Genomic DNA, 113,978 nt, shown 5'->3' with positions numbered 1-113,978 from the left:
CTGCACCCAACCAGGTGCGGGCTGCCGCCCAGCGAGCGCGTGAGGCGTTGGCCGCGCTCAAGGCGGGCGCATGAAATCACTGGCTATCATCGCATTCGCTGCGCTGTTGTTAACTACTATCGCTGGCTGTGGGCAAAAAGGGCCGTTATATCTACCGGACGATGCGCCTGCTAGCGAGCAGTCTGGCCAGCCATCTGACCAGCCCTCTGAATAAAGAGTCGCAGGAGAAGGGGAGAGTCATATGGATTATTTTAATTACCGTGATGGCGTGCTGTACGCCGAAGACGTGCCGCTGTCACGGATTGCCGACGAGCACGGCACGCCCTGCTACGTCTACTCAAAAGCGACTTTTGAACGTCACTTTCGCGCCTATACCGAAGCGTTGGGTGGCCATCCGCACCTGATTTGTTACGCGGTGAAGGCCAACTCTAATCTGGCCGTGCTGGGCCTGTTGGCCAAGCTGGGAGCGGGGTTCGATATTGTTTCCATCGGCGAGCTTGAACGGGTGCTCAAGGCGGGTGGCGACCCGGCGAAAGTGGTATTTTCCGGGGTTGCCAAGCAGCCCCACGAAATGGCCCGAGCGCTGGAAGTAGGCATTAAGTGCTTTAACGTTGAGTCGCGCCCCGAGCTTGAGCGCTTGAATCGCGTTGCCGGTGAGTTGGGTAAAACGGCTCCGGTCTCGTTGCGGGTAAATCCGGATGTTGACGCGGGTACCCATCCGTATATCTCCACCGGTTTGAAGGACAACAAGTTCGGTATCCCTGTGGATGAAGCACTGGCGGTTTACGAACTGGCCGCGAGCCTGCCCAATGTGCAGGTGAAAGGGCTCGACTGTCACATCGGTTCGCAGCTTACTGAGACGGCGCCGTTTTTGGATGCCCTTGAACGCTTGTTGGTGCTCATGGAGCGCCTGCGTGAGCGGGGCATCGAAATCGAGCACCTCGATTTAGGTGGCGGTTTAGGCGTGCCTTACCGGGATGAAAAGCCGCCCCAGCCGTTCGATTACGCCAGCCAACTGCTGGCGCGGCTTTCGCGCTGGGAGGGCGGCGAGCAGTTGACGCTGCTGTTCGAACCCGGCCGCTCGATTGCCGCTAATGCGGGCGTTATGCTTACTCGGGTGGAGTTCTTAAAGCCCGGAGAGACCAAGAACTTCGCGATTGTCGATGCGGCCATGAACGACCTGATTCGTCCGGCGCTATACCAGGCGTGGCAGGCGATTGTGCCGGTGGATACCCGACAATCCCGGGAGAGTGCCTTCTACGACGTGGTGGGCCCCGTTTGCGAAACCGGTGACTTCCTGGGCAAAGAGCGCGAGCTGGCAATTGCCGAAGGTGATCTGCTCGCGGTGCGCTCGGCGGGGGCCTACGGGTTTGTGATGGCTTCGAACTACAACAGCCGCCCTCGCGCCGCCGAGCTAATGGTCGATGGCGACAGCTGCCACGTGGTACGCGCACGGGAAACCGTTGCCAGCCTGTGGGCGGGCGAAGCGTTGCTGCCCGAAGGGGGGCGCTAATGCTGTTACACTTCACCAAAATGCATGGCCTGGGCAATGATTTTGTCATGGTGGATCTGGTCACTCAGCGCGCGCGGCTGGAAGAAGCTCAGATCCGCGCACTGGCAGACCGGCGTTTCGGCATTGGCTTTGACCAGCTGTTAGTGGTCGAACCGCCCCGGGATCCGGAGATGGATTTTCGCTACCGCATTTACAATGCCGACGGCAGTGAAGTGGAAAACTGCGGCAACGGCGCGCGCTGTTTTGCCCGCTTCGTGCGCGATCAGCGGCTAACCCATAAGCATGAAATTCATGTGGAAACTGCCGGTGGGCCCTTGGTACTCACCGTTCAGCACGACGGCATGGTGCGGGTGGATATGGGCCGGCCACGATTTAGTCCTCTGGCGCTGCCGTTCGATGCGCCTGGTGATCAACCTCTTCACCAACTTGAGGTGGGCGATGAAACGCTGCAGATCGGCGTGGTCTCCATGGGCAACCCCCATGCGGTGTTGCAGGTCGACAGTGTCGATACTGCTCCGGTGGAGCGGCTGGGGCCATTGGTCGAGGCCCACCCACGTTTTCCCAAGCGTGTTAACGTGGGCTTTATGCAGGTACTCTCGCCCAGTGAAATACGCTTACGCGTTTACGAGCGCGGCAGTGGCGAAACCTTGGCCTGCGGTACCGGCGCTTGCGCCGCGGTGGCCAGCGGTATTCGACAGGGGCTGCTGAAAAGTCCCGTAAAAGTCCATTTACCCGGTGGAGAGCTCAGCATTGAGTGGCCTGACCCTGAAGGGGCGCTAACGATGGTGGGGCCAGCTACACGCGTCTTCGATGGCCGCGTAGCACTTAATTAATTCGAGGAGAACGGCGATGTCACAAGCCCCCGAACCCCGCAAAACGCTCGAGCCTGATCAAGTGGCGTTCTGGTTGGCGCGCCATCCCGATTTTTTTGTCGGCCGTGAAGGGCTGCTTCAGCAGTTGCAGGTGCCCCATCCGCATATCGACGGGGCGGTGTCACTGCTAGAGCGCCTGGTGCTGGATCTGCGTAAACGTGCAGAAACTGCCGAGGGTCGCCTGGAGCACCTGCTGGAGACTGCTCGCCATAACGAGTCCCAGTACCGTCGGCTGCGGGAAACGTTGATAGCGTTGGTGGAAGCGCCGGATCGCGATGCGCTGGCGCAAGCGCTGGCCACCCAACTGAGCGAGCGCTTTGAGACCCCGGCCATGGCGCTGTGGTGCCCGTCCACCTTGAGCGATAGTGAACCGACGCCGCCCCAGCCGCCCCGGCACGTACTGGATCAGCACGCCAGCGCTCGCCTGTCGGCGCTGCTGGATGGCCGCACCAGCCGCTGCGTAAAGCTTAGCGTCAGCGACTGGAAGTGCCTGCTACCCCATGTCAAAGCGCCGCGCAAAGCGGGCTCCTGCGCTATTTCGCGCCTCTCCGCGGGCGACCCTTTAGGTTATTTGCTGCTCGCCAGCCCCAGCCCCGACGCTTACCGGGCCAGCATGGACACGCTGTTTACCGAGTACTTGGGCGATATCGTTGCGCGCTTGCTGGTGCGCCTGGGCGATCATGACTGACCCCTTATTGGCGGAATCAGCCTTAGCCCGGCGTGTTGAGGCATTTTTGAACGCCCTGGCGAACCACGCAAGCCCGGCCACCGTTGAGGCGTACCGGCACGATCTGGCGGCGCTGTGTACCTTTACCGAGCGTCGCGAGGTGACCGACCCTGCGGCGTTAGATACCGCACTATTACGGGCGTTTTTGGGCTCAGAGCGCAGCCGGGGCCTGGCGCCCAGGAGCCTGGCCCGGCGGCGGGCGGCGCTTTCCCAGTTCGCCGACTATCTGGTCAAACAGGGCGTACTGGTGGATAACCCGGTGGGGTTACTACGTACGCCAAAGCAGCCCAGTCACCTGCCGCGCCCGGTGGATGTAGACGCCCTGGCGCGCTTTCTCGATACCCCCCATGATGGCTCACCACTGGGCGTGCGTGATCAGGCCATTCTGGAGCTGTTTTACTCCAGCGGCCTGCGCTTAGCGGAGTTGGCGGCGCTTGATTTGGGCGATTTGCAAAACAGCCGGGTCAGGGTGATCGGTAAAGGCGGCAAACCACGCCAGGTGCCGGTAGGGCGCCGCGCTCAGCAGGCGCTGGCCGAGTGGCTAGGGTGTCGCTCTGTGCTAGCACCTATTAACGAGCAGGCGCTGTTTGTGGGTCAGCGCGGGCAACGGTTAGGCCATCGCGCCATTCAAAAGCGCTTGGCGCAGCTGTCGATTGCGCGGGGCTTGCCCGAACACCTTCACCCCCACCGTTTGCGCCACTCCTTCGCCAGCCACCTGTTGGAATCAAGCCAGGATCTGCGCGCCGTGCAAGAGCTGCTGGGGCACGCCAATCTGTCGACCACGCAAATCTACACCCGGCTTGATTGGCAGCATTTGGCGACCAGCTACGATGCTGCACACCCTCGGGCCAAGCGAGGCCCCAACGACCCCATGAATAGCCCCAGGAGCAAGCCATGACGATGCTGCAGGCGATTACCTTCGATCTTGACGATACGCTCTGGGATAACCATGGCGTGATGGCGCGCACCGAAGAGGGGCACTACCGCTGGCTGTTGGAGGCGTTGGATACATGGCGTGCAGCGCGCCAGGAAACCGCGCTGGGGTTATCCCACGAAGATGGCGGGCTGGATTATCTACAGCGTCGGCAACAGTTGGCTAAGCAGGTGCCCGAACGGCGTGGCGACTTCACCTGGCTACGGCTGCGCGCTTTGGAAGCCCAGTTAGAAGCCGCAGGTCTGCCCCGCAGTGCTGCGTTGATGTGGGCGGCAGCGGCGATGAATGAGTTTCACCGCCTGCGCGTGCAGGTCACGCCCCACCCGGAAGCGGCCGGTTTGCTGGCCGCCTTGGCGGAGCGCTACCAGTTGGCGGCTATCACCAACGGCAATATTCATCTTCAACGTCAGCCGCTGGCAAGCTACTTTCCAGTTGCCATTGCGGCGGGCGAGTTACTGGCGCCCAAGCCAGACCCCACGCCGTTTCTCACCGCGCTTGCGCGACTCAACGTGGCCCCCGAGTGCGCCATGCATGTGGGTGACTCCTGGTTGGAGGACGTACTGCCCGCCCAGCAGCTGGGTATGCACGCGGTATGGATTTCTCAAACAGAGGATCAACCACTTCCGCCGCGGGTGCATCGCATCGCCCATATTAAAGAACTGCCCAGCGTGCTTGAGAAGTTATAAATCAGCGGAGCAAGAGCGATATTATTCAGGTGGCGTATACAGCCACTGATTGAGCTTCTGGGACAGCGTGTCGACGCCGTCGCGCTTAAGCGAAGAGAATAGCTGAACGGAGACGAGGTCTTCCCACTCCTTCAATCGCGAGCGTACTTTCTGCAAGGCAGCACTGGCCGGGCCTCGTTTCAGTTTGTCGGCTTTGGTGAGCAAAATATGCACCGGCATACCGCGCTGGTCGGCATAATCGAGCATCATTTGGTCGAACTCGGTGAGCGGGTGGCGCACGTCCATTAGCAGTACTAAGCCGCGCAGGCTAAAACGGTTGCGTAAGTACTCGGCTAGGTGCTTCTGCCACTCGAGTTTGACCGCCTCCGGTACCTTGGCGTAGCCGTAGCCGGGCAGGTCGACCAAGCGCCGCGCCTCGTCGTTCATCACGCTGAAAAAGTTGATCAGTTGGGTGCGCCCCGGCGTACGCGAGGTACGCGCTAACGCATTTTGTTGCGTTAATGCGTTGATAGCACTTGATTTGCCCGCGTTTGAACGTCCGGCAAAGGCGACTTCTGCGCCGGTATCATCCGGGCACAGGGCCAAAGTGGGGGCGCTAATAAGAAAACTTGCCGTCGGGTAGTTCAGCCGAGGGACTGGGCTATCATGGGGGGTAGTCATGGGGTTAATCCTGAAAAACGAACATAAAAGCGGCCTACTCTGCGCACGATCAACTCATTATCGCCTCACCATCAGGTAAAGTAGAACGCATAATAGCGACTCATGATAAAGAATTGAGAGCGGTACCGCGACGAATTACCCCTAAAGCAGGTAAGCACTTGCATTCCCGCCGCTGGGGTGATTCGTTATAATGCAAGCGGTTTATATCTGCGACCTGGGGCGCTAGTGTACCATCGCGATACGTTATTGGTATTAGCGGAGGTTGGTATTGGCGGAGCTAACCCTGGTAACTTGTGAAGCCTGGGAAGCGCCCAGGATGCGTACCAGTCAAACATAAAACGGCATAGTGGAATAGCAATGAGAAAGTTACTGGCAAGCCTAGCAATTACCATGGGCGCCGTTGGCATCGCCCACGCTCAAACGGACTACCAAGCCGATGCAGACGCATCTGCTGGCCAGGAAAGGGCCCAAACCTGCGCCGCCTGTCATGGGCAGCAGGGCATTAGCCCATCGGGCGCTTTTCCTAACCTGGCGGGTCAGCAGATGTCCTATCTGGCCAAACAGATTATGGATATCCGCGATGGAAACCGCATAGTTCCGCAAATGGCCGGTCTGGTGGATGACTACTCTGACCAGGACGCCTGGGACGTGGCAGCACACTTCGCGCGCCAGGATGCCAATCTGGGGCAAACCAGCGACGAAGACGCTGAATTACTGGCTCGCGGTGAAGAGCTGTACCGCGCTGGTGATATATCGAAAGGTATCCCCGCCTGTTCAGCCTGCCACACCCCGACTGGTGTCGGTATCGGCAGTGCCGTTTACCCAGGCCTTTCCGGGCAGCACGCTCAGTACACGGTCTCAACGCTGCAGGATTTCGCGGCAGGCGAGCGTAACAACAGCCCCAACAACATCATGGGCGACATCGCTTCAAAAATGAGCGACAACGATATGGAAGCCGTGGCTAACTATGTGTTGGGTTTGAACTAAGGTTGTAAATACACTTCCTTATGCCGTTTGCGGGCCCTCACTTAGCAGCGTTCTTGGCAACGTTCGCTAGCTGGGGGAACCCGCGAGTGTATCCACGGTCTCACTTCTCGCTTACCCCACGGAGAAACGTACACGATGTCTAACATGTTTAAAACGCTAATGGTTGCAGTGGCAGGTTTAGGACTTTCTGCGGCGGTAAGTGCCCAGGAAGTAGTGGAAGGCCAGCACTATGAGCTACTTGAGTCGCCGGTAGAAACCCAGGTTAGCGACGGGCAAATTGAAGTCACCGAAATATTCTGGTTTGGCTGCCCCCACTGCTATCGGCTGCAAACGCCGATTAACGAGTGGTACGAGACGCTGGAAGATGACGTTAGTGTAGTCAAAATGCCTGCCACCATGGGCGGTGATTGGAATACCCACGCTACAGCATTTTACGCGGCTGAGTCGCTGGGCATCGAAGATGAACTCCACGCCGACTTCTTTAACGCCATCCATCAGGAAAATCAGTCGCTTACCGAGACAGATGATATCGCTGCTTTCTTCGCCAACTATGGTGTCAGTGAAGAAGAAGCCAAGAAAGCGCTGACCGACTTTGGTGTGCGCAGTGAAGTGAATGCTGCCAATAATCGTATGCGCAAAATGAAGTTAATGGGCGTGCCGGCCATTGTGATTGATGGTCGTTATCTGGTTACGCCAAGTTCGGCCGGCAGCCTGGACAACATGCCGAAAATCGCCGAGGCGTTGGTCGAACAGGTGCGTGAAGAGCGCGCAGAATAACCGTGTTGCGCGAAACCAGAGAGCGTGATGAAACAGCCATAAACGGCCCACGCTCGACGCTGTTTGAAGACGGGCAACTGCGTCTGCTGACCTTTAATTTGCAAGTGGGTATCCAGACATCGGCGTATCATCATTATCTCACGCGCAGCTGGCAGCACCTTCTGCCTCACCCGCGTCGCCAGCAGCGGCTGGATGTAATGGGGGAGGTGCTGAGCAAGTATGACGTGGTCGGTCTCCAAGAGGTCGATGGTGGTAGTTTTCGCTCTAGCCGCGTCAACCAGGTGGAGTACCTCGCTGCCAAAGCGGGGTTTCCCCATCACGTTCAGCAGCTCAATCGTAATCTGGGACGTATTGCTCAGCACAGTAACGGTTTGCTCTCGCGGTTGGTGCCCAGCCAAGTAGAAGAGCACCGTTTACCGGGGGCGATGCCTGGCCGCGGTGCGATTCATGCGCGCTTTGGTGAAGGGCCGGATGCGCTGCACATATTTGTTGCCCACTTAGCGCTCAGCCATCGTGGTCGGGTGCGTCAGCTCAATTATCTAAGTGAGATTATCCAGCCGCTGCGCCACGTTGTGGTGATGGGAGATCTCAACTGTACCCCTGACCAGCTGCATGCCCATGAGCGTTTTAGTGCGTCGCTACCACTGCATCCGGTTAAACCCCTGCTAAGTTACCCCTCCTGGCAGCCGCGCCACGCGCTGGATCATATTTTGTTGTCGCAGTCGTTAGAGGCCGCCGAGGTGCACGTGCTTGATCATCTGTTCTCCGATCACCTGCCGATCGCTGTCGATCTACCCTTGCCAGAGGCCTGTTTAGCGGCAATTCGCCCAAGCGTTTAATAATAAGCACGCTGTGCAGCGCGAGGGCGCTGCATTGTAAGCGTATATGCGCTATTGTCTGGAGCGCTGACTCCTCTTAGCCGTTTTACGCGAGACACTCCCATGTCGGACACAACACAACTACCTGCGTTTATTGGTGCGCTGGACCGCGCTTCAGAGTGGTTCGGGCGTACCCTTGCGTGGCTGATCATCATTATGATGTTGATTCAGTTCGCGATTGTACTGCTGCGTTACGCCTTCAGTGTGAACAGCATCTTTATGCAAGAGCTCGTGATGTATATGCACGCCAGTGTGTTTATGCTTGCGGCCGCTTATACCTTTCGCCACGACGGCCACGTGCGGGTGGATATCTTCTACCGAGGGATGACACCGCGCCGCCAGGCATTAATCAATGTCGTAGGTATTATCACGCTGTTGATTCCAGTGATGATCTTCATTATCGCTTCCAGCCTGGGTTACGTTGCCAACTCCTGGCGTATTCTGGAAACCTCCTCCGATTATGGCGGTATTCCGGCCGTCTACGCACTGAAAACCTTAATACCGCTGTTTGCCGTGCTGATGATCGTGCAAGGCGTGATTGAGATTGTGCGCAATGGCTACGTGATGGCCGGGCGGATAGTGCCGTCCGCTGCCGGTGGCAATCACCTTGAGGAGCGTGTTTGATGCTGGAATTCATGCCGATTATTTTATTTGCCGTTATATGCATCGTGCTGATGTTCGGCTTTCCCGTGGCGCTCTCGCTGGCGGGTACGGCGCTGCTGTTTGCCGGTATGGGGCTGGGCCTGGAAGCGATGGGTATCGACGCCAACTTCGATAGTGGCTATCTCGCCGCCTTGCCCAACCGGCTCTACGGCATTATGACCAACCAAACGCTGTTGGCGGTGCCACTGTTTGTTTTAATGGGCGTGTTGCTGGAAAAATCCAAAGTCGCCGAGACGCTGCTCGATGCCATGGCCCTGCTGTTTGGCGCCATGCGCGGCGGTTTGGGTATTTCGGTGACCCTGGTGGGCATGTTGATGGCGGCCTCTACCGGTATTGTGGGGGCCACCGTGGTCACCATGGGGTTGATGTCGCTGCCGACCATGCTCAAGCGTGGCTACAGCACATCGTTAGCCACAGGCACCATTTGCGCTACCGGCACCCTGGGCCAAATCATTCCCCCCTCCATTGCCCTGGTACTGCTGGGTGATGTGCTGTCATCGGCGTATCAACAAGCGCAGCTGGATATGGGCATTTTTAGCCCTAAGACCGTCTCGGTGGGCGACCTGTTTATGGGCGCGCTAGTGCCTGGCTTGCTGCTGGTCGTGATGTATATGATTTACGTTGCTCTGGTGGCGTGGTTGCGCCCGCATATGGCGCCTGCTGCCGACCGTGAAGAGTTAATGGCCGAGCTTGGCCATACCTCAGGGATTGGCATGCTGCTGCTCAAAGGGTTGGTGCCTCCCGTGGTGCTGATTGTGGCGGTACTGGGCTCGATCTTAAGCGGTTTTGCCACCCCCACCGAGGCCTCGGCAGTGGGCGCCTTCGGTGCTTTAGTGTTGGCATTGGCCTATCGTCAGCTTGATTGGGCGACCCTAAAAGACGTACTGCGCTCGACTACCCACGTCACCACCATGGTGTTTTTGATTCTGATCGGTGCGGCGCTGTTTTCGCTGGTCTTTCGTGCTTACGGCGGCGAGCATATGGTGACCGAATTGTTCGAGGGAATGCCTGGCGGGGTGGTCGGCGCGACGATTATCGTTATGCTGGTGATTTTCCTGCTCGGCTTTATTCTCGACTTTATCGAAATCACCTTTGTGGTGGTGCCCATTGTCGGGCCGATTCTGCTGGCTATGGGGCTTGACCCGATTTGGCTGGGCATCATGATCGCAATAAACCTGCAAACGTCGTTCTTAACGCCACCCTTTGGCTTCGCGCTGTTCTATCTGCGCGGTGTGGCGCCGCCGTCTGTGTCTACATCAGCGATTTACCGTGGTGTTATCCCGTTTATTCTGATGCAACTGGGTATGCTGCTCTTGCTGACGTTCTTCCCACAGCTGGCAACGTGGCTCCCTGATCAGTTTTAATTAACGCGCGATTAGTTGAAAAACAGCGCAGCTATCAACGGATAGATGTGGCAACCTAATTAAAAAGCAGTCAATAGCCATGAATGGCCTGTAGCAAACCGCCTAGTGTTCTACGCTAGGCGGGGTATTCCCTACTCAATAATAGTAATAATAGAAAGCAAGAGGGTTATTGTATGAAAGCCAAAACACTCCCCGTCGCCATTGCCATGACGACCGCACTTTCCGCCAGTTTGCTGGTGGTCTCTAGCGTTGATAATCACGCCCAGGCACAAGAAGACGAGTTCCGGTGGAAAATGGTTACCTCCTGGCCGAAGAACTTCCCCGGCGTTGGTCAAGGCCCAGAGCGCCTATCCCAGCTGGTCGACGAAATGTCGAATGGTCGTTTGACCATCGAAGTCTTCGGTGCTGGTCAATTGGTGCCGGGTTTTGAGGTATTTGACGCCGTTTCCGAAGGTACCGCTGAACTTGGCCACTCCGCCTCCTACTACTGGAAGGGCAAAGCACCTGCCGCACAATTCTTTGCCGCCGTGCCGTTTGGGATGAATGCCCAAGAGATGAACGCCTGGCTAAACTATGGCGGCGGTATGGAGCTGTGGAACGAGCTTTACGATGACTTCGGCGTAGACGTAATGGTCGCGGGCGCCTCGGGCGTGCAGATGGGCGGCTGGTACAACAAAGAGATTAACTCGGTTGACGACCTGAACGGCCTGAAAATGCGTATGCCCGGCCTGGGTGGCGAAGTCATGAGCCGCATGGGGGTAGCCATTGTCAACATGCCGGGCGGCGAGATCTTTACCTCTCTGCAGTCGGGGGCGATTGACGCAACAGAGTGGATTGGCCCATACAACGACCTGGCGTTTGGCCTGCATCAAGCCGCCGACTATTACTACTATCCAGGTTGGCACGAGCCGACGGTGATGTTCGAGGCGATCGTAAACGAAGAGGCTTACGCGGAGCTGCCCGCGGATCTACAGGCGATCCTGCGTAGCGCGATTAGCGACATCAACCAAAGCGTCCTGGATGAGTACACCGCGCGTAACAACGATGCGTTGGAAACCCTGGTCAACGAGCACGATGTTGAGCTACGCCGCATCCCTGACGATGTACTCGCTCAAGCCCGCGAGCATTCGGCTGATGTGGTTGCAGAGTTGGCGGAATCGAGCGAGCTGGCCACGCGGATCTATGACTCTTATCAAGCGTTCCAGGAAAAAGTCGAGGATTACCACGCCATCTCCGAGCAGGCGTACTACAACGCCCGCAACCCGGAAGGCGACACCGCTCAATAGTTTGCCCCGGTCACGCACGCAATGGCCGCCTTCGGGCGGCTTTTGTGTGACTGGCAGGTACGTTTTCAGCAGCATAAGGCGTGCAGCTTGGGTATCCTAGTGGGTATCTTAAAAGCAGGCGCACAGTGGCGTTTGTTGCTAATTTTGCCGTGAAGGAGCCCCATGTCTATCCATTCCCGTCTTCGCAATGTGCTTACCATCGCGGGTTCCGACCCTTCCGGTGGTGCTGGTCTACAGGGCGATTTGAAAACCTTTTCAGCCCTCGGCGTTTACGGCACCAACGTGATTACCGCGGTGATTGCCCAAAACACCTGCGGCGTGGCCTCGGTGTACCCTGTCGCTCCCCAGGCCATTCGCGAGCAGTTGGAACACCTGTTGGACGATGTGACGATAGATGCGGTCAAAATTGGCATGGTGGCCAGCCGCGAGGTCGCCGAGGTGATTGCCGACGTGCTGCGTCAGCGTAGGCCGCGCTGGATTGTGCTCGACCCAGTGATGGTCGCCAAAAGCGGCGATATTCTGGTCGACGATGAAGGCATTCGCGCCGTACGCGATATTCTCGTGCCGCTGGCCGATGTGATTACTCCCAACCTGCCAGAGGCCGCGGTACTGCTCGACACACCATCGCCCACCAGTTTAGACGCCATGGAGGCGATGCTGCCGGGCTTGACGCAGTTGGGCGCGCCCTATGTGGTGTTAAAAGGTGGCCATCTGCGCGGGGCCACCTGTCCGGATCTGCTGGCAACCCCCAATACTCATGAGTGGTTGCCCGCCTCGCGTATCGATACCAACAATTTACACGGCACCGGCTGTGCGCTCTCTTCGGCGATTGCCGCCTGCCTGGCGAAGCTACCCGTGGATGCCGGCACGGATGCCCCGGTAGCCGCCATCAGCGATGCCAAGCAGTGGCTGCATGCGGCGCTAGAGGCGAGCGTGCGCTTAAACGTGGGTAAAGGCCGTGGCCCGGTGCACCATTTTCACGCTTGGTGGTGATGAGTGTGCCGCTTTGAGGCATTTGGGCAACCGCTAACTTGCCAGAGAGCGCATTGCACACCATGCTAAGGAGTGTTTGCTTAACGACTTATAAGGCTGGGCTGCTCAGCCGAGGAGCGTTTCGCCATGCCTCGTACGATCTCAAGTACTATCCCAAGTACGATCTTGTTTGCCACTGATCTCTCTGCTGACAATCGCGCTGCGTTTGCCCGGGCTTTACGTCTGGCCTATGCCCGAGGTGTTCAGCTAGACGTGCTGCACGTGTTGGATCCCTATCTACCCCGGCGTGTGCTGCGCGATGTCGAGAGCGCGGTGGTGGAAGACATCACCACCATGCTGACGGATCTGCGCGAAGACTACGCCCTGGAGGCGCCGAAAACGCTGATCCAGACCGTTGCTGGCTCGCCTCATGTTGAAATTGTTCGTGAAGCCCATGAGCGCAACGCCGAGCTGATTGTGCTGGGCATGCATCGCAAGCGTGGGCAAAAAGATCTGCTGGCGGGCACCACCGTCATGCGCGTACTGCGCAGTGCGCCTTGCCCGGTAGTGGTCGCTTCTCACCAACCTACCCAACCCTGGCAGCACATTCTGGTGCCTATCGATTTTTCGCTGACGGCGCGGCATACCTTGAAAGAGGCGTTGATTCTCTTTCCCGAGGCGACACTTACCCTGCTGCACGCCTGGACACTGCCCGGCGAACGCGAATTGGGTTCACAAGCTTATTACGCCCACTGGCGGGAGCATGAGGTTCTGCGGCTGCGCGAGCAGTTGAACAACGAAATTGATAGCCTGATGGGGGATCTTGACGGCGTGCCCGGTGTTGAGTTGGTGCTAGAGCAAGGCGCGCCCTGCGACGTGCTGCAGGCGTATATGAAACGCCACTCGCCGGATCTGGTGATGATCGGCAGTCGTGGGCAGCCCCATCACACCAGTCAGCTAACCGAGATGCTGCTGTGTGAACCGCACTGCGATCTAATGCTCTGCCGCGCTTGGTAAACGGCGCAATTGAACAGCAGTATTTTGCTGACAATAATAAATATTGTACGGAACCTTTATTTGGCGTATCGGTATGTATAGATACGATGAGATAAGGAGGTTCTATGTACACACGCATATTGAGTGCTAGGCGCGCCGTTCAATTGTCACTGTTGCTTGCGGGGCTCTCGCTAATGCCCTGGGCAATGGCTAGCAGTGTGACCGAAAAAGGCGAAGCCTTTGAGCGCACGGTAGAGGAGCACGGCCAGCGCTATGGCCTGATTGGGAGCGGCGTGTTTCGTTACATGATCTGGACAGCCTATGCCGGCGCCTATTACCAGCTTGAAGGAGAAACCCAGCCGCAGCCGTTGAGCGACGTACCACGGCGTCTGGAGCTTGCTTATTTTCACTCCATCGACGCTCGCGACTTCGCGGAAGCCACCACGGAAACGCTGCAAAAGAGCCTTACCGCCTATGAATTTTCCCAGTTGGAAGCAGAGATTGAGGCATTTAACCAAAGCTACCAGGATGTCGAGCCGCAAGATCGCTATGTGCTGAGTTGGGACGGTGGCACGCTGCGTCTAGCGCTAAACGGCGAAACATTATATGAAGGCGGTAACGCAGAGCTGGCTAGCGCCATGTTCGGTATTTGGCTAGGCGAGCGGCCCTTGGGGAAAGATTTTCGCGATGCGCTGTTAGGCAGAAGCTAACTCAGGAAAAATTAACTCACGGTGGTTACAATGACCGTTTGTTAGTTCAGGAGAGGCTGAGTGAAGGCACTAATTCAGCGCGTAAAGCGCGCCAGCGTAGAGGTGGAAGGCGGGATTGTTGGCAGCATCGATCACGGGCTGCTGGCGCTGGTGGGAGTGGAGAAGCACGATGACGCGGCCGCTGTAGAAAAGCTGCTGCATAAACTGCTCCACTACCGGGTTTTCAGCGATGCCGAAGGCAAAATGAATCAAAACCTACAGCAGGTGAACGGTGGCTTGCTGCTTGTCTCACAATTCACTTTAGCGGCAGATACCCGCAAGGGGCTGCGCCCCAGCTTCTCCAGCGCCGCTCCCCCAGCCAAAGGTGAAGAGCTGTTTAACTTGCTGGTTAGCCAAGCGCAAACGGCCTGGCCGAACGTTGCCACCGGGGAGTTTGGCGCCGATATGCAGGTAGCGCTGGTCAACGATGGCCCAGTCACGTTTTTGCTGGAAAGCTAGTCGGGTTTTCTGGTGCTAGCTTTCTGCACCTTCGCTGGCGAGCAGCTCTGCTTCCATGGCCTCCAACGCCTCTTCGGCGCTAAGCCACTGCCGTTCTGACTCGTCTAAACGCGCTTTAATCTCTGCTTGCTGGCTAAGCGTCTTGGTTAGTTCGGCTTTGCGGGCGCTGTCGGTATAGAGTTCAGGGTCTGCCAGTACTTGCTCTATTTTATCGAGTTCCTGCTGGGCCTTTTCCATGGCTTTTTCCGCCTGATCGCGCTGCTTTTTCAGTGGGCGCAGCTTTTCGCGTAGCTCGGCGGCCGCTTTGCGTGACGCCTTGCGCGCTTCACGGCCGTCGCCGCTGGGCTGCTGGTTCTGGCGCTCGGCTTTTTCACCGCGGGAATCCCGGCGACTCTCTTCCAGGCGTGCTTTGAGCCAAACCCGGTAGTCTTCCAAATCGCCATCGAAGGGCTCGACGCGGTTATCCGCCACTTTCCAAAACTCATCTACCGTGGCGCGCAGCAGGTGGCGGTCGTGGGAGACCAGAATAACCGTGCCCTCGAAGCTGGCCAGCGCCTGTGTCAGCGCCTCGCGCATCTCTAAGTCCAGGTGGTTGGTGGGCTCATCGAGCAGCAGCAGGTTGGGCTTTTGCCAAGCGACGAGCGCCAGCGCCAGGCGGGCTTTCTCACCGCCGGAATAATTGGCGACTGTGCCGAAGGCGTCATCGCCCTTAAAACCAAAGCCGCCCAGGAAGTTGCGAATCTCCTGGTCGCTGGCGGTGGGCGAGAGGCGCTGCACGTGAACGAAGGGCGTCGAAGTGACATCGAGCCCTTCAAGCTGATGCTGAGCGAAGTAACCAATCGCCAAGTGCTCGCCGGGTACACGCTTACCATCAAGCAGCGCCAGTTCCCCGGTGAGCGACTTAATCAGCGTTGATTTACCCGCGCCGTTGGGGCCAAGCAGGCCAATGCGGCTGCCGGGCAGTAAGGTAACGTTGACCTTATCCAGCTGCACATTGTCCTCACCCCCGTTTTCGCCGGGATAACCCAGCTGCGCCTGATCCAGCACCAGCAGTGGGTGCGAAGTTTTGTCGGCGGCGGGCAGGGTAAAGTGGAAGGGGGAATCGACATGGGCAACGGCGATATCTTCCATCCGCTCGAGCATTTTGACCCGGCTTTGCGCTTGCTTCGCCTTGGTCGCCTGGGCGCGGAAGCGGGCGATAAACCGTTCGATCTCCTCCCGGCGCGCCTGCTGCTTGGCGGCTTCTGCCTGCTGCAAGGCGAGCTTTTCGGCCCGGGTGCGCTCAAACTGGGAGTAGTTGCCGCGGTACAGCTCCAGGGTTTGGTGATGCATATGCACAATGTGGTCGCACACAGCATCCAGGAAGTCGCGGTCGTGGGAAATCAGCAGCAGGGTGCCAGGGTAGCGGGTCAGCCACTGCTCCAGCCACAGCAGGGCGTCCAGATCCAGGTGGTTGGTAGGCTCATCCAGCAGTAGTAGGTCGGAAGGCATAAACAGCGTGCGGGCGAGGTTGACCCGCATCCGCCAGCCGCCAGAGAACGCCGAGAGGGGGCGGCTAAGGTCAGACTGGACAAAACCTAGCCCCACCAGTAACTGCGCCGCGCGTGATTCTGCGCGGTAGCCATCCAGGGTTTCAATCAGCCCGTGCAGTTCAGCCTCCCGGTGCGCCTCCCCGGCTTCCTGAGCGGCCAGTAAGTCAGCCTCTGCTTGGCGTAGCGCCAAGTCGCCATCGAGTACATACTCAATAATCGGGCGGTCAAGGGCGTCAACTTCCTGGGCCATATGCGCAATGCGCTGACCGCCGCTCATCTCGACATCGCCCTGGTCGGGTGCGAGCTCGCCGAGCAAGAGTTTGAAAAGGCTCGATTTACCGGCGCCGTTTGCCCCGATAATCCCGGTTTTTACCCCGTTATGAAGGGTAACGTCCGCGTTGTCGAGTAGCGTTTGCGTGCCGCGTTGCAGGGCGACTTGGCGCAGTGCGATCATGCCTTCTCCCGAAGAAAGTGGGTCATTTAATGCGAAATTCTACTGCACTTGATTCTACCCGATTGCAACGCTTACAGCAGGCACCGTTATGGGATTTTGCACTGGCGGTGTATGCCAAGCCCGGAGTTGAGGCCGCCTGCCTGACGCTTCAAGAGGAAGCCGGGCTTGACGTTTGCGAGGTGCTGTTTCATTGCTGGCTCTATTCGTTCGGTTTAGAAGCCCTACCTGCTGCGCTGGAACGAGAGCGTGAGCAGCGTCGCTTGTGGCAACGCGATGTGACAGAGGTTTTGCGTGGATTACGCAGCGACTTAAAAGCCAAGGCTGAGGCGAGTGAGTCGGTGACAGCGTTGCGCGAAACCATAAAGCAGGCAGAGTTGATGGCTGAGCGTGAGAACCTTCAACGTTGGCAAGCGTGGGTTTGGGAGGCGCCAGACGATGAAAGAAGGGTGATAAATATGGCCGAAAAGTCGCCAGATGCGGCTAACTGGTTGCGAAAGCAGCTGCTTTATAGCCAAAGTGACCACCCCTCTAACGGTGGCATAAAGGCGCAAAAGGCATGGCTATATCCGCTACAAACGCTTACTTGCCAGCTTGACCCTCACCAAGGAGCGCGCTAGCCTGAAATTAAGCTGTTTTTGAAATACCTAGCATTATTCGCCCGCCAGCATGCAGTATGGATTGTAGTATGAATTCTATTACTGCCTGTTAGTGAGCACCGGAATACGGGTTAATTAACCCCGGTTGGCGAACAAATAGTGTCGCGTTGAGAAATACGATACTGACCCTACTGCTAAAACATTGAATTTTAACAGTGGGGTTCTCAAAACTAGGTTTTTGCGCATTCGTACAGCGCGCTTACCACTGCAAGGGGAACACCGCATGAAGGCAAGCAAATCCATATCTACTCGTTCAGTAACCTCTAAATTGATGACCACGGCCAGTGTGGGTGCACTGCTGTTTGGTCTCAGTGCCGCTGCTCAAGCAGATAACTGGCGCTATGCTCACGAGGAGTATGAAGGCGACGTTCAAGACGTCTTTGCCTATGCTTTTAAAGAGTATATTGAAGAGAACTCAGACCACACTGTACAAGTTTACCGCTTTGGTGAGCTGGGCGAGTCTGACGACATTATGGAGCAGACCCAGAACGGCATTCTGCAGTTTGTAAACCAATCACCTGGTTTCACCGGCGCCCTGATTCCTGAAGCGCAAATCTTCTTCATCCCTTACCTGCTACCGACCGACGAAGAAACCGTTTTGGAGTTTTTCGACGAAAGTAAGGCGATCAACGAGATGTTTCCTGAGCTTTACGCCGAGCAAGGTTTAGAGCTGCTGAAGATGTATCCAGAAGGCGAAATGGTCATCACCACCAATGAACCGTTCTCCTCGCCGGAGGAGCTGGATAACAAGAAAATCCGTACTATGACCAATCCGCTGCTGACGGAAACCTACGACGCTTTTGGCGCAACGCCGACGCCGTTGCCGTGGGGTGAAGTCTACGGTGGTCTGCAGACCGGCATCATTGACGGCCAAGAGAACCCGATTTTCTGGATCGAGTCCGGTGGTTTGTATGAGGTGTCTCCACACCTGACGTTTACCGGCCACGGCTGGTTCACCACTGCGATGATGGCCAACCAGGACTTCTACGAAGGCTTATCTGAAGAAGACCAAACGCTGGTGAACGAAGCCTCTGAAGCTGCGTATGACCATACGATTGAACATATCAAAGGCTTGGCTGAAGAGTCCCTTGAGAAGATTCAGGCAGCGTCTGACGAAGTGACGGTGACGCGTCTCGACGAAGAGCAAATTCAAGCCTTCCGTGACCGCGCCCCACAGGTCGAAGAGGCCTTCCTGGAAATGACCGGTGAGAAAGGTCAAGAGCTACTTGAGCAGTTTAAAGCTGACCTTGAAGCCGTGACTAACGAGTAATCACCCTCTAAGCCACACTGGCGATCGGATGATTATCAAGGGGCAGCAGAGGCTGCCCCTTTTTATTTTGCGAAGTAAGGCGTAAGTCATTCGGGCTGTTTTAACAACGTTACCGTCGGGTTACGTACATCTAGCGTTGAATCACTGACAACAGCATACCGTTACGCTGTATCTATTGTGCCGACGGCACCTAACTGATGCCGTTAGAGCCGTTCAAAAGGAGTCCGGCCATGACCGACGAAGAGATGGAAAAGAGTTACCGCTCCGGTTTGCCGGGGATACTGGGCGTGATCGACACTGCAATTAGCAAAATAGAAGCCGTGATACTCGCGATGGGTGTTTTGCTAATGGCGCTGAATACGGTCACCAACGTGGTTGCCCGCTTTGTATTTGGCAACAGCATCATGTTTTCCGGTGAGCTAAATCGAATTTTAATCATCATGATTACCTTTGCGGGCATTGGCTATGCCGCGCGTCATGGTCGCCATATCCGTATGTCGGCTATTTACGATGCGCTGCCGGTAGGTGGGCGCAGAGTGCTGATGATCACCATTGCACTGTTTACTTCGCTGGTAATGTTTTTCCTGCTCTACTATTCGATTGTTTATATTGTTGATCTGCATAGCAAAGGCCGCGTACTGCCTTCCCTGGGCTTACCGGTGTGGATCATTTACCTATGGGTGCCAATGGGCTTTCTAATCACCGGTATTCAATACTTGCTGACCGCCGTTAAAAACTTCACGTCCCACGATGTCTATCTTTCGACGGGTGTGGTGGATGGTTACAAAGACACTGAAACAGAAGTCTAACGCGGGGCACTGCACCCTAGGGGAACAGCTATGACGACAATAATGGTCACCACCATGATTGCCCTGCTGCTGCTGGGCTTTCCAATGATGATTCCGCTGATTACCGCTGCGGTAATTGGCTTCTATATGATGTTTAACGGCTTCGGCCAGATGGACACGCTGATTCAGCAGATGATGGCGGGTATACGGCCGGCTTCGCTGATTGCTGTGCCCATGTTTATTCTTGCTGCTGATATCATGACCCGCGGCCAATCCGCTAATCGCTTGATCGATATGGTGATGTCGTTTATCGGTCATATTAAAGGCGGCTTAGCGGTGAGTACGGCGGCTTCGTGTACATTGTTTGGTGCCGTATCGGGCTCGACTCAGGCGACCGTTGTTGCTGTTGGTTCGCCGCTGCGTCCGAAAATGCTTAAAGCGGGCTACTCGGACTCTTTCACGCTGGCGCTGATTATCAATTCCAGCGATATCGCGTTTTTGATCCCCCCCAGTATCGGCATGATTATTTACGGGGTTATCTCGGGTACTTCTATCGGTGAGCTATTTATTGCCGGGATTGGCCCAGGCTTAATGATCCTATGCATGTTTGCAGCTTACAGTATCATTTACGCCATCATTAAAGACGTACCCACAGAGCCGAAATCGAGCTGGAAAGAGCGCGCTAAAGCTATTCAATTGGCACTGTGGCCGCTTGGTTTTCCGGTGATTATTGTCGGTGGTATCTACGGCGGTATTTTTAGCCCGACCGAAGCTGCAGCGGCTTGTGTGCTGTATGCCATTTTGCTCGAGTTTGTGGTCTTCCGCTCGCTTAAGATGAACGATATTTATGCCATCGCCAAGTCAACCGGTTTGATTACCGCGGTAGTGTTTATCTTGGTGGCGGTGGGTAATGGCTTCTCGTGGATTATATCGTTTGCCCAGATCCCACAGATGATCTTGGAGGCGGTGGGGGTAAACGAAGCAGGCCCCACTGGCGTGCTGATTGCCATCTGTATCGCCTTCTTCGTTGCCTGTATGTTTGTCGATCCCATTGTGGTCATTCTGGTATTGACGCCTATCTTTACCCCTGCCATCGAGGCCACTGGGCTCGACCCAGTACTGGTGGGTATTTTGATCACACTGCAGGTGGCAATAGGTTCGGCAACCCCGCCCTTCGGATGCGATATTTTCACCGCGATTGCAATTTTCAAGCGCCCCTATTGGGATGTGATCAAAGGCACTCCGCCGTTTATTTTCATGCTGATTTTAGCCGCCGCTCTGCTGATCATGTTCCCGCAAATTGCGCTGTTCCTGCGCGATGTTGCCTTCCGCTAAACAGCCACAAGGAGTACGCGAATGTTTAATCGCATTTTAGTCCCGGTGGATGGTTCTAAAGGCGCCTTGAGGGCGCTGGAAAAGGCGGTGGGTTTGCAAATGCTAACCGGCGCTGAGCTCTATCTGCTGTGCGTGTTTAAACACCACAGCCTGCTGGAAGCCTCGCTCTCTATGGTGCGGCCTAACCAGTTGGATATTCCTGACGATGCGTTAAAAGAGTACGCCACCGAGATCGCTGTGCATGCGAAATCCCATGCTATTGAACTGGGTGCGGACAGTGCCCGCGTGCGTGCCTTTGTAAAGGGCGGGCGGCCCTCGCGCATTATTGTGCGTTTTGCCCGTAAGCGGGAGTGCGACCTGATTGTGATTGGCGCCCAGGGTACCAATGGCGAAAAGAACCCGCTGTTGGGTAGCGTTTCTCAACGAGTGGCGGGAGCGGCGCACTGCCCTACGCTAGTTGTCTAAAGCGACTAAACCTCTGGTTTATTGTGCGGTCTCATAAAACACCCATTGTCCCGAAGATGCAGCCCGGGGCAGTGGGTGTTAGTCTTTATATGACACTGATTGGCGTTCGGCGCCGCTATAAAAAGGATCTTTCATGAAACAACTGCTCTCTACTACGGCTCTGACAGGTTTGCTTTTGGTCGCCCCTTTTGCCGCGGCAGCGCCAGAAACTGAAGAACAGCGTTTGGCTTACAGCCTGGGTGTCACCCTGGGTGAAAGCATGCAGGCGGACATCGCAGACCTCGACTTGGATGCTTTTCACGAAGGCATGAGCGACGTGTTTGAAGATAACGACTTGGCGCTTAGTGAAGAAGAGATGACCGAAGCGTTGATGGCCTTCCAGGAGCAGTCAATGCAAGCGCGTGAAGCAGAAGCTGAAGAGATTGCGCAGAACAATCTCGAAGAGGGTGAAGCCTTCCTGGCTGAAAACGCTGAGCGCGATGAAGTGTCTGTAACTGACTCAGGCCTTCAGTATGAAGTGCTTGAAACTGGCGACGGAGCCACGCCTGGCCCTGAAGACACCGTCGAAGTGAACTACGAAGGCATGCTGCTAGATGGCACCGTCTTTGATAGTTCGTTTGAGCGTGGGGAATCCGTCAGCTTTCAGACCAATCAAGTGATTGAAGGTTGGCAGGAAGCGCTGCAGATGATGAGCGTTGGCGATAGCTGGATGCTGTATATTCCCGCAGATCTTGCTTACGGCGAGAATGGTCAAGGGCCGATTGGGCCTAACGAAGTGCTGACCTTCCGCGTTGAACTATTAGGCGTTGAATAAGCAATGCGTCCAGCTCCCCTCTTTAAAGTGCACCCCATCGCTTATGCGCTGTTTTGCGTTGGGATATGCGCTCCGCTGATGGCGCAAGCCGATACGACCAACGAACCGGAGGGTTTGCCCGCTTTAAGCGCGGCAAGCGAGCAGGCCAGCGTGGTGGGCGTATCATCGGGTGGTTATATGGCGACCCAGCTAGTGGTCGCCTGGCCCGAGCGGTTTAGTGGCTTGGGCGTGTTGGCGGCGGGGCCTTGGAGCTGCGCGCAGGGTTCGCTGAGCCTGGCGCTTAACCAATGCATGATGACCCGCAGGGGCGAACCTTCATTAGATGAACTGGAGGCGCGTCACCAGCGCTATATCGGGCTTGAACAGGTAGGTAGCCCTGAGGCACTTAGTCAGCTCCGGGTATATTTGTGGCACGGCGAAGAGGATGAGGTCGTGGAGCCACTGCTGGGTGACCTGCTGGCTGAGCAGTGGCAGCAGTGGCTTGCCTCCCCCGACCAGCTGCGCGTTGCGCGCAGTGACAATGCAGGGCATGGCTGGCCGGTACGGTTACCCAGTGAAGCCGCCCCAGGGCCCCACGAGTGGGGCGATTGTCGTCAGGGAGGTGGTAGCTTTCTGTTGTCCTGCGATGAGGATATTGCCGGAGAAATGCTGGATTGGCTCTATCCCGAACGAAAAGCCTCGGGCGCTAGTGAGCAAGAGGGAGGGCAAAGTGGCGAATTGGTCGCGTTTGATCAGTCAGAATTTGCGGTAAAGGGTCTAGCTGATACCGGCTATGTGTTTATACCCGAAGGCTGTGAAGCGGGGGAGTGCCCGGTAACGCTGGCATTGCATGGATGCCAAATGAACGCAGAGGCCATTGGCGATACGTTCATACGCTACACCGGGCTGAATGCCTGGGCGGCAGCGCATCAGCAAATCGTGCTCTATCCTCAGGCCGAAAGCAGTATGGCGAACCCGCAGGGCTGCTGGGACTGGTGGGGGTTTGCTGAAAGTACCTGGCAGTTAAGCCCTCAGCACGATACCCGTAACGGCACCCAAATTGGCGCATTGATGGCCATGTTGGATCGTTTACAAGCCGCACCCGAACAAGTCGATTAAGAGGCTCCGCTTAGCCGCCTAGTTCGCTCTCTAACGCGGAAACCAGGCCATGCGGGGTTGGTGAGTAGAGCACCCGCTGGAGAATCTCGCCCTCGCGGTTGACTAAAAAAAGCGAGGCGCTGTGATCAATGGTGTAGGCCATTGCTGAGTCCGGCGCTTCGACTTTTCGCCATATCACGCCATAGCGTGAGGCGACATCCTCTAGCTGTTCTTGGCTGCCCACCGCGCCGATAAACTCCTCACCGAAAAAGCTCATGTACTCCTGCATGCGCTCAATAGTGTCGCGTTCGGGATCAACGGTGACCATCACTGGCACCACACGCTCGCGCTGCTCCTCAGAGAGCTGGGCCAAGGCTTGGCGTTTAACCGACTGGGTCATGGGGCAGATATCGGGGCAATATGTATAGCCGAACGAAACAATCGCGACTTGATCGTCGTCCAGCTGGGTCAATAAAAAATCCCCCTGGGTAGAGGGTAATTCAATTGGGCCACCTACTGGCTCCCCTTCTCTGGGGGCGAAAGCATACTGATAGAGGCCAATGCCGCTGGCCACCAGCAAAACCGCGATCAACCCCGCGCCTAACCATAACGGTTTCCTTGCCATATGCGTTAACTCCGAATCACGTCAAAATCGAACCAACTGCCCACTTTGCCTTCTGCGGTTTCCAGTATGACACGCGCTCGCCAGGGCATAATGTTCTGAGTGCAAATCCCCACTTGGCCTTGACCGTGAAAATGGCCGGGTGAGTCTGCGCTAAGGGCAAAGCGATGTAGTCCTAAATCCATATCCCGGCCAATAAAATCGACCTCGACCTGGGTGGCATTAACGCCATCCACTGCCACTTCCAGCGGTAATGCTTCCAATGCATCAATACGTCCATCGGACTGCACGTGGAGGGTGATACGGCCCAGCTCACCCAGGGTGGCGGAGCAGGGTTCTGCATGCAAGTCGCAGCTTGAAGTGGGCGGAAACCATGTTACATCACTGTCGGGGTGGAGCCAGTGTGAAAAGGCGTACCATGCGCAGGCCGCCAGCGCCAAGCCAGTGACCAGTATCAGTACCCTTAAGACGGGAAAGCCCGTCGGGTGTGCAGGTTTTGATATCATCTTCATGGCAGAATAATCGCTACGCGAGCCGTGAGGCGGGAAGTTTGATCATGGTAACAGTAAACGCGCCGATATCGCTGTGCTGGGATGTCGCAGGCAAAAGGGACATAAATGGAGAGTATCACTGGCGCTTTAGGCCCACTATTTCTGTTGATCTTACTGGGCGCGGTGCTTGGCTATTGGCGTTGGCCTGGCGACACCTTTTGGCCGCAGATGGAGCGGCTGATCTATTTTGTGCTGTTTCCCGCCATGCTAGTGGGCACCTTGGCGACAGCCGATGTGAGCCAAGTCCCGGTAGGCCGCCTCGCCATGGTGTTACTCGGCGCGATGGCGCTTTTCGGCTTGCTGCTCTGGCGTTTGCGCGGCTGGCTAAGGCTAACACCTGCGGCGTTTACCTCGGTTTTTCAAGGAGCGGTGCGCTTTAACACTTATGTGGGTGTGGCAGGGGCTGCCGCCCTACACGGTAGCCTGGGGGCGACCACTGCGGCGGTGGCGGTAGCGCTGATGGTACCAGTGGTGAACGTGATGTGTGTGGCAAGCTTTGTCAGCGCGGGTACCTTGGGTGGGGCAAGCGTGGGTAAAAGCGCCATGGCGCTGATTAAAAACCCGCTGATTTTGGCCTGCATTGCGGGCATTGGCCTGAACCTTTCGGGCATTGGTTTGCCAGGCTGGAGTCAAGATACGGTGGCGCTGCTGGGGCGCGCGGCATTGCCATTGGGGCTGGTGGCCGTCGGCGTGGCGCTGCGCCCGGCAGCGTTGCTGCGTTTAGACCGCGGCGTGCTGGCCACCAATAGCATTAAACTCCTGCTTATGCCCGCGCTGGTATTGGCGTTAACCTGGATACTACAGCTGGATTCGGTCAGTCGCGATGTAGCGCTGCTGTTTGCCGCACTCCCTACGGCTACCTCTGCGTATATCCTCGCCCGCCAACTGGGCGGCGATGCCGAGCTGATGGCCGCGATCATTACCGGCCAAACCTTACTAGCCATGCTTACCCTGCCGTTTTGGCTGCAGCTAGTTAGCTGACAGGAAGGCTGGTAAAACTAAATAAAAAATATTCGTATTTGTGTTGACGGGGTAAATGAGAACTATTACATTGTGGTTGTCAGCGTTTAATGAGTCGCTGACAACCACGACAGCTGTTGATTTAAGAATCAGCGTCAGTTTTCTGTCATGGTTTCTCCCTCTCATTGCTAGTCACGGTCTTTTTGCCGCTCCATTGGAGCGGCTTTCTTTTTTTATGGGTTCCAATTTCTTGTACTCTCTTGAGGGTGCGGGCGCGGCTGTGAACGTTGCTATCGGTAAGCGGTAATAAAAAATATTCGTATTTGTATTGACGAGGTAAATGAGAACTATTACATTGTGATTGTGGCGTTTGATGAGACGCCACAGACCAAGACAGAAACCGCCAGTTTCCTGTCATGGTTTCTCCCTCTCATTGCTAGTCACGGTCTTTTGCCGCTCCATTGGAGCGGCTTTCTTTTTTTCTAGTGCCTGCTAGGCCCCCTCGCCATCTCTAAGTTTTAAACGCTTAGAAGCTAATTTTTTATAAAACGATGACCGCTGCACGGAAACAGGCTGACATGGTGTCATTGCTGAGGAGCGTTTTGGCGTCTACGTTTTATAAGTAGCCTCTAAAAGCGTTACTTGACATGGATACTAACGGAGGAGTTTGCCATGAACGATACACAAGACCTATTCCCTACTCGCTTGGAACGCAAGTTGGGAATGTTTGAACGCATCGATCCAGTGGTATACGGCGATGAATCTCAGCTTGCCAATGGCCCCTTAAGCAAGTCAGAGATTGATGAGTATGAGAGAAAGGGGTTTCTGTCATTTGAAGGCTTTTACGACGCCGACGTTATGCAGGCTTTTCTTCAAGAGCTGCGTGAATATGAAGATGACGCCGATCTTAAGCTCTCCGAAGGCACAATTCTTGAACCAGGGCGCGAAGAGATACGTACCGTTTTTGGTATCCATGACGTTTCAGAACGCTTCCAGCGCTTAACCCGGGATCCCAAGCTATTGGCGATCGTCAAACAGTTGCTGGGCAGTGATGTGTACATCCATCAGTCACGTATCAACTATAAGCCAGGCTTCAAAGGCAAGGGCTTTGATTGGCACTCTGACTTTGAGACATGGCATAGCGAAGACGGCATGCCGCGTATGCGTGCGTTAAGTTGTTCCATCGTCCTCACTGATAATGGCGAGTTTAACGGGCCACTGATGCTGATTCCCGGTTCACACCGGTACTTTGTTCCTTGCGTGGGACGAACGCCGGAAAATAACTATAAAGAGTCGCTAAAAAGCCAAGAGGTAGGGGTGCCGCCAGCCAGTAGTTTGCGTGAGCTAATGTTGGAGAACGATATTGAAGCTCCCAAGGGGCCCGCCGGATCCCTGGTGATTTTCGAAAGCAATACCATGCACGGCTCGAACGTGAATATGTCTTGTTGGCCGAGAAGTAATCTGTTCTTTGTTTACAACAGTGTTGAAAACACACTGCACGACCCTTACTGCGGTAACCGGCCCAGGCCTGGGTTTCTGGCCAATCGTTCGGATTGGGAGCCGCTAAAGCCGCTTGAGGAGTAATGTCATTGCGCTACGCCGTTGAAGCGACACGTGGCAGTATTGGGGCCGGACTGTTTAACCAAAGGCGTTGAGGGAGAAAGTGCCTTTATGAAGGACTGCCTCAACGCCACCCCCAGGTAACATAGAGACTCACAGCTATTTTTGGCTTAGTGCTTCATCCACGCATTCAATTTATCAAAGAACGCTAGGCACTGACTGAGCTGATCAATCTCAATAAACTCATCGGGCTTGTGGGCTTGGCGAATAGAGCCGGGCCCAACAATCACCGAGGGTATGCCGCCATCGATCTCGAACACGCCGCCTTCAGACCCATAAGAGACCTTACCACCACGCTCGGGAAGAATGGGTTCAAGCTTTTTGAACATATCGCTGTTGGTAGCGTCCCCCATGGCGGGGTAGGCGAATAACTGTTGCCACTCAATGGCGGCATCGGCTGATTGGCGCTGCATTTCGGGGAGCAGAGTGGCCTCAATATCGCTGATCAACGCTTGAATATCCGTGGCGGCTGCCTCCTGGTCGATGCTACGTAGCTCAAAGATAAAGCTACAGGTGTCGGGGGTCACGTTGGTTGCCACACCGCCTTCTATCATAGTGGTCAGCGTTGTGGCGTGGGGAACGGTAAAGTCGTGGTCGAAGGGGCCGTCTTGCTCATATCGTCGTGATCGTTCGGCGATCATGGTGATAATACGCGAGGCATACTCCACCGCGTTGACATGCTGGGGGGAAAACGATGAGTGGCCTCCTTCACCGCGCACCGTTACCCGCATAGCGATCTTGCCTTTCTGACCGTTAATCAGCTTCATTTCGCTGGGTTCGCCGATAATCGCCAGAGCCGGTGGCACCTTGAGCTCTGCCAAGTAGCGGGCGATGGCGGGCACTCCCAGGCAGCCCACCTCTTCATCGTGAGAGAAGCAGAAATAGAACGGGCGCTGCAGATCTCCACTGGCAAAAGCCGGCGCCGCCGCCATAACGCAGGCTGCAAAACCTTTCATATCGCAGGTGCCACGTCCAAACAAGCGGCTGCCGCGCTGCTCCAGTTTGAAAGGAGCGCTTTGCCAGTTCTTCGAATTGGCGGGTACGACGTCAGTATGGCCAGAGAGAACAATGCCAGGCACGTCGGCCGGGCCCAGGCGGGCGACCAAATTGGCTTTTTCACCGCTCTCATGGGGTAACACCTTCACCTCCGCGCCCAGACGGGCGAAGAACTCCTCCATGTGATGAATAAGTTCGAGATTGGAGTAAGCACTGGTTGTGTCGTAAGCGATCAGGTCAGAGAGGTGTGATATCGCGGCTTCCAACTGCGGGTGAGCGTTAGGCGTAGCACTAGCTTGCATAGCGTTAAATCCTTGGCAATAAGGGAAACTTTGGCTCAGGTCTTGGCTTTTTTAAGCTGCTGGCGAATCGTCACGACCACTACAAATATCGCCAGCGAGGCGAATAGCCAGGTGATAGGCGACGAGACCAGAATGCTTGGATCACCACGAGAGAGCGCAAGGGCACGACGCAGGTTCTCTTCCAGCATCGGGCCGAGAATGAAGGCGATTAAAAAGGGCGCGGCGGGAATGGCGAACAGGAACATGAAAAAGCCAAATATGCCCATCGCCAGCAGTACGATGACGTCATACATACTGTTGGAGATCGAAAAAATACCGAAGACGCACAGCGCTAGTACGATCGGCGCCATCAACCCCGGGGGAATCCGCGAGATATGCGAGAAAAAGCGCATGGTTGCTTTCCCGGCTCCAAACAGCAAAACAGACGAGAACAGCATGCCAATAAACAGCATGTAAACTTCATTAAGGTTGTTCTCAAATAGCATGGGGCCTGGGGTCATGCCGTGAATCATAAAGGCGCCCAGCATCACGCCAGTGATCACATCGCCCGGCACGCCCAGCGCTAACAGCGGGATCATGGTGGAGCCACAGCAGCCATTGTTAGCGGACTCGGATGCTGCGATCCCTTCTAGTTCGCCCTTACCAAAGTTCTCGCGGTTCTTTGAGCTACGCTGTGCTTCGCCGTAGGAAGAGAACGCCGCTGCCGAGGGGCCAATACCGGGAATGGCCCCCATCACCACACCAATCATGCTGCCTTTAAGCATTGCCTTTAAGGATCGGCGCAGCTCATCTCGCGTTACCTGGTTATCGCCCAACTGCATGGGTTTATGGCTTTGGTTGTTACGAAAAACAATAATCTTAAGCAGCTCTGGGATCGCAAACAGACCGATGAGCACGGGTGCCACGGCAAGCCCGCTCTGCATATCCACGGTGAGATCAAAGCGGAACGAGCCGTACATATCTTCGCCCACGGTGGCTAACAGTAGCCCTAAGCACGCCGATACTAGTCCAAGCAGCAGTGAACGCCCTGACACCCCAGCCACGGTGGTGAGCGCGAAAATCATCAGCATAAAGTATTCGGGTGGCCCAATACGCAGCGCGAGGAGCGCCAGTGGAGCGGCAATAAAAATCAGCGACAGGTTGGAAATAAAATCCCCGGTACAGGACGAGTAGAGCGCCATGTTAAGGGCTTTGCCTGCCTTGCCCTGCTGGGCCAGTGGGTAGCCGTCAAGGGTGGTACAGGCGGCCGAAGCAGTACCTGGCGTCTTGATCAAAATCGCCGAGACCGAGCCGCCATAGGTTGAGCCTTTGTAGAGCGCAACGAGCAATAAAATACTCGGGATCGGCTGCATATAAAACGTAAAGGGTAGCGCCAGCGTCACCGCCATGGTGCCGGTCATGCCGGGAATCGCGCCGATAATCACGCCACCCCAGATACCGGCAGCCATAATCAAAAAATTCTCAAGGGTGGCAACCGCCTGAAAGGCAACCAGCAGGTCGTTGAGCATAGTGGTCACTCCTATACGCGGTAGGTTAAATACCGATAGCCTTGAACAGGCTGCCGACAGGGAAACGCGTATTGAGTGCGCTGGAGAAAAACAGGTAGAGAACCAGTGGGAGCGCGACGGCCACGATGACCGCCACCACTTTATGGCGCCAATAACCCGTCAGTATCAGCATCGCCATTAACAGCAGAATGCTCGATAGCAAAAAACCGAGCAGCATCACTGAGCCAATAAACAGCGCAAAGGTAAGTACCGTCCAGCCGAAGCGGGTGAGTAGTGTGGCAAGCGGCGTATCGCCACGTATTGAGCGGGCGTCTTCAGGGTCGGCGATGGCTTCGGTTTTACGTGAAAAAGTCAGTCCAACAAGCAGTATGCCCAGCGCCATGCCTAGCATGGAAACTGTGCGTGGCCACATATCAGGCGGTGGCGCAAACCCGGGAATAAAGCGCGGGCGGGGCACATAGGCGGGTATCAGTAAAAACAACACGATACCGAACAGCACTGTAATAACTAAGCCGCGTGTTATACCCATGTCCCCTCCAGTGTTTAGCTGTTGTATGCAGTGATAATGAAGTGTTTAACGCTGGTTTATTCCAGGTAGCCAAACTGTTCAGCTAAGGTGCGGTAAAACTCGTACTGCTCCTTGGCGTAGGTCTCCATATCGACGCTGCCAATAGTGGAAATTGAGCCACGATCATCAGCACGGCTGAGCCACATTTCATCTTCAGCAACCTGTTCCATTACCTCTGCCCAGGTATTCATGACGTCTCCAGGTAGACCTGGCGGGCCATACAGCGCGCTCCAACCAATCACTTGCCCAGCTAGCTCATAACCTAGCTCTTCAGCGGTCGGCACTTCCGGCAGTGTTTCCATGCGCTCTGGAGAGAACACCATTAACGGGCGCATATCACCGCTCTCGATATGCGGCATCAGCGATGCTGCTGCGATAGCGAGAAAATCAACATGCCCACCTAGCAGCGCCGTGGCGAGTTCACCACCCCCACGGTAGGGAATTAGCGTTGCCGCTGTCAGCGGATCCATTTCCACGTCAGCCAGTAGTGACTGCACCGTAAAACCATCAATGGCGGTGGCACCGGAAGCGGCGTAGCTCATCGCGCCAGGGTCGTTTTTGATGCCTTCCAGCAAATCCTCAACGCTTTCATAAGGAGAGTCGTCAGCCACAGCGAGGATCATCGGTGTCGCTTCAAGCGGGCTGATAAAGGTGTACTCATCCCAATCAACACTGCTGTTTTCGTTGACCGCCGGTGACAGCGCCATGCCGACGCGGGCTAAAAGCAAGGTGTAACCATCGGGGTCAGCCTGTGTCACATCGCGAGCGCCGGTCATACCCCCTGCACCGGCTTGATTGACGACCGTGACAGGCTGGCCTAAATATTCGCGAGCCGATTCTGCTAACGCCCTGCCCGCCAGATCAGAGGCGCCGCCGGGGCCGTAAGGGACTACCAGCGTGACGGGTTCGGAGGGGTAGCTCTGAGCATAGGCGGTGGAGGCAGCGAGCAGCGTGGCTGCCGCTAAGCTAAACGTGAGTTTCATACTTGTCTCCGCAATGGTTGTTGCATAGCTGTTATTGAAGGGCTGTGATTGAAGAACTGAGTAACGAGCATTAATTGGTTTCAGCACTTTCAACATAGACAGCTATGAAATTTGTTGCAACAATTCAATTTAGTATGCGTTTTAGTTCTAGTGGTGGGCCAAAGTTGCAAGCTTGTTGTTTATAAAGCGTGTTTTTTATCTGCCGGTTAATTAATCAGATACAGCTAAAGCGAGTTTAAGGTAATGAAAATAAGAGAAATTGAAGCGTTTGATGCCTTTATGAAACACGGCACGACGAAGGCTGCCGCAGAAACGCTAGGTATTAGTCAGTCAATGGTAAGCCGCTTGCTAATCGGCCTGGAGGACGAGCTAGGCTTTGCGTTGTTCAAACGTGCCCGTAATCAGCTTTCGCCAACGCCAGAAGCGTTTTTATACCACGCGTCCGTTTTACGACTGATGGCGAGTATCCGAGATACGCAAAAAGACGCGGATGCTATTGCTAATAACCAGTTGGGCAGCGTTGTAGTCGCTGCCCAACCCATTTTTTGCGATACCTTTTTACTCGATGTCATTAAGCGCTTTAAACAAAATCACCCTAATGTAGGCGTTCGAGTTATCGATGCAGGGTTACAGGAGTTGCTTAAAATGATCGACAACAATACCTGTGATGTGGCGCTGGGAATAACGCTGGAAGCCGACACTTATGGGGCAACGGTTAGTAGTCTTGCGCGCTGTTCTGCGCGCTGCATCATGCACCGCTCGCACCCCCTCGCTAAGCAAGACGTTGTCTCGATCGCAAGCTTACAAAATCAGACATTTGTAGAGCTGATGGCGGATAGCCCTCTGCGTGCAAGGGTGGACTACATCATGCAGACCATTGATATAAAAAGACATATTGCCGCTGAAATGCGCCATATGCGTGGGGTGTGCGCGTTAGTTGATCGCGGATTGGGCGTTGCAGTGATTGACCCCATTGCAGAGCTACTACTTCAGGGAACAGCCGTTGTATCAAAGCCAATGGAGCCGACCATTGAGTGGGAAATTGCCTTACTGAAATCTAAACACAGGCCGTTAAGTAACGTGGCTGAATCTTTCTGCGAAGAGATATACGCTGAAATCGACAGCTTGCATCAAATGGGTATCTTAATGTCGCTTAATAATTAACAGAATATGCTTAAACGTAATAGACGCCCGCTCAGGATTGATTCTGACCGTAGCGTCTAACACTGCAATACCCCCTCGCTGTCAATCGAGTTGGCAGAACGCTTACGCTTCCCGCCGATAGATCAAATCCCACACACCATGACCAAGTTTTTCGCCGCGGGCTTCAAACTTAGTCAATGGGCGAAACGCAGGGCGCGGCACGTAGGGAGCTGTTTCCGCGCTGGCGGTGTTGGCATAGCCGGGGGCCGCTTCCATTACCTCGGCCATCCACTCCGCGTAGGCTTCCCAGTCGGTGGCCATATGGAAAGTGCCGCCGGGCATCAAACGGGTATGGATCAATTCAACAAAGGCGGGCTGCACGATACGCCGCTTGTGGTGCTTCTTCTTCGGCCAAGGGTCGGGGAAGAACAGCTGTAGCGTGGTCAGCGAGCCTTCGGGAAGGCACTGTTCCAGCACTGCCAGGGCATCTTCGCGGTAAACGCGCAGGTTGGTCAGGCCGCGTTTATCGACCTCATCCAACAGCTTGCCAACGCCGGGAGCGTGCACTTCGATGCCGATAAAGTCGGTATCCGGGTGGGTCTCGGCCTGTTCGATCAACGAGTTGCCCATGCCAAAGCCGATTTCCACTACCCGCGGCGCCTGACGGCCAAACAGGGCGTCCAGGTCTTGGCGGCCGTCGGCGATGGTCAGGCCAAAACGCGGCCAAATATCTTCTAAGCCACGGTTCTGGGCCTGGGTCATGCGGCCTGCGCGGATCACATAGCTTTTGATGCCGCGACGGTGCAGCGGTGCATCCGCGCTTTCCGGGGTAGGGGCGGCGGTAGTGCTTTCTGGTGCGTCTTTGGGGTCAGTCATGAGGTCTCGAATCAATTAACCGTTAATACGGCCAGCGAAGGGTGAAGAAGGATCGGCGGACTGGCGGCGTGGCATACGGCCGGCTAAGAACGCATCGCGTCCGGCTTCCACGGCCAGCTTCATGGCGTTGGCCATGCGTAGCGGGTCGCGCGCGTGGGCAATGGCGGAGTTAAGTAGTACACCATCGCAACCTAGTTCCATGGCCATGGCCGCATCGGACGCCGTACCAATGCCCGCGTCCACCAGTACCGGTACGCTGCTCTGCTCGACGATCAAACGCACGTTATGCGGGTTTTGAATACCGTGGCCTGAGCCAATCAGTGAGCCCAGCGGCATGATGGCGCAGCAGCCCATGGCTTCCAGTTCGCGTGCCACAATAGGATCGTCGCTGGTGTACACCATGACGTCGAAGCCATCGGCGAGCAGCGTTTCGGCGGCTTTTAGCGTCTCGACCACGTTGGGGTAGAGCGTGTGGTCGTCGCCGAGGACTTCCAGCTTGACCAGGTTGTGGCCATCGAGCAGCTCCCGGGCCAAACGGCAGGTGCGCACGGCATCTTTGGCGTTGTAGCACCCGGCGGTATTGGGCAGCAGGGTGTAGCGCTCTGGAGAGATAACGTCCAGCAGGTTGGGTGCATCGGCGTCCTGACCTAAGTTAGTACGGCGCACGGCAAAGGTGACGATTTCAGCGCCGCTTTGAGCGATGGCGGCGCCGGTTTCGGTAAAGTCTTTGTACTTGCCTGTGCCAACCAGTAGACGAGAGCGGAAATCGCGACCGGCAATAGTGAACGGGGTATCGGTTAGCGGTTCATGAGTTAACTGGGTCATAGTGTTTCCTTTAGCCGCCGCCAATGGCATGCACAACTTCTACATGGTCGCCATCGACCAGACGGGTGTCGGCGTGTTGGCTGCGGGGGACGATCTCTTCGTTAATTTCGACGGCGATACGACGACCGCTAAGGCTCAGCTGTTCAACTAAGTCGGCAGCGGTGAGGCCGGGCGACAGCGTATGGGGTTCACCGTTTAGACGTATCTGGATAGACATAAATAGGCGCGTCTCATTCGTCGTGGCAGTTCGTTCTGTAAGATATTCTCTATTGTAGCGGTTTCGCGCCGCGCAAGGTAAGCCGTAGCAGCAATCAGCGCGATGGGTGCCGATCATAATTGAAGCAGGAGAGCAGCGTGCAACGGATAGATAAAGTGTGGTGGTGCGTAGCGGCGCTGTCAGGCGCCATACTGGTGATGCTCGGCGCCTACGCGGCCCATGGCCTGGCGGCACGTACTACCGAAATGATGGTGAGTGCCGTTGAAACCGGTGTGCGCTACCAAGCCTGGCATACCCTTGCCGTAATGATCGTACTGGTATGGCGACGAGTGCAGCCGCTGGCCGGTCAGCGCTGGGTGCTGGCGCTATGGGCGCTCGGCGTGGCGTGCTTTTCCGGCTCGCTCTACCTGATGGCGCTGGCGGGTCTGAATCTCGGCATTGTCACACCTATTGGCGGGCTGCTACTGATGGCAGGCTGGCTGGCGCTTGGAGTGGTGGTGGTGAAAACACGCTAGAGAGCACGTTAACACCTCGTTTCAGGAGTTAACGCTTAAGGTTTAATAAGTGCGCTTGTTATCGGCGAGCACTATGTCCTCCGGCGCGTCAATATCGATAAGTATGCCGTCGTCCTGCACGGCATACTCCCGGTACTGCGCCGCGTGGCGATTGATAACCCCTTTGGCCCCGTCATCGCCGCTTAATGCTTGAAGGGCTGGCCATAGCGCGCGTCCGAAAATAACCGGATGGCCTGGTTGGCCCTTGAAGCTGGGCCTCACGATGGTGTCGCGAGTGGCTAGCTGCTGTAATGCCCTCAATGTGCCTTGCTTAATCCAGGGCATATCGCCTAATAAAATGGCCACTGCCTCGGCGCTGTTAAACCGGGCGTCGCGGCTAAGGGCGCTCACCGCTTCGGCGAGGCTTGCCCCTAACCCAAGATGCGCCTGATGAAGCCGGATCAGGGACGTGTTGTCTGCAAGGCCTAGCAACGTTGCATCATCCTCTTCACGTATTGCTACGCGCAGTAAGGGAAAGGCTTGCTCAGTATTCGTGACAGAGGCTGCCAACAGCGTGCGCCCCTCGGTCAAGGGTGCGCAGCGCTTGTCATCCTCACCAAATCGACGCGAGTAGCCTGCGGCCATCACCAAGGCGACGACATTACTAGAGCTCATGGAGTGCTTTTCCGTGCTGCACCCGCACGATATCTGCCATGATCGAGAGGGCAATTTCCGCTGGGGTCTTGCTTCCTAGCGCTAGACCAATCGGCATATGCAGTCGGTCGACTTGCTCTTCGGTCAGCCCCCCTGAGCGAATCAGCCGCTCTTCCCGTTCAGCTGAGGTGCGTCTTGATCCCATCACGCCTATATAAAACGCGGGCGTGCGCACTGCTTCCATCATGGCTAAGTCATCAATTCGCGGGTCATGGCTGAGCGCAACAATGGCGGTGGCGCCGTGGCAGCCGTTGGCAGCCAGATATAGGGAAGGGAGTTGCGTCTTGACCGTAACCCCTGAAACGCCAAACGCTTGGCAGGCGGCCTCGTCAGGGTCGCAGACAATCACCTCAAACCCTAACGTGACGGCAAACGAGGCGCAGGCGCTGGAAACGGGCGAAATACCGGCGATGATTAGCCGCCGCGCGGGCGCAAGCCGCATTTTCACCCGGTGCGGCGCGTCCTCTTCACTGGGCCAGATCACGCGAGGCCCCAGCGTGGCATCGTCGGTAAAGTAGCGGGTGCCCGTATGAATATCGACATGGCGCATAAGCTGGTGCTGACCTTCAAGCGTCGCCTTCAGCGTGCCAAGGTGCTCCTGTATCTCTGGCGTGGCGGGTAGGCGCTCAACCAGCACTTCCAGAATACCGCCGCAGGGCAGCGTGATATGCCTGCCCTGAGCGTCGTCTGCATCACCGTAGCGTATAACGACCGCTGGTTGTTCAAACTGGCCCTCCGCGAGGCGCTTGATGAAATCGTCCTCCACACAGCCGCCAGAAAGGGATCCCAGGTGGCTGCCGTCCCTGATTACCGCCATCCAGGCGCCGGGAGCACGGGGCGATGAGCCAAACGTGGCGAGCACGGTGCACAGCCAGACCGTTTCGCCCTCCCGTGACCAGGTAAGCGCTTGATCGATAACCTGCAAGTCCAAATGCTGCATTTCAAACGATTCCAATAGTGAGCAAGCGGCATCCATTGCCTGTCTTGCGTGGGTAGACGTGTCATAGCGTAGCTCACCTGAGGCATGTAGAGGCTTTGTTTTACAGGGCTTGGATAGAGATTTGGGCTGCCTCGGGTAATCGTGACTATGCTAAAGGTCTTATGGCACTAAATAAGCGATGGCAACGTGCAAGGAAGGCATATAGCAATGAACTCCTCTAATAACGTCGAAAGACACCCCAAGACCGTGAACCCTAATAGCAGCACCTTTTCACTGTCCGTCAATGGCGAACGCCATACGTTAACCCTGGATAACCGCACAACGCTTTTGGATGCTCTGCGTGAGCATCTGCAACTTACAGGCTCCAAGAAAGGTTGTGACCATGGACAATGTGGCGCCTGCACGGTGTTAGTGAACGGCGTACGCATCAACGCCTGCTTGTCCCTTGCGGTCATGCATGAAGGCGATGATATTGCGACTATCGAAGGAGTGGGTGAGGCCGATCATCTTGATCCCATGCAGCAAGCCTTTGTCGATCATGACGCTTTCCAGTGCGGCTACTGCACACCGGGGCAGATCTGCTCAGCCAAGGCAGTGCTTGAGGAGATCCAGGCTGGGCTGCCAAGTCACGTTACCTACGATTTGAATACGCCTATCGAGTTAAACGATGCAGAAATCCGCGAGCGGATGTCGGGCAACCTCTGCCGCTGTGGCGCCTACGCCAACATTCTCAAGGCCATTAACCAGGTTGCGGAGGCGCGCTCGTGAAAGCTTTTTCTTATGAACGCGTAAGCGACCCGGCCCAGGCAGCAGCGCGCGCGGCGGAAGTGCCGGGCGCCAAGTTTATTGCGGGCGGTACTAACCTGCTGGATCTGATGAAGCATGAGATCGAAATTCCCGAGCACCTGATCGACGTATCGGGCACTGGGCTTGACGATATTACCCCGACGAATGAGGGCGGTCTGCGTATTGGCGCGCTGGTCAGCAACGCCGCGCTCTCGGCGGATGCTCGGGTTCGCAAGGACTACGCGGTTTTGAGTCGGGCGCTTGTCTCGGGTGCCTCGGGCCAGCTGCGAAATAAAGCCACGACCGGCGGCAATCTTTTACAGCGCACCCGCTGCCCCTATTTTTATGACACCGGCATGCCCTGCAACAAGCGTTCGCCTGGGGCTGGCTGTGCGGCACTTGGTGATGGCGCAACATCGCGTCAACTGGGTGTTATCGGCACGTCGGACACGTGTATTGCCACACACCCTTCTGACATGGCCGTTGCCCTGCGCGTGCTGGATGCCGAAGTGGAAACCGTGACGTCATCGGGTGAAACGCGCCGCCTGACGCTGGATGAGTTCTATCAATTGCCCGGCGATACGCCGGAGGTGGAGAACGCGCTGCAAGTGGGCGAAATGATCACTGCCGTGCTGCTACCGCCCCCGGTTGAAGGCCACCATGCCTACTACAAGGTGCGCGACAGGGCCTCCTACGCGTTTGCGCTGGTATCCGTTGCGCTGATTCAAGCCTCCGATGGAACGGGGCGCGTAGCGCTGGGTGGCGTGGCGCCCAAGCCCTGGCGACGCGATGAAGCCGATGCGGTGTTATCGCAGGGCGCATCTGCTGTCATGGCCCGCTTACTGGATGGGGCTCGCCCGACGCAAGAGAACGCCTTCAAGCTTACCCTGGCAGAGCGAACGCTCGCCGCGCTGCTGGCTCAGGAGTAACCCATGGATTTTAATCAATCAACGGAAGATAACCTGTTCGACCGTGCCCGCATTATCGGCAAACCGCATACGCGAGTCGACGGTATTCTCAAGGTAACTGGCCGTGCCCCCTACGCTTACGAGCGGCATGACGTGGTTGCCAGCCAACTGGTGGGTTATCCCGTGGGCGCCACGATTGCTCGGGGAAAAATCACCCATATGGACGCCTCGGCGGCTCGTGCCGCACCCGGCGTAGCCGCCGTTATCACTACTCTGGAGCTTGAGCCGCTGGCGCGTGCCGACAGCAACGTGGCCCACCTGTTTGGCGGCGCCAGCGTTGAACACTACCATCAGGCCATTGCTGTGGTGGTTGCCGATACTCTGGAGCAGGCGCGTGGTGCTGCGTCCTTGATTGAGGTGCGCTATGAAGAGACGCCGGGGGAGTTTGATCTTGAAGATGCCTGGGCACGCTTACAGAGCACCGGCGAGCCGATCGCCAACGTAGGCGATGTAGACGCGGCATTTGCCGCCGCGCCGGTGACACTGGATGAAACCTACCGCACCGCTTCGCAAAGCCACGCCATGATGGAGCCTCACGCCTCCATTGTTGACTGGTCGGACGGTGGTCAGATGACGGTATGGACTTCGAACCAGATGGTCGAGTGGACACGTCAGGCGCTCGCTACCACCTTTGCAATCGACGCCGACAGAATCCGTCTTGAGAGCCCCTATGTGGGCGGTGGCTTTGGCGGCAAGCTGTGGCTGCGTGCCGATGCGGTGCTGGCCGCCCTTGGCTCGCGGGAAACCGGTCGGCCGGTCAAGGTGGCCCTGCCGCGCCCGATGATCTTCAACAACGCCACCCACCGCTCCGGCACCATTCAGCGTCTGCGTATCGCAGCCGAGGCAGATGGCAGGATCACCGTCTTCGAGCACGCCGCCGTTTCCCATACGCTGCCCGGTGGCAGCGGTGAAGATGCGGTCAATCAGACGCGTTGCTTCTATGCGGGCGAAAACCGTCGCGTGGCGCACCATCCTATCGATATGAATCTTCCCGAATCGGCGGATATGCGTGCTCCTGGCGAAGCCTCGGGGCTCGCGGTGCTAGAGATCGCCATGGACGAGATGGCGGAGAAGCTCGGCATGGATCCGGTGGAGTTCAGGATTCTCAACGATACCCAGGTCAACCCCGAAGAGCCATCGAAACCCTTCAGCGACCGCCACTTTGTGGAGTGCCTGCGCAAGGGCGCCGAAGCCTTTGGCTGGGCTGAGCGGAACCTTAAACCGGGCTGCAAGCGCGAAGGCCAGTGGCTGATTGGCCACGGCGTGGCCGGTGCCTACCGCGGCGCGCCCACCATGACCTCGGGGGCGCGGGTACGTTTGCAGAATGGGCGTCTGATTGTGGAAACCGACATGACCGATATCGGTACCGGTTCCTACACCATCCTGACCCAGACGGCGGCGGAAACCATGGGAATGGAGATACAGAACGTAGAGGTGCGCCTTGGCAATAGTGCCTACCCGACCTCCTCCGGTTCAGGTGGGCAGTTTGGCGCGGCAAGCTCCACCGCTGGTGTTTACGCTGCCTGCGTGGCGCTTCAAAAGCAGATTGCCAAGCGCCTGCACGTTGACGAGGCGCGCTTTGAAAACGGCCGTGTCGTCGGCGGACAAATAGATATGGCGCTGGCCGACGTGGCCGATGGTGAGGAGATGGTGGCTGAAGACTCGATCAGCTTTGGCGACTTCAAGGACAAGCTGGAGATTGGCACCTTTGCAGCACATTTTGTTGAGGTGGCTGTGCATGCCTATACCGGTGAAACCCGCGTGCGGCGTATGCTGGCCGTGTGTGATGCAGGGCGCATCCTCAACCCCATCACGGCGCGCAGCCAGGTGATTGGCGGTATGACCATGGGTGTGGGGGCTGCCTTGACTGAGGGAATGAGCGTAGATACCGAGCGCGGCTTCTTCGTCAACCACGACCTAGCTGGCTACGAAGTGGCGGTGCATGCGGATATTCCCGAGCAGGAGGTGATATTTTTAGACACCACCGATGCGGCTTCAACGCCTCTGAAAGCAAAAGGGATTGGAGAACTGGGCATCTGTGGCGTAGCCGCCGCGATTGCCAACGCGATTTACAATGCTACCGGTGTTCGGGTGCGCGAATACCCAATGACGCTGGATCGAATAATTGCGCAGTTACCCGCAGCGTAAAACCTCAGGGATGTGGCTGCTAGCCTGCACTCTATGTTGAGAGGCGAAAGCATTTTTAATCTTTTTTGAAACGCTTAGAGGCTTAGGGATCGTTTGAACGGCCCTAAGCCTTTTTTATGCCACTCGTTGCTCTACCGTTTTGCTATTTATGAAAACAACATCCGCAGCGGCATCCACAGCCCCATGGCGATCATTACCAGGTTTTCGGTTAGCGACACAAAACCCAGCGGCACATTGCTGTTACCGCCGACGCAGGCGCACTTAAGCTCACGCTTGTCGATATACACGGCTTTAAAGACGGAGACAGCCCCTACCGTGCCGACAAACAGCGCCAGTGGTGCTGCCAGCCAAATCAATGCCCCGGCCAGCATTAAAATGCCTGCAAGTGTCTCAGCGTAGGGGTAAAAATAGCTGTAGGGCACGTAGCGCTGGGCCAAAAGGTCGTAGTTCAAAAACATACTGCTGAAACTTTCGACATCTTGCAGCTTCTGCAGGCCGAGCAGCACCATCGCCGTGGCAACGGCATACTCCGGCATGCGTGCAGTAAACAGTGTGCCCTGGGTAGCCCAGCTAATCGCCAAACCAATCAGCAACGCAGTAGCAAAAATGGCAATTACCGGCCGGTAAGTGGTCTCTTTCGCGTTTGGCACGCTCATTCCCAGATGCTCACGCAGCTCTTCATAGCCACCGATGCGTTGGTCACCGATATACACCTGCGGCGTCGTGTCGACGTTTTCCTGTTCTTTGAAAGCGTCGATTTCATCGCGGGATGTTAATGTGTGGTCGTCGACCTTAAAGCCTTTGCGTTTGAGTAGATCTACCGTCTTCAGGCCAAACGGACACAGATGCTCGGCGGTTTTCATCCGGTAAACCCGCGCGCTTTGCTGTGATGATGCCATGGCAACCTCCCTATTTATGCCTTTAACAAAGCTATCAGCCTAGTATCTAAAGCCTAGTACCTGGGGTTGCCTATAGGTCAAGTATTGGTAAGCGGCAACGGCTCATGAGTTTTGTTGCCCCACTTACACTGACAATGGGAAGATGATCTGATGCAATCTCCTTGTTTCCTTTGGGTGGCAAAGCTTGACCTTAAGGTAGCCCCTGGGTTGTAAACTTAAAGCGTAAAATTTTACTGTTGATAGGCTATATCGCCTCGATGGCCAAGTATTTGTTCAGTCACACACCTCAAGGAGACCGCTCATGACACGTTTTACCGCTACGCTTTTATCTAGTGCTTTACTCCTAGGAGCCGCCTCGGCTCAGGCCGCACTACCCACTGAAGCCACGCTGTACAAGAATCCCCAGTGCGGCTGCTGTGACGAATACGCGCGCCATCTTGAAGAGCTTGGCGTAGAAGTGACGATTATTGATGACGTAGAGCTGGGCGATATCAAGCAGCAGGCGGGCGTCCCTTATGGTTTGGGTTCGTGCCATACCATCGAAATAGGCGAGTATTGGATTGAAGGCCATGTGCCGATGGAAGCCGTCACCAAACTGTTTGAAGAGCAGCCCGACGTCGATGGCATTGGCCTAGCGGGGATGCCCATTGGTACGCCGGGTATGCCGGGGCCGCAGAGTGAACCCTATAACGTCTACGCGTTTAGCGATCAGCAAGATGAGCCGTTTATGACGCTGGCGCCGTAATTGACGCCCGCCTTAAGTCTTGACCGGCAACGCATAGCTGGCGGTGACATGCACCACGGGTCGGGTTTCATCGCTGGCTGAGAATAGCTGTACTTCGCCCACTGCTAGGCGGCGGCCAAGTTTGATCAGCTTGGCGTGGGCAATAATATCGTGATCGCCGGAGGCTGCGCGGAGGAAGTGGCAGTTTAAATCGCTTGTCACGGCCATCGCCTCTGGGCCAATTTGCGCCAAAATAGCCACGTACATAGCCACATCCGCAAAGCCCATCATGGTAGGCCCGGAAACCCGCGGGCCGGGGCGCAAATGCTCGTTGCCGATTTTCAAGCGCATGGTGGCCGTCATGTTGCCCACACACTCTATCTTGCCCATGCGCTGGGGAAACACTTCATCCAGAAAGTGTTCGATTTGTTGCGCAGTCATTACGGTCATTGTTGTTTTCCTATTAATTAGTCAGGCAACTCATTGGTCTTGTCGGTCACGCCTTAGCCAGCAAGTTATCAGCATTCATCATCTAGCGCCTCAATCCCCCTTTTCCTTGGTCGTTATAGCATTCTGCGCTTGTTTGTAGCAGTGGTTTGCTCATAACGGTGTCGTTGGAATACCTCGCCGCCTTTCTTGGTGGAAATATACTTCGAAGAAAAGTTTAAAAATGGGCGCTTGCCATATCCAGTGGACTTAGCTATTTTTACCTTGATCCAAAATTCATCAGATCAATTTGGCCTCGTAAAAATAATACAATAAGGAGTCGCTCGTGCAATCTCATCTCACTGCAGCATCGCCTGCGAACCAATCTGAGCTCGAAAAAGAGTCGTTTCTTCACCAAGGTATGCGCTTGCCGTTCATTCTCATCGTCCTCTGTTTTGCGGCGTGGGGGTTGGCTGGAAACCTAACGGATCCATTGGTTTCGGTATTTGGATCGGTTTTCTCAATGAGTGCATTCCAATCTTCGCTGGTTCAGTTTGCTTACTACGGAGCGTATTTTGCTTTAGCTATCCCGGCAGCCTGGATCAATTCGCAGTTGGGTTACAAAGGTGGTGTGCTGATTGGGCTTTTGTTAGCAGCCACGGGTGGTTTTTTGTTTTATCCCGCCTCGATCGTCATGACCTACGCCGTGTTTCTGGTTGCTTTGTTTACGCTGGCGGCAGGGCTTTCCATCTTAGAGACATCGGCAAATCCCTATGTAATGGCTATGGGGCCACGCCATAACGCCACGCGTCGACTCAACTTTGCTCAGGCTTTTAATCCCATAGGTTCTAACCTGGGTGTCTTGTTAGCCGCTATCTTCATACTCCCCCACGTCAATCCAGCCACTGCAGTAGATCGTGCTGCTCTGTCTCAACAAGAGCTTGAGCATATGCAGTCAATGGAGCTGCAGGCTGTTATGGGGCCCTATATCACCCTGGCACTACTTTATATTGTTATCGCTATTGCCATCGCCATGGTGCGGGTGCCGAAGCATGAGGGGTTGATGGCGGATCGGAAGAGTGAAGTGGTGAAGCTGCCAGGTAGCCGTTTGGGCAGATTGATGAAGAATCGACGCTACTCTTTCGGTGTAGTCGCGCAGTTCTTCAATGTTGCTGCCCAGACGTGCACGTGGACCTTCACGCTCCACTACATCACTGAAAACCTGGGGGTTAATAGTACTGTCGCAGGGTACTGGCTCCAGGCATCTCTGCTGGTTTTTCTGTTTTCCCGTTTCATCATGGTAGGCCTGATGGGCCGCTTCGACCCTCGTATGCTAATGACGCTCATGTGCGTGTTGGGTGTAGGGCTGTCTGTGTTTGCCGTGATCAGCGGCGGTGTCGCTGGCGCAATCGCCATCGTGCTGTTAAGTGCCTGTATTTCACTTTTATTTCCCACCATTTATGGCATCGCGCTTGAGGGGCTCGGTCAAGACACCAAGTATGGTGCGGCGGGGCTGGTCATGGCGATCGTAGGTGGGGCGCTTCTTCCGCCACTGCAAGGATGGGTTATCGACATGACCTCGGCCCGAATTAGCTATCTGGTAGTGGCTGGCTGCTTCCTGGTTATCGTTGGCTATGGCGTCTATGTATTGCGCAATCCAGCGCCAGTGTCGATTAGCGCTGAAGATATAGCCTAATGCTGAAGGTAGTAAGGCTTTCTATCCACCATCAGTCTTCCAGATTAATGGCAACCTGCGCCAGGTGTGTACGCATGGCGGCGTGCGCTGAGATGGGATCGCCAGCGGCGATAGCATTCAGCACCGCCTGGTGCTCGTGGTGGGTCGTGTCGAGGCGGCCACTGCGATAGATGGACTGCCATATCCTCATTCGCAGTGTTGGGCGGGAGAGAGCTTCTAGAAGGGCAATAAGGATTGGGTTCCTGGAGATTTTCGCCACTGTGAGGTGAAACTCTAAGTCTACTGCCATCGCAGCTTCGTGATCCTTAGCTTGAATGGCGGGTTCTGCGGTTTTGAGTAGATATCTGAGTCGTTCTATGTCTTTAGGCGTTCTACGCGATGCCGCCGTGGCAGCAGATTCGACCTCTAGTGCTTGGCGTACGGTGTGGAGGTCATGCGAGGACTTGTCCCCCTGGATGCTCGCCCAAAATTCCAATGGCTTTAATAACAAGTGCGGGTCAAGCGTTGTGACGGTAGTTCCTGATCCCTGCCTTGTTTCAAGGATTCCCATGGCGACAAGCGCACGTACACCTTCTCGAAGAGAGCTTCGAGAAACGCTGAATCGCTCAGCCAGTAATGGTTCTACAGGCAGTCTATCGCCAGGCCGGATTTCGCCGGAAGTGATCATGTCCTGGATGCCCTGGACGACCACCTCGTTCTGGGACGGGCGGCGGGTGGTCTGTTCTCCCAGGCTATCTTCGCTCATGCATGTTTCCTTCGATATGGATGGTTGGTTCAAGAAGTTTGAAGCGGTTGTAAATATTAGGCTAGAGTTAAATACATCATATGAATTAGAGGATTTAAGATGACGATTATCACCTCGATTGAATTTGTCGATCTTCGCTTTCCCACGTCGGACAGTAATGATGGTTCCGATGCCGTTAACAAAGATGCCGACTACTCCGCCGCCTATCTTAGACTCGTTACTGATAACGACTCGCTCTACGGTTGCGGATTTACTTTTACCATAGGTCGTGGAAACGACATTTGTCTCCAAGCAATCGATGCGTTAGCGACTCGCTTCATTGGACGCGATGTGGATGAGTTGTGCGCCAGCCCCGGACAAGCCTATCGTGAACTCGCAGCAGATTCTCAACTTCGCTGGCTCGGCCCGGATAAAGGCGTAGTCCACTTGGCGCGTGCCGCTGTAATGAACGCGGTATGGGATCTGGCGGCACGTAGAATGGGCCTTCCGCTCTGGCAGTTCATCTGTGAGATGGAGCCAGCAGAGCTTGTCGCTAACCTCGACTTGAGCTATCTCTCGGATGTACTGACCGCTGATGAAGCAGTTGCCATGCTTGAGGAGCAGCGCCAGCATCGTGAAGAGCGGATTTCCGATCTGCAAGCGCATGGTTTTCAGTGTTATACGACCTCCGCCGGGTGGCTGGGCTATTCGGACGAGAAGCTCGAAAGGCTATGCCGCGAAGCAGTTGAGGAGGGCTATCGGCATATCAAGCTTAAGGTCGGTGCCAACCCCGAAGACGATGAGCGGCGGCTCGGCATTGCACGCTCCGTGATCGGCTCGGATATCTCGCTGATGATTGATGCCAACCAAATTTGGGATGTCCCAGAAGCCATCGAGAGAGTGCGAGCGCTGGCCCACCACAACTTGCTGTGGATCGAAGAGCCCACCAGTCCTGATGACGTTCTAGGCCACCGCGCCATTGCTGACAGTGTGCGTCCCGAGGGTATTGGCGTAGCGACCGGCGAACATGGCATGAACCGTGTGTTGTTCAAACAGTTGCTGCAGGCCGACGCTGTGGACTTTGTTCAAATCGATTCCTGTCGGCTCGCCAGCATCAACGAGATTATCCCCGTACTGCTAATGGCCAAGAAATTTGCAAAACCCGTGTGCCCTCACGCTGGAGGCGTGGGGCTTTGCGAGCTCGTCAGCCATCTCGTAATGATCGATTACGTTGCGATATCAGGCCCGATGGAGGGGCGTGTTGCCGAGTACGTTGATCATCTTCACGAACATTTCGTCGACCCCTGCATTGTGAGTAAGGGGGCTTACATGCTGCCTGAAGCACCGGGGTATTCAGCCGAGATTAAAGCAGCGTCACTGACACGTTGGGCTTGGCCGGAGGGTACTGAGTGGGCAAAACGTCGAGAGGGGGCTAACACATGATGAAGGGGAAACTTTTGCATCCGGAGCTGCTCTCTGCACTAGCGGGAGCAGGGCATGGGGCGCAAATCCTCATTGCAGATGCACTCTATCCGCATTCGACGGGTGTTTCATCTACGGCGGCAAGAGTGCACTTAAACCTCCGTGCAGGAATGGTTCCTGCTGCTGATGTTCTGAAGGCGGTCGCTGAGACGATCCATATAGAGGCCGCCACTTACATGCAAACAGCCGAGGGCGGCGCCTCTGAGGCCGTTCAGGAATTCCAGCAGCTGTTGGTTCAGCATGTCCATGGGGGTGGCGAACATGGTGATGGCGAAAAAATCACCTGGTCGAATTTGGGGCGGATGGAGTTCTATACGGCCTGTCGCGAACCGGATGTATGTCTTCTCATCGCTACCGGCGAAACACGCCCTTATGCAAATCTGTTACTAACGGTAGGCGTGCCATGATCCTCGATGCACACCTTCATGTATGGGACACGTCAGTAGTCAGCATCGCTTGGCTGGCTGGCGCTGGGTTGCCGCCAACGGCTTCCATTCCACAGGCATCTGGAGAGCGTCAATACATCCTTGTGGAAGCCGATGCTGACGATCCGGCACAAGAAGCTGATTGGCTCACCACTGTCGTGGCTAAGGATCCACGGGTTCACGGCGTGGTGGCCAGTGTGGCACTTGAGAACCATGATGCTGAGGAGCAGCTGGCAAGGGTCGCAGCCCTACCCAAGGTGGTTGGCGTACGTAGGCTTCTCCAGGATCGTGACCTCTTCGACTCATCCAGGCTTGTTCAGGGAATGAAGCTACTCTCCGCCCATGGCTTGCCATTTGATGCCTGCGTTCGGGCTGGGGAATTGCCGGCTCTTACCCAACTAATCTTACAAGTGCCAGAGTTGACGGTGGTGCTGGATCATATGGGGAAGCCTGAGGTTGGCGATGAACAAGCCATGCTCAAGTGGCGCAGGGATCTAGCGTGCCTGGCCGAATTACCCAACGTACATTGCAAGCTTTCGGGGCTACCGGCGCAATGCCGTGACGCAAAGGAATTGGAAAGTGTGGTGGCTGATGTGGTGGGCACTGCGGTTGAGCTTTTCGGCCCAGGGCGCTGCTTGCTCGGCAGCGACCGCCCTGTCAGTCAAGACCCCAGCGATTGGTGCTCGCGAGTATTGGAACTCTTGCCCGCCGCCTACCGCTCATCCGTCGCTCATGAGAATGCCCTTCGTATCTACTCAAGGAGACCATGCTAATGACGGCATCTTCTGTCATCCAACGTTTGCCTGACAAACTTCATACCGCTTTTAGCAAACTAGGGGTCGGTACGGCACAGTTTGGAAACATGGGCAAAAAAGTAGCAGAACAGGACTGTCTTGATGCAGTGGAAGCTGCATGGGACGGTGGGCTTCGATTCTTTGATACCGCCCCACACTATGGTTTGGGACTATCCGAAGAAAGGCTAGGCAGGGCGCTGCATGGACGGCCCAGCAAGGACTACGTTATTTCCACTAAGGTGGGCCGCTTGCTTAGCGAGAACCCAACGCCGCAGGGCACAGATAGTGACAATGGTTTTCTTGTTCCCGATAAGCTGACACGGATTCGTGACTACACCGCCGATGGTGTACAGCGCAGCCTTGAAGAGTCATTGGATCGGCTGAAACTCGACGCTGTCGACATTCTCTGGATCCATGACCCTGAAGAGCCTACTGACCGTTTCGATGAAGCGATCAGCGGCGCTGTGCCCATGCTGAATCGGCTCCGGGCCGAAGGGGTGATTTCAGCCTGGGGCATTGGTTCTAAAGACGCCGCCATGTTGCGCCGCTTCGTGGATCATTCCGATCCCGACTTAATCATGCTTGCTGGCAGGTATACCTTGCTCGAACAGGAGCAAGTGGGGCTGATGTCAGCCTGTCAGGCGAAAGGTATTGGCGTCATCGCTGTCGGGGTTTTCAACTCCGGCCTACTGGCTCGTGAAGAGCCGCCCGCGGATGCGTGGTACGAGTATGGCGCTGCACCAGCGTGGGCGTTGGAACGGGCTCGATTGATGGCGGCAGTGGCGCGTGAACACGGTGTCAGCCTTCCAGAGGCTGCGCTGAACTTTCCCAAACGGCACCCTGCTGTCGTGAATGTGATGGCCGGCATGCGTTCGGCAGTGCAAGTAGAGAGGAATCTGGCACTGGCTTCATCCGAAATACCCGAAGCATTCTGGAATGATCTGCGGGCGCAAGGCCTGCTAAAGGAGGAAGTATGAAATTGTTACGCCGTGGTGAGCTCGGATATGAAATGCCGCTCGTCGAGATTGATGGAGTCCTTTACGACGCTTCACCAATAGGTGATTTTGATCCCAGCTTCTGGGCTACCGGTGGGATGCAGCAACTCAAGACATTGGCTGAAAAAGGCCGTCTCACTCCCGTCAAGATTAACGACAATGTTCGCTATGGCTCCCCAGTAGCTAGAGCCTCCGCAGTGATCTGTATCGGCCAGAATTACGCTGCACATGCGGCTGAATCCGGTGCTGAGCCGCCGCAGAGCCCCATCGTCTTCCTTAAGACGCCGAACACCATTGCAGGCCCTAATGACGTCGTCACCATTGCCCGTGGCTCACAGAAGACAGACTGGGAGGTGGAGCTAGGTATCATCATCGGCAGCACGGCCTCCTACTGCGACTCATTGGAAGAAGCGGTGCAGCATATCGGTGGCTATGTGCTGGCTAATGATCTCTCTGAGCGAACATTCCAGCTAGAGATTTCCGGGGGGCAGTGGAGCAAGGGGAAATGCAGTCCTGGCTATATGCCGTTAGGCCCCTGGATCGTAACAGCAGATGAGTTCGATCCGGCGGATGCGAGGTTGCGCTCATGGGTTAATGGAGATTCTCGGCAGGATTCGCGTACAACCGACATGATCTTCAGCTGTGCTGAGATTGTGCGGGATCTTTCCCAGTATATGCAGCTTGAGCCAGGTGATGTGATATCGACAGGAACCCCTCAAGGAGTGGCGGTATCCGGGCGTTTTCCGTACCTGAAGTCAGGAGACATGGTCGAAGTCGAGATCGAAGGACTTGGTCGGCAGCGGCAGACCTACCGGGCCTGGGAGGAGTAAACGATGTCAGCACGTTTTGAAGGTTTGGTCGCTCTCGTGACGGGTGGCGCCTCTGGGATTGGCGCCGCGATTGCGGATCTTTTAGCAGAGGAGGGAGCCAGCGTTGCCGTCCTGGATATTGACGATCCAAAGAACCAGCACTATTGGCATAAGTGCGACGTGGCAGACAGTGCATCGGTGAATAGTGCCGTTCAGTCAACGGTCGATGAGTTTGGACGTTTGGATATTGTGGTGAACAACGCGGGCATTGGTGCTCAGGGAAATGTTGCTGATAACTCAGACGAAGAGTGGGCACGATCCTGGGAAATCAATGTTGCTGGCATGGCACGGGTGGCCCGCGCAGCGCTACCTTACTTGAAGAAGTCCAATGCCGCTTCGATCACGAATATGGCGTCGATAGCTTCCACTGCGGGCCTTCAACAGAGAGCACTATATTCGGCAACCAAGGGGGCTGTCTTAGCGTTGACCCGAGCCATGGCCGCAGATCATGTACGTGAGGGCATTCGGGTGAACTGTGTCGCTCCTGGCACGGCTGATACGCCATGGGTGGGTCGGCTTTTACAGCAGGCTGATGATCCTGCCGCAGAGCGTTTAGCGCTTGAGGCGCGTCAACCCCATGGTCGTCTGGTAAGTGCGGAAGAAGTGGCACGAGCAGTGGCCTATCTTGCCGATCCTGCCAACCGTTCATCGGTGGGGGTGTGTCTGCCTGTGGATGGCGGTATGGAGGCGTTGAGGTTGAGGCCACAGCAATAGTCGAAGATTTCTTTAGGCTATCTCTTCAAAAAAATTCCCTAGTAAACAATAACCCCTCAAGGAGCAAGTCCTTGAGGGGTTATTAGCGACTATGCTTTAGTGCGCTTGGCGTCGTACAAGCGTTACTTCGCCTTATGCACCTGACGCCACTCGTGTAGTAGCGGCTCGGTGTAGCCAGAAGGCTGTACGCGCCCTTTGAAGATCAGGTCTGAGGCGGCTTTGAAAGCGGTGGAGCCTTCAAAATCGGCGCTCATGGCGGTGTAGGTGGGGTCGCCTGCGTTCTGCTCGTCGACCACCTTGGCCATGCGCTTAAGGGTCTCTTCTACCCGCGGCGCATCGACAATGCCATGGAGCAGCCAGTTGGCAATATGCTGGCTGGAGATACGCAGCGTGGCGCGGTCTTCCATCAAACCCACGTTGTGGATATCCGGCACTTTCGAACAGCCCACGCCGTGCTCTACCCAACGTACTACGTAGCCAAGAATGCCCTGGCAGTTGTTATCCAGCTCCTGCTGCTTCTCTTCATCGGACCAGTTAGCGTTTTCCGCTACCGGCACGGTGAGCAGGTCGTCCAAATAGTCGGGCTCGCCCAGGCCTTCCAGCTCGCGCTGTACGTCGGTGACGTTGACCTGATGGTAGTGCAGTGCGTGCAGCGCAGCCGCCGTAGGAGAGGGTACCCAAGCGGTGTTGGCACCGGCTTTCGGGTGGCCGATTTTCTGCTCCAGCATGTTGTGCATCAGGTCGGGCATGGCCCACATGCCTTTACCGATCTGGGCGCGACCGCGCAGACCGCAGGCAAGGCCCACCTGCACGTTGCTCTTCTCGTAGGCCTGAATCCACGCGGCGCTTTTCATATCGCCTTTGCGCACCATGGGACCCGCTTCCATGGCGGTGTGCATTTCGTCGCCGGTGCGGTCGAGGAAGCCGGTATTGATAAACGCCACCCGTGACGCGGCCTCGGCGATACACGCCTTGAGGTTAACCGTGGTGCGGCGCTCTTCGTCCATGATGCCCATTTTCAGGGTATCGCGGCTCATGCCCAGAATGTCTTCGACGCGACCAAACAGCTCGTTAGCGAAAGCGACTTCTTTAGGGCCGTGCATCTTCGGCTTAACGATATACACAGAGCCAGTGCGCGAGTTGCGTGGCTGGTCGGCGTCTTTCTTCAGGTCGTGCAGCGCGAGCAGCGAGGTGACGACCGCATCCAGGATACCTTCCGGTAGCTCGTTGCCTTTGTCATCCAAAATCGCCGGTGTGGTCATTAAGTGACCCACGTTACGCACGAACATCAGCGAACGGCCGGGCAGCGTGACGGTGCTACCATCGGTGGTCTGCCAGGTGCGATCAGCATTCAGCTTGCGGGTAAATGTCTTCCCGCCTTTGTCGATCTTCTCTTCAAGATCGCCCTTCATTAGGCCCAGCCAGTTGCTGTAGACACCCACTTTGTCTTCTGAATCCACCGCGGCAACGGAGTCTTCGCAATCCATGATGGCGGTCAATGCAGCTTCCACCACTACATCTTTAACGCCTGCCGGGTCGGTTTTGCCGATAGAGTCGTTGGGATCGATCTGGATTTCCAGGTGCAGGCCGTTGTTGCCCAGCAGAATCGACTCAGGTTTGCCTGCTTCGCCAGTAAAACCAATCAGCTTGCCTGAATCCTTAAGGCCCGTCTCACGACCACCTTCCAGTGTCACCACCAAGTGCTCATCACGAATGGCGTAGTTCACTGCATCACGGTGGGAGCCAGTGGCCAGCGGCGCCGCGCGGTCAAGCACACCGCGGGCATAGGCGATGACTTTGGCGCCGCGTTTCGGGTTAAAGCTGGTGCCTTTCTCTGCACCGTCCTCTTCGGAAATCGCATCGGTGCCATACAGGGCGTCGTACAGGCTGCCCCAGCGGGCGTTCGCCGCGTTCAGTGCATAGCGTGCGTTGCTCACCGGTACGACCAACTGAGGCCCTGCTTGAACGGCTACTTCACGATCAACGTTGGCGGTGGTCGCTTTGACATTAGCCGGGGCCTCGGCCAAGTAGCCGACCTCTTTCAAGAAGCGGCGGTAGGCCGGCATATCGGTAACCGGGCCGGGGTTTTCCCGGTGCCATGCGTCGAGCTTCTCTTGCAGAGCGTCGCGCTCTTCAAGTAATTGACGGTTTTTTGGGGTCAAATCATGAAACAGGGCATCCACACCGGCCCAAAAGGCGTTTTCATCAACGCCTGTTCCCGGCAGCGCCTGCTCATTGATAAAACGATCTAAATCGGCTGCCACCTGTAAACGGTGGCGCGTGATACGCTCGCTCATGGGGTTTCTCCTGTGAGGATGCTCGTGGGCACTCTGTTTTTTAGAACATGGTTGGCCACGGGCAGATTAAAATGTATTTATGGAAAATAATTCCACAGCTGCTCGGGCATGTAAACAGCGTAGACCCTAATGCGCTAAAATGCTCGACCAAATGACTAGGCATTTGGTGTTGGGAACTCGAAGCATCTGCCGTGCCTAGGCCAACGGACAATGGCGTTATGGAGAAACATCGATGAGTGATTTCCAACATCTGGAAGGCTTGTTTCGCCACGCCTCGGGCGATACCGCCCTTACCCGCCTTTTGCCAGGGGAAATATTGGCAGACGCCATGCAAGGCTATTTCCAGCACTATGGCTTAGAAGCGCTGCTGTTAGATACCAGTGAAGTGCATGCAGGTTTTATTGATACGGGGCGCTTTGCACTATGGTGCCAAGTCTGGAGCCCTCCGCAGCCGGTGGGCACTGCCTTTGTGGTTCACGGTTACTATGACCATATGGGGTTATATCGCCATTTGCTTGAACGCCTGCTGGCGAAGGGCTGGCGAGTGGTGCTGTGGGATCTACCCGGCCACGGTCTTTCCAGCGGGGCACGGGCGGCAATAGAAGATTTCGATGATTATCAGCACTGCTTGGCCCACTTGCAGACGACTCTTAAGGAACAAGGCATGGCGCCTGAACCATGGTTAGGCGTGGGCCAGAGCACCGGTGGGGCGATTCTGGCAACCGACGCGCTCACCCGCCGTGAGGCTTCCGGCTGGTCAGGTTTGGTGCTGCTGGCGCCCTTGGTAAGGCCTTGGGGGTGGAGCCAAACAAGCTGGTTGCACTTGATTGCCAGTCCGTTCGTAAAAGAGTTGCCGCGTAAATATCGCTCCAACTCTAACGACGAGCAGTTTACCGAGTTTCTACGTAAGAGTGACCCGCTGCAGCCCGAGCGGCTAAGCGTTGCTTGGGTGAGCGCGATGCGCCGCTGGATGCCGCGACTGCTGGCCCAGGAGCCCAATCCATTGCCGACCTTGATACTTCAGGGCGAGCAGGATTTGACCGTCGATTGGGAGTGGAATTTAGCCATTCTGGCGAAGAAGTTTCCCAATGCCGACATTCATCGCCACCCGGAAGCTCGCCACCATTTAGTCAACGAATCTGATGCCATTCGGGAGGAGTTGTTTGAAGCACTGGATGTGTTTGTAGATAGTTTTTGTAAGTAGTTTTGGTAAGTCGTCATTGTAAAGGGTTGTTGCCAAAGAGAGGGGGGTAAAACTTATTGGCGAGGTGACTCCCTAGCGTCACGAGCACTGAATAAATTCCGCTATGGATTGATTCAGTGCTTTCACCTTCCGATGTTCACGTTTACCCGTATTACTGGGCGTTCAGGAACGCCTCCACATCGAGTAGTATCAGCTCATTATCATCGGCTTGCCCCTTCTGGCGGCCAATCGAGAACGGGTAGTTATTATCGTTGGCGACCACGATGGTGCGCTCATCGACTCGATCAACGTTCTCAATGGTCACAAAGGGAAAGTTAAAGATGCCGTTGCGTGTGCCACGCGGTGCAATGCCATCGGGATCCTGGATATCCATAAGGTCGATATAGGCAATTTTCTCAAGTACACCCTGCTCGTTCGTACGCTCGAGGTCGATGAGATAGATGCGTTTGAACTCGGCGGGGTTGTCTGCCCACTCTTCTCGCGGATCACCCTGACGGCTATCACGCTCGATGATCAGGCCGCGGGTACCGCCGATGAGATTGAAATCGCCAATCGCATGGTCTGCTGACTCCAAGGGGTAGTAGCGGGTTGTGTCGCCCCACTCGCCGGTTTCAGTATCGAGCTCGAACATTCTTAATACCGGGGTGTCATCAATGGTTTCCGGGGCATTGGCGTTGCTGTCCCAGATCGGTTTTTCCAGCAAGGGATAGAGCGTTGTTTGGTCTTCGGAGAGCGCCATGCCTTCATAACCGCCGGAGCGAAACACCACCACCTCATCAGAGAGAGGGGCACCGGGGTTCGGGGTGAGGGCAAAGGCATTGTCGGGGGTGCGCATCGGCGTACCGTCTGGGGCTGTGGCCAGCACTTGTAGCACTTCGCCCTCGCTATCGACCTGGATAATCCACGGGCCGAACTCATCGCCAATCCAGTAGCTATCGCCCACCGGCTGGATCGATTCGATATCGAAATCAGCGCCGGTTAAAAAACGACCAGGAGTAGCTTCATTCATAATCGGGAAGGGCACTTTGCGGTTTGGATCCGAGAGCTGAACGGTCTTTTCGATGGCGACGCGGCCGGTGTCCCAGTCGGGCTTAATGATGTTAAACATCAGTATGACGTCAGAAGAGTTTGCCTTGGAGCCAAAGCCGTTATCGGTCAACACCAGGAAGCGCCCATTGCCCAACGAGCGAATACCGGAGAACCCCTGCAACGGCTGGCTTGGAAAGGGTAGCGCTAAGCCAGTGGCTTGCACATTGGTGTAGAGCTGCTCAACGCGCCCCTCTTTACCGGGAAAACGACCTGAGACGTTGTAGTGCTCAGCGGCACCGGCAGGGGCCGCCACAAAAGTGCCGCTCGGTAACTGGGCATGGCCGGTCAAGGTGGCTGGGAAGACCTGCTGCGCGTGTGCCGTGCCGGCAAACGCGAAGAGAGTTAGAGCAGTGGCTAGTACTGGCTTTATCATTGCTATTTCACCATTTAAGCAGGGGGAGTGATTAGAGTTGATTCAGCTTTCGCTAATTCTCCGCAGCGAAGGTGATAATTGAATGACAATGAGCAGACGTTTTAATGGCAGTCAGTTTTCAGGCCGAGTTTGACCACTAATGAGCAAAAAACCTTGTTCAGCAGGCATAAATGTTAAAAGGTGAAGTTGTTCAAATACGTTATGAGAGGAAAGGGTAATGGCGTCATCGGTAGCAAAAGTGCTTGTGTTGGCAGGCAGCGCCCGTGAAGGCTCGCTTAACAAACAGCTAGCCAAGCTCGCCGCCAAGCGGATTGAAGCGCTTGGTGGGGAAGCAACCTTTATCGATTTAAAAGACTACCCCTGTCCACTGTTCGATGAGGATATCGAAACCCAAGGTATGCCGGATAACGTACTGAAGCTGCGCGATATATTGGCAGATCACCAAGCACTGCTGATTGCCTCGCCGGAGTACAACGGCTTTATTACGCCGTTGCTGAAAAACACCTTGGATTGGCTATCCAGGCCTTACCAAGAGACGCCAGGGCTTGGCCTGTTCGCCGGTAAGTGGGCAGCGCTGGTGGCCGCATCACCTGGTGGGCTGGGTGGTATCCGCGCTCTGCCGCTGGGGCAACAGTTGCTTTCCAATCTTGGCTTGATTGTATTGCCGCAACCGTTATCGCTACCCAAGGCAGGCAGTGCGTTTAACGATTCAGGCGCATTAAATGACACTGCTATCGGCGAGAAGCTTGACGCCCTCTGCCAACGGCTTGTCGAGGTAATGGCCAATAACCACCGTTAAGCCCCTTTCAGCATCCGATCCAGCTGGCGGTAGCCAATTGCTTCAATTAGATGCGGCTGGGTGGGCTTGGGTTCGCCCTGAAGGTCGGCAAGGGTCAGAGCTACACGCAGTACGCGGTGATAGGCGCGGGCGGAGAGCTTGAGCTTTTCCAGTACGCCCGCGAGCCAGGCGCGCTCTTCATCGTTAAGCGCGCAGGCGGCCTCCAGGGCTTTGCCGCTTAGCTGGCTATTTAGCGCGCCGCGGGCCATTTGGCGTTCTCGGGCGACCATTACCCGCTCACGCACGGCTTCCGATGATTCGCCTTGAGTTTGCGCGGTGAGCTGCTCTGGCGGCAGCGCGGGCACTTCTACCTGTAGGTCTATGCGGTCTAGCAGTGGCCCGGAAAGCCGTGCCTGGTAGCGCTGGATTTGGCTGGCGGTGCACTGGCAGCGTTGGCGCGGGTCACCTAAGTGGCCGCAGGGGCAAGGGTTCATTGCAGCGACGAGCTGGAATTGAGCTGGGTAACGGCGTTCATGGCTGGCGCGAGCTAAATGGATCTCTCCCGTCTCTAGCGGTTGGCGCAAAACCTCTAGCACATGGCGGGAAAACTCCGGCAGTTCATCCAAGAACAGTACACCATGGTGAGCGAGGGATATTTCGCCGGGTTTGGGTTTTGAGCCACCGCCCACCAGGGCGGCGGCACTGGCGCTGTGGTGCGGTTGCCTAAATGGCCGCTTACCCCAGTCGGCTTCCAGCGGTAGCCCGCAGACCGAACGTACGGCAGCGACTTCCAGGGCATCCTCTTCGGAAAGCGGTGGCAGAATGCCCGGCAGGCGGCTGGCCAGCATGGTTTTACCCGTGCCTGGCGGGCCTGCAAATAGCAGGTTATGCCCCCCGGCCGCAGCGACTTCCAACGCGCGTCGAGCCTGCTGCTGGCCGCGTACATCGGCAAGATCATCCACCGGGGCAGTGGTTTTCACCGAGGCACTGAGCCTGTGCGGCGGGATCTTCTCCTGGTCGAGGAGGTGGGCGACGACTTGCCAGAGAGTGTCGGCGGGGAGTACCGGCAAATCGCCTGCCAATGCCGCTTCATCGGCGCAGGCGCGGGGAATAATCAGCGCTTTCTTTGCTCGCCGTGTGGCCAGGGCAAAGGGAAGTATGCCCGGTACGGCACGCAGCTTGCCATCCAGGGCCAGCTCGCCCGCACACTCCATGCCTTCCAACGCTTCCACGGGAATTTGTCCTGAGGCGGCGAGAATACCAAGAGCGATGGGAAGGTCGAAGCGGCCGCCCTCTTTGGGCAGATCAGCGGGGGCGAGGTTTAAGGTAATACGCCGAGTATTGGGGAAGTCAAAGCCCGCATTAACCAGTGCACTGCGCACCCGTTCGCGGCTCTCTTTTACCGCCGTTTCCGGCAGGCCCACCAGCGTTAGGCCCGGCAAGCCGTTAGCCAGATGCACCTCAACATGCACCGCCGGTGCATCTAATCCCACGCCCGCTCGCGTGGCGACAATGGCTAGCGTCATGCTCTTCCCTCGCTGCTTTTAGGTAAAAAAACTAACCCCAATGTAAGCGAAATCTACTTTATCTTAAGTGCCTAACCTATCGTAGTTAAGAACGCTTTGGTAGCGTCACGGTTTTCTACCTACCAAGTGATTAACCGCAGTAGCTTCTTCCAACGCCGTGGTTAGTTCTCGGGCAAACCGCTGGGCGGAAGGCAGTGCGCCGAAGCTCCAGGCGGGCGGCAGATGCACCAGCTTATCGTGCCTAACGCTGGGAAGCTGCTGCCATAAGCCGCTTTTTGCCAACTGCTCTTCGACCCCGGTGGGCAGTGGATCGATGATCACCAGCATTGCCTCGGGGTAGCGTGCCAGCGCTTCAATCCCCACCAGCGCAAACCCCCAGGCGTTGGTGGCTTGATCCCAGGCATTGGGCAGCGCCAGTTGTTCAAGCACAGCGTTGTACAAGCTGTTTTCCCCAAACACCCGCACGTGGCGGGCATCCATAAACTGCACCATCAGTAGCGGCGCGATTTCTGTCTGTGAGAGGGGGCGGGATTCGCGCAGGCGGGTCATCAAGGCGTCGGTTTCCGCGATCAGCGCTTCTGCCTGGGGTTGGTGCTCGGTTAACTCGCCTAGCTGACGGGTCAGTTTTTGCATCTCTTGCCAGGTATCGGTGCCGGGAGAGTAGAGCGAGAACAGAGTGACCGGTGCAATTTTCTCTAGGCGCGGGGTTAAACCGGCAAACATGGGCGAAATCAGCGTTTGCTCTGGCGGCTCCTGGGCCAGCAGTTCCATATTGGGCTGGGTGCGCAGGCCCATATCGGTGGCACTATCGGGAATATGTGGCTCGCCTACCCAGGCGTGGTAGTCACTCTGCTGGGCGACGCTGCTAACCGGGGCGTCTATGGCCAGCAGGGTTTCGGCGATCGTCCAGTCCACCGTGGCCCACTGGGCCTGGGCGCTGGAAACGCTCAGTAGGCAAGCGGCGAACAGCCCGCAGCGGGTGAGCAAACAGAACAGGGAGGTGTGGCGCATGGTGGTGAGAGGCCATCCGGAAAATAAGAGCTGTATTTAAACGATAATATTTATTGTTTGCAAACCTGTATTCAACGAAAAATGCCCAGGCGCGGTGGCCTGGGCAGATGTGCGAACGATTGCTTAATGATGCTTAGACAAGGACTTAGACAAAGGCTTCGGCCGAAAGCTTAGAAACGGTAGTGAACGCTGGCGGTGACGCCGCGCTCAGCGCCGAAGTAGCAGTATTCAAGCGAGTTACAGGAAGCGACATACTCCTTATCGAGTAGATTGCTCACGTTTAAGCGCGTTTCGACCCCTTCAACGCCGACATGGCTCAGATCGTAGCCAATAGTGGCATCGACCAGGGTGTAGTCGGGCACGGTTTCTGTATTGGCCCGGTCAGCGGCGATATCCGCGTAGTGGCGGACGCCGACGCCCATATCCACGCCGTTCAGCCAGCCGTCGTTGGCCTGGTAGTGGCCCCATAGCTGCACTTGATGGCGAGGGGAGTAAATGGCGTTATTGCCCTGGTTGCCGTCGTCGCTTTTGGCGTAGGTGATATTGGTGAAACTGTAGCCCGCCTGAAGTGAGAGGGTATCCGTTAGCTGGGTTTGCGCTTCGAGTTCCAGCCCTTGGGATTCGATCTCCCCCACGGCGCGGTAGGGGTCGGTGGGCTGCTCTTTGGTCGCCACGTTCTCCTGGCTGATATGGAACAGGGCCGCGCTATACTGGCTGGCGCTGCCGTGAGGCTGAACCTTCAAGCCCGCTTCCCATTGTTTGCCTTCCATCGGGGAGAGCAGATCGCCGCTCTCATCCACGAAGCTGGTGGGGGTGAAGGCAGTGGAGTAGCTCAGGTAAGGCGCGACGCCGTTATCAAACAGGTAAACCACCCCGGCGCGGCCACTGAACTGGGTATCGCTGAGGGAACTGGTGTCACCGCTATCGCGGTTGGCATTGTCGATATTCACCCAGTCGTAGCGGCCGCCCAAGGTGAAGCGCCAGTTGTCCATGGCGATTTGGTCTTGCAGGTAGACACCGGTCTGGTCGATCTCATGGCGTTCGCGTACAGGGGCGTAAAACTCGATAGGGTCGCTGCCATAAACGGGATCAAAGGCATTGAGCGGCTGAAAATACCCCGTAGGCCACGACACGTCGTTCTCCCGCTGCTGGTAATCCACCCCGAACAGCAAGGTGTGATCCATAAAGCCGCTGCTGATGTTGGCTTCAAGCTGGTTGTCGAGCGTCCAGGCTTCCAGCGATTCATTGCTGCCGGAGTAGTAGCGGGTGAGTTCATCAGATTCCGGTGATACCCAGCCATAGCCGTAGACCTGATTGAGCACCACGTCTGAATTGAGGTAGCGCATCAACTGGCGGCCGGTCACCTGGTCGTTAAAGCGGTGCTCTAGTGTATAACCAAGCATTCGCTGGGTGCGCTCATAGGTGTCGTATTCCTCTTCACCGTCATAAAAGTTATTGCTGATCTTGCGGCCATTGTGGGCAACCACCGCCCCTTCATAGGGTACGCCTGAGTGGTAGCCGCCTTCCGGCTCATCCTGCAGATACGCCTCCACGGTTAGGCTGGTGTCGTCGGTCATGTCCCAGGTGAGGCGTGGCGCAATGGCGTAGCGTTCTTCTTCTGCCGGGCCAAACTGGGTATCCGCGGCGCTGGCAATCCCGGTCAGGCGAAAGGCCACCCGCTGCTCTGCGCCAATCGGCCCGGTGAGGTCAAAAGCGGCGCTGCGCTGGTTGTTGTTGCCCACCCGAAAGCGCAGTTCACCGCTTTGTTCAAATTCTGGCCGCTTACTGTTCAGGGCCACCACACCGCCTGGGGAGGCGCGCCCATAAAGCACCGAGGCGGGCCCACGGACGACTTCGATGCTTTCCAAAAACCACGGATCGATGCGCATACTGCTATGGGAGTTGGCATCGCCCATCACTTTTAGGCCATCTAAGAAGGTATTGCTCAAGCTGCCGTCAGAAAAACCGCGTAGCACCAGATAATCGAAACGATTCGAGGCGCCAATCTGGTTGCTGTAAACACCGGGCGTGTAGTCGGTAGCGCGCTGTACGGTGCTTACACCACGGTTATCCATCTGCTCCCGGGTAATAGTGGAAACGCTCTGGGGGATTTCGACCGTCGGGGTTTCTACCTTGGTGGCGGCCTGCTGGGCGGTGACCGTGACCGTTTTCAGCTCGGTGCTTTCCTGAGCGTACAGTGGTGAAACGCCCAGGGCGGCGATAACGGCAGCGCTGATGGGGGAGCGTAAAAAGTGCGCAGAGCGAAGCAAATGGTGTTGGGGGATGGACATGGGGAGTACCTGCAATAAGAATCAATTAACTAATGTGTTAATGAGAATTATTGCGCTTATTGGCTTGTGAAAGGTACGTGCAATGACAAAAGGCGTATGCGCGCTGCCAAAAAGCCTCCTACAGGGGAACCTACCGCTAACACAACAACGCAGCGACCTTAGTGGCGGTTGAGCACTTCATGGGGCGCGATGCCAAAGGCGCGCTTGAAAGCAGTGGCAAAATTGGTGGCATGGCGGTAGCCACAGGCGTGAGCGGTTTGCTGCACGCTATAACCTTTATGCAAGTACGCCTGGGCTTGGGCCAGGCGGCAACGGCGTAGATAGTCGAAGATCGAGCAACCGTAACAGCGCTGAAACTTGCTACGTAGGCTACTGGGACTCATGGCGGCGTTGCTGGCCAACTGCTCCAGCCGATAATTCTGGTGGGGATACTGTTCAAGCTGCTGGCGCAAACGTTCCAGGCGCTGATGGTCGCTATGGGTAAGGCCCGCTGGGAAACTGACGGCTTTCCCTGTGTCGCTGGGCTCAAGGCAAGAGGCAGGCAGCCCATGCGCTAACAGCTGGAGCGCTAGACCCTGCCATAGCAGGCGCTGCCGTTCTGCTGGCCAGTTCTTGACCAGTGCCGCCTCCAGGCTGTGGTGAAGGAGCTGTGGCACTTGCCAGGTATGCAGCACGGGCGTTGCCGGAGGGGCAACGTCGATGGGCAAGGAAGAGAGAGGCCCGCTGGAAGCGATCAGCGATATGTTGAGGATACGCAAGCGCTGCGGCGCGGGCTGGAAGACCTCAAGCCCGGTCTGCTCGTTGAAATGCGCACTAAAGGCGTCACCGGCCTGCAACTGAAACGACTGGTGACCGAGCCCCACTTGGATACGCCCCTCCAGGACGACACTGAGAAACCACGCAGCGGAACGCCGGGAGGTGGAGGCGTAGGCGTGCAGGACGTCAAGATCCGAGTGCGTCACCCGCAGTGTGGGCGTTATCTCGACATCCATTACCCGCCCGCGGGCCACGCACGGTGCTGGCTGGGCGCGCTCGGGCGCTTCGGGAAAGCGGTAGTCGATCCCGAAGCGCTGACCAAGCGCCAGCAGGTCATGGGTGGTGAGTGGCGTGCCAGATGGCGTTATCGAGTCTAGTGCCGCCATTTCCACTTCCATGACCATTATCTCGCCCTTGATCGGTTATCAGCGTTTAGCGAACCAGCGCTCAGTAAGCCATCGACCAGCTCAGAGTGTAAGTGCGCCCACGGCCCTGGTAGTCATAGAGGTACTCTGGGCCGTAGTAGGGCGAATAGAACATCGCAGCGCGCTGACCCCAAACGGTGGAGTACTGGTCATCCAGCAGGTTCTGCACGCCCAGGCTGACGGTGCCTAAGCCGGTCTCCTGGCTGAGCGATAAGTCGAGGGTGGTATTGCCTTCGATCTCGCGGTCGGCAGCGTCCTTCAGGTCGAAGTTATGGTTGGCTTGCAAGCGTGCAGAGCGTACATAGTCAGTCCAGCCGATAAAGGCGGTGGCGGAAGAGAGCGATGCATAGCGAGCGTCACGTTTCTCCCAGTTGCCCTGGCCGTTCTCCTGCTCGGAGCGCACCAGGTGCAGCGTTCCCCCGAGTTCTACGCCACTGTCGAAGTAGCGAGTCACGGCGGTTTCCAGGCCAAAGTCGCGTTTCTTTTCGTCCACTACGCTGACGCTTAGATCTTCGGCGTTTTCCACTGCTTTGTCCGACCAGGCGTAGTAAAGCGCCGTTTGGGCCGTCCAGTTACCCCCTTGGTAGCGCCAGCCTAGCTCTACCTGATCCGTCTCAATGGCAGACAGGGGGTTATTATCGACACTCACGTCGGGGCTCTTGCCGTAATACTTGGCGGGATCCGGCAGCTCGAAGCCCTGGCTGAACTGCAGCCAGTTTTGATGACCATTGTGGTGATCATAGAGGGCACTGGCATTGAACAGGGTCGCTTCGTAGTCATTTTTGCCGCCAGGGATGCCCTGGAACTCATCCACTTCGACGTCCATATGCTGCTGGCGCATACCGGCAGAAAGCTTGAGCGCCTGAGTGGCCTGCCAGTCACCCTGAACAAAGCCTGACACCCCATCCACTTGATAACCGGGGTAGCGGGGCTCAACCCCAGAGGCTTGCTGAACCAGACCGCCGGAGGCGTCCGATATTTCTTTATCGAACAGCATCTGACTGGCATCGAAGGTTTCTCGATCCATATCGAGGCCGTAGGTCAGCGAAACGTCGTCACCCAGGCGCGACTCGAAGAGCGCCTTGATGCCGCTCAAATCGGTATTTTGTTGTGAGGCGCGAAACTGCAGACCGTTGGCGACAGGGTAGGGGAAGGCCTGGAAGCTGGACTCCTCCTCACGGTGAAACGCCTGCAGGTAGAAATTCTGCCCCCACAGGTTAGCGTGGTGATAGTTGACGTTAACCAGCTTGCGGTCGGTTTCCGGGTCGCGTTCTGAGCGGTAACCGTCGCGAATCTCGGCATCATTCAAGTTGGGCGTCGCCGCGTCGAGGTTGGGAAAGTAAACGCCGCGATCGCCTTCGTAGCCGGAACGATATAGCTGGGCGCCCAGCTCCAGGCTCTGTTCGTCGCTCAAACGGAAGGAGAGGTTACCCAGTACATCAATGCTGCGATTGTCCTGCAGGTCGGTTTGGGCGATATCCGGGAAGATCTCTTGGCTGCGGCCGTCATAGTGCCGGCCGTTATCCCCAATGGCGGTGCCCAGGTAGCCTTGTACCCGCTCGTTGCCGCCGCTAATCGATTGCGACAAGCGCCGGTCCATATCGTCACTGTTGTTGAAGCCGGTGGTGACCCCCGCTTCCGTGCGCCAGTTGAGGCCTTCCTCACCCTTGCGGGTAATGATGTTGATCAAGCCCCCGGTAGCGCCGCCACCATACAGGCTGCTGGCGCCGGAGAGGACTTCCACGCGCTCGATATTAAACGGATCAATGGCATCGAACTGACGGGAAAGCCCGCGGGAACTGTTCAGCGATACGCCGTCGATAAGCACCTGCACGCCACGGCCGCGCATATTTTGCCCATAATTGGTGCGTCCTTGTGGCGCCAGATCCAGCCCCGGCACCAGACGCCCCAATGCCGTCTTGAGGTCTGCACCATTGCGGGTCTGTTGCTGCAGCATCTCATTATCGATTACCCATACCGCACCAGGAATTTGGCTGATTTGGGTGGGCGTACGAGATCCCACGACCACCATGGTGTCGTTGGCGTTTGTGCCGGAGGCCGTGTTTTGGGCGAAAACGCTGTTGGAGAGGCCCAGTAACAGACCGGTGCCGATAAGTGCAGCAGTTGAAGGCGACTTGGGAAAAGGCGATTTTGAAAATAACAGCGTGTGCATGGTGAACAATCCGCGAACAGTGGGGAGTTAGGAGGCGGAGGGTATCACCAGAAAACACAAAGTCAACGATAGTGATTCGTATTTATTTGAGCGCGTTATTATCTGCTTCACAATGCAGCAATAGGTGATGGCCCTATTGCTGCATAAGAGGCTGTAGCGTTAAACGGGCTTATTCTTCTGCGCTGTCTCTTTGTCTTTTCCTGGCTCTGGGTTTGTCTCTGGGTCTGTGTCCGGTTCGGGGGTAGGCACCGGCGGTACTTCTGCTTCCACCGGCGTGGCAGTGGAGGCCGTTGACGCTTCAACGGCGGCTTCAAGGTTGGCGACCTGGCGCTCTAACGCCTCTACCCGAGACCGAGTGCGCTGCAGTACGTCCATTAAAATGTCGAAATCTTCCCGTGAGACAAGCTCCAGGCGGTCAAAGGCGCCACGTACAACTTGCTGCACGCTCTTTTGAATATCTTCCGGTGCCTGGGAAGCGTTTTGTAAACGGTCGCCAATCTGCTGGGCCAGTCGGCTAATGCGGTCTTGAGGCGCCATCGCTGCTCTCTCCTTAATAATTCGCTAAATGAACATCTATAAAAATTGCTTACCGGTAAGGATACGCAACAGTTGGAGAATTCGCATGCGCCGTGTGAATTTCCTGTTGGGCATATAGGGTGCATCGAAATGGAGCAGGCAACTTTTGCTTACGCTCTTTTTTGGTGCAATAGCGGCAGCGTAACTGTGGGTTGGCTCAAATTTAGCGTCGTAGTGCCCTTTAGTTGTTGGCTAATAAGCTGACTTATAAGAAAAAATAGTCAGCTGGCACAGTATGCGCATTATCGGTTCAGGTGCTTATTCTGGCGGCTGTGCCGCTACCAATCTAGCAGGACTTATCCAGCAGGGGAGATCCGGGATGAAACTCATCACCGCTATCATCAAGCCATTTAAGCTCGACGACGTTCGTGAGGCATTAGCCGACAACGGCGTTCAGGGCATTACGGTCACCGAAGTTAAAGGTTTTGGCCGTCAGAAAGGCCATACCGAGTTGTACCGTGGCGCGGAATACGTCGTCGACTTTCTGCCCAAGGTAAAAGTGGAAGTGGCCGTAGACGATGCTCGCTTAGAGAGCGTACTGGATGCGATTTGCAGTGCGGCTAACAGCGGCAAGATCGGTGACGGCAAGGTGTTCGTGACACCGCTTGAAGACGTTATTCGGATTCGGACAGGCGAACGTGGTGCAGACGCCGTTTAACGCTGCTTTGCGGATCATTTCTATAGTTCAACGGGGAACTTACAATGAATGAGTTGACTGATCTGAGCTACGCGCTCGATACGTTCTACTTTCTAATATGTGGCGTGCTCGTCATGTGGATGGCCGCTGGCTTCTCCATGTTAGAAGCGGGCTTAGTGCGCTCCAAGAACACCGCTGAAATCCTCACCAAGAACATTGCGCTGTTTGCGATTGCCTGCACCATGTATTTATTGGTGGGCTACTACATCATGTATTCCAGCAGCGCTGGTGGTTTCTTGCCCAACCTGGGTTTTCTGATTGGCGCTGAGAACAGCGTGGATGCAGTGACCGCCGGTGGTGATGATGCACCTTACTACTCCATGCGTTCCGATTTCTTTTTCCAGGTAGTCTTCGTTGCGACCGCTATGTCGATTGTGTCGGGTGCTGTCGCCGAGCGCATGAAGCTGTGGGCATTCCTGGCCTTTGCTGTGGTCATGACCGCGTTTATCTACCCAGTGTCCGGCTACTGGACTTGGGGCGGCGGCTGGTTGTCTGAAGTGGGTTACTCTGACTACGCGGGTTCAGGCATCGTACATATGGCCGGTGCGGCTGCAGCACTAGCCGGTGTGATCGTGCTAGGCCCACGTAAAGGCAAATACGGTAAAGATGGTTCTATCCACGCTATTCCAGGTGCCAACATGCCACTGGCAACGCTGGGTACCTTCATCCTGTGGATGGGCTGGTTCGGTTTCAACGGCGGCTCTGAACTCAAACTGGCAGCGGTCGACTCTGCCAACAACGTGGCGCAAGTGTTTGTTAATACCAACGCTGCGGCGGCAGGTGGTGTGATTGCCGCACTGATTCTGGCCAAACTGTGGTTCCGCAAAGCTGACCTGACCATGGCGCTGAACGGTGCCTTGGCGGGTTTGGTGGCGATTACCGCTGATCCGCTCTCTCCATCTGCGCTGGGCGCCACCATTATTGGCGCCATCGGCGGCATCATCGTAGTCGCTGCCATCGTGACGCTCGATAAAGTGAAGCTGGATGATCCGGTCGGTGCGATCTCGGTACACGGTGTGGTGGGTATCTGGGGCGTGCTGGCAGTGCCGCTGAACAACGGCGACGCGTCATTCGGTGCTCAAATCATCGGTATCGCAGGTATCTTCGGTTGGGTCTTCCTGGCAAGCCTAGTGGTATGGCTGATCCTGAAAGCCATCATGGGCATCCGGGTGAGCGAAGAAGAAGAGTATGAAGGCGTTGATATCGCAGAGTGCGGTCTTGAAGCCTATCCCGAATTTGGTATTAAGAAATAAACAGCGGCATTAAGAAATAATTTAATGCTGACCAAGTGAGCTGGCGTGCTCCTTACGGCCTCCCCTTAGTGGGAGGCTTTTTTATTCTCTGCCAATAGCGGTGTATGCTGGTAGTTAGCGGTCATCGGTTGCGCAATCGCAGCCGTGCAACCCGACCCCATCACGGCCACCCAGTTAGAGGATATGGTAATGAAATTGATCACAGCTATTATCAAGCCGTTTAAGCTCGACGATGTGCGCGAATCGCTCTCTGATATCGGCGTACAGGGTATTACGGTGACGGAAGTGAAGGGCTTTGGGCGCCAGAAAGGGCATACCGAGCTGTATCGTGGCGCTGAGTATGTGGTGGACTTCCTGCCTAAAGTGAAGCTGGAAGTCGCGGTGGATGACGATATGGCCGAGCAGGTGATCGATGCCATCACCCAGGTGGCGAACACGGGTAAAATCGGCGACGGCAAAATCTTTGTGATGCCGCTAGAGCAGGTTATCCGTATCCGTACCGGTGAAACGGGCAAAGACGCGGTTTAGGTTTGTGAATTGTGAACTGTGAATGGTTAATGGTGAATGGTAAGAAAAAAACAGTAAGTTGTTGAATTGTAGGTAGTCAGCAGCACAAAGCCCCTGCGGATCATCTCCAGCAGGGGCTTTGTATTAGTGATGTAGTTATTAAAGCGGCTAGAATTTATCTACTCACTACTCACTACTCACTACTCACTACTCACTACTCACTACTCACTTCTCAACAAACGCACGCTCAATGACGTAGTCGCCCGGCTCGCCCATACGTGGCGAAATATTTAGACCCAACTCGTCGAGCAGGGCGCTGGTATCGTCCAGCATGGCGGGGCTGCCACAGATCATCGCGCGGTCTTGGCGTGGGTCGATGGGCGGCAGGCCGGTATCTTCAAACAGCTTACCCGTACGAATATGGTCGGTCAGGCGGCCCATGGTGTGGAACTCTTCCCGGGTAACGGTCGGGTAGTAGACCAGCTTTTCAGCAATATCTTCACCTAGGTACTCATGGGCTGGCAGCTCTTTGGTGATGAAGTCGGCGTAGGCCAATTCAGAGACTTCGCGCACCCCGTGAACCAGTACGATTTTCTCGTAGCGTTCATAAACTTCGGGATCCTGAATCAAGCTCATAAAGGGCGCCAAACCGGTACCGGTGGAGAGCATATACAGGTTGCGGCCGGGTAGCAGGTCGTCGGTTACCAGCGTGCCTGTCGGCTTGCGGCTGACCATAATCTGGTCACCCACTTTCAGGTGCTGAAGTCGTGACGTGAGCGGGCCATCGGGCACTTTAATGCTGAAGAACTCCAGGTGGTCTTCGTAGTTGGGACTGGCAATAGAGTAAGCGCGCATCAGCGGTTTGCCATTCACTTCCAAACCAATCATTACAAACTGACCGGTTTTGAAGCGCAGGCTACGCTCTCGGGTGGTGCGGAAGCTGAATAGAGTATCGTTCCAGTGATGAACGCTAAGCACTTCTTCCAGAGCAAACTTACTCATGCCGTTTTCTCCTGTAGCCGACGCTGGCGCTAAACCATATCGGTCATATTCTGAAAAAGAATAAAAATTATTAAATAAGTTGCCTGCAAGTCTAAGCAAAGGGTGCTATATCTGTTAAGCGAATTATATTGATAACGCTTATCTGAAAAATAGATATAGATCAAATATAGGTCAGACGCTATGCACTACACCTTGCGGCAGTTGGAAGTCTTTGTGGCGGTTGCCCAGCATGAGAGCGTATCCCATGCGGCGCGGGCGCTGGCCATGTCGCAGTCGGCGACCAGCACGGCGCTGGCGGAGCTTGAGCGGCAGTTCGACTGCCAACTGCTGGACCGGATCGGCAAACGCCTGAAACTCAACGCGCTGGGCTTTCAGCTGTTGCCCAAAGCGGTAGCGCTGCTTGACCGTGGAGAAGAGATCGAAGAGCTTCTACGGGGGCAGAAGGGGGTTGGGTCGCTGGATGTGGGGGCCACGCTGACCATTGGTAACTACCTGGCCACGCTGCTTATCAGTGACTTTATGCAGCGTCACCCCGGCAGTCGGGTGCGTTTAGCGGTGCGCAATACGCGGCATATTATTGAAGGCGTGCGTCAGCACTCGCTGGATTTAGGGCTGATCGAAGGGCAGTGCGATGACGACATGATTATTAGCCAGCCTTGGGTCGAAGATGAGCTGTGCGTGTTTTGCTCGCCGCGCCATCCGCTGGCGGGCCGTGAACATCTGGAGCTTGAACAGTTGCTGCGCGAGGACTGGATAATGCGCGAAGAGGGATCCGGTACGCGCATGACCCTGGAGCACGCCGCCCGCCACCGGCGCAGCCGCTTTAATACCCTGCTGGAGCTAGAGCATACGGAAGGCATTAAGCGCGCCGTGGAGTCAGGTCTGGGGATTGGCTGCGTCTCGCGCCTGGCGCTACGCGATGCTTTTCGGCGCGGGAGCTTGGTGCCGCTGCCCACGCCGGAGTTGGATTTAAAGCGCCAGTTCACGTTTATCTGGCACCGGCACAAATACCTCACCACCGGTGTGCGCGAATTCCTGCGCCTTTGCCGTGAGATGACAGCCGGCGCCAAGCGCAGCGATGATATTACGTTGCCGCCAATTCCTTAATCCCTTAAAACGATGGCAACGCCTTGGCATTAGGCGAGTTTAACGTCAGCGGCGCCTGTGGGTGCTGGGAGAGCTTGAAACTGCCGATGGTGACCGCTAAATGATCGGCTTGCTCTTTCAACTGCTCGGCAGCGGTCGTGGACTCCTCCACCATGGCCGCGTTCTCCTGGGTCATGCGATCCAGCTCTGCAACAGCGATGTTGACTTGATTGATGCCCTCGCTTTGCTCACTGGTGGCCGCATTGATCTCTTCGAGGACATCGGTCACGCGAGTAATGTGAGCCACAATATCCTGCATGGTGGCGCCAGCATCGCGTACGAGAGTGGTGCCGTTATTCACCTTGCTTTGTGAATCTTCAATCAATTTTTGGATATCGTTGGCCGCTTCACTACTACGCCCGGCCAGCTTACGCACCTCGTCGGCCACCACGGCAAAACCACGGCCATGTTCGCCAGCCCGGGCCGCTTCCACTGAGGCGTTAAGTGCCAGCAGATTGGTCTGGAACGAGATGCTGTTCATAAGCGTGACAATTTCACCGATTTTATCCGACGCGTGGGTAATGTCTTCCATTGTGGTGACTACGTTGGCGACAACCTTCCCGCCTTCGTTGGCTACCTCTGAGGCGGTCTGAGAAAGCTTGTTGGCTTCTTTTGCGGATGCTGCCGTGTGTTGAACGGTACTGGTGATTTCCTCAATCGATGCAGAGGTTTGCTGCAGACTAGCGGCCGCGTTATCGGTGCGACGGGATAGATCCTGTCCGCCCATGGCGATCTCATTGGCGGCATGGTGAACGGATTCACTGCTGGTGCGTACATCGATTAATACCGCCTCCATTTTGCTCACGAAGCGGTTGAAAGCACCGCTCATCTGGGCCACTTCATCGCGGCCTTGCTCCGGCAGTCGGCGGGTCAGGTCACCGTCGCCACTAGCGATGTCATCCAGCGCATCCCGGGCTCGTTCAAGACCGGCGAAGGTTCGCTTGAGCCACAGGCTTAGCAGCAGAGCAGTAACGGCGATAATGATCAGTAGCGTGATCAAAGACGAGTGAAGGATAGCGCGAAGGCCGGCAGTGGCCTCGCGTTCGTCTAGCGCGATCCCGAGCTCCCAGTCGGTACCCGCGATGGGCGTCGCTGATAGCCGCTTATCCTGGCCGTCGACTTGAATAGCTTCCCAGCTATCTTGGGTAGCGCTCAGCCGACCGATAACGGCGGGGGTCAAGGTATCACTGATCTGGCTTAGTGGCTTGAGGGTCAGCGCCGTGTTGGGGTGCGCGATCAGCGTCTCGCCGCCACTGCTCAGAAAGGCGAAGCTCGATGGCGTCGGCTGAATGGCATTGACCTGATTGACCAGACTGTCGATCGCCACATCTCCGCCGACCACCCCATACAGGCGACCCTCACGCTTGACCGGCGTGGCAAAGGTAACCACTAAGCGATTGCTGTTGGCATCCACGTAGGGCAGCGAAACGATGGTGCTATCCTGATCCATGGCTGCTTGATACCAGCTGCGCTGGCGTGGGTCGTAGTCATTGGGTGGTATCCAGCCATCGGAAGAAAGGTGGCTGCCATCGGTTTGACCGTAAAAGGCCGCTATGAATCCGCCTGACTCGGCTAACTGTTTTAGGGGTTCGAGAGGGGCATTATCGATCACGGGCGCGCGAGCTGCTTCTAGCATCGCGGCACGGGCAGACACCCACTCTTCAATTGCCAGGGCATTACCCTGTGCGATGGATGCCTGTTGCCGAGTTACCTGCTGCTCGTTGTGAGCTTGCAAGGTCAGATAACTGACGGAGGCGTTGATGGTCAGTGCCAGCGTGATAACCACCAAAGTGATCATCAGAATGCGCAAGCGTAGGGACGACAGCATTAATAAAGTCTCGCTATTAAGGAAAAATGAGGTCAGAAGTTGACCGCTTGGTAAGTAACATCTGCTGTCATGCTATCGGCACCGATGGATACGACTTTAGATGTATGCATTAGCTCGTGCCGTTATAGGCTTGTAAGGGATAAAACACGCGCCAGAGGAAACCGTGTTAATGCAGGGGGATAATGACGTAAGGGCCTCTAAATGAGGCCCCTGCGGATAAAGAGGTAGGTAGACAGCTTAATCACGTTCCGGAGGCAAACGCAGCGTCATTGCACTACCGCCCATTCCTTAGTCCCTCAAAACGACGCCAGCGCTTTGGGCGAGTTTAACGTTAGCGGCGCAGGTGGGTGTTGGGAGAGTTTGAAGCTGCCAATGGTGACCGCTAAATGATCGGCTTGCTCTTTCAACTGTTCGGCAGCGGTCGTGGACTCTTCCACCATGGCCGCGTTCGCCTGGGTCATCCGATCCAGCTCTGCGACAGCGATGTTGACTTGTTTGATACCTTCGCTTTGCTCGCTGGTGGCGGCGTTGATCTCCTCCAAGACATCGGTTACGCGGGTGATATGCGCCACGATCTGCTGCATGGTAGTGCCAGCATTACGCACCAACGTAGTTCCGTTGTTCACCTTGCTTTGCGAATCCTCAATCAGCTTTTGAATATCGTTGGCGGCATCGCTGCTACGTCCGGCCAGCTTGCGCACCTCGTCGGCCACCACGGCAAAACCACGGCCATGCTCGCCAGCCCGGGCTGCTTCCACTGAGGCGTTAAGCGCCAGCAGATTGGTCTGGAACGAGATGCTGTTCATCAAGTTGACGATTTCACCGATCTTATCTGACGCGCGAGTAATGTCCTCCATGGTGGTGACCACATTCGCCACGACTTGGCCACCTTCTCTGGCTACCTCTGACGCGGTCTGAGAGAGTTTGTTGGCTTCTTTGGCGGACGCCGCCGTGTGTTCAACCGTGCTGGTGATTTCTTCGATCGACGCGGACGTTTGCTGAAGACTTGCGGCCGCGTTATCGGTACGGCGGGACAAGTCTTGGCCACCCATGGCGATCTCATTGGCCGCGTGGTGAACCGACTCACTGCTTGTGCGCACATCAACCAGTACATCGTGGATCTTGACCGCAAATGCATTGAACTGAATCGCCAGCTCTGCCCCTTCGTCACGTCCTCGCACCGGTAGGCGCTGGGTTAAATCGCCTTCCCCTGAGGCGATATCACGCATGCGATTAGCCAATTGTTTCAACGGGCGTGAGATGCTGCTTCCCAGTAGCCAACTGGCGATCAGGCCCAGAAGGGCGATAACCAACCCCATGCCAATCATGCCGAGTGTTGAGGCCTCGCGCTGGCTTTCCATTTGCGCTTGCAAGTCATTAAGCCCTGCAAGCACGGCGCTTTCAGGCAGTCGAATCATCAATACCCAGGGGTTACCACTCTCATCAATAGAGAAGGGCCAGTAAAGTTCGGTCATGCCCTGATCAGTGGCTAGCCTGCGTACCTGCTCCCCTTGCTGAGCTTGGGTGATGCCGGCCTGAAGTTCAGCGCTCAGCACATTTTTAGCGCTCTTGCCTAATAGGTCAGGCGCGCTGGTATAAGCCGCCAAGGCGCCTTGGGATGCGATTAAAGCAATTTCCCCGGCACCGTCATAGAGCGATTGATTGGCCTCTTCCAGCAACCCCTGTATGAATTCGACCGACAGATCGACACCCGCGCTGCCGCGAAATTCTCCGTCTACCAGGATGGGGGCGTTGAACGAAGTGACCAGTAATGTCTCACCGTTATAATCATAGAGGTGTGGGTCGACAACACAGCTACGCTTTGTTTCCTTGGTGCATAGATAGTACTCCCCGCGCCGAATGCCATCGGCATCGCGCTCCTGGTTTTCCATATCGCTGCCCAGCGCCAGGACCTCAATATCGCCGCTTTCGGTACGGTACCACCACGGCATAAATCGCCCATCTGGGCCATAACCTTGATCTTCACGCTCGGTAAAGAGTGCGTCATTACCAAAGGCGTTGGGCTCCCAGCCAATAAAAGCGTCGAGGAGTTCGGGATTATCGATAACGGTTTGGCGCACAAGCAACGAAAGCTCGCGACGGCTCATGGTCATCAAGGGCCGCCCATCTTCGTCTTCCTTGCCCAGCATGGCATTGGTATTGGCCAGGCTAGTGGCAAGCGTCAGCGCGTGTTCGAGCTCTCCTCTGATTTCTTCGGTCTGCGCTGTAGCGGTCGCCGTAAGGCGTGCTTCGATATTGCGTTCGAGCAGCTCTTTCGTCTGCCTCTCAACCAGTGCCTGGGAACGCGCATTGGCAATCACCGAATAGATGACCAACGCGGCAACTACCAGCAGGATACAACCACCGACCAGCGTGGCAATGAGGGTGCGCACGGATTTAAAGTTCATTATTGTCAGGTCTCTTCGAGGTGACCGCAGGCGGCGGCAGGGTAGTGAACGTTACAAGACGGCCATTTTCGGTGGGGTAGTTGTCAAGACCAATAATGATCAAGGCTATAGCTATAGCCGTAAGGGGGGGTAATACAGGTGGGGGTCTTGAAGCTGTCAGCATGGTCGCTCTCTAGGTCGAGGGGCTTATCAATACGCAGGTAGCGTAAAAATAAAAAGAGGACCTATTAGCTATCGGCGAGAGCGACCATTTCTTTAATGTTGAGTGAAAATTAGCTTTCAAATATCGCTAGCGTAGATCGCTAACGGCCTCCTGGATATCCTCAAGTGACGCTTTGCTGAGGTCTTTTGACAGCGTATGGATAACAAGCTTCTGTGTGGGGGGATCCAGCTTGTCACGCAGCAGGCCCAGAAACTTGGGGGGCGCCACCAGGATCAGCTTCTCCATGCTGTTGTTCACCCGGGCGTTATACAGGCACTGGGTGACTTCCTTGGCGAACAGCTCATTTTCATGCTTTAAAGCAGTACCCCCTTCGTTCGAGGAACGCGATGTGGATGACGTCGATTCATGTACGTCCGCGCCGGAGCTATCGGTAATCAGGTCGCCTTCGTGCATGCGCCCCTCGGCGTGTACCAGGCTTTGCTTCTCTTCCAGATGAAGCGCATCACGTGTGAAGATACGTGCCCGAGCGGCATCGGCTACCACAATATAGGTTGTCATCATCAAACGTCCTCCGTGTCCTTAAAGGTACCCTAACCATGGCAAGCGTTAGGCGATAGGTCAAACATCGCGATTCATAGGAGCAATGATGTCTATAGAGCTTTACAAAACCCTCCCACGTTGGCGCAATCGCTATCTATTAATGCGCCATGGTCACAGTCAGGCTAATCAGCAGGGCATCATCGTCAGCTCGCCGGAAAGAGGGATAGAGAACTTCGGCCTTTCAGAGGTGGGTGAGCAACAGCTTGCCCAACTTGTCGCCGAGTGGCAGTGGCCAGCGCCCACCCGCGTGGTGCATTCGGACTTCTTACGGACAACTCAAACCGCCGCTCGCGTGGCTACCAGGTTTAGTTTGCTGCCGAGCGTGGATACGCGACTCCGCGAGCGCTACTTTGGCGAGTTGGAGGGGCAGAGTGATGCTCGTTATCCCAGCATATGGGCGTTAGACGCTGAAGATGCCGAGCATACTGAGCATCAGGTAGAAGCATTAAGCGCGGTGGCCCACCGAATGCAGGCCGTAATAGCTGACCTGGAACAACAGGAAGACGACGAAACTATCCTGCTGGTGAGCCATGGTGATCCGCTGCAAATTCTGCTCACGGCGCTGGCTAATAAACCGCTTACCCAGCACCGCGAACAGACGGCGTTACTGCCAGCCAGTATTACTCAGGTAGGTGCTTAGGGGTCTCTGATTAACGCTGTATGGCCAAGCGTAATAGTTAATCAGAGGTGTCTTAGTCCTTGCTGGGCGGTATCCAGGCAATCATATCGACTTCCACATCGGCACCGCCAGCTAAGCCGGTCACGCCAATGCAGGTGCGCGTGGGCAGCGGCTGGGGGAAGTAGCTGGCGTAGACCTTATTGACTTCATCGAAGTGGCCCATATTGGTAATAAACACCCGTGACTGCACCACGTACTCAAATGCGCTGCCCACTTCTTCAAGCACAATGGCCAGGTTCTGCATGACTCGGTGTGTCTGTTCGGTAAACGTGCCCAATAGCATTTCGTTGGTCTCAGGCACCGTTGGCATTTGCCCTGTGATAAATACCAGATCACCGACTCGGCAGGCATGGGAGAAGGGCGCAATCGGCTGAGGGGCGCGGTCAATGAATAGCTTTTCAATCATGCGTGTATCCTGCTTTTGAATCATGTCGTTGCGAGGAGCCTGCGACGAAGCAATCTTGCTTGTAGTGGCAGGCTAACCCCAAGATCGCCGCGCTAATACACAGTGAGCGTGCAATCGCCACACGCTGCTGCTGGCCGCCTTCAGGCGTGCCTCGATATTGCGCTCCAGCAGCTCCTGCGTTTCATCCTTGACCAGCCAGCGCCTGGGAACGGGCGTTGGCCATGACCGAGAAAACCACGAGGGCGGCGACGACCAGCAGTAGGCAGGCCCCCACCAGGGTAGCGATTAAGGTACGAACTGATTTAAATTTCACGTTTTTCTTCTCGATTAATCAGTGATGAAGCTGAGAAGCGGGCAACGGCGGTGGCGCACTGGCGCTGCGCTCATCCTCCAGAGTAAAGGCGCCCACCAGCGTGGCCAGACGGTCGGCCTGTTGTTTCAGTTGTTCGGCAGCGGTGGTGGACTCCTCGACCAGCGCGGCATTCTGCTGGGTCATCTGGTCAAGGTCGCTCACCGCTATGCTGACTTGGCTGATACCGTCGTTCTGTTCACTGGCGGCGGTGCTTATATCGCCAAGCATGTGGTTGACGCGCATGACGCTTTCAGACAGCTCGTGCATGGCGCGTTCGGCATCGTGAACCAGCTTGGTACCGCTTTCGACTTTTTCCATCGACGCGCCGATACGTTGGCGAATATCCGCCGAGGCTTCGCTGCTGCGCGAGGCGAGCATGCGCACCTCTTCGGCGACCACGGCGAAACCACGGCCGTGTTCACCGGCCCGGGCCGCCTCGACCGAGGCGTTCAGCGCCAGCAGGTTGGTCTGGAAGGCGATGCCGTCGATCACCTTGACGATGGCCTGTATCTCGTCGGAGGTGGTGCGGATTTCATCCATGGTGGCGACGACTTGCTCAAAGGCCGCGTTCGTGCGCGATGACAGCTGCGAGGCGGTCTGCGACAGGTCGCTGGCTTCCTTGGAGGCGCTGGTGGTGTGGCCCACGGTGCTGCTGATCTCCTCCATGGCTGAGGAGGTCTGCTGCAGGCTGGCGGCGGCGTTGTCGGTACGCCGCGACAGGTCATGGCCGCCCAGAGTGATTTCGGTGGCCGCGTGGTGGACCGACTGGCTGCTGGCGCGTACGTCGACCAGCACATCGTGGATTTTCACGGCAAAGGCGTTGAACTGCATGGCAAGCTCGGCGCCCTCATCGCGGCCGCGTACCGGCAAGCGCCGAGTCAGGTCGCCCTCGCCCGAGGCGATATCACGCATGCTGTCGGCCAACTGACGCAGCGGCCGTGAGATGCTGGTACCCAGCAGCCACGTGATCAGCAGGCCTACCAGGGCGATCACCAGGCCCATCAGCACCATGCCCCAGGTAGACGCCTGGCTCTGCTCCCGCAACTGGTCCTGTAGTCGATAAAGCCCTGCCATCACGGCATTTTCCGGCAGGCGAATCATCAAGACCCAGGGCGAACCGTTATCGTCGATAGTGAAGGGCCAGTAGAGTTCGACCATGCTCTCTTCGCCACCTTCCTCGGCGCTGTGGTGGCGCACCACCTGGCCAAGCTGCGCCTGGGAAACACGATTTTGCAGCGCGCTATCAAATATGTCTGCTACTGAGCTGCCGAGCGACGCCTGCATGCCGGTATGGGCGGTCAGCGTTCCGCCGGGAGCGATCAACGCCATTTCACCCGCGCCGTCGTAAAGCGACTGGTTGGCCTCATCGAGCACGTTCTGGATAAAGTTAACCGATAGGTCGACCCCGACAATGCCCCGGAAGTCATCGTCTACCATGACGGGGACACTGAAGGAGGTCACGATGACGGTATTACCGCCATAGTCATACGGCGCCGGGTCGACAATACAGGTCGCCTGGGTGTCACGTGGGCAGAGATAGTATTCGCCTAGACGTACGCCGCTGGGCTGCACTTCTTCGCTTTCCATGCCGTCGTCCATTGGCGTGACCTCCATCTCGCCGTTGTCATTGGCGTACCACACCGGGCGAAAGCGGCCATCCTCTCCATAGCCTAGGCCTTCCACACCGGCGTAAAGCGCATCGAGGCCGAACGCATCGGGTTCCCAGGCGCTGTAGGTGGCGAGCAGTTCAGGGTTGTTGATCGCTGCCTGGCGCAACCGCAGGGAAAGCTCGCGCCGGGTCAGGCTCAATAACGGTTGGCCCTCCTCGTCCAATTGACCCAGCATGTTGTTGGTTTCGGCGAGGGTCGTGGCAATCGTCAAGGCGTGGTTGAGTTCGCCCTGGATTTCTTCGGCCCGCGCGGCGGCCACGGCGCTGAGGCGTTCCTCTATATTGCTGTCCATCAGTACCTGGGTCTCATCCTTGACCAGCGCCTGGGAGCGCTTGTTGGCGATGATGGAAAAAACGACCAATGCCACGACGACTAGCAGAATACACCCTCCCACGAGGGTGGTGATCAACGTACGGACAGACTTGAATTTCATATTGTTGTGTCCTTGAGGGCTAATGGGTGCTCAACGGGAAGGCGGCGGCAGTCGGTTATCGTCAGCGGCGGCGCTATCGGCTAGCGTAAAACCCCCCACGAGTTCGGCTAGCCGGTCGGCTTGCTCTTTAAGTTGCTCCGCAGCGGTGGTGGATTCCTCGACCAGCGCGGCGTTTTGCTGGGTCATCTGGTCACTAGCGGCAATGCTGATATCGCCAAGCATCTGGTTGACGCGCACGACGCTTTCAGACAGCTCGTGCATGGCGTGTTCGGCATCACGTACCAGTTGAGTGCCGCTTTCGACTTTTGCCGTCGACGCGCTGATACGCTGGCGGATGTCCGCCGAGGCTTTGCTGCTGCGCGAGGCGAGCGCTGAGGCGTTCTGCGACAGGCTGCTGGCGCGCACGTCGACCAGCACATCGTGGATTTTCACGGCAAAGGCGTTGAACGAGGTGGCCAGCAGCGACTCGCCGTTGTAGTCGTAGATGGCGGGGTCGATGACGCAAGGCGCCAGGGTCTCCTTGGGGCAGAGGTAGTATTCGCCCTCGCGGACGCCGTTGGCCATCTCGGTCTGGCTATCCATGGTATCGCCTAGCGGCAGGACTTCCAGCTCGCCTGTCTCGGTGCGGTACCACCAGGGCATGAAGCGCCCGCTGCCGTCATGGTCATAGCGCTCTTCACCAACATAACGCGCATCGTCGCCAAAAGCGTTGGGTTCCCAGCCGATAAAGGTGTCCAGCAGGGAGGGGTTGTCGGCCACTGTCTGGCGGATAATGTTGGAGAGCTGGCGGCGACTCAGATAAAGCGCCTGGCGGCCTTCTGCGTCGGTTGCGCCCATCAGCGCATTGGTGCGCGCTAGCTGCTCGGCCAACATCAGGGCGCTGTCCAGTTCACCTTGGATACGCTCGCTCTCGGCGGCGGCGATGGCACTCAAGCGGGCGTCAACCGCCGCTTGGGCCTGCTCACGAGTATGCTGATCGACGGTTTCCGCGGTGCGATTGGTCGCCACAAGGTTATAGATGACCAAGGCAGTGACAATGGCCAGCAGGCAAGGGCTGGCAAGAGCGAGCATGTACGTTCGCAACGAACCAAAGTGCATAGTATGTCCTCTAATGTCGGGCGAGCTAGAGCCGCTAAGTAGCCAATCGGTCACGTAGCAGGAGCGCTACCAATCGAAGAGTGAAGTGGTCAGGCGATTTAGTTTTATAATCTAAACGTAGTGCGTTCCCCTACAGCATAGAAGCAAACAATTGTGTCAGGCCGACTTTCGGCGCGACTAAGCCGCTACGACGTTGGCCGCTCCAGGCCACCATAAGGCGCGATACCTGTGCATCAGCGGCCCGCCGGGGTTCTCAGGTTGGTAGTAGCGTCGATAGGGCGGGCCAAGCAGTGGAGTCTTGGCATGGCGGCGCTACCGTATCGGCCAATCAAAGTGTGCCAGCCGTCAGTATTGACACTGCTTATCAGGTTATCGGCTTTGTGCGGCGCATCTTGAAGATTAAAAAGTTGAAACTGCGTTGATCTTGAAAGTAACCCGGTGTTATTTGTCAAGCGCTTGACAGTGTAACTAAGCCTAGAAGCCTGGATGCGTGCGCGGGGCCTGCAGCGTCCTTTTCAGAAGCGCTGGTGATCTCCTCCATGGTGACCACCACGCTGGACACCACGTCACCGCCCTGATTCGCCACCGCCGATGCCGATTGGGAGAGCTTGTTGGCTTCCTTGGCCGAGAATGCCGTGTGCTGCACGTTACTGGTAATCTCCTCGATGGATGCGGAGGTCTGTTGCAGGCTGGCGGCGGCGTTGTCGGTGCGTCGCGATAGATCCTGGCCGCCCGAGGCAATGTTGTCCATGGCGTTGCGCACGACCCAGACAGCGGGACGGGTAGCCGATGCGCTAGGACTCACCATGACACCGGACGAACGGCTGCGCGAGCGCCAGTTCGGGGCACTGGAGGGGCTCGGCGATGAACACTACCCGAACGTATGGGCCCTGGATGCCATGGGCGACGAGCACAGCGCGTTTCAGGTCGAGTCCCTGCAGTCCGTGGCGGCCAGGATGAAGGCCGTCATCGACGCATTCGAGAGAGAGCACCGTGGCGAGACACTGCTGATCGTCAGCCATGGTGATCCGCTGCAAATTCTGCTCACGGCGCTGGCTAATAAACCGCTTACCCAGCACCGCGAACAGACGGCGTTACTGCCAGCCAGTATTACTCAGGTAGGTGGCTAGGTGGCGTCTTTCGCAGGCGGTATCCAGGCAATCATATCGACTTCCACATCGGCACCGCCTGCTAGGCCGGTCACGCCAATGCAGGTGCGCGTGGGCAGCGGCTGGGGGAAGTAGCTGGCGTAGACCTTATTGACTTCATCGAAGTGGCCCATATTGGTAATAAACACCCGTGACTGCACCACGTACTCAAATGCGCTGCCCACTTCTTCAAGCACAATGGCCAGGTTCTGCATGACTCGGTGTGTCTGTTCGGTAAACGTGCCCAATAGCATTTCGTTGGTCTCAGGCACCGTTGGCATTTGCCCGGTGATAAATACCAGATCACCGACGCGGCAGGCATGGGAGAAGGGCGCAATCGGCTGAGGGGCGCGATCTATAAACAGCTTTTCAATCATGTTGTTATCCTTTTTTGAATCATGTCGTTGCGAGGAGCCTGCGACGAAGCAATCCTGTGTGTAGTGGCAGGCTAACCCCAAGATCGCCGCGCTACGCTCGCGATGACAGGTGAGTGGTTCGCTATTTTTTAAGCCACTTAACCATCATGGGCCTCAAGCGAGGCCCATGATGGTGTATTAATCCACAGCCGCCTTGTCGCTGCCGCTGTGGATTAATGCCCCAGAATCTGGCTCAGGAACAGCTGAGTACGCTCCGACTGCGGGTTATTGAAGAACGGTTCTGGCGCGTTCTCTTCAATGATTTGCCCTTGATCCATAAAGATCACTCTGTCAGCCACCTTTTTGGCGAAGCCCATTTCGTGGGTGACACAGATCATCGTCATGCCCTCTTCCGCCAGCTCGACCATAACGTCCAGCACTTCCTTGATCATCTCGGGATCAAGGGCAGACGTGGGCTCGTCAAACAGCATCACATCGGGGTGCATACACAGTGAGCGGGCAATCGCCACGCGCTGCTGCTGGCCGCCTGAAAGCTGTCCTGGATACTTAGTGGCCTGCTCGGCAATGCGCACCCGCTCAAGGTACTCCATGGCCAGCGCTTCGGCCTCTTTGCGCGGCTTTTTTTGCACCCACATCGGCGCGATGCAGCAGTTTTCCAGCACTGATAAATGCGGGAACAGATTGAAATGCTGGAACACCATGCCGACGCTGCGGCGAATCTGCTCAATACGCTTGACGTCTTGGGTCAGCGGTAGACCGCCCACCACAATCTCACCTTTCTGGTGTTCTTCAAGGTGGTTGATGCAGCGAATCAGCGTTGACTTGCCGGAGCCCGAAGGGCCACAAACGACAATCCGCTCGCCGCGCTTTACTTCAAGGTAGATGTCCCGCAGTACGTGAAAATCGCCATACCATTTGTTGACGTTGCGCATCTCAACCATCAGTTCAGACGCGTTATTGGTGGCTGCTTGTGTCATGTTGAAATCCTACTCAAAATCGAAAGAAAGCGGCATGAAGCGTTGTGAATAAGCCTATTGCTTATGGCCGGTATTGAGCTTGCGTTCCAGGTACTGGCTATAGCGCGACATGCTGAAACAGAAAATCCAGAAGATGAACGCGGCAAATACATACCCCTCGATTGAGAAGCCCAGCCAGCGCGAGTCGGCAAGCGCCGCTTGCACAATGCCCAACAGGTCAAACAGCCCGATGATCATCACCAGGGTGGTGTCTTTAAACAGCGAGATAAACGTATTGACGATACCGGGAATCATCATTTTCAGCGCCTGGGGCATGACGATGAGCCCCATGCGCTTCCAGTAGGTCATTCCTAGCGCCGCAGCGGCCTCGTCCTGGCCTTTGGGTATCGCCTGCAAGCCACCGCGAATCACCTCCGCCATATAGGCGCTTTGGAATAGCGTCAGGCCAATCAACGCGCGTACCAGGCGATCCACGCTGAGTTCTGAAGGCAGGAACAGCGGTAGCATCACCGAGGCCATAAACAGAATGGTGATCAGCGGCACGCCGCGCCAGAACTCGATAAAAATCACGCAGAAGGTCTTGACGATGGGCATGTTCGAACGTCGCCCGAGCGCTAACACAATACCAATCGGTAGTGCCCCTACCATGCCCACCGTGGCCAGTAGCAGGGTCAGCATCAGACCGCCCCAGCGGTGGGTCGACACACGTGGTAGATCAAAGTAGCCGCCATGCAGCAGCACGTAGGCGATCACCGGGAAAACCAGCAGTGCAAACAGTGCCATCCAACGCTTAAACGGCAGGCGTGGGATCACCATCCAGGCAATAATGGCCGCGAACATGGCAAACACGATATTGGCGCGCCAATACTCCTCGCTGGGGTAAAGGCCATACATAAACTGGGAAAACCGCGCGTTGACGAATACCCAGCAGGCACCCACGCGTGAGCAGTCTTCACGGCTATCGCCCACCCAATCGGCGTCAATGAACGCCCATTGAATGGTTGGCACCACGAGTAGATACAGCACATACAGGCCTAATAGCGTAAAGATGCTATTGACGGGGCCGTTGAACAGATTGCCGCGTAGCCAGGCTACAGGGCCAATGGTGCCTTTCGGGGCCGGCTGCTGAGGTATGGTTTCTTTATTGTGAATCATGGGGTCGCCTCCGGCCTAGCGTTCTACCAGTGCAACGCGAGCGTTGAACCAGTTCATGAACATGGACACCAGCAAGCTGATGATTAGATAAACCGCCATGGTCATGGCAATCACTTCGATTGCCTGACCGGTCTGGTTGAGCGTGGTACCGGCGAAAACCGAAACGAGATCGGGGTAGCCGATGGCGGTGGCCAAGGAGGAGTTTTTAATCAGATTAAGATATTGGCTAGTGAGCGGTGGAATGATGACGCGCATTGCTTGGGGAATCACTACCAAACGTAAGACTAACTTGCGCGGCAAACTCAATGCCTGGGCGGCTTCCGTTTGGCCGTGTGGAATGGCCTGGATGCCCGAGCGAACGATTTCGGCAATAAACGAGGCGGTATAGATAGACAGCGCCAGCCACAGGGCCAAAAATTCGGGAATGATGGTAACGCCACCGCCGAAGTTAAAGCCGCGCAGTACCGGCATTTCCCAAGTGACCGGGACACCGGTGGCCACCAATACCAGCAATGGCAGGCCAAAAATAATCACCAGCGACATCCAGAAAACCGGCAGGCGCTTCCCGGTGGCCTCGTGGCGGCGCTTGTTCCAAATGACCAGGGCAATGCTGGCAATGATGGCTACCACAAAGGTAGCGGGAATTAGCCCAAAACCTGATTCGAACAACGGTTGAGGCAGGTAGAGCCCGCGAACGTTCAGGAAAATGGCTTCACCAAACGCCATGCTATCTCTGGCACTGGGAAGTGAGCGTAGTACTGCGAAGTACCAGAAGAAAATTTGCAGCAGCAGCGGGATGTTACGAAAGGTTTCGATATAAGCGTTGGCTAACTTAGCAATCAGCCAATTGGGCGATAGCCGTGCAATACCGACGATAAAACCAATAATCGAGGCAGCTAACACCCCCAAGCCTCCGACCAGCAGCGTATTGAGCAAACCGATCACAAAGGTACGGCCGTAGGTGCTCTGGGAGGAGTACTCGATTAAAGTTTGACCAATACCAAAGCCGGCTGTGTTGCCCAGGAAGCCAAAGCCGGTCGTGATGCCGCGGGCATTCAGGTTGGCTTGGGTATTGCCGATAATATAGATCAGGAAAGCCGCAACAACGGCGACTAAAATGAGCTGAAAAATAAGTGCGCGCTTGGCGCGGTCTCGCCAAAACGGCGGCTTTTGGCCGACGGGGCGAGCGTTAGGTCTTACAGACATGGGTGGCGTCTCCGCGATACGGAAGGTCAATCAGATGGCCCGCCTATTCCCTTTTAACAGAAACCTGTGAAGAGGGCGGCGGGCCGGGGTCAAGCGAGACGCTTAGCGAATCGGGGGAGCGTACTGGAAGCCACCGTCGTTCCACAGGGCGTTGACACCGCGCTCAATTTCCAGCGGAGAGTCCATACCCACGTTCCGTTCGAAGCTTTCAGCGTAGTTACCTACTTGGCTAATAATGTTGTAAGCCCAGTCTGCTTCAAGACCCATGCCCTCGCCGTAGTTGCCGTCTTGGCCTAGCAGGCGAGCAACATCGGGGTTGTCAGAGTTGAGCATCTCTTCAGCGTTTTCGCTGGTCACGCCGTACTCTTCAGCGTTAATCATCGCAAACAGCGACCATTTCACGATGTTGAACCAAGTGTCGTCGCCCTGACGAACCACAGGGCCCAGCGGCTCTTTGGAGATCACCTCAGACAGAATCATTGAGGCTGAGGGATCGTCTAGCTGAATACGTAGTGCGGCCAGCTGAGAGGTATCGGAGGTCAGAACGTCACAGCGGCCAGCCTGATAGCCACCCACGGTTTGCTCAGAGGTATCAAATACGATCGGGTTGAATTCCATGCCGTTAGCACGGAAATAGTCAGCCAGATTCAGCTCGGTAGTGGTACCCGATTGAATACAGATGGATGCACCGTCGAGCTCATCGGCACCGGTAATGCCCAGATCGCGAGAGACCATGAAGCCCTGACCGTCGTAAAAGTTAACGCCGGTGAAGTTTAGGCCCAGAGTGGTGTCACGGGTCGTTGTCCAGGTGGTGTTGCGTGAAAGTACATCAACTTCGCCAGACTGTAGTGCAGTGAAGCGCTCTACCGCATTGAGAGAAATGTAGTTAACCGCGTCTGCATCGCCGAGTACCGCTGCCGCTACTGCGCGGCAAACATCAACGTCCAGGCCCTGCCAGTTACCGTCGTCATCCGGCGCTGAGAAGCCCGGCAGACCATCACTCACACCGCACTGAACGGCGCCACGCTCAATGGTATCTTCCAGGGTATCGGCTTGAGCAGTTGCTATTCCCGCCAGGCTGAGTGAGCCAGCAGATGCCAGCAGCACTAGGTGTTTTTTATTGAGCATTTAGTTTCCCTCGAAGTTATTGAAATCAGCTATTGAAATCAGTTATTGAAATCAATGTTTGAATTAGTTGTGCATGCCGTAGCATGTAACTAAACCTAGCAAGGAAGATGCCAACGAGGGTATATGCGTTAATTCAGCGCTTTTCAACGCTACTCAACGAATTAGAGACGAACGTCTAGATGCAAAAAAAGTTACCTAACGCCTCGCATTGCACCGTTGTAGAGCAGCGCGAGGCAAAAGGTGACAAAAATAAGGCGATGGGTAGAAGTTACTTGGCCGTGAAAGCCCTGCGCATAAACGGCGGTAGCGCGAGTGCGCCGCGATGGGCTTCGACACTGTAGTATTCAAGCGGTAGTGCGTGGCTTGCCGCCGCCTGCTCGCGAAAGGCATTAACGTCGATGGCCTTACCTGCCAACGTCACGCTCCACCAGCCTGACGGGTACACTGGCTGGGGGAACGGCAGCGTGGCGACGCTATCAAAACCGGCTTCCTGCATGTCGTTACGCAGCTCACGGATGATCGAACCGCTGTGATACAGCGGTGACTCGCTCTGCTGCACTATTACGCCGCCGTCTTTTAAAATGCGGTGGCAGCGCTTTAGAAAGTCGGTTTTAAACAATCCTTCAGCAGGCCCAACCGGGTCGGTGGAGTCGATAATCAGCACATCGATGCTCTCATCCGGTGCATCGTCTACCCATTTCACGCCATCGGCGAACAGTAGCTCGGCGCGGGCATCGCTATTCGATTCAACCAGTGATGGAAAGAAGCGCTCAGACGCTTTCGTGACCTCTTCGTCGATATCAATCTGAGTTACTTTTTCAACACCGGGGTGACGCAGCACCTCTTTTAAGGTGCCGCAGTCGCCACCACCGATAATGACCACTCGCTTGGGATCTTGGTGGGTAAACAGCGCCGGGTGAGCGATCATCTCGTGATAAAGAAAGTTGTCGCGATCGGTCAGCATCACGCAGCCATCCAGCACCATCAGGTTGCCGTAGGTCTCGGTGGCGTAAACCTCCAGGTGCTGGTACTCGCTCTGCACATCCAGCAGCTTTTCAGAGATCTTCAGTGAGAAGGCGCTACCGTGGCTATTAAAGACTTCGGTAAACCACTGGTCGTCGCGTAAATCGCTCATCAATTGGCTCCTGAGTGCTGTGCATTTGTGTGCATCGGAATATCGCGGTGATACTGCGGGCTTAACTCGTGCAGCGCCTCCATAAAGGCGGTGACGTTGTCGGGGTTGGTAAACTGACTGATACCGTGGCCCAGGTTAAACACGTGGCCAGGGCCGTGGCCGTAGCTCTCCAGTACTCGGGCCACTTCGGCGCGGATAGCCGAGGGACGGGCAAACAGCACGTTGGGGTCGAGGTTACCCTGCAGTGCGACCTTGTGGCCAACGCGGGCACGGGCATCGGAAAGCTCAGTAGACCAGTCTATACCCAGCGCATCGGCACCGGCACAGGCGATATGTTCAAGCCACTGGCCGCCGTTTTTAGTGAACAGGATCACCGGTACGCGGCGTCCATCGTGCTCGCGGATCAGACCAGAGACAATCTGTTCCATATAGCGCAGCGAGAATTCCAGATACGCGGGCGTAGACAACGCGCCGCCCCAGGTATCAAAAATCTGCACCGCTTGAGCGCCCGCACGAATCTGCGCGTTCAGGTAGTCAGTCACCGCGTGGGCCAGGGTATCCAGCAGTTGATGCATGGTGTCTGGCGTATCATAGAGCATGGTTTTCAGGTGGCGGAAATCCTTGCTGGAACCGCCTTCGACCATATACGTCGCTAGCGTCCAGGGGCTGCCAGAGAAACCAATCAGTGGCATACGGCCATTCAATTCGCGACGAATGGTCGACACCGCACGCATTACGTAATCCAGATCGCGTTCTGCGTCGGGCACACCTAACGCGGCAACCTCTTCCTGGGTGCGCACGGTTTTACGAAACTTGGGGCCTTCGCCGGTTTCAAAATAGAGCCCAAGACCCATGGCATCCGGAATGGTTAAAATATCCGAAAAAAGGATGGCAGCATCGAGTGGGTAGCGCTCCAAGGGCTGTAGGGTGACTTCGCAGGCCAGGTCATGGTTACGGCATAGATCCATAAAGCTGCCTGCATCGGCTCGACGGGCGCGGTATTCCGGCAGGTAGCGGCCCGCTTGGCGCATCATCCATACCGGGGTACGGTCAACGGGCTTACGCGCGAGCGCGCGAAGGAATCGATCATTTTGCAACGGTGTGGAAGTCATAGACACTTGCTCTTAAGAAATTTGCCCGTATCGTACTTGAGATAGGTACTGAGAACTGCATGTTCAGGCGTACTTGGGAACGTATGCGTGCAATTGTACTTGAAGATAAGCGCTAGGGCGGCGTACGAAGTGGCAAAATCGTCGCACCCGATCAATTTTTCTCGTTTAATTAGCCGATTTTAGCGTCTCCGCCAACGTGAGGCGTGCGCCGCTTCCTGTTAGAATACTGGCCCACTTTGCCAACACTGGTGTGGTTAACTGGTTTGGTCAATCAGCGAGGTAACCTGTGACCATTCGCTTCATTGCCGCTTCCCGGCTGCCCACGCCCTGGGCAACATTTACTATGCATGGCTTCGAAGATGAGGCCACTGGCAAGGATCATATCGCCCTAACGCTGGGTGATGTGACCGGCGACGAGCCGGTATTGGGGCGGGTGCACTCCGAGTGTTTAACCGGTGATGCGCTATTTTCCATGCGCTGCGACTGCGGCTACCAGCTTCAGGAAGCGCTTAAACGCATCGCCGAAGAGGGCCGCGGCGTCCTGTTTTATCTGCGCCAAGAGGGGCGCGGTATTGGCTTGCTAAACAAGATTCGCGCCTATCACCTGCAGGATCAGGGTGCTGATACGGTCGAGGCTAACGAGCAGCTTGGTTTTGGCGCCGACATGCGTCGCTACGACCTGTGCGTGCCAATGCTCAACCATCTAGGCATTACGTCACTGCGATTAATGACCAACAACCCGCGTAAGGTGGATGCCCTCACCCGTGATGGTGTGAATGTCGTCGAACGGCTGCCGATCACCACCGGTCTGAATCCTCATAACGAACAGTACCTCTCAACCAAAGCGGGCAAGCTCGGTCATATGATGGCGTTGGATGATTTTACCCACGCCAGCGATGTGGATATTGAGCGTAAGGGGTGAGAACCCTAGGTTAAAGAGGTAACGCTGTCGCAAACTTTGCTTTTTTTTAACCTTTTTACTCCGCCATCTGAGCTATGTTGATACGTAGCGGGATGCTAATGACGGATAAAACGTTTAAGGAGAGGCGACGATGAAAGCGCTATGTTGGCACGGCAAAAACGACGTTCGGTACGATACCGTGCCGGATCCGGAAATTGAGCATCCCCGCGATGCTATTATTAACGTCAGTAGCTGTGCTATCTGCGGCTCCGATCTCCATCTTTACGATCATTTCATACCCGGTATGCAGTCAGGCGATGTCCTTGGACATGAGTTCATGGGCGAAGTGATGGAGGTTGGAAGCGAAGTAAAGAATCTAAAGGTGGGTGATCGGGTAGTGGTTCCCTTCACCATCTTCTGCGGTGAATGCGAGCAGTGCCAGCGCGGTAACTATTCGGTTTGTGAGCGCTCTAACCGTAATAAAGACTTGGCCGATAAGGTGTTTGGCCATGGTGGCGCAGGGTTGTTTGGCTACTCTCATCTCACTGGCGGATACGCGGGTGGTCAGGCAGAGTTCGTTCGCGTACCTTTTGCCGATACCACGCACATTAAAGTGCCCAGCACCCTCACCGATGAACAAGTGCTATTCCTTGGTGACATCTTTCCCACTGGTTGGCAGGCGGCGGTACAGTGCGACATTCAACCTACCGATACGGTGGTGGTCTGGGGCGCTGGCCCCGTAGGTCAGTTTTGTGTTCGCAGCGCTGTACTTTTAGGTGCAAAACAAGTGGTGGTCATCGATAACGTTCCCGAGCGGCTCTCCATGGCAGAGGCGGGCGGGGCTATCACCATCAACTTTGATCAGGAGAGCGTCCTTGGGCGGCTGCAAGACCTGACCAATGGTAAAGGGCCGGAAAAATGTATTGATGCGGTGGGTCTCGAAGCGCATTCCACGCGATCACTGGACTCTATTTACGATCGCGTAAAGCAAGCCATGCTGATGGAGAGCGATCGTGCCCATGTACTGCGCGAGATGATCTACGTATGTCGTCCCGCTGGGGTGCTATCAATTCCCGGCGTCTACGGCGGCCTAGTCGATAAGATCCCCATGGGCGCGTTAATGAACAAAGGGTTGACCGTTCGCACCGGCCAAACACACGTTAATCGTTGGACTGATGATCTGCTGCGTCGTATTGATGAAGGCCAGATCGACCCCTCGTTTGTTATCACGCATTCGGTGGGGCTGGATCAAGGCCCCGAAATGTATAAAACCTTCCGCGATAAACAGGATGGGTGCGTCAAGGTGATCCTCAAACCTTGAACAAACCGACAAGGAGGTAAGTATGCATAATCAATCAGACATGACCCAATCGCTAAGCCCATCAGACAAGCTTGCCCGGGGGCTTGGCTGGCTAAGCCTTGGGGTTGGACTTTATCAATTGTTAGCGCCCGGTAAAATTACCCAACAGCTTGGTATGGAAGGCAGTGAAAACGGCATGCGTGCCTGTGGGGTAAGAGGAATAATGAGTGGTATCGGTGCGCTTTCGGATAACCCCACTCCCGCTATATGGAGCCGCTTGGGAGGCGACGTAATCGATCTTGCCGTGCTCACCTATGCCTTGAATGATGAGCGCAACACAAAGAAAGAGAACGTGTACCTGGCATTAACTGCCGTGGGTATTCTCACCGCAATCGATTGCGCTTGCGCCAAGGCTTTGAGCAAACGGCATGCCTATCAGGGCGGTGTTACTCCCGACTACAGCCATCGCAGCGGTTTTCCCCAGGGGCTGGATAGCGCGCGGGGCGCCGCACTGGATTTTGATGTGCCCGCCGACATGAAGGATGCCTTGCCTTCTCCCACCCTATAACTGGATGCGAGAAAGTGACTCAGGCGAAGATTCAGCCGAACCTGGTAACGAATCTGGGTTCGGTTTTTATATTTCTGTATGAAAAACTACCGTAAAAAACGTCACACGATGAAATGTCATTATTATATTGCTTGAATAGACTATCAGGAAAGGAGACTAGTTGAAGGACGCTTATATGAACGACACCGACCCAGTGCTTGATGAGTTCAGTCTTGAAGAAGAGCGCCTGCACAGTATCACCCACGGTATCGGGGCTGTGCTCAGCCTGGTGGGGATGGTGGTACTGCTGGCGGCAGCGAGCTTTGCGGCCCATGTCGATCCATGGAAAATTGTCAGTCTGAGCCTTTACGGCACCACGCTTGTCCTGCTGTATACCGCTTCGACCCTTTACCACGGCATCCCTCACCCGCGCTGGAAGCAGCGCTTTCAGTTACTCGATCACTGTGCGATTTATCTACTTATCGCAGGGACTTACACACCCTTTTTACTCGTCAATATGCGCGGCACTACGGGCTGGATCTTATTTGTGGCCGTGTGGACGCTGGCGCTGGCGGGCATTGCCTGCAAATTGTTATGGCCTCAACGCTTTTCGGTATTACGCGTAGCGATTTATTTGCTTATGGGCTGGATGATCGTGCTGGCGTCAGGCGAGATGGCGGCGAGTTTATCGAAAACCGGTATCGTCCTGCTTGCCGCAGGAGGGATTACCTACACACTAGGGGTTATCTTCTACGCCGTGCGTGCTATTCCCTACAACCACGCCATCTGGCATCTGTTTGTGATTGGCGGCAGTGTCTGTCACTACTTTGCCGTTTATAGCGCCGTTCTGCCTCACGTTTCGGCTGCTTAGGGTTTGTACCTGACGTCGAGTCACGACCTTTTAGCTTTGCCTACCTATTAGATGGCTTTTTAACGGGTCAAAAATACCTGTAAGTCAGAGAATCCCTCTGTAAACTAAGCCGCAAACTTAAGTTTTTGGATGTTAAGCCGAAAGTAGTATTGGGGTTAGGTGCTGACCTGAATGTATTTAACGCCGAATGGCCTGAAAAACCACAGCGGGTTCGCATAGTGATGTCTATCGCCACACCCAAAACGACATTCAACAAGATTTTCCAACAAGAGGATTGTCATGAGCACTGTTAACAACGCCCACGACACGACCATGCCGTCGGTACTGGGCAAAAAAGACAGTACTGATGAAATGGTGCATCGCATAGGCCACTTGACGCGCCTGCTGCGGGACAGCATGAAAGAGCTGGGCTTAGATCAGCAGATTAGCCAGGCGGCGCAAGCGATACCGGATGCCAATGACCGGCTCAACTATGTTGCTTCAATGACCGAGCAGGCAGCAGAGCGGGCATTAAATGCCGTTGAGCGTGCGCAACCCGTACAAGACAGCCTTGAGGAAGAGGGCGCTGCGCTTAATAAGCGCTGGCAGGTAGCGGCAGCCAAGCTCGCGGCGGTTGAGGGCGATCCTAAACTCGTCGAGGATACCCAGGACTTTTTGAACAGCAAGCTTCCCAGCGCAACCGGGGCGACGCAAAAAGAGCTGCTTGAAATCATGATGGCTCAGGACTTCCAGGATCTCACCGGCCAGGTGATCAAGAAAATGATCGAAGTCATCAAGCTAATCGAAGAGCAGCTTGTTCAGGTGTTAGTCGATAATGTGCCCAACGTTACCGATGGCGTTAAGCTTGAAGATGATCGCGATGAACATGCCAAACTGCGTAATGGGCCACAGGTGGGTAAAGACAAAACAGATGTGGCAACAGGACAGGATCAAGTAGACGATCTACTTGATGAGCTTGGCTTTTAGGGGTATTTAGACCCGCAAACAACCGTTGCTATGCGCTGCCAGCAACGGCTTTGAAAGCGTTTAGATGACCGATTAACCCTTCGCGGCTGCTTGCTCTTTCTCAATTGCCTTAGCCATCGCGGGGCGTCGTATGTGGCGTTCGCGATAGGCCATCAGCGGTTCGGGTAGGCGGTGCTTCATGCTGATTGCCCACGATAAGGTATGGGTTAAAAACAGATCCGCGAGGGTAAAGGTATTACCCACCAGGTTTTCTTGCCCGTTATAGCGGCGCTCTAGTGCGCTTAGCGCACGCTGAAACTCCCAAGCACAGGTCGGTAAAATAGCGGGAACCCGCCTATCTGTGGGCAGGGCAAATTTATGTTTGGCCTGATTCCATAATGGCTGCTCAATTTCCGTGACAATAAAGCTGAGCCACTGGTCGACCTGAGCGCGAGCGGCGGGGTCGCTGGGCAGCAGCGTACCATCGCCATACTGCTCCGCCAGGTAACGGCAAATCGGCGCCGATTCAAATAGGGTTAGTTCACCATCCTCAATCACCGGCACCTTGCCGTCCGGGTGGCGCGCCAAATGTTCTGCCGTTTGGCCCTCGCCTTTATCCAACGCCACGTGCTGGCACTGATACTCCAGCCCTAGCTCCTCAAGCGTCCACGCTGCGCGTAGTGAGCGGGAGTGGGGAAAAGTGTATAGCGTGATCATGGCGTGCTCCTGGCGAAAAAATCGATGCTTTAATTTAGCGGGCGTTAACGTCGCTGTCGATTATCTCGATGTTATCTATTAGAGCTATCTATTAGAGCTACCTCTAAGCGCTACCCCGCGCCTCCCGGATCCGCTCGTAAGCGTTGCCGATTTCGCTGGTGCGCGCTTGAGCGACCTCACGCATGCTTTCGGGCAGGCCTTTGCCAGCCAGTTTGTCCGGGTGGTTTTGGCTCATCAGTCGGCGGTAGGCTTTTTTGATCTCGCTGTCGCTGGCGTCTTCAGAAACCCCAAGCACGCGGTAAGCATCTTTGAGGGCCTCTTCGCTGGCGCCCTGGGAGTTGGCGGCGGCGCCGTGCAGCATCGCTTCGATCTGTTGAACTTCCGCATCGCTGCAGCCTACGCCCCGGGCAACACGCAGAATCATCTCGTGCTCTGCGGGGTGGAGCACGCCGTCAGCCGCAATAGCCGAGAGCTGAACCTGGATAAATACCTGACGCAGAACCGGCTGGCGCTGGGTGAGGCGGTTAACGTTGGCCAGCTCGGCATCCAGATTAAAGTCATCGGCGCGGCCACGCTCGAAAGCGGCGCGTGCCTTGGCACGCTGTTCGCCCTGGAGGTGCATCTGGTCAAACAGCTTTTCGGCAATGTCCAGCTCGCCGTCGGTGACTTTGCCATCCGCTTGGCACAGGCAGCCCATCACCGAGAAGATCGACTCCAGAAAGCCTTCCTGGATGCGCATCCGCGCGATATTCAGGCGACGGCTAAGGCGTTTGCCTAGCCACCAGCCCAGGCCACCGCCAATCAACAGCCCTACCGGGCCACCAAACGCAAGGCCAATCAAGGCGAAGATAATAATTAGAAATAGCATATTGATCTCAAAGATAATTTAAAAATAATGGCTTACGGAAGTCGAGCGCGTATAGCCTGCTCAATACCTGCGCTATCCAGGTGGCAGTCGGCAAGCAACTGCGCAGGCGTGCCATGCTCCACAAAGGCGTCCGGTAGACCGAGGTTGAGCACTTCCACCTGAACCCCTTCGGCGTGGAGCAGCTCATTGACAGCGCTGCCCGCGCCGCCGGCAATGACGTTCTCCTCCAGTGTCACCAACAGTTCGTGCTCGTCGGCGGCGTGCAGCACCGCATCACGATCCAATGGTTTGATGGAGCGCATATTGACATGGGTGGCGTTCAACTTTTCGGCGACTTCCGCTGCGGCGCTGTTGAGGCTGCCAAAGGCGAGTAGCGCGATACGCACGCCGTCGTTGGCGGCGTGGCGGCGCACTTCCGCTTTACCAATGGCGAGTGGCTCAAGATGCGCGGGAATTTCCGCACCAGGGCCGGTGCCTCGGGGGTAGCGCACCGCAGCAGGGCCAGGGTGGTGATAGGCGGCGCTGAGCATGGCGCGGCACTCGGCTTCGTCCGCCGGGGCTAGAATCACCATGCCGGGCACGCAACGCAGAAAGGAGAGATCCATGCTGCCGTGGTGGGTGGGGCCGTCTTCACCCACCAAGCCCGCGCGATCAATGGCAAAGGTGACGTCCAGATTCTGCACGGCGACGTCATGAATGAGCTGGTCGTAGCCGCGCTGCAGAAAGGTGGAGTAAATCGCCACCACCGGCTTCATACCTTCGCAGGCCATCCCCGCCGCCAGCGTTACCGCGTGCTGCTCGGCAATCGCCACATCAAAATAGCGCTGCGGGTACTCTTTTGAGAAGCGAATCAGGTCGGAGCCCTCGCGCATGGCGGGGGTAATACCCATTAGGCGCGGATCGGTGGCCGCCATATCGCACACCCAGTCGCCAAACACGTTGCAGTACTTTTTCTTGGCGGGTGGCGGGGTAACCACCGGTTTCTTGACCGCTGTAGCGTTGGCTAACGCTTCGGGTTTTTCCAGCTTGGTGATGGCGTGGTAGCCAATCTGATCCGCCTCGGCGGGCAGGAAGCCTTTGCCTTTCACCGTTTTGATATGCAGAAACTGCGGGCCGTCGAGATCACGGAGGTTCTCCAGCGTCTCGGTGAGCGCGTCGAGATCGTGGCCATCAATGGGGCCAACGTAGTTAAAGCCCATCTCTTCAAACAGCGTAGCGGGGCTGACCATACCTTTCATATGCTCTTCAGTGCGCCGGGCAAGCTCTAATGCGCCGGGCAGATGCGAAAGCACTTTTTTGCTCTCTTCGCGTATTTTCAGGTAGGGCTTGCTGGAGAGCACCCGGGCAAGGTAGGTCGCCATGCCGCCGACGTTCTCGGAAATCGACATTTCGTTGTCGTTAAGAATCACCAGCAGGTTGGCATCTACGTGGCCCGCGTGGGCCAGGGCTTCAAAGGCCATGCCTGCGGTCAGCGCACCGTCGCCGATAATCGCGCAAACGCGGCGCTTATCGCCCTGTGCCTTGGCTGCCAGCGCCATCCCTAGCGCCGCTGAAATCGAGGTGCTGGAGTGGCCGACGCCGAAGGTGTCGTACTCGGATTCGGCGCGGCGGGGAAACGCCGCCAGGCCACCGTGCTGGCGAATACTTAAAATCGTCTCGCGGCGGCCGGTAAGAATTTTATGCGGATACGCTTGATGGCCAACATCCCAGACTAAACGGTCATGGGGCGTATTAAAGGCGTGATGTAGGGCGACGCAGAGCTCGACTACGCCAAGGCCCGCGCCAAAATGGCCGCCGGAAACGCCCACGCTATAGAGTAGGTAGGCGCGCAGCTCATCGGCCAGTTGGTCGAGTTGCTTGGCATTCATGGCCCGCAGGGCAGCGGGATGATCAAAAGAGTCAAGCAGCGGCGTCGTTGGGCGCTCGCGGGGGATCTCGTCGAACAGCTTCATGGGCATCTTTAGTGGTCGCGCTCGATCATATAGTGGGCTAAGTCGGCCAGCGGTGCGGCACGTTCGCCCAATGGGGCGAGCGCGGCAATGGCCTCGTCAATCAGGCTGTGCGCTTTGTGTTGAGCGCCCTCTAACCCCAGCAGGCTGGGGTAGGTGGGCTTGGCTCGCGCGGCATCGGCACCTGACGTTTTGCCTAGGGTAACGGTGTCGCCGGTCACATCCAGGATGTCATCGTGAATCTGAAAGGCTAGTCCAATGGCGCGGGCGTAGCGAGTAAGCGCCTTTAAACGCGGGTCATCGTCGGCGACCGCGACCAGGCCACCCAGGCGCACGGCGGCGACGATCAGGGCGCCGGTTTTATGGGCGTGCATATGGGCCAGCGCGTCGACATCCGGGTGGCCGCCGACAGCGTCTAAATCCAGCGCTTGTCCGGCCACCATGCCATCCCGGCCAGAGGCCGCAGCCAAGGTATGCACTAGATGGCCCAGCCGGGGATGAGCCCTGCTGACCAGCACTTCAAACGCCAGCGCCTGAAGGGCATCGCCGGCGAGAATGGCACTCGCCTCATCAAAGGCTTTATGCACCGTGGGCTGGCCACGGCGCAGGTCGTCGTCGTCCATGGCGGGTAAATCATCATGGATCAATGAGTAGGCGTGGATTAACTCGATGGCGGCGGCAGGGGCGTCCAGCGCCTCATCTTCCGCGCCTAGCGCATGCCCGGCCATATATACCAATAGCGGGCGCAGGCGTTTACCACCCGCCAGTAGTCCGTGGCGCATAGCGGCTTCAAGCCGAGGCGCTACCGCTGGGCGGCTATCAAACAGCGCCGCAAGCGTGGCGTCTACGCGGGCATTGCTGGTCTGGCGCAGGGTGGCAAGCTGGCTAGGCTGCATGGCTACCATGGGGGCGTCTCCTTGCTCTCATCCTCGGCCGCATCCTTGGGGTCGTCGGGGCCAGCGAAGGGCGCTACGTTTAAACGCCCTTCACTGTCTTCACTTAGTGCCCGCACCTTAAGTTCGGCGTTATCCAGGCGTTGCTGGGCATCGCGGGTTAGCCGCACGCCCTGTTCAAATGCGGTCAGTGCATCTTCCAATGAGAGCTCGCCTGACTCAAGACGTTCAACGATGGATTCGAGTTGCTCAACCGTCGCGGCAAAGTCCTGCGGGGGTGGTGTCGTGTCGCTCATTGGGGGCTGCCTACAAACCGGTATTTTTAAAATAGTCCCACAGTATACACCGAGGCTGGGGGGCGGCGTCTGCCCTCTTCAATACAGCTTGTTGCGCGACTTGCGGTTCATTCATCGTCAGCACGCAGACTTTTCATCATTCACACCCGGTCTGAACGACGCGGGTTGTGCTACGATATGCGCCTCCCGTGAACCGATACACGGCGCATGCCGCCGACCATAGAGGTTGATTCAGCCATGGCCAAAACGTCCCTGGACAAGAGCAAGATCAAGATCCTGCTACTCGAGGGCGTCCACCAAAGTGCGGTGGACAATTTTCACAACGCCGGTTATGAAAATATCGAGCACCTGCCCACATCGCTTGATGAAGAGGCGCTGATCGAAAAGATCCGCGATGTTCACTTCATCGGTATTCGTTCCCGCACCCAGCTAACGGAGCGTGTGTTCGAAGCAGCGGAGAAGCTGGTGGGCGTTGGCTGTTTCTGTATCGGCACCAATCAGGTCGATTTAACCGCTGCGCTTACCCGCGGCATCGCGGTGTTTAACGCGCCGTACTCCAACACCCGTTCGGTGGCCGAGCTGGTGCTGGCAGAAGCGATTATGCTGCTGCGCGGTATCCCCGAGAAAAACGCCCGCGCCCACCAGGGCGGCTGGTTGAAGTCTGCCAAGAACTCCCACGAAGCGCGCGGTAAAACCCTGGGTATCGTGGGCTACGGCAGCATCGGTGCGCAGCTTTCGGTACTGGCCGAATCGCTGGGCTTTAACGTCATTTACTATGATGTCATCGCCAAGCTGGGCATGGGTAATGCAAGCCAGGTGGGAAGCCTTGAAGAGCTGCTGGGCCGCTCCGATGTGGTCAGTCTGCACGTGCCGGATCTTGCCTCTACCCGTTGGATGATCGGTGCGAAAGAGATTGCCGCCATGAAAGATGGCGCTATCCTGATTAATGCCGCCCGCGGCAGTGTAGTAGAAATTGAGCCGCTGGCGGATGCCATTAAAGCAGGCAAGCTAAACGGTGCCGCAATTGATGTCTTCCCGGTTGAGCCGAAAGGTAACGACGAGGAGTTCCAGAGCCCGTTACGTGGCCTGGAAAACGTGATTTTGACCCCGCACGTGGGCGGTTCTACCCTGGAAGCCCAAGAGAATATCGGTATCGAAGTGTCAGAAAAACTGATCACTTACTCCGATAACGGTACCACCGTGACCTCGGTCAACTTCCCCGAAGTGGCGCTGCCCGCTCACCCGGACAAGCATCGTTTGCTGCACATTCACGACAACGTGCCCGGCGTGCTGTCGCAGATCAACCGCGTGTTATCTGAAAACGGCATTAACATCTCCGGTCAGTATCTGCAGACCAACGAGAAAGTCGGTTACGTGGTGATCGATGTGGATAAAGCCTACGGCCCCCAGGCGCTGGAAGCGTTGAAAAAAGTAGACCACACGCTGAAGATTCGTGCGCTCTACTCGGCGCAAAATAACTAAAGCAGCTAGTCAAATAAGTGGGTTGTAAAAACGGCGCCTCTTGCGAGGCGCCGTTTCGATTAGGGCAGTTTAGTAGGCCTGGTATTCAAGCAAGATCAAACAGCAACACTTCGCCCGCTTCTTTCCCCGTGAGGCTGATCGACTCTTCCGGTGTAAACGCCGCGGCATCGCCAGCGCTCAGCGTCTCGCCGTTAACCTCCATTTCCCCGTTCACCACATGCAGCCAAGCGTAGCGCGAAGGTGGTGGGGCTACCTGTTCGCCCGCGCTAAACAGGCCCGAGTACAGGTTAAGGTCTTGATTGATGCTCACCGACCCGTCGCGCCCTTCTTGAGAAGCCACCAGCCGCCATTGGCCCTGACGCTCGGCGGTAGGAAAGGCTTTCTGCTCGTAGCTGGGTTTAATGCCGAGTTGCTTGGGCTCAATCCAAATCTGCAAAAAGTGCAGCTCGTTCTGCTTGGAGTGATTGAACTCGCTGTGCAGTACCCCGGTGCCCGCCGACATGCGCTGCACGTCGCCAGGGCGCATCACTTCACCGTTGCCCATGTTGTCTTTGTGCTCCATTTCACCTTCCAGTACGTAGGAGATAATCTCCATATCCCGGTGAGGGTGGGCGCCAAATCCATGGCCGCCCGCAACGCGATCTTCATTGATCACGCGCAGGGCACGGAATCCCATATGCTTGGGATCCATATAGTTGGCGAATGAAAAGGTATGGAAAGAGCGTAGCCAGCCGTGGTCGGCATAGCCTCGCTCGTTGGAACGACGAATAATCATGCTGTACTCCGCAGGTTGCGTTAGAGGTAATAGTGACAATATACGCCTCGTTGAGACCGCGTGGGGTGAAGCTTTCAGCACGTTCCTGTCGAATAAATCGATGTATTAAATAAGATGGCCACCGCTAAACTTTTGGTTAGCTTTCGAGTAAAATCCTGGCCTCTTTTAACCCGGTCCGCCCTTTGCGAGGGCGACTACCTGGAGTAAGTGCATGTCTGAGTTTAACGATACCCCGCCCATTGTGGTCGCGGCGCTGTATAAATTTGTCACCCTAAGCGACTTCGAAGCCCTGCGCGAGCCGCTGCGCCAAACCATGCTGGATAACGGTGTCAAAGGCACCTTGCTGCTCGCCAAAGAGGGCATTAACGGCACAGTGGCGGGTAGCCGTGCAGGTATCGACGCGCTGCTTACGTGGCTGACCGCTGACCCGCGTTTGGCGGATATTGACCATAAAGAGTCTTACTGCGACGAGACGCCGTTTTACCGCACCAAGGTCAAGCTTAAAAAAGAGATCGTTACCCTCGGCGTGCCTGACATCGACCCCAACGACACCGTGGGTACTTATGTCGAGCCGGAAAACTGGAACGACATCATCGCCGACCCGGAAGTGCTGGTGATCGATACCCGCAACGATTACGAAGTGGCCATTGGCAGTTTCGAGCGGGCGATAGATCCTAAAACGACCACCTTTCGCGAGTTTCCCGAGTATGTGCGTGAGCACTACGACCCGGAAAAACATAAGAAAGTGGCGATGTTCTGCACTGGTGGCATCCGCTGCGAAAAAGCCTCCAGCTTTATGCTCAAAGAGGGCTTTGAAGAGGTCTATCATCTGAAAGGCGGCGTGCTGAACTATCTGGAAAAAGTCCCCGAAGAGCAGTCGCTATGGCGCGGTGAGTGTTTTGTGTTCGATAACCGGGTCACCGTTCGCCACGATTTAAGCAAAGGCGAGTTCGAGCAGTGCCACGCCTGCCGCATGCCGATCTCTGCCGAAGATATGCAGTCTTCAGCCTATGAGCCGGGGATTAGCTGCCCACACTGCATCGATTCATTGCCGGAGAAGACCCGCGCCGCCGCTCGCGAACGTCAGCGCCAAATTGATCTAGCCAAACAGCGCGGCGAGCCGCACCCATTAGGCCGCGATACCCGCCTAATGAAAAAATAAGCGAGTGCACCGTAGGCAAGCATCGTGCACAAGCCTTGTAGGCTAGACTGATGGGCAAAAGTGTTACTCAAAACCAGGAGTTCACCATGCCCATCACCTCTGACAGACCCTCTTCTGAAGCCCCTTCTGAAGGATCATCTTCAACCGCTCCCATTCTGCAGCGCCTTGACCATCAAGGCGTCACCACGCTGACCATGAGCACACCAGAGCGCTTTAATGCGCTCTCGGAAGCCATGCTGGGAGCACTTCATGACGCCCTGACCGAGATTGCTGACGATAGCAGCGTGCGCTGTGTCGTCCTCGCGGCGGAAGGTAAAGCCTTTTGCGCTGGGCATGATCTGAAGCAGATGCGCGCCAACCCCGATAAAGCCTACTACCAAGCGCTGTTTACCCGCTGTAGCGACGTGATGCAGGAGATTGTCCACCTGCCAGTGCCGGTGGTTGCCAAAGTGCAGGGCATCGCCACTGCCGCAGGCTGCCAACTGGTGGCGAGCTGTGACTTAGCCGTCGCTGCGCGTAGCGCCCGCTTTGCCGTTTCAGGTATCAACGTTGGACTGTTTTGCTCCACCCCGGCGGTAGCGCTCTCCCGCAACGTGGCGCCTAAGCGCGCTATGGAGATGCTGCTTACCGGGGAGTTTATCAGCGCTGAGCAGGCTGCCGAGTGGGGGCTGATTAATCGCATGGCAGAAGATGACGCGCTGGATGAAGCAACTAACGCGCTGACCGCCAGTATCTGCGCTAAAAGTGCCGTTGCAGTGCGCACCGGGAAAGCCATGTTTGCCCGCCAGCTTGCCATGCCGCTCGACGAAGCCTACGCCTTTGCCGGGAAAACCATGGCCGGCAATATGTTGGCCGAGGATGTGGGCGAGGGGATTGATGCGTTTATTGCCAAGCGGCCACCGCACTGGCGGCATCGCTGAGGTGCCATCGCTGACGTACTATCGCTAACGTACTATCACTTAAGTACCATCGCTGAATGAATGGAATTCGTTTCCGTAAACGCGACAATTGCCCTGTTGCCACGTTATCCTGACGCCCTTTGTGTTTTTAGTGATCGCCCTGAGAAAGGGCGCTTTGAGTGAGTAGGAGCGCTTTTGGGAGCGTCTTTTAGGAGAAAGCCAGGTGAGTGAAGCGAAACGCAGGACGGTCGGTCGTCCGGCGAGTACCGCCAAAGCTAGCGGCGGCCATAGCCAGTCGCTGGTACGTGGTTTAACGCTGCTGGAACATCTCGCAGCCTGCCCGCTTGGGCTTGCCCTTTCAGAAGTAGCAGAGATGGCCGAATTAGCACCCTCTACCACCCACCGCTTGCTACAAGCCTTGCAGAGCCAGGGGTTTGTCACCCAGGGGAACGAGCAGGGGCTGTGGCGAATCGATGTTAAAACCTTCCGCATCGGAAATAGCTTTCTTGAAGCCCGCGACGTGGTGGCCACCAGTCGTCCCTTTCTACGCCGTTTAACTACTGAAACCGGTGAAACAGCGAACTTGGGTATCCGCGATGGGGCCACTGCGGTGTTTCTCGCTCAACACGAATCGCCGCAGATGATGCGCATGATCACACGCTTAGGTTCCCGTGCGCCGCTGCATGCCTCGGGTGTAGGTAAAGCGCTGTTGGCGTGGATGTCCGATGATGAACGCGCTCAACTGCTGGACGGCCGCGAGCTTGCAAGAGTGACCGCTAATACGCTCTATCAAGCCGACACGCTGAAAGTGGAAACAGAGCAAATCCGCGCCCAGGGCTTTGCCTGCGACCGGGAAGAGCATGCCGTTGGCCTGCACTGCGTGGCCGCCTGCGTGTTCGATGAGCACGGAGCGCCGCTGGCGGCGATCTCGGTTTCAGGCCCGGTGGCGCGAATCCCGGAAGCTCGCTTACTCACCCTGGGGGCGCTGGTTCGCCAAACGGCCGATGAGATAACCCAGCAGTTGGGTGGGCAAGTGCCGCGCTGACGCGAGCCTCTGCCTATGCTAAACCTTTTTTTGATCGCCATGATCAGCGCCACCTTAATACCCGGTGCTTCGGAAGTGTGGGTGGCGCGCCTATGGTGTCTCGGCGAGCCGCCGTTGATGCTCTGGGGGGTGGCAACGGCGGGTAATACCCTGGGTAGTATGATCAACGTTGCCATGGGCCGTTACGCACGCCAGTTTCAGGATCGCCGCTGGTTTCCGGCCTCGCCGCGGAGCTTGGCGCGCGCAGAGCACTGGTACCACCGCTTTGGCGAGCTGAGCCTATTGGTTTCCTGGGCGCCGATTATTGGCGACCCGCTTACCGTGCTGGCCGGGGTATTCCGGCTGCCCTGGTGGCGGGCGCTGGCTTGGATTGTGATCGCCAAAGGGGCCCGCTACGCCGTAGTTTTACTGTTGGCACAGCAGTGGCTAGTGCCGCTGTGCCAGTAAAACGCCTTATTAATCAAGCCATGTTATCCTGTACAACTTTTTAACAAGCTGGCTTGTTAGTATAAAGTGTCAGTGTAGAGTGTAAGCAACATCAATTGCCGAGCGCTAGCTAGAAGTAAATCCGGCAGCCGTTTGATTGAACACAACACTCACCCAAAAGGAGGTTTAGGTGTGAAGCCATTTCGTTTATTACCCTGGCTAGGTGTCTGGCTGCTGGCAATGATTGCCTTGATAGCTACGCCAACAATGGCGCAGAGCGCGCCAAGTGAGTCAGCCAGCGCCGATGGTGCAACATCGTCTGAAGAGGCGGCGCCGACGTCCTACGAGGCGCTGGCCAGCCTGTTGGAAGATGAACAGGCGCGGCAAGAGTTGATTGAGATGCTGCGCAACCAAGCCTCGGCGCTGCCCGATGGCGTTGCTAGCGAACTATCGCCAGAAGCCGCCGCTCAGGGCAGCGAGATAGCGCCTGAAGATGTCTCGCTGCCGCGCCAGTTAGCGGAACTCACCAGTCGTGTCGTCAGCGATGTGGGGGGCCAGTTTGAGCAAGTGGTTAGCATCGTGGGTGGCCTGTTCTCTGGCGGGGAGGCCGACAGTGTCTTTGATATGGCAGCGTTCACCAGTGCGGCAATCAATCTGGGGATCGTGATCGTCGCCACCTTCGCGATGTTTATGATTTTCCGCCGCCTCGTCAAGCCGCTGTTTACCAAAATCAGTGGCTGGTCGCTACATGGCAATAATTTAACGCCTGTCCTGCGATTGATTGTCTGCGTAGCGATTGCGGTGGTCATCGATATACTGCTCGTCGGTTTAGCCTATGTGGGCGGTAATTTGGTGGCGACGTTTGCAGTTGGGGAAGCTGGTGAACTGTCGACCCGCGCCTCGCTGTTTTTAAACGCGTTCTTGATTATAGAGCTGCTTAAAGCCGGTGTGCGGATGCTGTTCTCTTCGCGTTACGAAGGGCTGCGGCTACTGCCTATTTCAGCCCAAGAAGCGTCTTACTGGAACCGCTGGTTAGCCCGTTTAATCGGCATGGTGGGTTACGGCCTGATGGTGATCGTACCGCTGGTCAACTTCTACGTGGCGGCCTCGCTGGGTCAAGCCGTCGGTACGCTGATTATGCTGCTGGCGTTTATCTACGCGGTGGTCGTGGTACTAAAAAACCGTGTCCGTCTGCGCGGTAACCTGAACGAGATGGCGGCTAAATCGACCTTAACTGCCAGCCGCGTCTCGCTGCAGCTATTTGCCCGTACCTGGCATCTGTTCGCGCTGCTGTATTTCTTGATCGTTTTTGTACTGACGCTCACGCGCCCTGGCGATGCGCTGCCGTTTGTGATGTATGCCACCCTGAAGTCGTTGGCCGCGATTGTGGTTGGGCTGTTGGTATCGACTTTTCTTACTCAAACCATTGGCCGCCGTATCACGCTGTCAGACGACTTGCGGCGTAAGCTACCTTTGCTTGAAAAGCGTCTAAATAGCTACGTTCCCAATGCGCTACGCGTGCTGCGTACGATCATTCTGATCGTGGTCATCATGGTAGTGCTGAACGCCTGGGGCGCCTTTGATCTCGCCGCCTGGTACGCCTCTGAACGCGGTGCCAACCTGGTTGGCAACTTGACCAGCGTGGCGGTGATTTTGATTGTGGCGCTAGCCGTTTGGCTGGGTCTGGCGAGCCTTATTGAGCATAAGCTCAACCCTGACACTGGCTATGGCGAACCCTCGGCGCGGGCGAAAACGCTGCTCAGCCTGTTCCGCAATGCGTTGGCGATCGCTATGGTGACGATTACCGGCATGGTCGTGCTGTCGGAAATCGGCATCAATATCGGACCGCTGATTGCCGGTGCCGGTGTGCTGGGCCTGGCGATTGGTTTTGGCTCTCAGAAGCTGGTGCAGGACGTTATCACCGGGGTATTTATCCAGGTAGAAAACGCCATGAACACAGGCGATGTAGTAACGGTAGGCGGTATAACAGGAACCGCCGAGCGGCTCAGCATTCGCTCTGTGGGGATTCGTGATCTATCGGGTACCTATCACATCATCCCTTTCTCCAGTGTGGATACCGTGTCTAACTACATGCGCGAGTACGGTAACCATGTGGGAGAGTACGGCATTGGCTACAACGAAAGCATCGATGAGGCCATCGAGCAGCTCCAACTCGCCTTTGAAGATCTTAAAGCCAGCGAAGAGCATGGTCATAAGCTGTTAGCCGACCTGACCGTAGCCGGTGTTGTTGCGCTAGCGGACAGCTCTGTGAATATCCGTGTGGTGATCAAAACCACGCCGGGCGACCAGTGGGCCGTTGGCCGTGCCTACAACCGTCTAGTTAAGTTGCGCTTTGATGAGGCAGGTATCGAAATACCTTTCCCGCACACTACGCTCTACTTTGGTGACTCCAAGAATGGTAAGACCCCGCCTGCACCCGTGCAGGTAGTGGAATCAACCGCTGAAGAGAAGAGGATGGAAGAAGTGCCTGTGGCTACGCCCATGGCTAAAAGCGACCCTAAGAAAGGGGGTCAGCAAACCGCGGATGCTGATCATATTAAGCCTGATCAAGATGACGTTGACGAAAAATAAACCTTGGTTGTGGAGGTGTGTAGCGAGGCCGCTTTCGGGCGGCCTCGCTGTGTTTGCGCCTTGTTGCACGGTTGCTGAAGATGAGTTCTCTGCACGCCTGGTAAGGGGAAGTGCCAGCCAACGGCATAGATTTCTCCCACGAGGGAGAATCTACAGGGCACAAGCTTGAAAGGTGAAACGCAACAATACGCTGAATAACGTCAGGCGCTTTACTGGAAGATCAGGTGGTCTGCCTCGGTGCTACCGACGTCGAGCAGTGTTTAAAAAACCATCTATTTAATTGTATTTTATGAATATTTTCTGGCTACACCTGTGCAGTCACTTGACCACTACATTGTTCATCTAGCGTTCATGTTCCACTTGGTATCTTATACACATCGAAAAGAGCAGCATGCTTTCTTTTTTCGGCTGCCCCTCGTTGATACGCATCAATGTAATGTAGAAGTGATGAAAACTCTTATAGATTAGCCAGCACTGTATTAAATGAAATAGATGTAAGACGAAAGTTTAAGTGATTGTAGTAATTCAGCGGTTGGGTAGGCGCTAAACTTTTTAAACTGAGGGAGAGGCTAATTGTCTATACTAGTTACTGGTGCGGCTGGTTTTATCGGTTCCGCCGTTGCCAAACGCCTGCTTGACAGCGGCGAGCATGTCATCGGAGTGGATAATCATAATACCTATTACGACCCCCTGCTGAAAGAAGCACGCGTGTCACGTTTAATTGCCCACCCTAATTATCGTCATTTGCGCGTCGATATTGCCGACCGGGTGGAAATGGCTGACATATTTAAACGTTACGTATTCAGACGTGTTATTCACTTAGCAGCACAAGTAGGCGTGCGCTATTCGCTGGAAAATCCCGCCGCCTATATCGACAGCAATTTAGTCGGGTTTGCTAATGTGCTTGAAGGATGTCGTCAGCAACAGATCGAACACCTAGTTTACGCCAGCAGCTCAAGTGTTTATGGCGCTAACGAAACTATGCCCTTCTCGACTCATCACAACGCTGACCATCCTATAAGCCTTTACGCAGCGACTAAAAAAGCCAATGAATCAATGGCTCACACGTATAGTCATCTGTACGGTATGCCCACCACAGGCCTGCGGTTTTTTACTGTCTATGGCCCTTGGGGGCGACCAGACATGGCGCTTTTCAAGTTCACCCAAGCCATTCTGGCGGGCGAAACGATCCCCGTATATCACTATGGCCAACATCGGCGTGACTTCACTTATATCGATGACATAGTTGAAGGTATTATTCGGGTGCTGGAGAAACCTGCGCAAGCCAACTTGCATTGGTCGGGACAAACACCTGATCCAGCTACCAGCCGTGCCCCCTGGCGCCTTTACAATATTGGTAATCATCAGCCTATTGTGTTGATGGATTACATAGCTGCTCTGGAAAGTGCCTTAGGCATTACTGCTCATAAAGAGCTGTTACCCATTCAACCGGGGGATGTACCCGATACTTACGCAGATGTAGAGGATCTTATCAATCAGTTTGGCTATCAGCCTGCTACCTGCTTAGAGGAAGGTGTCACTGCTTTTGTACGCTGGTACCGTGATTTCTACAAAGTATAATTCTATAAGCAATGGTTTTTAAAAGGCAGGGTGAATAGCGATGAAACTTTCCGTCATTCTCAGTACCTATAATTCTCCAGAATGGCTGGAAAAAGTGCTTTGGGGTTACAGTGTGCAATCCTACAACAATTTTGAGTTGATTATTGCCGATGATGGCTCGACCAGTGAAACGCGCTATCTCATTGATCGAATGCGGGAAGAAACAGGGCTTACGATCAAACATGTTTGGCAGGAAGATAACGGATTTCAAAAATGTCGAATCCTGAATAAGGCCATTATTGAGTCTACCTCAGAGTATTTAGTTTTTAGCGATGGCGACTGCATCCCTCGCCAGGATTTCCTCAATGTACATGCAAGAGAAGCCTTACCCGGCTATTACCTGTCGGGCGGTTACCATAAATTGCCAATGGCTACCAGTGAAGCTATCACTAAGGAGGATGTGCTCTCTGAGCGATGTTTCGATCTTAAATGGTTGAAAGCTCATGGCTTGGCATTTTCCTATAAAAACAGTAAGTTGACGGCCACTTATAGACAAGCAAAGCTATTTAATATGCTCACGCCGACCCGCTGCCGTTTCAAAGGCTCAAACGGCTCTGCCTGGAAAAAAGATGTTCTCAATGTTAACGGTTTTGATGAAACCCTGGCTTACGGCGGTGAGGATAGAGAATTTGGCGTTAGGTTAGTAAATTCGGGCATAAAGCCGAAGCACGTACGCTACAACGCCATTGTTATTCACTTGGATCATGCCAGGGGGTATGTTGATCCCGATATTATCGCGTCCAATAAGCGACATCGCATCAACATCGATAAAGATGGCACCATTCGTACAGCATTTGGCATTGACCAACACCAGCAGCCGAATGCAGCAGGAGCAATCCGTTGATTTTTTTTGTATTTTCTTATAATCGTGGACCCCATCTAAAAAACTGCATTGAGTCTATCGAGATCTGCGCGCCCAGCCACCCCATTATTGTTTTTGATGATGCCAGCGATGACCCTGAAACCCAGCAAATCCTTGATGAAATCGAGATTCGGCATGAGGTGAGGCGGCGTGATGATAAGGGATCAAGTAATCAGCATGGAGCGCTTTACACCAATATGCAGAGAGCCATTGAATCCGTCGAAGAAGACTGTCTTATCGGCTTTCTTCAGGACGATACGCAAATGGTTCGTAAGATTGATGAGCAGGATATTCGTTTCATGGAAGATTACTTTGAAACGTTTCCAAGTAGCGGATTTCTTGCGCCGGTGTTTCAGAAAAAAATTACCCGGCAGCGTACGCTCGACCGCTTTGTTTTTCGCCCGGAGCGAGGGGTTTACGTGTGTGAACACCGCAGCCGTAAGCAAGTTGCCGGCGTTTACTACTCTGATATTTCGATAACCCGGAGTGATCGTCTACGTAAAGCAAACTGGAAATTTTTATCGGGTGAATTTGAAAACGAGCAGCAGGCGAAGGCCAGCTTTCTCGAAATGGGTTATCTACCTGCACCATTTGTCATGTGGCTACCCAACCCACCAGCCTATCGAAACAAAAAAAAGAACATTACCTTTAGGTTGGCAGAGATCATCAATCAAGCTGGCTTTTATCCTTTTAATATTATGGATAGTGAGACAACAGAGAAGCTTAGAAAACACTCAACAGAGCATGCTCCAATTGCTGAAGACTACCTTACAGTTGCTGTCGAAGGTTTAAAAAAGCCATGGATTTACGACCCACTCAGACGCTATCGATTGCTACGCAAACTCGCCAAGCTTGAAGGTTTTATGAGGAGCTTGGGTAGAGCAAAAACGCCTAATTGAGCTCTTAAAACCGACGTTTGATCAGAGTTAGCCGCTTGATCGACTTATCTACGCGTTTAGCTTTGAAGGTGAAGATTCAACGGCACACCATGTTAGACTCAGGGACTATTGCTAGCTTAGCCTAAAGAACTTTCTATCAATGGGAATATAAAACTAAGTTGGTTAGGATTCTAAAAATGTGGAATACACTACAACTCGCTTTTTTCCGATTCGCAGCAGGGGGTAAGATACCTCCTCAATGGTTCGAGCCAAAGCTGCCGCTGGAGTGTGAGCGGGCTGCTAAAACTGGCCATCTCACCCTTGAAGTGGTCAGTCATTGTTGGAACTACTCTCACTTTCTAGTTTACCAATTAAGTTCTTTAATGCTCTTCCCTCCCAAACAACTCGATGTCACCATGACCGTTTTTTATAATGCTGAAGATACGCAGACGGTTAAGTTGTTGGCATTTTTCGGAAAACAGCAAATTCCAGGTGTCACATGGAACTGGCAACCGATACTGAAACAGGAGCTATTCCGTCGTAGTATAGGCCGTAATCGTGCAGCGCTTGCTACAAAAGCCGATTGGGTATGGTTTACCGATTGCGACCTTATGTTTCGGGAAAGATGTTTGGATAGCTTAGCAGAATGCTTACAAGGTCGACGCGATGTTTTGCTGTTCCCCTCTGAAGAACACACGACGGGCCTGCTAGCGGAAGATAATGCTATGCTTAGTGCGGTAAATAAAGGGCCTCGAGTGTTGGATATTGATATTTCCTCCTTTACAACCCGGAAGATCACCAAAGCCACAGGGCCTTTGCAGATTGCTCATGGTGATGTATGTCGAGCTATCGGCTATTGCCGAAGTATCCCTTTATATCAGCAGCCGGTTCAAAAATTCGCCAAATGCCATGAAGACCGTGCTTTTCGCTGGCTATTGCGCAGCCAGGGTGTACCAATTTCGGTGCCGGGAGTTTACCGGATACGGCATATTGTTAAAGGACGTTATAACGGTAGTGACACTCAAAGTAATTTCCGGACTTGGGTACGAGTTTGGCAGTCTCGATGGCGAGATTGGCGTCAGGGAGAAAACGCCTGATGAGTGAGGAACATCGAATTGTATTTATTACGCCAACTTGGGCTGGGGATCTTGATCACTTTCGAGTAATGAGGTCATCCTTTGAGCAGTCGTTGTTCGCCCAATTTGACCACTACGTTGTTGTACAGGACGAAGATCTTGCGTTATTTGAGGAGTTTCGTGATCGTAATGGACTTATCCTGCTTTCTACAAAAGACGTGTTACCTGAATTTGTTGAACGCCGCAGGAAACGTGCACGGAAGCTGGCTAAGCGCTTAGGTCGACATTCCACTCGGGTTTGTGGCAGTCTCAAGCGAATTTTTTCCTGGCCTATCTGGCCATCTTATACCGGCTGGCACACTCAGCAGATATGCAAATTAAAGCTTGCGAGTGAGCTGGTGTGCGATACTGCTGTTATTATTGATTCGGATGTGATTATTACAAAAACTGCAGCCATCGAAGATTTTTTAAGTGCTTCTGGCACTGTATGCTTTGCTAATTGGCTAAATAGAACTGAAATAAAAGGGAAAGTCAAAAACTGGGTAGATGAATCTGAGTGCTTGGTTAATGTAAAGCCTGATTCTGACTATGTTAATGTTTACTTTGATACTCCTTTTGTTTTCAATCGACTGTTACTTTGTGAAGCTCTCTCATTACTCGAAAAAAGAACCGGTAAAGATTGGTGGGACGTTTTTCTAAATCGTCCGCCGCGCAGGTGGTCTGAGTTTGGTTTTTATAAAGCATTTTTGATAAAGAAAGAGCCGCTAGTGAACATCGATTGGCGCGAACCTTCATTTTGTCGTTATCTTTACGATACCAAAGACGTAAAATCCGTAGTTAACACCGTGTCTGATATGATGCATGACCCGCAGATTCATTATGTGACCATTCATTCTCAGGCGAACGGTCGCGAATACCAAGACCCTAATGAGTATTTAGCACCCATTCTGTCTATTTTTTCTCGTGATTATTGAATCGTAATTAAATTATTAATTTTAAGTTAATGAAAAAGAGATGGATATGGCTAATTTGACAGTATGTGTCTTTTCTTTTAATCGCGGGAGATATCTGCGTAATTGTGTGGAATCTATCCAGCGCTGTATTCCGGATGCCGACATTATTATTTTTGATGACCATAGTGATGATCCTGAAACTCTAGAATATCTTCGGATAGCAGAAAGCTCTTGCCAAGTTGTAACTCCAGGAAAAGTTGGTTCCATCAAACATGGTGGTCTTTACCATAATATGAACGCGGCACTTGAAGGATTTAAGGAAAGACCGTTAATGTGCTTTCTTCAGGATGACACTCAAGTCGTACGGCTTGTTTCTACAGCCGAACTCGATGAAATGGAATCGCTGTTTGACCACAACCCAACCCTTGGCTTTGTGCATCCTTGTTTTATCAGAGGTATCGATCTGAAGAAGCGTCCAGTGATACCGCTAACGGGGCCAACACCTGACTTCTTTTATCGCAAGGATTCTGGGCAAAGTGCAGGTATCCACTATTCAGATCTAGTCGTGTTTAAACCAGATCGGCTCGTCGAAACGGGGTGGAATTTTCAGCAATCTGAGCCAGAGAACGAAAAACAAGCGAAGCTAATGTTTGATATGATGGCTTATATGTGGTTGCCGTTTGCGATGTGGTTGCCGGAAGTTCCAGCCTATCGTGGCAAAAAGAAAACACTTGGTTTGCGCTTGGCTGAGCGAAAAAAAAAGGTGGGTTTCTATCCTTTTAAAATAATCACATTGGATGAATTAATCTTAAATAAAAAGAAGACGCCATCTCGATTACCTGTAGCAGAAGATTTTCTAGAATGTTCTCCTTCTACTCCCTCAGCACCCTGGACTTATAACCCTTTAACAGGTTTTAATTTTCTAAAACATCTTAATAATATTGAGGTTGTAGGTCGACGATGGTTTCGCCGGTAAGCTATTTTTCCTTGACGAATTCATGTGAATGAAGTGTGAACGATCAATTCATCATAGGGTAAGGAGATGCTGGTATTATTAGGTTTTAGCCTGTTGTGTTTTCATATGGGTTCTACGGGCATGGATTTTTCAAAATGTTGTTTTTAATAAAGTGTTTGACGATAAATGGGTATAAATAAATATTAAAATTTTGGAGCTTTTTTATGTCACAAAATTGGTTGTTTTTAAAACATTTTTTACGCTCCCCTATCGCAATTGGCAGCGTCATGCCAAGTTCACGACATCTGGCTGCCGCTATGGTTCGCTGTGTAGAATGGGAGCATGCACACGTTATTGTTGAACTTGGCGCTGGTACGGGTGTTATAACGCAAGAAATTAATGCTCTGCGCAATGAGAACTCATCATTTTTATCTTTCGAATACGAAAATTCATTGCGTGAAAGTCTTACTCAGCGCTATCCCAGTGTCAATTTTTATAAAGATGCCTTTCGATTAAAAGATCAGATGGCGGCCCAGAAAAAAAGCGAAACAAGGGCTGACTGCATTATATCTGGCTTGCCGTTTGCAAATTTCTCTCAGCAGCAACGTGATACTCTTCTTAACGATATTTATGATGTGTTAAACCCAGGTGGTATATTTGTGGGGTTTCAGTATACGCGCCAGCTTCAGCCATTTCTTGTTTCTTCTTATGATAAATTCAATTGTCATAAAGTATGGGCCAATTTACCCCCTGCCTATGTCTACTTATGTCAAAAAACATCATCGTCAAGAGCATCTGTTGATGTACATCGTAGAGGTGATGAACGTGCTTAATCGGTTACGTTATCGAGCTAAATTAAGAACGCGGCGTTGGCTGAGAGAAAATCCTAAATGGCTAAAAAAACTGAGACAATTTCGATGCTTTAGTGGAGACCCCGAGTCGGTCAGTCGCGGCTTTGCAATTGGGCTTTTTTTTGGCTTAACACCGACTGTTGGCATTCAAACGTTTTTGGTACTACCAAGCTGTCTAATGCTAAGAGGAAATTTTCCTATGGCCTTTATGGCAACTTGGGTTAGTAATCCATTAACACTGGTTCCCCTTTACTGGTTGTTTGAAAATATTGGCAGCCTGTTCATCTCCGGCTCGATACTCTCCCCCGACACCGCAGCAGCATGGCCCATACTTCAATTCGTAACATCAGGAACGTTAAAAATGTTACTGGGCAGCCTATTTATTGCTACCCCCATGGCAATTTTGTCTTACTTTGTTGTTTATCGCTTGGCAAAATTGAACCTCATGCGTCATCAAGGCGTGACTTAATAAGCCTTGAATTTATTCCCTGTTGTTTATTGAATACGAAATTGCCGCTTGTTCCATTCAGGCAATTCCCGACTTCTTCCTCCTTCACCGATAGAAGCGCGATAAGGCTTGAAGCACTTGGGTTGAGACAGCGGGGTCGGGGCGTACTTCATCAAGTTCGTTCATTTGGTAGTCATAGACTTCGAAAGTCCCTGCCGGGTATACGGTAATCTGGTAATCAGGTAACAGGATACTGTAGCCCATGTAGCTCCCCGACAGCATCCATTCACGCTTTGGTTCGGGTTCCAACAAGTTGTGGCCGAGGGTATAGCGCTCGGGCGCGGCTTCACAGCCTAGCATCTCTTCAAGCAGCGTTGGTGCAATATCAGCATGGTGTGTGCGCCTTGTGATTTCACCACCTGCGCGCCCCGGCAAGTGCATGATCAGCGGCACTTTTACCTGCTCTGGTGTGTAGTTGCTGCCATGGCCCCAGTAGTTCTTGCCGTGCTCGTTGAAAGATTCTCCATGATCTGAAGTGATCACCACGGTGGTCTCGTCCAGCAGTCCTGTGGTGTTCAGGTCATCGAGCACGCGGCCCAACTGTTGATCCACATAGTGTACTGCCGTCCGGTAGCGATTCCAGTAAGGTTCTGGGTCAAACTTCGGGCCCAGAAGCATATGATTGACGCTTTCCCAATAAGGGGTGAAACGGGGGAAGTCGGGCGGATGGCTGTATCCATGCACGGCGTCATAGAAAAGAAAGCTGAAGAAGGGGCGATCATCTGTATTCCGGTTCTCCTCTTCTGCCCAAGCTAACCAATCGTTGGTGATTTGACGATCACGCTCCCAGGGTTCGCCCTGGGCTGGCTGGAGCGAGACATCGTCCAATCCAGCAAAGACGTTGCGGTCGAAAGCAGGGCTAACGAGGGTGGCCGAGGAGAGCACCTTGAAGCGATAGTTCTGCTCTTCCAAGGTCTCCATCAGAACTGGCGGCGTCTGGCTGGCGGTGAAGGCGTCCCAGTAGGTCACCGGCAAGCCGTAGAAAAGGCTGAACACCCCGGCCTTTGTGGAGTTACCACCGCTAATATGCTCGTTAGCTTTGAGCCAGCCCGGCTGGTTGGCATAGCGATAGAGGTTCGGCATCACCTCTGGGGTTAGCATGTCATGGCGCAGTGCATCGATAACAACGAGCATTAGATTGCCTGGAACGTCAGATGGTTGACATGATAGTGGCGCCATGGGGTAGATCAGGTCTTGCTCGCCGCCCGGCGCTGCCTCCAGTTCCACGCCATCGCGTACTGCCTGGGCATCTACCCACCCCTGTTCGACGAAGAAACGCTTAGCGGTGGCCGGGTAGAAAACCGGCACGTGACGGGTCATACCGGTAATCTCACGGTTATAGTGAGCATCTGCCCAGGCATGCCAGCCATGCACACTGAGAAGAGCGACGACATTGATGGCCAGCACCGACCACACAGGCCAGGATAGCGAACGTTTTCTCAACAGTCGTCCTATGACGCCTTGAAGCGCCAACATGCCCAGCGCCCCGCCGATGGCCAAGCTCCAGGCTACCCAGGAAAAGCTGAAAACATCGCCGCCAGCGTTGAGCAGCAGGTCAAGAATAAAACCGCTCAGATGGAAGCGATACTGGGCGTAGACAAAAGTGTCGAGTAGGAGCAGCAGTTGCAGGACACTGGCCCACAGCGTCGTTACCAGCCATAACCACTTGCCTCGAATAACGCTAGCCAGTAGGAATAACGGCAGAGCGCCCAGCCAAATCAACAGAGCCAAATGACCGAGGAAAA

General features: G+C 55.3%; 112 protein-coding genes and 1 pseudogene (2 of these 113 only partly in view). 66 read left to right on the top strand and 47 right to left on the bottom strand.

Translation table 11 applies throughout. The annotated features are described in order from the left end of the window. The 7 genes in view from argH to QT231_RS04195 are tightly spaced (at most 27 nt apart) and all read left to right on the top strand, a layout consistent with a single transcriptional unit that may run on beyond the window. On the top strand, positions 1-74 hold the 3' end of the coding sequence (gene argH, locus QT231_RS04225; RefSeq protein ID WP_211594509.1) for an argininosuccinate lyase. Its footprint begins 1,330 nt before the window's first position; only the last 74 of its 1,404 coding nucleotides appear in the window; its start codon lies beyond the left edge, outside the window; its stop codon occupies positions 72-74. Beyond that, on the top strand, positions 71-214 hold the full coding sequence (locus tag QT231_RS04220) for a lipoprotein (protein WP_308335675.1): 144 nt from the start codon (positions 71-73) through the stop codon (positions 212-214). The genes argH and QT231_RS04220 overlap by 4 nt, the downstream gene beginning before the upstream one ends. A gap of 27 nt (positions 215-241) precedes the next feature. After that, positions 242-1,513 (top strand): diaminopimelate decarboxylase, encoded by a 1,272-nt coding sequence (gene lysA / locus QT231_RS04215; RefSeq protein WP_308335674.1) that lies wholly within the window; start codon positions 242-244, stop codon positions 1,511-1,513. Beyond that, a complete protein-coding gene (gene dapF, locus QT231_RS04210) occupies positions 1,513-2,346 on the top strand; it encodes a diaminopimelate epimerase (protein WP_308335673.1) in 834 nt (277 codons plus the stop codon). Before lysA ends, dapF begins: the two co-directional genes overlap by 1 nt. Before the next feature lie 16 nt (positions 2,347-2,362). Further along, the gene (locus QT231_RS04205; RefSeq protein WP_308335672.1) at positions 2,363-3,073 is read left to right on the top strand and encodes a DUF484 family protein; all 711 of its coding nucleotides are present in this window, start codon (positions 2,363-2,365) and stop codon (positions 3,071-3,073) included. After that, positions 3,066-4,010 (top strand): tyrosine recombinase XerC, encoded by a 945-nt coding sequence (locus tag QT231_RS04200; RefSeq protein ID WP_308335671.1) that lies wholly within the window; start codon positions 3,066-3,068, stop codon positions 4,008-4,010. The genes QT231_RS04205 and QT231_RS04200 overlap by 8 nt, the downstream gene beginning before the upstream one ends. Beyond that, positions 4,007-4,732 (top strand): HAD family hydrolase, encoded by a 726-nt coding sequence (locus QT231_RS04195; RefSeq protein WP_308335670.1) that lies wholly within the window; start codon positions 4,007-4,009, stop codon positions 4,730-4,732. Before QT231_RS04200 ends, QT231_RS04195 begins: the two co-directional genes overlap by 4 nt. Before the next feature lie 21 nt (positions 4,733-4,753). Here QT231_RS04195 and yihA read toward each other — a convergent pair whose 3' ends face one another. Next, positions 4,754-5,392: a ribosome biogenesis GTP-binding protein YihA/YsxC gene (gene yihA, locus QT231_RS04190; RefSeq protein WP_088700129.1), complete on the bottom strand. Its 639-nt coding sequence runs from the start codon at positions 5,390-5,392 to the stop codon at positions 4,754-4,756. A gap of 357 nt (positions 5,393-5,749) precedes the next feature. Between yihA and QT231_RS04185 the strand changes: the two genes are divergently transcribed. The 10 genes from QT231_RS04185 (at position 5,750) to dtd (ending at position 14,523) form a co-directional block, all read left to right on the top strand. Next, on the top strand, positions 5,750-6,379 hold the full coding sequence (locus QT231_RS04185) for a c-type cytochrome (RefSeq protein WP_308335669.1): 630 nt from the start codon (positions 5,750-5,752) through the stop codon (positions 6,377-6,379). Positions 6,380-6,523: 144 nt separating this feature from the next. Next, positions 6,524-7,156, top strand: a complete 633-nt coding sequence (locus QT231_RS04180) for a thiol:disulfide interchange protein DsbA/DsbL (protein WP_308335689.1) — start codon at positions 6,524-6,526, stop codon at positions 7,154-7,156. A 38-nt stretch (positions 7,157-7,194) separates the two neighbouring features. After that, positions 7,195-7,995 (top strand): endonuclease/exonuclease/phosphatase family protein, encoded by an 801-nt coding sequence (locus tag QT231_RS04175; protein ID WP_374694374.1) that lies wholly within the window; start codon positions 7,195-7,197, stop codon positions 7,993-7,995. Positions 7,996-8,097: 102 nt separating this feature from the next. Beyond that, entirely contained in the window at positions 8,098-8,658 is a 561-nt protein-coding gene (locus tag QT231_RS04170) for a TRAP transporter small permease subunit (protein WP_133732177.1), read from the top strand. Further along, complete coding sequence (locus QT231_RS04165; RefSeq protein WP_308335668.1) at positions 8,658-10,061, top strand: TRAP transporter large permease subunit; 1,404 nt, start codon at positions 8,658-8,660, stop codon at positions 10,059-10,061. The genes QT231_RS04170 and QT231_RS04165 overlap by 1 nt, the downstream gene beginning before the upstream one ends. Positions 10,062-10,234: 173 nt before the next feature. Then, positions 10,235-11,347, top strand: a complete 1,113-nt coding sequence (locus QT231_RS04160; protein ID WP_308335667.1) for a TRAP transporter substrate-binding protein — start codon at positions 10,235-10,237, stop codon at positions 11,345-11,347. Between the two features lie 162 nt (positions 11,348-11,509). Continuing rightward, positions 11,510-12,340, top strand: a complete 831-nt coding sequence (gene thiD / locus QT231_RS04155; RefSeq protein WP_308335666.1) for a bifunctional hydroxymethylpyrimidine kinase/phosphomethylpyrimidine kinase — start codon at positions 11,510-11,512, stop codon at positions 12,338-12,340. A gap of 150 nt (positions 12,341-12,490) precedes the next feature. Beyond that, positions 12,491-13,336: a universal stress protein gene (locus tag QT231_RS04150; protein ID WP_308335687.1), complete on the top strand. Its 846-nt coding sequence runs from the start codon at positions 12,491-12,493 to the stop codon at positions 13,334-13,336. Positions 13,337-13,440: 104 nt separating this feature from the next. After that, a complete protein-coding gene (locus QT231_RS04145) occupies positions 13,441-14,025 on the top strand; it encodes a chalcone isomerase family protein (RefSeq protein ID WP_308335665.1) in 585 nt (194 codons plus the stop codon). A 60-nt stretch (positions 14,026-14,085) separates the two neighbouring features. After that, positions 14,086-14,523 carry a D-aminoacyl-tRNA deacylase gene (gene dtd, locus QT231_RS04140; RefSeq protein WP_308335664.1) on the top strand — a complete coding sequence of 146 codons (438 nt, stop codon included), beginning with the start codon at positions 14,086-14,088 and terminating at the stop codon, positions 14,521-14,523. Between the two features lie 15 nt (positions 14,524-14,538). On the opposite strand, the gene QT231_RS04135 is transcribed toward dtd, so the two are convergent. Next, the gene (locus tag QT231_RS04135; protein ID WP_308335663.1) at positions 14,539-16,509 is read right to left on the bottom strand and encodes an ATP-binding cassette domain-containing protein; all 1,971 of its coding nucleotides are present in this window, start codon (positions 16,507-16,509) and stop codon (positions 14,539-14,541) included. 29 nt (positions 16,510-16,538) lie between these two features. Between QT231_RS04135 and QT231_RS04130 the strand changes: the two genes are divergently transcribed. From QT231_RS04130 to QT231_RS04100, 7 genes are all read left to right on the top strand, one after another. Next, on the top strand, positions 16,539-17,126 hold the full coding sequence (locus tag QT231_RS04130) for a TIGR02444 family protein (RefSeq protein ID WP_308335662.1): 588 nt from the start codon (positions 16,539-16,541) through the stop codon (positions 17,124-17,126). Positions 17,127-17,388: 262 nt separating this feature from the next. After that, on the top strand, positions 17,389-18,435 hold the full coding sequence (dctP, locus tag QT231_RS04125; protein ID WP_308335661.1) for a TRAP transporter substrate-binding protein DctP: 1,047 nt from the start codon (positions 17,389-17,391) through the stop codon (positions 18,433-18,435). 230 nt (positions 18,436-18,665) lie between these two features. Next, a complete protein-coding gene (locus QT231_RS04120; RefSeq protein WP_308335660.1) occupies positions 18,666-19,244 on the top strand; it encodes a TRAP transporter small permease in 579 nt (192 codons plus the stop codon). Between the two features lie 30 nt (positions 19,245-19,274). Further along, positions 19,275-20,558 (top strand): TRAP transporter large permease, encoded by a 1,284-nt coding sequence (locus tag QT231_RS04115; RefSeq protein ID WP_308335659.1) that lies wholly within the window; start codon positions 19,275-19,277, stop codon positions 20,556-20,558. 21 nt (positions 20,559-20,579) lie between these two features. Further along, positions 20,580-21,023 carry a universal stress protein gene (locus QT231_RS04110; RefSeq protein ID WP_088700144.1) on the top strand — a complete coding sequence of 148 codons (444 nt, stop codon included), beginning with the start codon at positions 20,580-20,582 and terminating at the stop codon, positions 21,021-21,023. 133 nt (positions 21,024-21,156) lie between these two features. After that, the gene (locus QT231_RS04105; protein WP_308335658.1) at positions 21,157-21,837 is read left to right on the top strand and encodes an FKBP-type peptidyl-prolyl cis-trans isomerase; all 681 of its coding nucleotides are present in this window, start codon (positions 21,157-21,159) and stop codon (positions 21,835-21,837) included. A gap of 3 nt (positions 21,838-21,840) precedes the next feature. Next, on the top strand, positions 21,841-22,935 hold the full coding sequence (locus tag QT231_RS04100; RefSeq protein ID WP_308335657.1) for a PHB depolymerase family esterase: 1,095 nt from the start codon (positions 21,841-21,843) through the stop codon (positions 22,933-22,935). Positions 22,936-22,945: 10 nt separating this feature from the next. Here QT231_RS04100 and QT231_RS04095 read toward each other — a convergent pair whose 3' ends face one another. Then, positions 22,946-23,539: an SCO family protein gene (locus tag QT231_RS04095; RefSeq protein ID WP_308335656.1), complete on the bottom strand. Its 594-nt coding sequence runs from the start codon at positions 23,537-23,539 to the stop codon at positions 22,946-22,948. A gap of 5 nt (positions 23,540-23,544) precedes the next feature. Further along, the gene (locus QT231_RS04090) at positions 23,545-24,048 is read right to left on the bottom strand and encodes a hypothetical protein (protein WP_308335655.1); all 504 of its coding nucleotides are present in this window, start codon (positions 24,046-24,048) and stop codon (positions 23,545-23,547) included. A 105-nt stretch (positions 24,049-24,153) separates the two neighbouring features. Here QT231_RS04090 and QT231_RS04085 point away from each other — a divergent pair, with 105 nt between their 5' ends. Continuing rightward, positions 24,154-25,068 (top strand): AEC family transporter, encoded by a 915-nt coding sequence (locus QT231_RS04085; protein ID WP_308335654.1) that lies wholly within the window; start codon positions 24,154-24,156, stop codon positions 25,066-25,068. A gap of 651 nt (positions 25,069-25,719) precedes the next feature. Further along, positions 25,720-26,631, top strand: coding sequence for an ectoine hydroxylase (gene thpD / locus QT231_RS04080; protein ID WP_308335653.1), 912 nt, complete (start codon positions 25,720-25,722; stop codon positions 26,629-26,631). A gap of 146 nt (positions 26,632-26,777) precedes the next feature. Here thpD and argE read toward each other — a convergent pair whose 3' ends face one another. From argE to QT231_RS04060, 4 genes are read right to left on the bottom strand one after another with little or no spacing between them, the layout of a single operon-like run. Beyond that, complete coding sequence (argE, locus tag QT231_RS04075) at positions 26,778-27,965, bottom strand: acetylornithine deacetylase (protein ID WP_308335652.1); 1,188 nt, start codon at positions 27,963-27,965, stop codon at positions 26,778-26,780. A gap of 35 nt (positions 27,966-28,000) precedes the next feature. Then, entirely contained in the window at positions 28,001-29,473 is a 1,473-nt protein-coding gene (locus QT231_RS04070) for a tripartite tricarboxylate transporter permease (RefSeq protein ID WP_308335651.1), read from the bottom strand. Positions 29,474-29,498: 25 nt separating this feature from the next. Beyond that, on the bottom strand, positions 29,499-30,002 hold the full coding sequence (locus QT231_RS04065) for a tripartite tricarboxylate transporter TctB family protein (protein ID WP_308335650.1): 504 nt from the start codon (positions 30,000-30,002) through the stop codon (positions 29,499-29,501). Between the two features lie 56 nt (positions 30,003-30,058). Next, positions 30,059-31,024 carry a tripartite tricarboxylate transporter substrate binding protein gene (locus tag QT231_RS04060; protein WP_308335649.1) on the bottom strand — a complete coding sequence of 322 codons (966 nt, stop codon included), beginning with the start codon at positions 31,022-31,024 and terminating at the stop codon, positions 30,059-30,061. Positions 31,025-31,267: 243 nt separating this feature from the next. Here QT231_RS04060 and QT231_RS04055 point away from each other — a divergent pair, with 243 nt between their 5' ends. Then, complete coding sequence (locus tag QT231_RS04055; RefSeq protein WP_308335648.1) at positions 31,268-32,188, top strand: LysR family transcriptional regulator; 921 nt, start codon at positions 31,268-31,270, stop codon at positions 32,186-32,188. Positions 32,189-32,290: 102 nt separating this feature from the next. Here the strand turns inward: QT231_RS04055 and trmB are convergent, their stop codons facing one another. The 3 genes from trmB to thiS are packed head-to-tail and all read right to left on the bottom strand — an operon-like array spanning position 32,291 to position 34,085. Continuing rightward, positions 32,291-33,043 carry a tRNA (guanosine(46)-N7)-methyltransferase TrmB gene (trmB, locus tag QT231_RS04050; RefSeq protein ID WP_308335647.1) on the bottom strand — a complete coding sequence of 251 codons (753 nt, stop codon included), beginning with the start codon at positions 33,041-33,043 and terminating at the stop codon, positions 32,291-32,293. Between the two features lie 15 nt (positions 33,044-33,058). Beyond that, positions 33,059-33,868 (bottom strand): thiazole synthase, encoded by an 810-nt coding sequence (locus QT231_RS04045; protein ID WP_308335646.1) that lies wholly within the window; start codon positions 33,866-33,868, stop codon positions 33,059-33,061. 10 nt (positions 33,869-33,878) lie between these two features. Then, complete coding sequence (thiS, locus tag QT231_RS04040) at positions 33,879-34,085, bottom strand: sulfur carrier protein ThiS (protein WP_308335645.1); 207 nt, start codon at positions 34,083-34,085, stop codon at positions 33,879-33,881. Between the two features lie 137 nt (positions 34,086-34,222). Between thiS and QT231_RS04035 the strand changes: the two genes are divergently transcribed. Beyond that, positions 34,223-34,600 carry a DUF423 domain-containing protein gene (locus QT231_RS04035; RefSeq protein WP_308335644.1) on the top strand — a complete coding sequence of 126 codons (378 nt, stop codon included), beginning with the start codon at positions 34,223-34,225 and terminating at the stop codon, positions 34,598-34,600. A gap of 42 nt (positions 34,601-34,642) precedes the next feature. Here the strand turns inward: QT231_RS04035 and QT231_RS04030 are convergent, their stop codons facing one another. Both QT231_RS04030 and QT231_RS04025 read right to left on the bottom strand, forming a co-directional pair. Next, complete coding sequence (locus tag QT231_RS04030; protein ID WP_308335643.1) at positions 34,643-35,254, bottom strand: nucleotidyltransferase family protein; 612 nt, start codon at positions 35,252-35,254, stop codon at positions 34,643-34,645. Next, positions 35,244-36,233 carry an XdhC family protein gene (locus QT231_RS04025; RefSeq protein WP_308335642.1) on the bottom strand — a complete coding sequence of 330 codons (990 nt, stop codon included), beginning with the start codon at positions 36,231-36,233 and terminating at the stop codon, positions 35,244-35,246. Before QT231_RS04025 ends, QT231_RS04030 begins: the two co-directional genes overlap by 11 nt. Positions 36,234-36,440: 207 nt before the next feature. Here QT231_RS04025 and QT231_RS04020 point away from each other — a divergent pair, with 207 nt between their 5' ends. Genes QT231_RS04020 through paoC form a run of 3 tightly spaced genes read left to right on the top strand, consistent with a single transcriptional unit; the run spans position 36,441 to position 40,135 of the window. Further along, positions 36,441-37,001 (top strand): 2Fe-2S iron-sulfur cluster-binding protein, encoded by a 561-nt coding sequence (locus tag QT231_RS04020; RefSeq protein ID WP_308335641.1) that lies wholly within the window; start codon positions 36,441-36,443, stop codon positions 36,999-37,001. After that, the gene (locus tag QT231_RS04015; RefSeq protein ID WP_308335640.1) at positions 36,998-37,948 is read left to right on the top strand and encodes a xanthine dehydrogenase family protein subunit M; all 951 of its coding nucleotides are present in this window, start codon (positions 36,998-37,000) and stop codon (positions 37,946-37,948) included. Before QT231_RS04020 ends, QT231_RS04015 begins: the two co-directional genes overlap by 4 nt. A 3-nt stretch (positions 37,949-37,951) precedes the next feature. Next, positions 37,952-40,135: an aldehyde oxidoreductase molybdenum-binding subunit PaoC gene (gene paoC / locus QT231_RS04010; protein WP_308335639.1), complete on the top strand. Its 2,184-nt coding sequence runs from the start codon at positions 37,952-37,954 to the stop codon at positions 40,133-40,135. 146 nt (positions 40,136-40,281) lie between these two features. On the opposite strand, the gene QT231_RS04005 is transcribed toward paoC, so the two are convergent. After that, positions 40,282-41,034 carry a glutaredoxin gene (locus tag QT231_RS04005; protein ID WP_308335638.1) on the bottom strand — a complete coding sequence of 251 codons (753 nt, stop codon included), beginning with the start codon at positions 41,032-41,034 and terminating at the stop codon, positions 40,282-40,284. Positions 41,035-41,335: 301 nt separating this feature from the next. On the opposite strand from QT231_RS04005, the gene QT231_RS04000 reads away from it, so the two are divergent. Next, complete coding sequence (locus tag QT231_RS04000; RefSeq protein WP_308335637.1) at positions 41,336-41,779, top strand: DUF411 domain-containing protein; 444 nt, start codon at positions 41,336-41,338, stop codon at positions 41,777-41,779. Between the two features lie 12 nt (positions 41,780-41,791). Here QT231_RS04000 and QT231_RS03995 read toward each other — a convergent pair whose 3' ends face one another. Further along, a complete protein-coding gene (locus tag QT231_RS03995; protein WP_308335636.1) occupies positions 41,792-42,208 on the bottom strand; it encodes a PaaI family thioesterase in 417 nt (138 codons plus the stop codon). A 322-nt stretch (positions 42,209-42,530) separates the two neighbouring features. Here QT231_RS03995 and fucP point away from each other — a divergent pair, with 322 nt between their 5' ends. Further along, positions 42,531-43,880, top strand: a complete 1,350-nt coding sequence (gene fucP, locus QT231_RS03990; protein ID WP_308335635.1) for an L-fucose:H+ symporter permease — start codon at positions 42,531-42,533, stop codon at positions 43,878-43,880. 31 nt (positions 43,881-43,911) lie between these two features. Here the strand turns inward: fucP and QT231_RS03985 are convergent, their stop codons facing one another. Beyond that, on the bottom strand, positions 43,912-44,625 hold the full coding sequence (locus tag QT231_RS03985; protein ID WP_308335634.1) for a FadR/GntR family transcriptional regulator: 714 nt from the start codon (positions 44,623-44,625) through the stop codon (positions 43,912-43,914). A 99-nt stretch (positions 44,626-44,724) separates the two neighbouring features. Between QT231_RS03985 and QT231_RS03980 the strand changes: the two genes are divergently transcribed. From QT231_RS03980 to QT231_RS03955, 6 genes are all read left to right on the top strand, one after another. Further along, entirely contained in the window at positions 44,725-46,047 is a 1,323-nt protein-coding gene (locus tag QT231_RS03980; RefSeq protein ID WP_308335633.1) for an L-fuconate dehydratase, read from the top strand. Continuing rightward, positions 46,044-46,493 (top strand): RbsD/FucU family protein, encoded by a 450-nt coding sequence (locus QT231_RS03975; protein WP_308335632.1) that lies wholly within the window; start codon positions 46,044-46,046, stop codon positions 46,491-46,493. Before QT231_RS03980 ends, QT231_RS03975 begins: the two co-directional genes overlap by 4 nt. Next, positions 46,490-47,284 carry an amidohydrolase family protein gene (locus QT231_RS03970; protein ID WP_308335631.1) on the top strand — a complete coding sequence of 265 codons (795 nt, stop codon included), beginning with the start codon at positions 46,490-46,492 and terminating at the stop codon, positions 47,282-47,284. The genes QT231_RS03975 and QT231_RS03970 overlap by 4 nt, the downstream gene beginning before the upstream one ends. Beyond that, positions 47,284-48,282, top strand: a complete 999-nt coding sequence (locus QT231_RS03965) for an aldo/keto reductase (protein ID WP_308335630.1) — start codon at positions 47,284-47,286, stop codon at positions 48,280-48,282. The genes QT231_RS03970 and QT231_RS03965 overlap by 1 nt, the downstream gene beginning before the upstream one ends. A 116-nt stretch (positions 48,283-48,398) precedes the next feature. Further along, on the top strand, positions 48,399-49,130 hold the full coding sequence (locus QT231_RS03960) for a fumarylacetoacetate hydrolase family protein (protein ID WP_308335629.1): 732 nt from the start codon (positions 48,399-48,401) through the stop codon (positions 49,128-49,130). Positions 49,131-49,133: 3 nt separating this feature from the next. After that, a complete protein-coding gene (locus QT231_RS03955; RefSeq protein WP_308335628.1) occupies positions 49,134-49,883 on the top strand; it encodes an SDR family oxidoreductase in 750 nt (249 codons plus the stop codon). Between the two features lie 122 nt (positions 49,884-50,005). On the opposite strand, the gene QT231_RS03950 is transcribed toward QT231_RS03955, so the two are convergent. Then, positions 50,006-52,180, bottom strand: a complete 2,175-nt coding sequence (locus tag QT231_RS03950) for a malate synthase G (RefSeq protein WP_308335627.1) — start codon at positions 52,178-52,180, stop codon at positions 50,006-50,008. A gap of 232 nt (positions 52,181-52,412) precedes the next feature. On the opposite strand from QT231_RS03950, the gene QT231_RS03945 reads away from it, so the two are divergent. After that, positions 52,413-53,384 (top strand): alpha/beta hydrolase, encoded by a 972-nt coding sequence (locus QT231_RS03945; RefSeq protein WP_308335626.1) that lies wholly within the window; start codon positions 52,413-52,415, stop codon positions 53,382-53,384. Positions 53,385-53,535: 151 nt separating this feature from the next. Here the strand turns inward: QT231_RS03945 and QT231_RS03940 are convergent, their stop codons facing one another. Beyond that, the gene (locus QT231_RS03940) at positions 53,536-54,846 is read right to left on the bottom strand and encodes an esterase-like activity of phytase family protein (RefSeq protein WP_308335625.1); all 1,311 of its coding nucleotides are present in this window, start codon (positions 54,844-54,846) and stop codon (positions 53,536-53,538) included. Between the two features lie 217 nt (positions 54,847-55,063). Between QT231_RS03940 and QT231_RS03935 the strand changes: the two genes are divergently transcribed. Further along, complete coding sequence (locus QT231_RS03935) at positions 55,064-55,645, top strand: NADPH-dependent FMN reductase (protein WP_308335624.1); 582 nt, start codon at positions 55,064-55,066, stop codon at positions 55,643-55,645. Here the strand turns inward: QT231_RS03935 and QT231_RS03930 are convergent. The 6 genes from QT231_RS03930 to QT231_RS03905 form a co-directional block, all read right to left on the bottom strand. Next, entirely contained in the window at positions 55,642-57,150 is a 1,509-nt protein-coding gene (locus tag QT231_RS03930; RefSeq protein ID WP_308335623.1) for a YifB family Mg chelatase-like AAA ATPase, read from the bottom strand. The genes QT231_RS03935 and QT231_RS03930 overlap by 4 nt on opposite strands. Positions 57,151-57,255: 105 nt before the next feature. Beyond that, positions 57,256-58,161, bottom strand: coding sequence for an ABC transporter substrate-binding protein (locus tag QT231_RS03925; protein ID WP_308335622.1), 906 nt, complete (start codon positions 58,159-58,161; stop codon positions 57,256-57,258). A gap of 170 nt (positions 58,162-58,331) precedes the next feature. Further along, positions 58,332-60,452, bottom strand: coding sequence for a TonB-dependent siderophore receptor (locus QT231_RS03920; protein ID WP_308335621.1), 2,121 nt, complete (start codon positions 60,450-60,452; stop codon positions 58,332-58,334). Positions 60,453-60,610: 158 nt separating this feature from the next. After that, positions 60,611-61,594 carry an AraC family transcriptional regulator gene (locus QT231_RS03915; protein WP_308335620.1) on the bottom strand — a complete coding sequence of 328 codons (984 nt, stop codon included), beginning with the start codon at positions 61,592-61,594 and terminating at the stop codon, positions 60,611-60,613. A 61-nt stretch (positions 61,595-61,655) separates the two neighbouring features. After that, positions 61,656-63,806: a TonB-dependent receptor gene (locus tag QT231_RS03910; protein ID WP_308335619.1), complete on the bottom strand. Its 2,151-nt coding sequence runs from the start codon at positions 63,804-63,806 to the stop codon at positions 61,656-61,658. Between the two features lie 159 nt (positions 63,807-63,965). Further along, positions 63,966-64,343, bottom strand: a complete 378-nt coding sequence (locus QT231_RS03905) for an accessory factor UbiK family protein (protein WP_308335618.1) — start codon at positions 64,341-64,343, stop codon at positions 63,966-63,968. 358 nt (positions 64,344-64,701) lie between these two features. On the opposite strand from QT231_RS03905, the gene QT231_RS03900 reads away from it, so the two are divergent. The 3 genes from QT231_RS03900 to glnK all read left to right on the top strand — a co-directional run bounded on the left by QT231_RS03900 (position 64,702) and on the right by glnK (position 66,860). Then, the gene (locus QT231_RS03900; protein WP_007112359.1) at positions 64,702-65,040 is read left to right on the top strand and encodes a P-II family nitrogen regulator; all 339 of its coding nucleotides are present in this window, start codon (positions 64,702-64,704) and stop codon (positions 65,038-65,040) included. Positions 65,041-65,084: 44 nt separating this feature from the next. Beyond that, positions 65,085-66,332 carry an ammonium transporter gene (locus QT231_RS03895; RefSeq protein WP_308335617.1) on the top strand — a complete coding sequence of 416 codons (1,248 nt, stop codon included), beginning with the start codon at positions 65,085-65,087 and terminating at the stop codon, positions 66,330-66,332. A 189-nt stretch (positions 66,333-66,521) separates the two neighbouring features. Beyond that, positions 66,522-66,860 (top strand): P-II family nitrogen regulator, encoded by a 339-nt coding sequence (gene glnK / locus QT231_RS03890; protein ID WP_007112362.1) that lies wholly within the window; start codon positions 66,522-66,524, stop codon positions 66,858-66,860. Between the two features lie 204 nt (positions 66,861-67,064). Here glnK and QT231_RS03885 read toward each other — a convergent pair whose 3' ends face one another. Further along, positions 67,065-67,841 carry a ferredoxin--NADP reductase gene (locus tag QT231_RS03885; RefSeq protein ID WP_064235686.1) on the bottom strand — a complete coding sequence of 259 codons (777 nt, stop codon included), beginning with the start codon at positions 67,839-67,841 and terminating at the stop codon, positions 67,065-67,067. 180 nt (positions 67,842-68,021) lie between these two features. On the opposite strand from QT231_RS03885, the gene QT231_RS03880 reads away from it, so the two are divergent. Then, positions 68,022-68,948 (top strand): LysR family transcriptional regulator, encoded by a 927-nt coding sequence (locus QT231_RS03880; protein ID WP_308335616.1) that lies wholly within the window; start codon positions 68,022-68,024, stop codon positions 68,946-68,948. Positions 68,949-68,952: 4 nt separating this feature from the next. Here the strand turns inward: QT231_RS03880 and QT231_RS03875 are convergent, their stop codons facing one another. The 3 genes from QT231_RS03875 to QT231_RS03865 all read right to left on the bottom strand — a co-directional run bounded on the left by QT231_RS03875 (position 68,953) and on the right by QT231_RS03865 (position 73,944). Continuing rightward, positions 68,953-70,815: a methyl-accepting chemotaxis protein gene (locus QT231_RS03875; RefSeq protein WP_308335615.1), complete on the bottom strand. Its 1,863-nt coding sequence runs from the start codon at positions 70,813-70,815 to the stop codon at positions 68,953-68,955. 296 nt (positions 70,816-71,111) lie between these two features. Then, on the bottom strand, positions 71,112-73,223 hold the full coding sequence (locus QT231_RS03870; RefSeq protein ID WP_308335614.1) for a methyl-accepting chemotaxis protein: 2,112 nt from the start codon (positions 73,221-73,223) through the stop codon (positions 71,112-71,114). A 289-nt stretch (positions 73,224-73,512) separates the two neighbouring features. Further along, on the bottom strand, positions 73,513-73,944 hold the full coding sequence (locus QT231_RS03865; RefSeq protein WP_308335686.1) for a host attachment protein: 432 nt from the start codon (positions 73,942-73,944) through the stop codon (positions 73,513-73,515). 88 nt (positions 73,945-74,032) lie between these two features. Between QT231_RS03865 and QT231_RS03860 the strand changes: the two genes are divergently transcribed. Then, on the top strand, positions 74,033-74,626 hold the full coding sequence (locus QT231_RS03860; protein WP_308335613.1) for a histidine phosphatase family protein: 594 nt from the start codon (positions 74,033-74,035) through the stop codon (positions 74,624-74,626). 52 nt (positions 74,627-74,678) lie between these two features. Here QT231_RS03860 and QT231_RS03855 read toward each other — a convergent pair whose 3' ends face one another. The 5 genes and pseudogenes from QT231_RS03855 to QT231_RS03835 form a co-directional block, all read right to left on the bottom strand. Further along, positions 74,679-75,071, bottom strand: coding sequence for a Rid family detoxifying hydrolase (locus QT231_RS03855; protein WP_308322082.1), 393 nt, complete (start codon positions 75,069-75,071; stop codon positions 74,679-74,681). 181 nt (positions 75,072-75,252) lie between these two features. Further along, positions 75,253-75,384, bottom strand: a complete 132-nt coding sequence (locus QT231_RS03850) for a hypothetical protein (RefSeq protein WP_308335612.1) — start codon at positions 75,382-75,384, stop codon at positions 75,253-75,255. A gap of 18 nt (positions 75,385-75,402) precedes the next feature. Then, positions 75,403-77,526, bottom strand: coding sequence for a methyl-accepting chemotaxis protein (locus QT231_RS03845; RefSeq protein ID WP_308335611.1), 2,124 nt, complete (start codon positions 77,524-77,526; stop codon positions 75,403-75,405). A 30-nt stretch (positions 77,527-77,556) separates the two neighbouring features. Continuing rightward, on the bottom strand, positions 77,557-78,597 hold the full coding sequence (locus QT231_RS03840) for a hypothetical protein (RefSeq protein WP_308335610.1): 1,041 nt from the start codon (positions 78,595-78,597) through the stop codon (positions 77,557-77,559). A gap of 538 nt (positions 78,598-79,135) precedes the next feature. Next, positions 79,136-79,372 (bottom strand): annotated as a pseudogene (locus QT231_RS03835) (chemotaxis protein); the annotation flags it as partial. On the opposite strand from QT231_RS03835, the gene QT231_RS03830 reads away from it, so the two are divergent. Then, positions 79,290-79,754 (top strand): histidine phosphatase family protein, encoded by a 465-nt coding sequence (locus QT231_RS03830; protein ID WP_308335609.1) that lies wholly within the window; start codon positions 79,290-79,292, stop codon positions 79,752-79,754. The pseudogene QT231_RS03835 and the gene QT231_RS03830 overlap by 83 nt on opposite strands. On the opposite strand, the gene QT231_RS03825 is transcribed toward QT231_RS03830, so the two are convergent. From QT231_RS03825 to hemE, 7 genes are all read right to left on the bottom strand, one after another. Next, the gene (locus QT231_RS03825; protein ID WP_308335608.1) at positions 79,751-80,149 is read right to left on the bottom strand and encodes a Rid family detoxifying hydrolase; all 399 of its coding nucleotides are present in this window, start codon (positions 80,147-80,149) and stop codon (positions 79,751-79,753) included. The two genes, QT231_RS03830 and QT231_RS03825, sit on opposite strands and share 4 nt — an antisense overlap. A gap of 212 nt (positions 80,150-80,361) precedes the next feature. Further along, entirely contained in the window at positions 80,362-81,126 is a 765-nt protein-coding gene (locus QT231_RS03820; RefSeq protein WP_308335607.1) for an amino acid ABC transporter ATP-binding protein, read from the bottom strand. 54 nt (positions 81,127-81,180) lie between these two features. Further along, positions 81,181-82,281, bottom strand: a complete 1,101-nt coding sequence (locus QT231_RS03815; RefSeq protein ID WP_308335606.1) for an amino acid ABC transporter permease — start codon at positions 82,279-82,281, stop codon at positions 81,181-81,183. Between the two features lie 15 nt (positions 82,282-82,296). Further along, complete coding sequence (locus QT231_RS03810; RefSeq protein ID WP_308335605.1) at positions 82,297-83,487, bottom strand: amino acid ABC transporter permease; 1,191 nt, start codon at positions 83,485-83,487, stop codon at positions 82,297-82,299. Positions 83,488-83,589: 102 nt separating this feature from the next. After that, positions 83,590-84,615, bottom strand: a complete 1,026-nt coding sequence (locus QT231_RS03805; RefSeq protein ID WP_308335604.1) for an amino acid ABC transporter substrate-binding protein — start codon at positions 84,613-84,615, stop codon at positions 83,590-83,592. A gap of 268 nt (positions 84,616-84,883) precedes the next feature. Continuing rightward, positions 84,884-85,750 (bottom strand): polyamine aminopropyltransferase, encoded by an 867-nt coding sequence (speE, locus tag QT231_RS03800; RefSeq protein ID WP_308335603.1) that lies wholly within the window; start codon positions 85,748-85,750, stop codon positions 84,884-84,886. Next, a complete protein-coding gene (hemE, locus tag QT231_RS03795; protein WP_308335602.1) occupies positions 85,750-86,862 on the bottom strand; it encodes a uroporphyrinogen decarboxylase in 1,113 nt (370 codons plus the stop codon). Before hemE ends, speE begins: the two co-directional genes overlap by 1 nt. Before the next feature lie 286 nt (positions 86,863-87,148). On the opposite strand from hemE, the gene ribA reads away from it, so the two are divergent. The 5 genes from ribA to cheZ all read left to right on the top strand — a co-directional run bounded on the left by ribA (position 87,149) and on the right by cheZ (position 91,447). Beyond that, positions 87,149-87,784, top strand: a complete 636-nt coding sequence (ribA, locus tag QT231_RS03790) for a GTP cyclohydrolase II (RefSeq protein ID WP_064235670.1) — start codon at positions 87,149-87,151, stop codon at positions 87,782-87,784. 130 nt (positions 87,785-87,914) lie between these two features. Beyond that, positions 87,915-89,084: a zinc-dependent alcohol dehydrogenase gene (locus QT231_RS03785; protein ID WP_308335601.1), complete on the top strand. Its 1,170-nt coding sequence runs from the start codon at positions 87,915-87,917 to the stop codon at positions 89,082-89,084. 22 nt (positions 89,085-89,106) lie between these two features. Next, a complete protein-coding gene (locus tag QT231_RS03780; protein ID WP_308335600.1) occupies positions 89,107-89,631 on the top strand; it encodes a hypothetical protein in 525 nt (174 codons plus the stop codon). Between the two features lie 175 nt (positions 89,632-89,806). Then, entirely contained in the window at positions 89,807-90,481 is a 675-nt protein-coding gene (locus QT231_RS03775) for a hemolysin III family protein (protein WP_308335599.1), read from the top strand. Positions 90,482-90,760: 279 nt separating this feature from the next. Continuing rightward, a complete protein-coding gene (gene cheZ, locus QT231_RS03770; RefSeq protein ID WP_308335598.1) occupies positions 90,761-91,447 on the top strand; it encodes a protein phosphatase CheZ in 687 nt (228 codons plus the stop codon). A 72-nt stretch (positions 91,448-91,519) separates the two neighbouring features. Here the strand turns inward: cheZ and QT231_RS03765 are convergent, their stop codons facing one another. The 5 genes from QT231_RS03765 to QT231_RS03745 form a co-directional block, all read right to left on the bottom strand. Further along, positions 91,520-92,143, bottom strand: coding sequence for a glutathione S-transferase family protein (locus tag QT231_RS03765; protein WP_308335597.1), 624 nt, complete (start codon positions 92,141-92,143; stop codon positions 91,520-91,522). Between the two features lie 103 nt (positions 92,144-92,246). Continuing rightward, positions 92,247-93,011, bottom strand: a complete 765-nt coding sequence (gene djlA, locus QT231_RS03760) for a co-chaperone DjlA (protein WP_308323902.1) — start codon at positions 93,009-93,011, stop codon at positions 92,247-92,249. A 32-nt stretch (positions 93,012-93,043) separates the two neighbouring features. Then, positions 93,044-94,969: a 1-deoxy-D-xylulose-5-phosphate synthase gene (gene dxs / locus QT231_RS03755; RefSeq protein WP_308335596.1), complete on the bottom strand. Its 1,926-nt coding sequence runs from the start codon at positions 94,967-94,969 to the stop codon at positions 93,044-93,046. A gap of 2 nt (positions 94,970-94,971) precedes the next feature. Then, positions 94,972-95,865, bottom strand: a complete 894-nt coding sequence (locus QT231_RS03750) for a farnesyl diphosphate synthase (RefSeq protein WP_308335595.1) — start codon at positions 95,863-95,865, stop codon at positions 94,972-94,974. Next, positions 95,859-96,149 carry an exodeoxyribonuclease VII small subunit gene (locus tag QT231_RS03745; protein ID WP_308335594.1) on the bottom strand — a complete coding sequence of 97 codons (291 nt, stop codon included), beginning with the start codon at positions 96,147-96,149 and terminating at the stop codon, positions 95,859-95,861. Before QT231_RS03745 ends, QT231_RS03750 begins: the two co-directional genes overlap by 7 nt. Before the next feature lie 237 nt (positions 96,150-96,386). Here QT231_RS03745 and serA point away from each other — a divergent pair, with 237 nt between their 5' ends. Beyond that, positions 96,387-97,631: a phosphoglycerate dehydrogenase gene (serA, locus tag QT231_RS03740; protein ID WP_308335593.1), complete on the top strand. Its 1,245-nt coding sequence runs from the start codon at positions 96,387-96,389 to the stop codon at positions 97,629-97,631. An 85-nt stretch (positions 97,632-97,716) separates the two neighbouring features. On the opposite strand, the gene QT231_RS03735 is transcribed toward serA, so the two are convergent. Further along, the gene (locus QT231_RS03735) at positions 97,717-98,406 is read right to left on the bottom strand and encodes a pirin family protein (RefSeq protein WP_308335592.1); all 690 of its coding nucleotides are present in this window, start codon (positions 98,404-98,406) and stop codon (positions 97,717-97,719) included. Positions 98,407-98,617: 211 nt separating this feature from the next. On the opposite strand from QT231_RS03735, the gene QT231_RS03730 reads away from it, so the two are divergent. The 13 genes from QT231_RS03730 (at position 98,618) to QT231_RS03670 (ending at position 112,194) form a co-directional block, all read left to right on the top strand. Next, positions 98,618-99,568 carry a rhodanese-related sulfurtransferase gene (locus QT231_RS03730; RefSeq protein WP_308335591.1) on the top strand — a complete coding sequence of 317 codons (951 nt, stop codon included), beginning with the start codon at positions 98,618-98,620 and terminating at the stop codon, positions 99,566-99,568. Between the two features lie 86 nt (positions 99,569-99,654). Then, positions 99,655-100,488 (top strand): enoyl-CoA hydratase, encoded by an 834-nt coding sequence (locus QT231_RS03725; protein WP_308335590.1) that lies wholly within the window; start codon positions 99,655-99,657, stop codon positions 100,486-100,488. Between the two features lie 202 nt (positions 100,489-100,690). Further along, positions 100,691-101,512, top strand: a complete 822-nt coding sequence (locus tag QT231_RS03720; protein ID WP_308335589.1) for an IclR family transcriptional regulator C-terminal domain-containing protein — start codon at positions 100,691-100,693, stop codon at positions 101,510-101,512. 15 nt (positions 101,513-101,527) lie between these two features. After that, positions 101,528-101,959: a YqaA family protein gene (locus QT231_RS03715; protein WP_308335588.1), complete on the top strand. Its 432-nt coding sequence runs from the start codon at positions 101,528-101,530 to the stop codon at positions 101,957-101,959. Positions 101,960-102,130: 171 nt separating this feature from the next. After that, on the top strand, positions 102,131-104,530 hold the full coding sequence (gene ybiO / locus QT231_RS03710; protein WP_308335587.1) for a mechanosensitive channel protein: 2,400 nt from the start codon (positions 102,131-102,133) through the stop codon (positions 104,528-104,530). Positions 104,531-105,103: 573 nt separating this feature from the next. Continuing rightward, a complete protein-coding gene (locus QT231_RS03705) occupies positions 105,104-106,111 on the top strand; it encodes an NAD-dependent epimerase (protein ID WP_308335586.1) in 1,008 nt (335 codons plus the stop codon). A 40-nt stretch (positions 106,112-106,151) separates the two neighbouring features. Then, a complete protein-coding gene (locus tag QT231_RS03700; RefSeq protein WP_308335585.1) occupies positions 106,152-106,994 on the top strand; it encodes a glycosyltransferase family 2 protein in 843 nt (280 codons plus the stop codon). After that, positions 106,991-107,911, top strand: coding sequence for a glycosyltransferase family 2 protein (locus QT231_RS03695; protein ID WP_308335584.1), 921 nt, complete (start codon positions 106,991-106,993; stop codon positions 107,909-107,911). The genes QT231_RS03700 and QT231_RS03695 overlap by 4 nt, the downstream gene beginning before the upstream one ends. Before the next feature lie 176 nt (positions 107,912-108,087). Then, positions 108,088-108,987, top strand: coding sequence for a glycosyltransferase family A protein (locus QT231_RS03690; protein ID WP_308335583.1), 900 nt, complete (start codon positions 108,088-108,090; stop codon positions 108,985-108,987). Next, on the top strand, positions 108,987-109,940 hold the full coding sequence (locus QT231_RS03685) for a DUF6492 family protein (protein WP_308335582.1): 954 nt from the start codon (positions 108,987-108,989) through the stop codon (positions 109,938-109,940). The genes QT231_RS03690 and QT231_RS03685 overlap by 1 nt, the downstream gene beginning before the upstream one ends. Before the next feature lie 46 nt (positions 109,941-109,986). Then, the gene (locus QT231_RS03680) at positions 109,987-110,895 is read left to right on the top strand and encodes a glycosyltransferase (protein ID WP_308335581.1); all 909 of its coding nucleotides are present in this window, start codon (positions 109,987-109,989) and stop codon (positions 110,893-110,895) included. A 203-nt stretch (positions 110,896-111,098) separates the two neighbouring features. Continuing rightward, positions 111,099-111,707 (top strand): methyltransferase domain-containing protein, encoded by a 609-nt coding sequence (locus QT231_RS03675; RefSeq protein WP_308335580.1) that lies wholly within the window; start codon positions 111,099-111,101, stop codon positions 111,705-111,707. Further along, on the top strand, positions 111,676-112,194 hold the full coding sequence (locus QT231_RS03670; protein WP_308335579.1) for a DUF2062 domain-containing protein: 519 nt from the start codon (positions 111,676-111,678) through the stop codon (positions 112,192-112,194). Before QT231_RS03675 ends, QT231_RS03670 begins: the two co-directional genes overlap by 32 nt. Before the next feature lie 84 nt (positions 112,195-112,278). Here QT231_RS03670 and QT231_RS03665 read toward each other — a convergent pair whose 3' ends face one another. After that, positions 112,279-113,978, bottom strand: the 3' portion of a protein-coding gene (locus tag QT231_RS03665) for a DUF3413 domain-containing protein (RefSeq protein WP_308335578.1). It continues 142 nt past the right edge of the window; the window shows 1,700 of its 1,842 coding nt (coding positions 143-1,842); the start codon falls outside the window, past its right edge — the gene reads right to left on this strand; the stop codon is at positions 112,279-112,281.

Origin of the sequence: Halomonas sp. SpR1 (assembly GCF_031010175.1) — a bacterium.
GTDB lineage: Bacteria > Pseudomonadota > Gammaproteobacteria > Pseudomonadales > Halomonadaceae > Vreelandella.
This window is presented reverse-complemented; position numbering and strand designations above follow the sequence as displayed.

Bases quoted from the DNA above. Each gene is read 5' to 3' on its own strand.
- djlA (WP_308323902.1), bottom strand. From the start codon at position 93,011: ATGCTATTTCTAATTATTATCTTCGCCTTGATTGGCCTTGCGTTTGGT.
- QT231_RS03700 (WP_308335585.1), top strand. From the start codon at position 106,152: ATGAAACTTTCCGTCATTCTCAGTACCTATAATTCTCCAGAATGGCTG.
- QT231_RS03680 (WP_308335581.1), top strand. From the start codon at position 109,987: ATGGCTAATTTGACAGTATGTGTCTTTTCTTTTAATCGCGGGAGATAT.
- QT231_RS04165 (WP_308335668.1), top strand. From the start codon at position 8,658: ATGCTGGAATTCATGCCGATTATTTTATTTGCCGTTATATGCATCGTG.
- QT231_RS03880 (WP_308335616.1), top strand. From the start codon at position 68,022: ATGCACTACACCTTGCGGCAGTTGGAAGTCTTTGTGGCGGTTGCCCAG.
- QT231_RS03820 (WP_308335607.1), bottom strand. From the start codon at position 81,126: ATGACACAAGCAGCCACCAATAACGCGTCTGAACTGATGGTTGAGATG.
- QT231_RS03715 (WP_308335588.1), top strand. From the start codon at position 101,528: ATGCTAAACCTTTTTTTGATCGCCATGATCAGCGCCACCTTAATACCC.
- QT231_RS04025 (WP_308335642.1), bottom strand. From the start codon at position 36,233: ATGCAGCATTTGGACTTGCAGGTTATCGATCAAGCGCTTACCTGGTCA.
- QT231_RS03785 (WP_308335601.1), top strand. From the start codon at position 87,915: ATGAAAGCGCTATGTTGGCACGGCAAAAACGACGTTCGGTACGATACC.
- dapF (WP_308335673.1), top strand. From the start codon at position 1,513: ATGCTGTTACACTTCACCAAAATGCATGGCCTGGGCAATGATTTTGTC.
- serA (WP_308335593.1), top strand. From the start codon at position 96,387: ATGGCCAAAACGTCCCTGGACAAGAGCAAGATCAAGATCCTGCTACTC.
- QT231_RS03690 (WP_308335583.1), top strand. From the start codon at position 108,088: ATGTGGAATACACTACAACTCGCTTTTTTCCGATTCGCAGCAGGGGGT.
- argE (WP_308335652.1), bottom strand. From the start codon at position 27,965: ATGCAAGCTAGTGCTACGCCTAACGCTCACCCGCAGTTGGAAGCCGCG.
- QT231_RS04030 (WP_308335643.1), bottom strand. From the start codon at position 35,254: ATGAGCTCTAGTAATGTCGTCGCCTTGGTGATGGCCGCAGGCTACTCG.
- lysA (WP_308335674.1), top strand. From the start codon at position 242: ATGGATTATTTTAATTACCGTGATGGCGTGCTGTACGCCGAAGACGTG.
- QT231_RS03825 (WP_308335608.1), bottom strand. From the start codon at position 80,149: ATGATTGAAAAGCTGTTTATAGATCGCGCCCCTCAGCCGATTGCGCCC.
- QT231_RS04060 (WP_308335649.1), bottom strand. From the start codon at position 31,024: ATGAAACTCACGTTTAGCTTAGCGGCAGCCACGCTGCTCGCTGCCTCC.
- QT231_RS03780 (WP_308335600.1), top strand. From the start codon at position 89,107: ATGCATAATCAATCAGACATGACCCAATCGCTAAGCCCATCAGACAAG.
- glnK (WP_007112362.1), top strand. From the start codon at position 66,522: ATGAAATTGATCACAGCTATTATCAAGCCGTTTAAGCTCGACGATGTG.
- QT231_RS03730 (WP_308335591.1), top strand. From the start codon at position 98,618: ATGTCTGAGTTTAACGATACCCCGCCCATTGTGGTCGCGGCGCTGTAT.
- QT231_RS03920 (WP_308335621.1), bottom strand. From the start codon at position 60,452: ATGTCCATCCCCCAACACCATTTGCTTCGCTCTGCGCACTTTTTACGC.
- QT231_RS03975 (WP_308335632.1), top strand. From the start codon at position 46,044: ATGATGAAGGGGAAACTTTTGCATCCGGAGCTGCTCTCTGCACTAGCG.
- dxs (WP_308335596.1), bottom strand. From the start codon at position 94,969: ATGCCCATGAAGCTGTTCGACGAGATCCCCCGCGAGCGCCCAACGACG.
- QT231_RS04130 (WP_308335662.1), top strand. From the start codon at position 16,539: ATGCGAAATTCTACTGCACTTGATTCTACCCGATTGCAACGCTTACAG.
- QT231_RS03675 (WP_308335580.1), top strand. From the start codon at position 111,099: ATGTCACAAAATTGGTTGTTTTTAAAACATTTTTTACGCTCCCCTATC.
- paoC (WP_308335639.1), top strand. From the start codon at position 37,952: ATGGATTTTAATCAATCAACGGAAGATAACCTGTTCGACCGTGCCCGC.
- QT231_RS03725 (WP_308335590.1), top strand. From the start codon at position 99,655: ATGCCCATCACCTCTGACAGACCCTCTTCTGAAGCCCCTTCTGAAGGA.
- thiS (WP_308335645.1), bottom strand. From the start codon at position 34,085: ATGTCTATCCAGATACGTCTAAACGGTGAACCCCATACGCTGTCGCCC.
- QT231_RS04055 (WP_308335648.1), top strand. From the start codon at position 31,268: ATGAAAATAAGAGAAATTGAAGCGTTTGATGCCTTTATGAAACACGGC.
- QT231_RS03885 (WP_064235686.1), bottom strand. From the start codon at position 67,841: ATGAGTAAGTTTGCTCTGGAAGAAGTGCTTAGCGTTCATCACTGGAAC.
- speE (WP_308335603.1), bottom strand. From the start codon at position 85,750: ATGAGCGATTTACGCGACGACCAGTGGTTTACCGAAGTCTTTAATAGC.
- QT231_RS04115 (WP_308335659.1), top strand. From the start codon at position 19,275: ATGACGACAATAATGGTCACCACCATGATTGCCCTGCTGCTGCTGGGC.
- QT231_RS03765 (WP_308335597.1), bottom strand. From the start codon at position 92,143: ATGATCACGCTATACACTTTTCCCCACTCCCGCTCACTACGCGCAGCG.
- QT231_RS03670 (WP_308335579.1), top strand. From the start codon at position 111,676: ATGTACATCGTAGAGGTGATGAACGTGCTTAATCGGTTACGTTATCGA.
- QT231_RS03995 (WP_308335636.1), bottom strand. From the start codon at position 42,208: ATGACCGTAATGACTGCGCAACAAATCGAACACTTTCTGGATGAAGTG.
- QT231_RS03895 (WP_308335617.1), top strand. From the start codon at position 65,085: ATGAATGAGTTGACTGATCTGAGCTACGCGCTCGATACGTTCTACTTT.
- QT231_RS03745 (WP_308335594.1), bottom strand. From the start codon at position 96,149: ATGAGCGACACGACACCACCCCCGCAGGACTTTGCCGCGACGGTTGAG.
- QT231_RS04065 (WP_308335650.1), bottom strand. From the start codon at position 30,002: ATGGGTATAACACGCGGCTTAGTTATTACAGTGCTGTTCGGTATCGTG.
- QT231_RS04220 (WP_308335675.1), top strand. From the start codon at position 71: ATGAAATCACTGGCTATCATCGCATTCGCTGCGCTGTTGTTAACTACT.
- QT231_RS03685 (WP_308335582.1), top strand. From the start codon at position 108,987: ATGAGTGAGGAACATCGAATTGTATTTATTACGCCAACTTGGGCTGGG.
- QT231_RS03815 (WP_308335606.1), bottom strand. From the start codon at position 82,281: ATGATTCACAATAAAGAAACCATACCTCAGCAGCCGGCCCCGAAAGGC.
- QT231_RS03950 (WP_308335627.1), bottom strand. From the start codon at position 52,180: ATGAGCGAGCGTATCACGCGCCACCGTTTACAGGTGGCAGCCGATTTA.
- QT231_RS04110 (WP_088700144.1), top strand. From the start codon at position 20,580: ATGTTTAATCGCATTTTAGTCCCGGTGGATGGTTCTAAAGGCGCCTTG.
- QT231_RS04200 (WP_308335671.1), top strand. From the start codon at position 3,066: ATGACTGACCCCTTATTGGCGGAATCAGCCTTAGCCCGGCGTGTTGAG.
- thpD (WP_308335653.1), top strand. From the start codon at position 25,720: ATGAACGATACACAAGACCTATTCCCTACTCGCTTGGAACGCAAGTTG.
- QT231_RS04005 (WP_308335638.1), bottom strand. From the start codon at position 41,034: ATGGCATCATCACAGCAAAGCGCGCGGGTTTACCGGATGAAAACCGCC.
- QT231_RS03960 (WP_308335629.1), top strand. From the start codon at position 48,399: ATGCAGCAACTCAAGACATTGGCTGAAAAAGGCCGTCTCACTCCCGTC.
- QT231_RS03860 (WP_308335613.1), top strand. From the start codon at position 74,033: ATGTCTATAGAGCTTTACAAAACCCTCCCACGTTGGCGCAATCGCTAT.
- QT231_RS04085 (WP_308335654.1), top strand. From the start codon at position 24,154: ATGGAGAGTATCACTGGCGCTTTAGGCCCACTATTTCTGTTGATCTTA.
- dctP (WP_308335661.1), top strand. From the start codon at position 17,389: ATGAAGGCAAGCAAATCCATATCTACTCGTTCAGTAACCTCTAAATTG.
- QT231_RS03875 (WP_308335615.1), bottom strand. From the start codon at position 70,815: ATGCTGTCGTCCCTACGCTTGCGCATTCTGATGATCACTTTGGTGGTT.
- QT231_RS03970 (WP_308335631.1), top strand. From the start codon at position 46,490: ATGATCCTCGATGCACACCTTCATGTATGGGACACGTCAGTAGTCAGC.
- QT231_RS03940 (WP_308335625.1), bottom strand. From the start codon at position 54,846: ATGATAAAGCCAGTACTAGCCACTGCTCTAACTCTCTTCGCGTTTGCC.
- QT231_RS04185 (WP_308335669.1), top strand. From the start codon at position 5,750: ATGAGAAAGTTACTGGCAAGCCTAGCAATTACCATGGGCGCCGTTGGC.
- trmB (WP_308335647.1), bottom strand. From the start codon at position 33,043: ATGACTGACCCCAAAGACGCACCAGAAAGCACTACCGCCGCCCCTACC.
- QT231_RS03945 (WP_308335626.1), top strand. From the start codon at position 52,413: ATGAGTGATTTCCAACATCTGGAAGGCTTGTTTCGCCACGCCTCGGGC.
- QT231_RS04180 (WP_308335689.1), top strand. From the start codon at position 6,524: ATGTTTAAAACGCTAATGGTTGCAGTGGCAGGTTTAGGACTTTCTGCG.
- QT231_RS03845 (WP_308335611.1), bottom strand. From the start codon at position 77,526: ATGAAATTCAAGTCTGTCCGTACGTTGATCACCACCCTCGTGGGAGGG.
- QT231_RS04170 (WP_133732177.1), top strand. From the start codon at position 8,098: ATGTCGGACACAACACAACTACCTGCGTTTATTGGTGCGCTGGACCGC.
- QT231_RS04205 (WP_308335672.1), top strand. From the start codon at position 2,363: ATGTCACAAGCCCCCGAACCCCGCAAAACGCTCGAGCCTGATCAAGTG.
- QT231_RS03810 (WP_308335605.1), bottom strand. From the start codon at position 83,487: ATGTCTGTAAGACCTAACGCTCGCCCCGTCGGCCAAAAGCCGCCGTTT.
- QT231_RS04020 (WP_308335641.1), top strand. From the start codon at position 36,441: ATGAACTCCTCTAATAACGTCGAAAGACACCCCAAGACCGTGAACCCT.
- QT231_RS03900 (WP_007112359.1), top strand. From the start codon at position 64,702: ATGAAACTCATCACCGCTATCATCAAGCCATTTAAGCTCGACGACGTT.
- QT231_RS04100 (WP_308335657.1), top strand. From the start codon at position 21,841: ATGCGTCCAGCTCCCCTCTTTAAAGTGCACCCCATCGCTTATGCGCTG.
- QT231_RS04090 (WP_308335655.1), bottom strand. From the start codon at position 24,048: ATGAAGATGATATCAAAACCTGCACACCCGACGGGCTTTCCCGTCTTA.
- QT231_RS04000 (WP_308335637.1), top strand. From the start codon at position 41,336: ATGACACGTTTTACCGCTACGCTTTTATCTAGTGCTTTACTCCTAGGA.
- QT231_RS03980 (WP_308335633.1), top strand. From the start codon at position 44,725: ATGACGATTATCACCTCGATTGAATTTGTCGATCTTCGCTTTCCCACG.
- QT231_RS03965 (WP_308335630.1), top strand. From the start codon at position 47,284: ATGACGGCATCTTCTGTCATCCAACGTTTGCCTGACAAACTTCATACC.
- QT231_RS03865 (WP_308335686.1), bottom strand. From the start codon at position 73,944: ATGACAACCTATATTGTGGTAGCCGATGCCGCTCGGGCACGTATCTTC.
- hemE (WP_308335602.1), bottom strand. From the start codon at position 86,862: ATGACTTCCACACCGTTGCAAAATGATCGATTCCTTCGCGCGCTCGCG.
- QT231_RS04120 (WP_308335660.1), top strand. From the start codon at position 18,666: ATGACCGACGAAGAGATGGAAAAGAGTTACCGCTCCGGTTTGCCGGGG.
- yihA (WP_088700129.1), bottom strand. From the start codon at position 5,392: ATGACTACCCCCCATGATAGCCCAGTCCCTCGGCTGAACTACCCGACG.
- thiD (WP_308335666.1), top strand. From the start codon at position 11,510: ATGTCTATCCATTCCCGTCTTCGCAATGTGCTTACCATCGCGGGTTCC.
- QT231_RS03805 (WP_308335604.1), bottom strand. From the start codon at position 84,615: ATGCTCAATAAAAAACACCTAGTGCTGCTGGCATCTGCTGGCTCACTC.
- QT231_RS03750 (WP_308335595.1), bottom strand. From the start codon at position 95,865: ATGGTAGCCATGCAGCCTAGCCAGCTTGCCACCCTGCGCCAGACCAGC.
- QT231_RS03910 (WP_308335619.1), bottom strand. From the start codon at position 63,806: ATGCACACGCTGTTATTTTCAAAATCGCCTTTTCCCAAGTCGCCTTCA.
- QT231_RS04195 (WP_308335670.1), top strand. From the start codon at position 4,007: ATGACGATGCTGCAGGCGATTACCTTCGATCTTGACGATACGCTCTGG.
- QT231_RS03775 (WP_308335599.1), top strand. From the start codon at position 89,807: ATGAACGACACCGACCCAGTGCTTGATGAGTTCAGTCTTGAAGAAGAG.
- QT231_RS03735 (WP_308335592.1), bottom strand. From the start codon at position 98,406: ATGATTATTCGTCGTTCCAACGAGCGAGGCTATGCCGACCACGGCTGG.
- cheZ (WP_308335598.1), top strand. From the start codon at position 90,761: ATGAGCACTGTTAACAACGCCCACGACACGACCATGCCGTCGGTACTG.
- QT231_RS03955 (WP_308335628.1), top strand. From the start codon at position 49,134: ATGTCAGCACGTTTTGAAGGTTTGGTCGCTCTCGTGACGGGTGGCGCC.
- QT231_RS03925 (WP_308335622.1), bottom strand. From the start codon at position 58,161: ATGCGCCACACCTCCCTGTTCTGTTTGCTCACCCGCTGCGGGCTGTTC.
- QT231_RS04095 (WP_308335656.1), bottom strand. From the start codon at position 23,539: ATGGCAAGGAAACCGTTATGGTTAGGCGCGGGGTTGATCGCGGTTTTG.
- QT231_RS04105 (WP_308335658.1), top strand. From the start codon at position 21,157: ATGAAACAACTGCTCTCTACTACGGCTCTGACAGGTTTGCTTTTGGTC.
- QT231_RS04045 (WP_308335646.1), bottom strand. From the start codon at position 33,868: ATGACCCAGTTAACTCATGAACCGCTAACCGATACCCCGTTCACTATT.
- QT231_RS03915 (WP_308335620.1), bottom strand. From the start codon at position 61,594: ATGGCGGCACTAGACTCGATAACGCCATCTGGCACGCCACTCACCACC.
- QT231_RS03840 (WP_308335610.1), bottom strand. From the start codon at position 78,597: ATGCTCGCTCTTGCCAGCCCTTGCCTGCTGGCCATTGTCACTGCCTTG.
- QT231_RS03855 (WP_308322082.1), bottom strand. From the start codon at position 75,071: ATGATTGAAAAGCTATTCATTGACCGCGCCCCTCAGCCGATTGCGCCC.
- QT231_RS03905 (WP_308335618.1), bottom strand. From the start codon at position 64,343: ATGGCGCCTCAAGACCGCATTAGCCGACTGGCCCAGCAGATTGGCGAC.
- QT231_RS04135 (WP_308335663.1), bottom strand. From the start codon at position 16,509: ATGATCGCACTGCGCCAAGTCGCCCTGCAACGCGGCACGCAAACGCTA.
- QT231_RS03830 (WP_308335609.1), top strand. From the start codon at position 79,290: ATGGATGCGGAGGTCTGTTGCAGGCTGGCGGCGGCGTTGTCGGTGCGT.
- QT231_RS03870 (WP_308335614.1), bottom strand. From the start codon at position 73,223: ATGAACTTTAAATCCGTGCGCACCCTCATTGCCACGCTGGTCGGTGGT.
- QT231_RS04070 (WP_308335651.1), bottom strand. From the start codon at position 29,473: ATGCTCAACGACCTGCTGGTTGCCTTTCAGGCGGTTGCCACCCTTGAG.
- QT231_RS03930 (WP_308335623.1), bottom strand. From the start codon at position 57,150: ATGACGCTAGCCATTGTCGCCACGCGAGCGGGCGTGGGATTAGATGCA.
- QT231_RS04160 (WP_308335667.1), top strand. From the start codon at position 10,235: ATGAAAGCCAAAACACTCCCCGTCGCCATTGCCATGACGACCGCACTT.
- QT231_RS03935 (WP_308335624.1), top strand. From the start codon at position 55,064: ATGGCGTCATCGGTAGCAAAAGTGCTTGTGTTGGCAGGCAGCGCCCGT.
- QT231_RS03985 (WP_308335634.1), bottom strand. From the start codon at position 44,625: ATGAGCGAAGATAGCCTGGGAGAACAGACCACCCGCCGCCCGTCCCAG.
- QT231_RS04145 (WP_308335665.1), top strand. From the start codon at position 13,441: ATGTACACACGCATATTGAGTGCTAGGCGCGCCGTTCAATTGTCACTG.